Annotated in this window: 108 protein-coding genes (1 of these 108 only partly in view); 70 read left to right on the top strand and 38 right to left on the bottom strand. The window is 67.9% G+C overall.

Annotated features, from left to right (window positions below):
* Nucleotides 1-124: 124 nt before the first annotated feature.
* The 6 genes from puuE to ACLQ3I_RS20635 all read left to right on the top strand — a co-directional run bounded on the left by puuE (nt 125) and on the right by ACLQ3I_RS20635 (nt 7,664).
* Nucleotides 125-1,081 (top strand): allantoinase PuuE, encoded by a 957-nt coding sequence (gene puuE, locus ACLQ3I_RS20660; RefSeq protein WP_425793698.1) that lies wholly within the window; start codon nt 125-127, stop codon nt 1,079-1,081.
* A gap of 44 nt (nt 1,082-1,125) precedes the next feature.
* Nucleotides 1,126-2,301, top strand: coding sequence for a 1-deoxy-D-xylulose-5-phosphate reductoisomerase (gene dxr / locus ACLQ3I_RS20655; RefSeq protein ID WP_425804342.1), 1,176 nt, complete (start codon nt 1,126-1,128; stop codon nt 2,299-2,301).
* Nucleotides 2,298-3,530, top strand: coding sequence for a M50 family metallopeptidase (locus ACLQ3I_RS20650; RefSeq protein ID WP_425804340.1), 1,233 nt, complete (start codon nt 2,298-2,300; stop codon nt 3,528-3,530). Before dxr ends, ACLQ3I_RS20650 begins: the two co-directional genes overlap by 4 nt.
* 83 nt (nt 3,531-3,613) lie before the next feature.
* Nucleotides 3,614-4,804: a flavodoxin-dependent (E)-4-hydroxy-3-methylbut-2-enyl-diphosphate synthase gene (gene ispG / locus ACLQ3I_RS20645; protein ID WP_425793701.1), complete on the top strand. Its 1,191-nt coding sequence runs from the start codon at nt 3,614-3,616 to the stop codon at nt 4,802-4,804.
* 77 nt (nt 4,805-4,881) lie between these two features.
* On the top strand, nt 4,882-5,718 hold the full coding sequence (locus ACLQ3I_RS20640; RefSeq protein ID WP_425804338.1) for a GNAT family N-acetyltransferase: 837 nt from the start codon (nt 4,882-4,884) through the stop codon (nt 5,716-5,718).
* A gap of 119 nt (nt 5,719-5,837) precedes the next feature.
* The gene (locus tag ACLQ3I_RS20635; protein WP_425804336.1) at nt 5,838-7,664 is read left to right on the top strand and encodes a penicillin-binding transpeptidase domain-containing protein; all 1,827 of its coding nucleotides are present in this window, start codon (nt 5,838-5,840) and stop codon (nt 7,662-7,664) included.
* Nucleotides 7,665-7,677: 13 nt separating this feature from the next.
* Here the strand turns inward: ACLQ3I_RS20635 and ACLQ3I_RS20630 are convergent, their stop codons facing one another.
* From ACLQ3I_RS20630 to ACLQ3I_RS20620, 3 genes are read right to left on the bottom strand one after another with little or no spacing between them, the layout of a single operon-like run.
* Nucleotides 7,678-8,460: a heme ABC transporter ATP-binding protein gene (locus tag ACLQ3I_RS20630; protein ID WP_425804334.1), complete on the bottom strand. Its 783-nt coding sequence runs from the start codon at nt 8,458-8,460 to the stop codon at nt 7,678-7,680.
* A 5-nt stretch (nt 8,461-8,465) separates the two neighbouring features.
* Entirely contained in the window at nt 8,466-9,557 is a 1,092-nt protein-coding gene (locus ACLQ3I_RS20625; protein ID WP_425804332.1) for a FecCD family ABC transporter permease, read from the bottom strand.
* The gene (locus ACLQ3I_RS20620; RefSeq protein ID WP_425804457.1) at nt 9,554-10,546 is read right to left on the bottom strand and encodes a heme/hemin ABC transporter substrate-binding protein; all 993 of its coding nucleotides are present in this window, start codon (nt 10,544-10,546) and stop codon (nt 9,554-9,556) included. Before ACLQ3I_RS20620 ends, ACLQ3I_RS20625 begins: the two co-directional genes overlap by 4 nt.
* A 186-nt stretch (nt 10,547-10,732) precedes the next feature.
* On the opposite strand from ACLQ3I_RS20620, the gene map reads away from it, so the two are divergent.
* The 3 genes from map to ACLQ3I_RS20605 all read left to right on the top strand — a co-directional run bounded on the left by map (nt 10,733) and on the right by ACLQ3I_RS20605 (nt 14,141).
* Nucleotides 10,733-11,593: a type I methionyl aminopeptidase gene (gene map, locus ACLQ3I_RS20615; RefSeq protein WP_425804330.1), complete on the top strand. Its 861-nt coding sequence runs from the start codon at nt 10,733-10,735 to the stop codon at nt 11,591-11,593.
* Between the two features lie 115 nt (nt 11,594-11,708).
* Nucleotides 11,709-13,271 (top strand): cobyric acid synthase, encoded by a 1,563-nt coding sequence (locus ACLQ3I_RS20610; protein ID WP_425804327.1) that lies wholly within the window; start codon nt 11,709-11,711, stop codon nt 13,269-13,271.
* Nucleotides 13,272-13,316: 45 nt separating this feature from the next.
* Entirely contained in the window at nt 13,317-14,141 is an 825-nt protein-coding gene (locus ACLQ3I_RS20605; protein ID WP_425804324.1) for an alpha/beta fold hydrolase, read from the top strand.
* 9 nt (nt 14,142-14,150) lie between these two features.
* On the opposite strand, the gene ACLQ3I_RS20600 is transcribed toward ACLQ3I_RS20605, so the two are convergent.
* From ACLQ3I_RS20600 to ACLQ3I_RS20585, 4 genes are read right to left on the bottom strand one after another with little or no spacing between them, the layout of a single operon-like run.
* A complete protein-coding gene (locus tag ACLQ3I_RS20600; RefSeq protein ID WP_425793708.1) occupies nt 14,151-14,864 on the bottom strand; it encodes an FAD-binding oxidoreductase in 714 nt (237 codons plus the stop codon).
* Entirely contained in the window at nt 14,861-15,457 is a 597-nt protein-coding gene (locus tag ACLQ3I_RS20595) for a molybdopterin-dependent oxidoreductase (protein ID WP_425793709.1), read from the bottom strand. The genes ACLQ3I_RS20600 and ACLQ3I_RS20595 overlap by 4 nt, the downstream gene beginning before the upstream one ends.
* Nucleotides 15,458-15,507: 50 nt before the next feature.
* Nucleotides 15,508-16,902 carry a mycothione reductase gene (locus ACLQ3I_RS20590; RefSeq protein ID WP_425793710.1) on the bottom strand — a complete coding sequence of 465 codons (1,395 nt, stop codon included), beginning with the start codon at nt 16,900-16,902 and terminating at the stop codon, nt 15,508-15,510.
* Nucleotides 16,899-17,984, bottom strand: a complete 1,086-nt coding sequence (locus ACLQ3I_RS20585) for an alpha/beta hydrolase (protein WP_425793711.1) — start codon at nt 17,982-17,984, stop codon at nt 16,899-16,901. The genes ACLQ3I_RS20590 and ACLQ3I_RS20585 overlap by 4 nt, the downstream gene beginning before the upstream one ends.
* 185 nt (nt 17,985-18,169) lie before the next feature.
* Between ACLQ3I_RS20585 and mqo the strand changes: the two genes are divergently transcribed.
* From mqo to ACLQ3I_RS20555, 6 genes are all read left to right on the top strand, one after another.
* A complete protein-coding gene (gene mqo, locus ACLQ3I_RS20580; protein WP_425793713.1) occupies nt 18,170-19,699 on the top strand; it encodes a malate dehydrogenase (quinone) in 1,530 nt (509 codons plus the stop codon).
* Nucleotides 19,700-19,783: 84 nt separating this feature from the next.
* On the top strand, nt 19,784-20,290 hold the full coding sequence (locus ACLQ3I_RS20575) for a GNAT family N-acetyltransferase (RefSeq protein ID WP_425804321.1): 507 nt from the start codon (nt 19,784-19,786) through the stop codon (nt 20,288-20,290).
* Complete coding sequence (locus ACLQ3I_RS20570) at nt 20,287-22,323, top strand: VWA domain-containing protein (RefSeq protein WP_425804318.1); 2,037 nt, start codon at nt 20,287-20,289, stop codon at nt 22,321-22,323. The genes ACLQ3I_RS20575 and ACLQ3I_RS20570 overlap by 4 nt, the downstream gene beginning before the upstream one ends.
* A 39-nt stretch (nt 22,324-22,362) precedes the next feature.
* A complete protein-coding gene (gene cobO / locus ACLQ3I_RS20565) occupies nt 22,363-22,980 on the top strand; it encodes a cob(I)yrinic acid a,c-diamide adenosyltransferase (RefSeq protein WP_425793717.1) in 618 nt (205 codons plus the stop codon).
* A 43-nt stretch (nt 22,981-23,023) separates the two neighbouring features.
* Nucleotides 23,024-24,469 (top strand): cobyrinate a,c-diamide synthase, encoded by a 1,446-nt coding sequence (locus ACLQ3I_RS20560; protein ID WP_425804316.1) that lies wholly within the window; start codon nt 23,024-23,026, stop codon nt 24,467-24,469.
* On the top strand, nt 24,466-26,112 hold the full coding sequence (locus ACLQ3I_RS20555; RefSeq protein WP_425804314.1) for a GAF domain-containing protein: 1,647 nt from the start codon (nt 24,466-24,468) through the stop codon (nt 26,110-26,112). Before ACLQ3I_RS20560 ends, ACLQ3I_RS20555 begins: the two co-directional genes overlap by 4 nt.
* 181 nt (nt 26,113-26,293) lie before the next feature.
* On the opposite strand, the gene ACLQ3I_RS20550 is transcribed toward ACLQ3I_RS20555, so the two are convergent.
* The 3 genes from ACLQ3I_RS20550 to ACLQ3I_RS20540 form a co-directional block, all read right to left on the bottom strand.
* Complete coding sequence (locus ACLQ3I_RS20550) at nt 26,294-26,494, bottom strand: hypothetical protein (RefSeq protein ID WP_425793721.1); 201 nt, start codon at nt 26,492-26,494, stop codon at nt 26,294-26,296.
* Between the two features lie 473 nt (nt 26,495-26,967).
* Nucleotides 26,968-27,648: a response regulator gene (locus ACLQ3I_RS20545; protein WP_425793722.1), complete on the bottom strand. Its 681-nt coding sequence runs from the start codon at nt 27,646-27,648 to the stop codon at nt 26,968-26,970.
* A 196-nt stretch (nt 27,649-27,844) separates the two neighbouring features.
* Nucleotides 27,845-29,506: an AMP-binding protein gene (locus ACLQ3I_RS20540; RefSeq protein WP_425804311.1), complete on the bottom strand. Its 1,662-nt coding sequence runs from the start codon at nt 29,504-29,506 to the stop codon at nt 27,845-27,847.
* Between the two features lie 139 nt (nt 29,507-29,645).
* Here ACLQ3I_RS20540 and cobA point away from each other — a divergent pair, with 139 nt between their 5' ends.
* The 3 genes from cobA to ACLQ3I_RS20525 all read left to right on the top strand — a co-directional run bounded on the left by cobA (nt 29,646) and on the right by ACLQ3I_RS20525 (nt 33,086).
* Nucleotides 29,646-30,878: a uroporphyrinogen-III C-methyltransferase gene (cobA, locus tag ACLQ3I_RS20535; protein WP_425793724.1), complete on the top strand. Its 1,233-nt coding sequence runs from the start codon at nt 29,646-29,648 to the stop codon at nt 30,876-30,878.
* A gap of 112 nt (nt 30,879-30,990) precedes the next feature.
* The gene (locus ACLQ3I_RS20530; RefSeq protein ID WP_425793725.1) at nt 30,991-32,508 is read left to right on the top strand and encodes a DHA2 family efflux MFS transporter permease subunit; all 1,518 of its coding nucleotides are present in this window, start codon (nt 30,991-30,993) and stop codon (nt 32,506-32,508) included.
* 47 nt (nt 32,509-32,555) lie between these two features.
* A complete protein-coding gene (locus tag ACLQ3I_RS20525) occupies nt 32,556-33,086 on the top strand; it encodes a pyridoxamine 5'-phosphate oxidase family protein (RefSeq protein ID WP_425793726.1) in 531 nt (176 codons plus the stop codon).
* A 9-nt stretch (nt 33,087-33,095) separates the two neighbouring features.
* Here the strand turns inward: ACLQ3I_RS20525 and yaaA are convergent, their stop codons facing one another.
* A complete protein-coding gene (yaaA, locus tag ACLQ3I_RS20520; RefSeq protein WP_425804309.1) occupies nt 33,096-33,836 on the bottom strand; it encodes a peroxide stress protein YaaA in 741 nt (246 codons plus the stop codon).
* Nucleotides 33,837-33,938: 102 nt separating this feature from the next.
* Between yaaA and ACLQ3I_RS20515 the strand changes: the two genes are divergently transcribed.
* Nucleotides 33,939-35,669 (top strand): proline--tRNA ligase, encoded by a 1,731-nt coding sequence (locus ACLQ3I_RS20515; protein ID WP_425804454.1) that lies wholly within the window; start codon nt 33,939-33,941, stop codon nt 35,667-35,669.
* A 92-nt stretch (nt 35,670-35,761) separates the two neighbouring features.
* Here ACLQ3I_RS20515 and ACLQ3I_RS20510 read toward each other — a convergent pair whose 3' ends face one another.
* Both ACLQ3I_RS20510 and ACLQ3I_RS20505 read right to left on the bottom strand, forming a co-directional pair.
* Nucleotides 35,762-36,196 carry a ferritin-like domain-containing protein gene (locus tag ACLQ3I_RS20510; protein ID WP_425804306.1) on the bottom strand — a complete coding sequence of 145 codons (435 nt, stop codon included), beginning with the start codon at nt 36,194-36,196 and terminating at the stop codon, nt 35,762-35,764.
* Entirely contained in the window at nt 36,193-36,738 is a 546-nt protein-coding gene (locus ACLQ3I_RS20505; RefSeq protein ID WP_425804304.1) for a hypothetical protein, read from the bottom strand. The genes ACLQ3I_RS20510 and ACLQ3I_RS20505 overlap by 4 nt, the downstream gene beginning before the upstream one ends.
* Before the next feature lie 175 nt (nt 36,739-36,913).
* Here ACLQ3I_RS20505 and rimP point away from each other — a divergent pair, with 175 nt between their 5' ends.
* The 11 genes from rimP to truB all read left to right on the top strand — a co-directional run bounded on the left by rimP (nt 36,914) and on the right by truB (nt 48,241).
* Nucleotides 36,914-37,462: a ribosome maturation factor RimP gene (rimP, locus tag ACLQ3I_RS20500; protein WP_425804301.1), complete on the top strand. Its 549-nt coding sequence runs from the start codon at nt 36,914-36,916 to the stop codon at nt 37,460-37,462.
* Nucleotides 37,463-37,564: 102 nt separating this feature from the next.
* Nucleotides 37,565-38,602, top strand: a complete 1,038-nt coding sequence (gene nusA, locus ACLQ3I_RS20495; protein WP_425793730.1) for a transcription termination factor NusA — start codon at nt 37,565-37,567, stop codon at nt 38,600-38,602.
* Between the two features lie 44 nt (nt 38,603-38,646).
* A complete protein-coding gene (locus ACLQ3I_RS20490; protein ID WP_425793731.1) occupies nt 38,647-39,006 on the top strand; it encodes a YlxR family protein in 360 nt (119 codons plus the stop codon).
* Nucleotides 39,007-39,108: 102 nt separating this feature from the next.
* Nucleotides 39,109-41,934 carry a translation initiation factor IF-2 gene (gene infB, locus ACLQ3I_RS20485; protein ID WP_425793733.1) on the top strand — a complete coding sequence of 942 codons (2,826 nt, stop codon included), beginning with the start codon at nt 39,109-39,111 and terminating at the stop codon, nt 41,932-41,934.
* Nucleotides 41,935-42,027: 93 nt separating this feature from the next.
* A complete protein-coding gene (gene rbfA, locus ACLQ3I_RS20480) occupies nt 42,028-42,501 on the top strand; it encodes a 30S ribosome-binding factor RbfA (RefSeq protein ID WP_425793735.1) in 474 nt (157 codons plus the stop codon).
* Nucleotides 42,498-43,454 carry a DHH family phosphoesterase gene (locus ACLQ3I_RS20475; RefSeq protein ID WP_425793736.1) on the top strand — a complete coding sequence of 319 codons (957 nt, stop codon included), beginning with the start codon at nt 42,498-42,500 and terminating at the stop codon, nt 43,452-43,454. The genes rbfA and ACLQ3I_RS20475 overlap by 4 nt, the downstream gene beginning before the upstream one ends.
* Before the next feature lie 5 nt (nt 43,455-43,459).
* On the top strand, nt 43,460-44,809 hold the full coding sequence (locus ACLQ3I_RS20470; RefSeq protein WP_425793737.1) for an MATE family efflux transporter: 1,350 nt from the start codon (nt 43,460-43,462) through the stop codon (nt 44,807-44,809).
* A 67-nt stretch (nt 44,810-44,876) separates the two neighbouring features.
* Complete coding sequence (locus ACLQ3I_RS20465) at nt 44,877-45,632, top strand: esterase/lipase family protein (protein ID WP_425793738.1); 756 nt, start codon at nt 44,877-44,879, stop codon at nt 45,630-45,632.
* Between the two features lie 62 nt (nt 45,633-45,694).
* A complete protein-coding gene (locus ACLQ3I_RS20460) occupies nt 45,695-46,684 on the top strand; it encodes a metallophosphoesterase family protein (RefSeq protein WP_425804298.1) in 990 nt (329 codons plus the stop codon).
* Complete coding sequence (locus ACLQ3I_RS20455; RefSeq protein WP_425793741.1) at nt 46,681-47,337, top strand: 4'-phosphopantetheinyl transferase family protein; 657 nt, start codon at nt 46,681-46,683, stop codon at nt 47,335-47,337. The genes ACLQ3I_RS20460 and ACLQ3I_RS20455 overlap by 4 nt, the downstream gene beginning before the upstream one ends.
* A gap of 1 nt (nt 47,338) precedes the next feature.
* The gene (gene truB / locus ACLQ3I_RS20450) at nt 47,339-48,241 is read left to right on the top strand and encodes a tRNA pseudouridine(55) synthase TruB (protein ID WP_425804296.1); all 903 of its coding nucleotides are present in this window, start codon (nt 47,339-47,341) and stop codon (nt 48,239-48,241) included.
* Nucleotides 48,242-48,258: 17 nt separating this feature from the next.
* Here truB and ACLQ3I_RS20445 read toward each other — a convergent pair whose 3' ends face one another.
* A complete protein-coding gene (locus ACLQ3I_RS20445) occupies nt 48,259-49,014 on the bottom strand; it encodes a metal-dependent transcriptional regulator (protein WP_425804294.1) in 756 nt (251 codons plus the stop codon).
* Nucleotides 49,015-49,174: 160 nt separating this feature from the next.
* On the opposite strand from ACLQ3I_RS20445, the gene ACLQ3I_RS20440 reads away from it, so the two are divergent.
* The 5 genes from ACLQ3I_RS20440 (at nt 49,175) to ACLQ3I_RS20420 (ending at nt 55,626) form a co-directional block, all read left to right on the top strand.
* Nucleotides 49,175-50,143, top strand: a complete 969-nt coding sequence (locus ACLQ3I_RS20440) for a bifunctional riboflavin kinase/FAD synthetase (protein ID WP_425804291.1) — start codon at nt 49,175-49,177, stop codon at nt 50,141-50,143.
* A 163-nt stretch (nt 50,144-50,306) separates the two neighbouring features.
* Entirely contained in the window at nt 50,307-50,576 is a 270-nt protein-coding gene (gene rpsO / locus ACLQ3I_RS20435; RefSeq protein WP_267628575.1) for a 30S ribosomal protein S15, read from the top strand.
* Nucleotides 50,577-50,979: 403 nt separating this feature from the next.
* Entirely contained in the window at nt 50,980-53,250 is a 2,271-nt protein-coding gene (locus ACLQ3I_RS20430; RefSeq protein ID WP_425804451.1) for a polyribonucleotide nucleotidyltransferase, read from the top strand.
* A 109-nt stretch (nt 53,251-53,359) separates the two neighbouring features.
* Complete coding sequence (locus ACLQ3I_RS20425; protein ID WP_425804289.1) at nt 53,360-54,847, top strand: putative nucleotidyltransferase substrate binding domain-containing protein; 1,488 nt, start codon at nt 53,360-53,362, stop codon at nt 54,845-54,847.
* Between the two features lie 11 nt (nt 54,848-54,858).
* On the top strand, nt 54,859-55,626 hold the full coding sequence (locus ACLQ3I_RS20420) for an NRDE family protein (RefSeq protein WP_425804287.1): 768 nt from the start codon (nt 54,859-54,861) through the stop codon (nt 55,624-55,626).
* 140 nt (nt 55,627-55,766) lie between these two features.
* On the opposite strand, the gene ald is transcribed toward ACLQ3I_RS20420, so the two are convergent.
* Nucleotides 55,767-56,873, bottom strand: coding sequence for an alanine dehydrogenase (ald, locus tag ACLQ3I_RS20415; RefSeq protein ID WP_425804284.1), 1,107 nt, complete (start codon nt 56,871-56,873; stop codon nt 55,767-55,769).
* A 138-nt stretch (nt 56,874-57,011) separates the two neighbouring features.
* Here ald and ACLQ3I_RS20410 point away from each other — a divergent pair, with 138 nt between their 5' ends.
* The 4 genes from ACLQ3I_RS20410 to ACLQ3I_RS20395 are packed head-to-tail and all read left to right on the top strand — an operon-like array spanning nt 57,012 to nt 59,246.
* Nucleotides 57,012-57,500 (top strand): Lrp/AsnC family transcriptional regulator, encoded by a 489-nt coding sequence (locus tag ACLQ3I_RS20410; RefSeq protein WP_425793751.1) that lies wholly within the window; start codon nt 57,012-57,014, stop codon nt 57,498-57,500.
* Between the two features lie 56 nt (nt 57,501-57,556).
* Nucleotides 57,557-58,309, top strand: coding sequence for a 4-hydroxy-tetrahydrodipicolinate reductase (gene dapB, locus ACLQ3I_RS20405; RefSeq protein ID WP_425793753.1), 753 nt, complete (start codon nt 57,557-57,559; stop codon nt 58,307-58,309).
* 5 nt (nt 58,310-58,314) lie between these two features.
* On the top strand, nt 58,315-58,794 hold the full coding sequence (locus ACLQ3I_RS20400) for a hypothetical protein (protein ID WP_425793754.1): 480 nt from the start codon (nt 58,315-58,317) through the stop codon (nt 58,792-58,794).
* A complete protein-coding gene (locus ACLQ3I_RS20395; RefSeq protein WP_425793755.1) occupies nt 58,791-59,246 on the top strand; it encodes a flavodoxin family protein in 456 nt (151 codons plus the stop codon). The genes ACLQ3I_RS20400 and ACLQ3I_RS20395 overlap by 4 nt, the downstream gene beginning before the upstream one ends.
* Before the next feature lie 34 nt (nt 59,247-59,280).
* Here ACLQ3I_RS20395 and ACLQ3I_RS20390 read toward each other — a convergent pair whose 3' ends face one another.
* Nucleotides 59,281-59,973, bottom strand: coding sequence for a TetR/AcrR family transcriptional regulator (locus ACLQ3I_RS20390; protein WP_425804281.1), 693 nt, complete (start codon nt 59,971-59,973; stop codon nt 59,281-59,283).
* A 65-nt stretch (nt 59,974-60,038) separates the two neighbouring features.
* Here ACLQ3I_RS20390 and ACLQ3I_RS20385 point away from each other — a divergent pair, with 65 nt between their 5' ends.
* From ACLQ3I_RS20385 to ACLQ3I_RS20370, 4 genes are read left to right on the top strand one after another with little or no spacing between them, the layout of a single operon-like run.
* A complete protein-coding gene (locus ACLQ3I_RS20385) occupies nt 60,039-60,356 on the top strand; it encodes a hypothetical protein (RefSeq protein WP_425804448.1) in 318 nt (105 codons plus the stop codon).
* 43 nt (nt 60,357-60,399) lie between these two features.
* Nucleotides 60,400-61,236 carry a thymidylate synthase gene (locus tag ACLQ3I_RS20380; protein ID WP_425793757.1) on the top strand — a complete coding sequence of 279 codons (837 nt, stop codon included), beginning with the start codon at nt 60,400-60,402 and terminating at the stop codon, nt 61,234-61,236.
* Nucleotides 61,236-61,757, top strand: coding sequence for a dihydrofolate reductase (locus ACLQ3I_RS20375; RefSeq protein ID WP_425793758.1), 522 nt, complete (start codon nt 61,236-61,238; stop codon nt 61,755-61,757). The genes ACLQ3I_RS20380 and ACLQ3I_RS20375 overlap by 1 nt, the downstream gene beginning before the upstream one ends.
* Nucleotides 61,758-61,765: 8 nt before the next feature.
* Nucleotides 61,766-62,989, top strand: a complete 1,224-nt coding sequence (locus ACLQ3I_RS20370; RefSeq protein ID WP_425804278.1) for a winged helix-turn-helix domain-containing protein — start codon at nt 61,766-61,768, stop codon at nt 62,987-62,989.
* A gap of 5 nt (nt 62,990-62,994) precedes the next feature.
* Here ACLQ3I_RS20370 and ACLQ3I_RS20365 read toward each other — a convergent pair whose 3' ends face one another.
* On the bottom strand, nt 62,995-64,014 hold the full coding sequence (locus ACLQ3I_RS20365) for an NADP-dependent oxidoreductase (RefSeq protein ID WP_425793760.1): 1,020 nt from the start codon (nt 64,012-64,014) through the stop codon (nt 62,995-62,997).
* An 86-nt stretch (nt 64,015-64,100) separates the two neighbouring features.
* Here ACLQ3I_RS20365 and ACLQ3I_RS20360 point away from each other — a divergent pair, with 86 nt between their 5' ends.
* Nucleotides 64,101-64,676 (top strand): TetR/AcrR family transcriptional regulator, encoded by a 576-nt coding sequence (locus ACLQ3I_RS20360; RefSeq protein ID WP_425804276.1) that lies wholly within the window; start codon nt 64,101-64,103, stop codon nt 64,674-64,676.
* 94 nt (nt 64,677-64,770) lie between these two features.
* Entirely contained in the window at nt 64,771-65,535 is a 765-nt protein-coding gene (locus tag ACLQ3I_RS20355; protein ID WP_425794006.1) for an HAD-IIB family hydrolase, read from the top strand.
* Between the two features lie 40 nt (nt 65,536-65,575).
* Here the strand turns inward: ACLQ3I_RS20355 and ACLQ3I_RS20350 are convergent, their stop codons facing one another.
* From ACLQ3I_RS20350 to ACLQ3I_RS20340, 3 genes are all read right to left on the bottom strand, one after another.
* Complete coding sequence (locus ACLQ3I_RS20350) at nt 65,576-66,421, bottom strand: tyrosine-protein phosphatase (RefSeq protein WP_425793762.1); 846 nt, start codon at nt 66,419-66,421, stop codon at nt 65,576-65,578.
* A gap of 54 nt (nt 66,422-66,475) precedes the next feature.
* Nucleotides 66,476-68,086 carry an alkaline phosphatase D family protein gene (locus tag ACLQ3I_RS20345; protein ID WP_425804445.1) on the bottom strand — a complete coding sequence of 537 codons (1,611 nt, stop codon included), beginning with the start codon at nt 68,084-68,086 and terminating at the stop codon, nt 66,476-66,478.
* A 173-nt stretch (nt 68,087-68,259) separates the two neighbouring features.
* Nucleotides 68,260-68,454: a hypothetical protein gene (locus tag ACLQ3I_RS20340; RefSeq protein ID WP_425804274.1), complete on the bottom strand. Its 195-nt coding sequence runs from the start codon at nt 68,452-68,454 to the stop codon at nt 68,260-68,262.
* On the opposite strand from ACLQ3I_RS20340, the gene ACLQ3I_RS20335 reads away from it, so the two are divergent.
* The 6 genes from ACLQ3I_RS20335 (at nt 68,441) to ACLQ3I_RS20310 (ending at nt 76,807) form a co-directional block, all read left to right on the top strand.
* A complete protein-coding gene (locus ACLQ3I_RS20335; RefSeq protein WP_425793766.1) occupies nt 68,441-69,226 on the top strand; it encodes a DUF427 domain-containing protein in 786 nt (261 codons plus the stop codon). The genes ACLQ3I_RS20340 and ACLQ3I_RS20335 overlap by 14 nt on opposite strands.
* 92 nt (nt 69,227-69,318) lie before the next feature.
* Nucleotides 69,319-70,071 carry an FAD-dependent thymidylate synthase gene (gene thyX / locus ACLQ3I_RS20330; RefSeq protein WP_425793768.1) on the top strand — a complete coding sequence of 251 codons (753 nt, stop codon included), beginning with the start codon at nt 69,319-69,321 and terminating at the stop codon, nt 70,069-70,071.
* A gap of 62 nt (nt 70,072-70,133) precedes the next feature.
* Nucleotides 70,134-71,039, top strand: coding sequence for a 4-hydroxy-tetrahydrodipicolinate synthase (gene dapA, locus ACLQ3I_RS20325; protein WP_164308314.1), 906 nt, complete (start codon nt 70,134-70,136; stop codon nt 71,037-71,039).
* Nucleotides 71,039-73,096 carry a ribonuclease J gene (locus ACLQ3I_RS20320; protein WP_425804272.1) on the top strand — a complete coding sequence of 686 codons (2,058 nt, stop codon included), beginning with the start codon at nt 71,039-71,041 and terminating at the stop codon, nt 73,094-73,096. The genes dapA and ACLQ3I_RS20320 overlap by 1 nt, the downstream gene beginning before the upstream one ends.
* 44 nt (nt 73,097-73,140) lie before the next feature.
* Nucleotides 73,141-73,773, top strand: a complete 633-nt coding sequence (locus tag ACLQ3I_RS20315; RefSeq protein WP_425804269.1) for a TIGR03085 family metal-binding protein — start codon at nt 73,141-73,143, stop codon at nt 73,771-73,773.
* Nucleotides 73,774-73,870: 97 nt separating this feature from the next.
* Nucleotides 73,871-76,807, top strand: coding sequence for a DNA translocase FtsK 4TM domain-containing protein (locus ACLQ3I_RS20310; protein ID WP_425804267.1), 2,937 nt, complete (start codon nt 73,871-73,873; stop codon nt 76,805-76,807).
* 85 nt (nt 76,808-76,892) lie between these two features.
* Here ACLQ3I_RS20310 and ACLQ3I_RS20305 read toward each other — a convergent pair whose 3' ends face one another.
* Nucleotides 76,893-77,315, bottom strand: a complete 423-nt coding sequence (locus ACLQ3I_RS20305; RefSeq protein WP_425804265.1) for an MmcQ/YjbR family DNA-binding protein — start codon at nt 77,313-77,315, stop codon at nt 76,893-76,895.
* A 243-nt stretch (nt 77,316-77,558) separates the two neighbouring features.
* Between ACLQ3I_RS20305 and ACLQ3I_RS20300 the strand changes: the two genes are divergently transcribed.
* Nucleotides 77,559-78,545 carry a TerC family protein gene (locus tag ACLQ3I_RS20300; RefSeq protein WP_425804263.1) on the top strand — a complete coding sequence of 329 codons (987 nt, stop codon included), beginning with the start codon at nt 77,559-77,561 and terminating at the stop codon, nt 78,543-78,545.
* A gap of 29 nt (nt 78,546-78,574) precedes the next feature.
* On the opposite strand, the gene ACLQ3I_RS20295 is transcribed toward ACLQ3I_RS20300, so the two are convergent.
* Nucleotides 78,575-78,859: a YciI family protein gene (locus ACLQ3I_RS20295; protein WP_425793774.1), complete on the bottom strand. Its 285-nt coding sequence runs from the start codon at nt 78,857-78,859 to the stop codon at nt 78,575-78,577.
* Between the two features lie 17 nt (nt 78,860-78,876).
* Nucleotides 78,877-79,473 (bottom strand): amino-acid N-acetyltransferase, encoded by a 597-nt coding sequence (locus ACLQ3I_RS20290; RefSeq protein ID WP_425793775.1) that lies wholly within the window; start codon nt 79,471-79,473, stop codon nt 78,877-78,879.
* Between the two features lie 156 nt (nt 79,474-79,629).
* Here ACLQ3I_RS20290 and pgsA point away from each other — a divergent pair, with 156 nt between their 5' ends.
* The 7 genes from pgsA (at nt 79,630) to ACLQ3I_RS20255 (ending at nt 85,232) form a co-directional block, all read left to right on the top strand.
* A complete protein-coding gene (gene pgsA, locus ACLQ3I_RS20285; protein ID WP_425793776.1) occupies nt 79,630-80,355 on the top strand; it encodes a CDP-diacylglycerol--glycerol-3-phosphate 3-phosphatidyltransferase in 726 nt (241 codons plus the stop codon).
* A 194-nt stretch (nt 80,356-80,549) separates the two neighbouring features.
* Entirely contained in the window at nt 80,550-80,906 is a 357-nt protein-coding gene (locus ACLQ3I_RS20280) for a helix-turn-helix domain-containing protein (RefSeq protein ID WP_425793778.1), read from the top strand.
* A 132-nt stretch (nt 80,907-81,038) separates the two neighbouring features.
* Nucleotides 81,039-81,860, top strand: coding sequence for a phage shock protein PspA (pspA, locus tag ACLQ3I_RS20275; RefSeq protein ID WP_425793779.1), 822 nt, complete (start codon nt 81,039-81,041; stop codon nt 81,858-81,860).
* Between the two features lie 129 nt (nt 81,861-81,989).
* Nucleotides 81,990-83,159 (top strand): glycosyltransferase, encoded by a 1,170-nt coding sequence (locus tag ACLQ3I_RS20270; protein ID WP_425804261.1) that lies wholly within the window; start codon nt 81,990-81,992, stop codon nt 83,157-83,159.
* A gap of 32 nt (nt 83,160-83,191) precedes the next feature.
* The gene (locus tag ACLQ3I_RS20265) at nt 83,192-83,386 is read left to right on the top strand and encodes a DUF3046 domain-containing protein (RefSeq protein ID WP_425793782.1); all 195 of its coding nucleotides are present in this window, start codon (nt 83,192-83,194) and stop codon (nt 83,384-83,386) included.
* A 270-nt stretch (nt 83,387-83,656) separates the two neighbouring features.
* The gene (recA, locus tag ACLQ3I_RS20260) at nt 83,657-84,700 is read left to right on the top strand and encodes a recombinase RecA (protein WP_425793783.1); all 1,044 of its coding nucleotides are present in this window, start codon (nt 83,657-83,659) and stop codon (nt 84,698-84,700) included.
* 7 nt (nt 84,701-84,707) lie between these two features.
* Nucleotides 84,708-85,232: a regulatory protein RecX gene (locus ACLQ3I_RS20255; protein ID WP_425804258.1), complete on the top strand. Its 525-nt coding sequence runs from the start codon at nt 84,708-84,710 to the stop codon at nt 85,230-85,232.
* A 54-nt stretch (nt 85,233-85,286) separates the two neighbouring features.
* Here ACLQ3I_RS20255 and ACLQ3I_RS20250 read toward each other — a convergent pair whose 3' ends face one another.
* Genes ACLQ3I_RS20250 through ACLQ3I_RS20235 form a run of 4 tightly spaced genes read right to left on the bottom strand, consistent with a single transcriptional unit; the run spans nt 85,287 to nt 88,639 of the window.
* Nucleotides 85,287-86,180, bottom strand: a complete 894-nt coding sequence (locus ACLQ3I_RS20250) for an amino acid ABC transporter permease (protein WP_425793786.1) — start codon at nt 86,178-86,180, stop codon at nt 85,287-85,289.
* On the bottom strand, nt 86,177-86,860 hold the full coding sequence (locus ACLQ3I_RS20245) for an amino acid ABC transporter permease (protein ID WP_425793787.1): 684 nt from the start codon (nt 86,858-86,860) through the stop codon (nt 86,177-86,179). The genes ACLQ3I_RS20250 and ACLQ3I_RS20245 overlap by 4 nt, the downstream gene beginning before the upstream one ends.
* A 20-nt stretch (nt 86,861-86,880) precedes the next feature.
* On the bottom strand, nt 86,881-87,909 hold the full coding sequence (locus ACLQ3I_RS20240; RefSeq protein ID WP_425793788.1) for a glutamate ABC transporter substrate-binding protein: 1,029 nt from the start codon (nt 87,907-87,909) through the stop codon (nt 86,881-86,883).
* A 1-nt stretch (nt 87,910) separates the two neighbouring features.
* Entirely contained in the window at nt 87,911-88,639 is a 729-nt protein-coding gene (locus ACLQ3I_RS20235) for an amino acid ABC transporter ATP-binding protein (protein ID WP_425794008.1), read from the bottom strand.
* Nucleotides 88,640-88,795: 156 nt separating this feature from the next.
* Here ACLQ3I_RS20235 and miaB point away from each other — a divergent pair, with 156 nt between their 5' ends.
* On the top strand, nt 88,796-90,376 hold the full coding sequence (miaB, locus tag ACLQ3I_RS20230) for a tRNA (N6-isopentenyl adenosine(37)-C2)-methylthiotransferase MiaB (RefSeq protein WP_425793789.1): 1,581 nt from the start codon (nt 88,796-88,798) through the stop codon (nt 90,374-90,376).
* Nucleotides 90,376-91,029, top strand: coding sequence for a hypothetical protein (locus ACLQ3I_RS20225; protein ID WP_425793790.1), 654 nt, complete (start codon nt 90,376-90,378; stop codon nt 91,027-91,029). The genes miaB and ACLQ3I_RS20225 overlap by 1 nt, the downstream gene beginning before the upstream one ends.
* An 18-nt stretch (nt 91,030-91,047) precedes the next feature.
* Here ACLQ3I_RS20225 and ACLQ3I_RS20220 read toward each other — a convergent pair whose 3' ends face one another.
* Nucleotides 91,048-92,472 carry a DUF349 domain-containing protein gene (locus ACLQ3I_RS20220; RefSeq protein WP_425793791.1) on the bottom strand — a complete coding sequence of 475 codons (1,425 nt, stop codon included), beginning with the start codon at nt 92,470-92,472 and terminating at the stop codon, nt 91,048-91,050.
* A 195-nt stretch (nt 92,473-92,667) separates the two neighbouring features.
* On the opposite strand from ACLQ3I_RS20220, the gene ACLQ3I_RS20215 reads away from it, so the two are divergent.
* The 4 genes from ACLQ3I_RS20215 to hflX all read left to right on the top strand — a co-directional run bounded on the left by ACLQ3I_RS20215 (nt 92,668) and on the right by hflX (nt 96,887).
* Nucleotides 92,668-93,393, top strand: a complete 726-nt coding sequence (locus ACLQ3I_RS20215) for a hypothetical protein (RefSeq protein WP_425804256.1) — start codon at nt 92,668-92,670, stop codon at nt 93,391-93,393.
* A complete protein-coding gene (gene miaA, locus ACLQ3I_RS20210) occupies nt 93,390-94,301 on the top strand; it encodes a tRNA (adenosine(37)-N6)-dimethylallyltransferase MiaA (protein WP_425804254.1) in 912 nt (303 codons plus the stop codon). The genes ACLQ3I_RS20215 and miaA overlap by 4 nt, the downstream gene beginning before the upstream one ends.
* 45 nt (nt 94,302-94,346) lie before the next feature.
* Entirely contained in the window at nt 94,347-95,300 is a 954-nt protein-coding gene (dapF, locus tag ACLQ3I_RS20205) for a diaminopimelate epimerase (RefSeq protein ID WP_425804252.1), read from the top strand.
* Between the two features lie 75 nt (nt 95,301-95,375).
* Nucleotides 95,376-96,887 (top strand): GTPase HflX, encoded by a 1,512-nt coding sequence (hflX, locus tag ACLQ3I_RS20200; protein ID WP_425793797.1) that lies wholly within the window; start codon nt 95,376-95,378, stop codon nt 96,885-96,887.
* A gap of 213 nt (nt 96,888-97,100) precedes the next feature.
* On the opposite strand, the gene ACLQ3I_RS20195 is transcribed toward hflX, so the two are convergent.
* The 4 genes from ACLQ3I_RS20195 to ACLQ3I_RS20180 form a co-directional block, all read right to left on the bottom strand.
* A complete protein-coding gene (locus tag ACLQ3I_RS20195; protein ID WP_425793798.1) occupies nt 97,101-97,361 on the bottom strand; it encodes an HPr family phosphocarrier protein in 261 nt (86 codons plus the stop codon).
* Nucleotides 97,362-97,463: 102 nt separating this feature from the next.
* Nucleotides 97,464-99,542, bottom strand: coding sequence for a PTS fructose transporter subunit IIABC (locus ACLQ3I_RS20190; RefSeq protein WP_425804250.1), 2,079 nt, complete (start codon nt 99,540-99,542; stop codon nt 97,464-97,466).
* Nucleotides 99,543-99,645: 103 nt separating this feature from the next.
* A complete protein-coding gene (locus ACLQ3I_RS20185; protein WP_425804442.1) occupies nt 99,646-100,611 on the bottom strand; it encodes a 1-phosphofructokinase family hexose kinase in 966 nt (321 codons plus the stop codon).
* Between the two features lie 37 nt (nt 100,612-100,648).
* On the bottom strand, nt 100,649-101,419 hold the full coding sequence (locus ACLQ3I_RS20180; protein WP_425804248.1) for a DeoR/GlpR family DNA-binding transcription regulator: 771 nt from the start codon (nt 101,417-101,419) through the stop codon (nt 100,649-100,651).
* 208 nt (nt 101,420-101,627) lie between these two features.
* Between ACLQ3I_RS20180 and ACLQ3I_RS20175 the strand changes: the two genes are divergently transcribed.
* Nucleotides 101,628-103,301 (top strand): putative PEP-binding protein, encoded by a 1,674-nt coding sequence (locus ACLQ3I_RS20175; RefSeq protein WP_425804245.1) that lies wholly within the window; start codon nt 101,628-101,630, stop codon nt 103,299-103,301.
* Nucleotides 103,302-103,315: 14 nt separating this feature from the next.
* On the opposite strand, the gene lexA is transcribed toward ACLQ3I_RS20175, so the two are convergent.
* Nucleotides 103,316-104,074 carry a transcriptional repressor LexA gene (gene lexA, locus ACLQ3I_RS20170; protein ID WP_425804242.1) on the bottom strand — a complete coding sequence of 253 codons (759 nt, stop codon included), beginning with the start codon at nt 104,072-104,074 and terminating at the stop codon, nt 103,316-103,318.
* Between the two features lie 237 nt (nt 104,075-104,311).
* On the opposite strand from lexA, the gene ACLQ3I_RS20165 reads away from it, so the two are divergent.
* Both ACLQ3I_RS20165 and nrdR read left to right on the top strand, forming a co-directional pair.
* Nucleotides 104,312-104,863 carry a LysM peptidoglycan-binding domain-containing protein gene (locus tag ACLQ3I_RS20165; RefSeq protein WP_425804239.1) on the top strand — a complete coding sequence of 184 codons (552 nt, stop codon included), beginning with the start codon at nt 104,312-104,314 and terminating at the stop codon, nt 104,861-104,863.
* Between the two features lie 103 nt (nt 104,864-104,966).
* Nucleotides 104,967-105,458, top strand: a complete 492-nt coding sequence (gene nrdR / locus ACLQ3I_RS20160; RefSeq protein ID WP_425794012.1) for a transcriptional regulator NrdR — start codon at nt 104,967-104,969, stop codon at nt 105,456-105,458.
* Between the two features lie 79 nt (nt 105,459-105,537).
* Here the strand turns inward: nrdR and hrpA are convergent, their stop codons facing one another.
* Entirely contained in the window at nt 105,538-109,467 is a 3,930-nt protein-coding gene (gene hrpA / locus ACLQ3I_RS20155) for an ATP-dependent RNA helicase HrpA (protein WP_425804237.1), read from the bottom strand.
* A 61-nt stretch (nt 109,468-109,528) separates the two neighbouring features.
* Here hrpA and ACLQ3I_RS20150 point away from each other — a divergent pair, with 61 nt between their 5' ends.
* On the top strand, nt 109,529-110,758 hold the full coding sequence (locus ACLQ3I_RS20150; protein ID WP_425793807.1) for an aspartate aminotransferase family protein: 1,230 nt from the start codon (nt 109,529-109,531) through the stop codon (nt 110,756-110,758).
* A gap of 73 nt (nt 110,759-110,831) precedes the next feature.
* Here ACLQ3I_RS20150 and ACLQ3I_RS20145 read toward each other — a convergent pair whose 3' ends face one another.
* Nucleotides 110,832-111,365, bottom strand: coding sequence for a carboxymuconolactone decarboxylase family protein (locus ACLQ3I_RS20145; protein ID WP_425793808.1), 534 nt, complete (start codon nt 111,363-111,365; stop codon nt 110,832-110,834).
* An 11-nt stretch (nt 111,366-111,376) separates the two neighbouring features.
* Complete coding sequence (locus ACLQ3I_RS20140) at nt 111,377-111,964, bottom strand: peroxiredoxin (protein WP_425793809.1); 588 nt, start codon at nt 111,962-111,964, stop codon at nt 111,377-111,379.
* 111 nt (nt 111,965-112,075) lie between these two features.
* Between ACLQ3I_RS20140 and ACLQ3I_RS20135 the strand changes: the two genes are divergently transcribed.
* A complete protein-coding gene (locus ACLQ3I_RS20135) occupies nt 112,076-113,032 on the top strand; it encodes a hydrogen peroxide-inducible genes activator (RefSeq protein ID WP_425794013.1) in 957 nt (318 codons plus the stop codon).
* Nucleotides 113,033-113,229: 197 nt separating this feature from the next.
* Here ACLQ3I_RS20135 and ACLQ3I_RS20130 read toward each other — a convergent pair whose 3' ends face one another.
* The gene (locus ACLQ3I_RS20130) at nt 113,230-113,667 is read right to left on the bottom strand and encodes a nitroreductase family deazaflavin-dependent oxidoreductase (protein ID WP_425804235.1); all 438 of its coding nucleotides are present in this window, start codon (nt 113,665-113,667) and stop codon (nt 113,230-113,232) included.
* A 29-nt stretch (nt 113,668-113,696) separates the two neighbouring features.
* Nucleotides 113,697-114,029, bottom strand: the end of a protein-coding gene (locus ACLQ3I_RS20125; RefSeq protein ID WP_425804232.1) for a DEAD/DEAH box helicase. Its footprint extends 1,773 nt past the window's final position; 333 of the gene's 2,106 nt are visible here — the last part of the coding sequence; its start codon lies off the right edge, out of view — the gene reads right to left on this strand; it ends in the stop codon at nt 113,697-113,699.

Raw genomic sequence — 114,029 nt, 5'->3', positions numbered from 1 at the left:
TCTGACGGACGTGACCAGAAGTCTGACGGTCGGTAGTAGTTCATCGAACAGCATAGCGGTAGCCCCGCACCCGCGACGTACCTGCCACCACGCATGGCCGCGAGTTCGGTGACAGAATGCCGCCATGTCCGACACCGCGCATCGAACCCTGGCCGATTACCGCTCGGAGAACTATCCGCGCGACATGATCGGTTACGGTGCCACAACCCCGGATCCGCAGTGGCCGGGCGGCGCCAGGATCGCCGTGCAGTTCGTGCTCAACTACGAGGAGGGCTCGGAGAACAACGTCCTCGAGAACGACCGTGGCAGTGAGACCTTCCTGTCCGAGATGATCGGTGCGCAGTCGTTCCCGAACCGGCACATGAGCATGGAATCGCTCTACGAGTACGGGTCGCGTGCCGGCGTCTGGCGGATTCTGCGGACGTTCTCGCGACGGCAACTGCCGCTCACCATCTTCGCGGTCGCACAGGCGATGGCGCGCAATCCGGAGGCGGCCGCGGCCTTCGTCGAACGCGGCGACGAGATCGCGTGTCACGGCTATCGATGGCTCAGCTACCAGCTGGTCAACGCGGCCGTGGAGCGTGAACACATGGAGGTCGGCGTCGACCTGCTGACCGAGATCACCGGTCACCCACCCCTCGGCTGGTACACGGGCCGCGATTCGCCCAACACCCGCCAACTCGTGGTGGAGCACGGCGGATTCGTCTACGACTCGGACAGCTACGCGGACGACCTGCCGTATTGGGTGAAGGTGCCACGAGGTGACTCGGTCGTCGATCACCTCGTGGTGCCGTACACCCTCGACACGAACGACATGCGGTTCGCGTCACCCGGCGGGTTTCCGTCCGGCGATCAGTTCTTCGCCCATCTACGCGACGCCTTCGACGTGCTGTATGCCGAAGGTGTTGCCGGCGCACCCAAGATGCTCTCGATCGGACTGCACTGCCGGATCGCCGGCCGCCCGGCACGACTGGCCGCACTCGAGCGGTTCCTCGACCACGTGCAGGCCCACGACGACGTCTGGGTCACCCGTCGCATCGACATCGCCGAACACTGGCGGAAGGTGCATCCGGCGGGCTGAACCGGAAGTTTGGGCTCACCAGTCCGAGGCAGGACAATGAGTTCGTGACGACGCGCGTACTCATTCTCGGCTCGACCGGGTCGATCGGTGTCCAGGCCCTCGAGGTCATCGCCGAGCATCCCGAACGTTTCCAGGTGGTCGGACTCGGGGCAGGAGGCGCGAACCTCGATCTGCTGCGTGCCCAGGCACAGTCGTTCCGGATTCCGGCCGGCGCCCTGGCGGTTGCCGATCCGACTGCCGCGCGAACGCTCTCCGACGATCTCGGCAGCCGAGTTCTCGGCGGCCCGGACGCGATGTGTGACCTGATCGACGCCGTCGAGGCCGATGTGGTCCTCAACGCTGTCGTCGGGTCCATCGGTCTCCGGCCGAGTCTCGCGGCGTTGCGTTCCGGAGCGCGACTGGCGCTGGCGAACAAGGAGTCCCTGGTCGCAGGCGGCTCCCTGGTTCTCGACGCCGCCGCCCCCGGTCAGATCGTGCCCGTGGATTCAGAGCACTCGGCAATCGCGCAATGCTTGCGGGCCGGCACCGCCGACGAGGTGGACCGGCTCGTCCTCACCGCATCGGGCGGTCCCTTCCGGGGCTGGACCCGCGCGGCGCTCGAGGACGTGACCCCGGAGCAGGCAGGTCACCATCCGACCTGGTCGATGGGTCCGATGATCACGCTGAACTCGGCAACGCTGGTGAACAAGGCGCTCGAGGTCATCGAGGCGCACCTGCTGTTCGGCGTGGACTACGACCGCATCGACGTCACCGTGCACGCGCAGTCGATCGTCCATTCGATGGTGACCTTCGTCGACGGGGCCACCATTGCCAAGGCATCGCCCCCGTCGATGAAACTCCCGATCGCGCTGGCGCTCGGTTGGCCGGCGCGCGTGCCCGGCTCGGCGGCCGCCTGTGACTTCTCGACCGCGTCGTCGTGGACGTTCGAGCCGGTCGACAACGCGGTCTTCCCGGCGATCGATCTCGCCCGTGAGGCGGGTCGTGGGGGTGGCTCGCTCACCGCCGTCTACAACGCCGCCAACGAGGCCGCGGCCGAGGGTTTCTTCGCCGGTGCCATCCGGTTCCCGCGGATCGTCGAGATCATCCGTGAGGTGCTCGCCGAGGCCGATCAGTGGCGGGAACGGCCAGGTACTGTGGATGAGGTCTTGGCCGCTGATCAGTGGGCACGCGAACATGCTGCGCGTCTGGTCAAGGCATCTGCGGATGGAGTGAGTCAGTGAGTTTTGCGCTCGGCGTGGTGCTGTTCGCCGCAGCGCTGGTGCTGTCGGTTGCATGGCACGAATGCGGTCACATGTGGGCAGCGCAGGCGACCGGGATGAAGGTCCGCCGATACTTCGTCGGCTTCGGGCCCACGCTGTGGTCGACCCGTCGCGGGGAGACCGAATACGGCGTCAAGGCGCTGCCGCTCGGCGGCTTCTGTGACATCGCGGGCATGACGCCCTACGACGAGATCGCCGAGGAAGACCGCCCGCGGGCCATGTACCTGCAGAAGCCGTGGAAACGGCTGGTGGTGCTGTTGGCCGGTCCGGCGCAGAACTTCGTGCTCGGGTTCGTCCTGGTCGTCATCGTCGGTGCGATTTTCGGCCTGCCGAACATCAGCCAGGACCCGGTGCCCGCAACGGTGTCGAAGACGAGTTGCGTGTCGGCCACCACCACGTACTCCGAGACGGCGGAGCCGGTGCGGACCCCGTGCGCGGGCAACGGTCCGGCTGCCGACGCGGGCCTGCGCGCCGGCGACACGATCGTCGCCGTCAACGGTCAGCCGGTCTCCGACTACTCAGAGGTGTCCAAACAGATCGGCACGGGCTCCGACCCGGTCGACATGACCGTGCAGCGCGGCGGCGAGAAGGTCGACCTCACGATCACTCCGCAACCCGCGACCATCGTCGTCCAGCGGTCCGACGGGACCAAGGAGACCGAACAGGCCCGCCAGGTCGGCATCACGTTCACGCCGCCGCCGAACATCAACCACTACGACGGACTCGAGGTGATCCCCGCATCGTTCGCGTTCACCGGTGACCTGTTCGTGGCCACCTGGGACGCCTTGCTGTCGATGCCGTCGAAGGTCAGTGCCCTGTGGACGGCAGTCACGGGTGGTGAGCGCTCGGCAGACACCCCGGTCAGCGTCTACGGCGCGTCGGTGCTGGGTGGTCAGGCCGTCGAGCGGGGTGCGTGGAGCACCTTCCTGCTGTTGCTGATCAGCATCAACTTTTTCCTCGGGTTGTTCAATCTCGTGCCGCTATTACCGTTGGATGGTGGGCACATGGCCATCGTCGGGTACGAGAAGGCCCGCAACACGGTGCGCGGATGGTTCGGGCGTGGCGCAGGCGGGCCCGTCGACTACCTGAAGCTCATGCCGATCACCTACGCGGTGGTGATCATCATGGGTGGATTCATGGTCCTGACGGTCACCGCCGACATCGTCAACCCGATCGAACTGTTCAAATGACCCAGCCTTAGCCGTCGCCCAACCTTCCATCACCCAGCTCAGCCGTTGAACCACACAGCCATTCGTCATTCGAGGTGAACGAGATGAACGCCCCAGCAACTCCCGGAGACGCGCTCTCGGTCGGGCTCGGCATGCCCGCCGGCCCGCCGCCCGTGTTGGCGCCCCGCCGCCAGACACGCCAGATCCAGGTCGGTCAGGTCGGTGTGGGCAGCGACCATCCGATCTCGGTGCAGTCGATGACCACCACCAAGACCCACGACATCAACGCGACGCTGCAGCAGATCGCCGAGCTCACCGCATCGGGCTGCGACATCGTGCGGGTGGCCTGCCCGCGTCCCGAAGACGCCGAGGCACTGCCCGTGATCGCCAAGAAAAGCAAGATCCCGGTGATCGCCGACATCCACTTCCAGCCGAAGTACATCTTCGCCGCCATCGACGCCGGCTGCGCGGCGGTTCGGGTCAACCCCGGCAACATCAAGGAGTTCGACGGGCGCGTCAAAGAGGTGGCATATGCCGCCAAGGACGCCGGGATCCCGATCCGGATCGGCGTCAACGCCGGCTCCCTCGATCCCCGGCTGCTGAAGAAGTACGGCAAGGCGACCCCCGAGGCCCTCGTCGAATCGGCACTCTGGGAGGCCGGCCTGTTCGAGGAGCACGGCTTCGGCGACATCAAGATCTCCGTCAAGCACAACGACCCGGTGGTCATGGTCGAGGCCTACCGGCAGCTCGCTGCGCAGTGCGACTATCCGCTGCACCTCGGGGTCACCGAGGCCGGACCTGCATTCCAGGGCACCATCAAGTCGGCGGTCGCCTTCGGTGCACTGCTCTCCGAGGGCATCGGCGACACCATCCGGGTCTCCCTGTCGGCGCCGCCCGCCGAGGAGGTCAAGGTCGGTGATCAGATCCTGCAGTCACTCAACCTCAGGCCACGCAAACTCGAGATCGTGTCGTGCCCGTCATGCGGGCGGGCGCAAGTCGACGTCTACAAGCTGGCGGACGCGGTCACCGCGGGACTCGAGGGTATGGAGGTCCCGCTGCGTGTCGCCGTGATGGGTTGTGTCGTCAACGGTCCCGGTGAGGCACGCGAGGCAGATCTCGGTGTGGCATCGGGTAACGGCAAGGGTCAGATCTTCGTCAAGGGAGAGGTCATCAAGACCGTGCCCGAGGCTGAGATCGTGGAGACCTTGATCGAAGAAGCGCTGCGAATCGCAGGCGAGTCGGGTGACACTGGTGGGGACAGGGAAGTGGGCTCCCCGGTCGTCACGATCAGCTGACGACAGCAGAGGCGACCACTGCCGAAGGCGCCGGAGCCGGAGGTCGTGCCCTGCCCGACTACTGCAGAGGAGCGGTGGTGCTGAAGCTACTGGGTGACCGCCCCCTCGGCGCACGTGATGCGCCGGTGGTCGAGCGCGTCATGGCCGCCGACCCGGTGGCGATGTGCATGGTGGCGGCACGTTTCGAGACCCACGGCATCAACCCGCGGCTGCTCGGTGGGGAACTGTGGACCATCGACGACCCGACGACGTCCCTGTGCTTCTCGGGGGCGAACCTGATCCCGCTCGCCGGTTCCGCCGACGACATGGAGGGTTTCGCCGACCGCGCCGCCTCGGCGCCACGGATCTGCTCCTCGATCGTCGGTCGCGCCGAGTTGGTGCTGCCGTTCTGGGACCGCGTCCAACCGTGTTGGGGACCCGCACGGGAGGTGCGCGACAACCAGCCGCTGATGGCGCTCACCGGCACGCCCGTCGTCACGCCGGACCCGCTGGTGCGACTGGTCACCCTGGACGATCTCGACGCGTATCTGCCGGCCGCCGTCGACATGTTCATCGGTGAGGTCGGCGTGGACCCGTGTGCCGGTGACGGCGGCCGTTCCTACCGCCGGCGGCTGGCGTCGCTGGTCACTGCGCAGCGGGTGTTCGCCAGGTTCGACCGCGGTGAGGTCGTGTTCAAGGCCGAGATCGGTTCGCTCTCAAGGAGAGTCGGACAGATTCAGGGTGTCTGGGTGGCCCCGCACCGACGTGGTGAGGGGTTCGGCGCCGCCGGCACCGCGGCCGTTGCGGCGGCGATCATCTCGCACGGCCGGACGCCGAGTCTCTACGTGAACAGCTTCAACCTCCCGGCGCGAGAGGTCTACCGGCAGGTCGGGTTCAGCGAGGTCGGGACGTTCGCGACAGTTCTGGTCGACTGACTGTCCGGTCGCACGGGACACGGCCGTCACAGTCTGCGATGATGCGTCTTCGCGGCGCGTAGCGCGTGGCGCAACGGATTCCGGTGGCCGACGCCATATGATCGCAACCGATGTGGCAGATGAGACGGCGTGTGATCAGCGGGACCTGTGTGTCGGTGAGTGCTCTCGTCGTGATCGGGGTGGCCGGCTGCTCCACGGCTGACGACGGACCCCGTCAGGCCGTCGAGAGGTTCCTGACCGCATATGGTGCCCACGACACCGTGGCCGCTGCCCAGCTCACCGACAACGCGTCGCAGGCCCAGACCGATCTCGACGCCGCCTGGAAGGGCATATCGGCCCAGAAGCTCACCTTCAGTACCGGGAAGGCGCAGGTCACCGGCGACACCGCCGACATCGACGTCACCTACCAATGGGGCCTGCCGGGTGGACGCGAGTGGAGCTATCCAGCCCGGATCGCGATGATCCGCTCCGACTCCGGGTGGGGCGTGCGGTGGATCTCGACCGACATCCACCCGGACCTCGGTGCCAACCAACGGCTTTCGCTGCGGACGACGGGTGCGCCGCGGGCGACGGTGAACGAATCCGACGGTTCAGAGGTGATGGTCAACGGCACGGTGGTCGGCATCAACTTCGACGCGCAGGCCGCTGCCGCGAGTGGCTCGGTGGCCGATTCGGTGACGCAGCTCGTGTCGGTGCTGAAGCCGTTCGACCCGACGCTGTCGGCGCAGAAGATCGCAGAGGAGTCCACCGCGGGCGGCGGGTCGTATCCCATCACCCGCCTGTCCCAGCGTGATTTCGACCGACTCCGCGACCGGTTGGCCATCCCCGGGGTCGAGCACAACGAACAGGCCGAGCTGGTACCGAAGAATCCGGACTTCGCGCCCGCCCTGCTGACCGAGGTCAAGAAGGTGGTCGACAGCGAAGTCGACGGTCGGGCGGGGTGGCGGGTGGTCACCGTCAACCCCAACGGCCTCGACGCCGATGTCCTCGCCGATCACGCCGCGCAGCCCGCACCTGCGGTCTCGCTGAGCCTGTCACGGCAGGTGCAGACGGCCGCGCAGCGGGCGGTCGACGCCACCAACCGCTTCCAGATCGCGATGGTGGTCATCCAGCCGTCCACCGGCCATATTCTCGCCGTCGCGCAGAACAAGTCGGCCGATCGCGACGGACCGATCGCGACCGCCGGGCTCTATCCGCCCGGCTCGACGTTCAAGATGGTCACCGCGGCCGCGGCCATCAGCCGCAACCTGGCTCATCCCGGGACCATGGTGCCGTGCCCCGGCGAGATCGAGATCGGGCCGCGTCGTATCCCCAACTACGACCGATTCTCGTTGGGGACCGTGCCGATGCTGCAGGCCTTCGCGAATTCCTGCAACACGACGTTCGCCAAACTCGCCAGCGAGATGGGGCCGTCGGACCTCGCACACACCGCTGCGTCGATGGGGATCGGACAGCACTACGACATCCCGGGTCTCGCGGCCGTCTCCGGGTCGGTGCCGATCGCCCCGGAGTTGGTGGCACGCACCGAGGACGGCTTCGGCCAGGGCAAGGTCCTGGTCAGTCCGCTCGGCCTCGCTCTGGTCGCGGCCACCGTCGCGCACAACGGCAAAGCACCGATACCCCAACTGATCCTGGGCAAGCCGACAAAGGTCGAGGGTCCGCAACCTTCCCTGGATCCGTCGGTGGTGGCCGAGCTCCGGCCGATGATGCGAGCCGTCGTCCAGCAGGGCACCGGCACCGTCATCGCCGGACAGGGCGACATCCTCGGGAAGACGGGCGAGGCGGAGTTCGACGGCGGCTCACATGCGTGGTTCGCCGGTTACCGAGGCGATCTCGCATTCGCGACACTGGTGGTGCGTGGCGGCGACTCGAACAACGCGGTCGCCGTGACCAGGGACATGTTCGCCTCACTACCGCCGGGATACGCCGCAGCTGCCCGGTCGTGAGTCGCGGAACCGGTCAGGTTCGGCGCGGTACCACGATCGGCTGTCCCGACGCCGGGTGATCCCAGATCTCGACCGGGTGATCGTAGGTCTCGGAGAGCAATTCGGCCGTCATCACCTCGCGGGTCGGTCCGGTGGCGAGCAGGTGGCCGTCCTTCATCAGTGCGACCCGGTCGGCGTAGGCCGCTGCCAGCGACAGGTCGTGCACCACCAGCAGGATGGCCCCGCCGCCGTCGCGTGCGGCTCGCAGGATGTCGAGCACCGATTCCTGGTGGTGGATGTCGAGGGCGGCCGTCGGTTCGTCGAGCAGCATCACCGGTGTCCGTTGGGCCAGAGCCCGGGCGATCGACACACGGGCCTGCTGGCCGCCAGAGAGCTGGGCGAACGGACGGTCGGTGATGTCGGTGAGATCGCAGGCACGCAACGCGTCGTCGATGATCTCGGGGGACTCGGCCGCGTGCGGTGTCCGCAGCCAGGGGAACCGGCCCATCTCGACCACCTCGACGACGGTGAATGGGGTGTCGGTGCGGTTGTGTTGCGTCACAAACGAACGCAGGCGGGCCAGTTCGGTCGACGAGGCCTTGGACACCAGATGATCGCCGATGCGCACCGTGCCGTGGTCGGGGCGGCGCAGACCCGCGAGCACGGACAACAAGGTGGACTTGCCGCATCCGTTGGGTCCCACGAGGGCCAGCAGAGAACCCGGCTCGACGTGGAGGGACACATCCTCCACCACGTGACGGCCACCGAGAGTCACGGTGATGTGCTCGGCGGTCACGCCGTCGGTCGCCTCGGCCACGATGCTCACCACCCGGCCCCGGCGTGCCTGCTGCGCCGCAGCAGGATGAAGAACACCGGCCCGCCGATCAGCGAGGTGAACATGCCCAGTGGCAGGTCGGCGTCTCCGAGCATGGTGCGTGCCGCGAGGTCGGCGGCGGTGATGACGAGTGCGCCACCCACCACGCTTGTGGGCAGCAGGATCGCATGCCGGGGTCCGACGATGAGGCGCATCACGTGCGGCACCACGAGGCCCACGAACATGATGATCCCGGAGAACGCCACCGCGGCCGCGGTCAGGATGGACACCAGCACGATGACCTGCCGCCGGACCACTTCCACGTTGACGCCGAGGGAAGCCGCCTGGATCTCGCCGAGTGCCAGCAGATCGAGCTTGTGGACCAGGACGAGTGCGGCCGCGATCGCGGCGATGATCAGCGGTGCCGATACCCAGATCTCGTCCCAGGTCGCCCCGGCGAGCGATCCGAGCTGCCAGAACACGATCTGTTCGCGCGCGGCCGTGGAGGCGACGAAGGTGAGGTAGGCGATGATGCCGAGGGCGAAGGCGTTGACCGCGATGCCGGTGAGTACCAGCATGATCGCGGACGTCGAGCCGTCCCGCAGCGACAGCAGATAGACGGCCGCGGCGGTGAACAGGCCGAACACGAAGGCCGCGCCTGCCAATGCCCAGTCGTTGGTCATCCCGCCGCCGAGCACGATCATCAGGCACGCGCCGACCGCAGCCCCCGACGACACCCCGATGATGCCGGGCTCGGCGAGGGGATTGGCGAGCACACCCTGCAGCAGGCACCCGCCGGCGCCGAGTGCCGCCCCGACGAGCAGACCCAGGACGATGCGCGGGAAACGCACATTCCACAGGGCGCCCTCGCCGTTGGGGTGCGAGGGGAGTGGTCCGAGGTCCAGGTGGAAGTGGTGGGCCAGGCTGCCGAGGACCTCGATCGGCGGCACCGACACCTTGCCGACGCCGGCCGAGACGATGATGAGTGCGGCGGTCGCGACCACCATCACCGCCATCACCATGATGTTGCGGGTTCGGTGCCGGCTGCGGTGGTCGGCTGTCGTGGCGGCGGAGGCCTGCGGTGTGGTCGGGGCGCTCATGTGTAGATCGCTCCGGCGAGGGAGCCGAGCACCTCGCCGACGTCGGGGCCGAACGCGAGGATCTTCGTCTCGTCCATCTGGACCACGCGTCTGTTCCGGCCGGCATCGGTCTCCGCGATCCCCGGCAGACTCAGCACCCCGTCGAGGCCGCCGACCGTGTCGGCGCCCTGGGTCATCACCAGGATCACGTTGGGATCGGCCTTGATCATCGCCTCGGCGCTGATGGCGGTGAATGCTCCGGTCAGGTCGGCCTCGGCTCCGGCGTCCTTGCCTCCGAGGCTCGCGATGAGGTCGTCGGCGCCGGAGCCGGGTCCGGCCAGCAGGATCAGATTGCGACCGCGGATGTAGACGAATGCCATCGTCGGGTCGCCGGACGGCGCGGGCACGAGCCGCTTGGCGGCGGCGACCTCCGCGTCGGTGCGAGAGACGAGCTGTTCGCCCTGGCGCGGAACACCGAGTGCACCGGCGACCGACCGGATGAGCGAGTCGTTGGACTGCAGACTTCGGGTACCGGGGAACGCCACGACGGTGACCCCGGAGTCGCGGATCTGATCGACTGCGGCGGCCGGGACGGTGTTCTCGTCGACGAGCAGCACGCTGGGATTCAGCGCGAGCACGGACTCGGCGTCGAGGCTGTGGCCCCGGTTGGTGACCACCGGCAGGCGTGCGGCCGCCGGGAAAGCCGTCGACGTGTCCCGCCCGACGACATGGGAGCCCAGACCCAGCGAGAACACGATGCTGCCGAGCGTCCCGTTGATGTCGACGGCGATGATGCGGCCGGAGTCGGCGACGGTGACCTTGCCGTAGCGGACCGAGTCCACGGTCGCCGGCAGCGACGGCGTCGGGTCGTCGGCGACGGGCCGCACGTCATGCTCCGGCAGCTCGGCGGTCTGCGGGCCGTTGCGGAGGTGTGCGGTGGGGTTGACCGACGACTCGGTTGTCTGCTCGATCGGCTCGACGAAACATGCCGTGGTGGAACCCGCCAGCATCAGCACGACCACGACGAGGACCGGCCGTATCAGTCGGCGCGCCCTCGTCACCTGCTCACCCGCATCACTCGTCCTCCGCACCCGTCTACTGAGTCTCACCTTAGTTCGCGCCGACGGGCGTCCCGACTTCCGGGACTCGTGCGAGCGGCGTTCACCTCGGCCGCGAGGTCTGGATAAGGTGGGTGCATGACTGTTCGCGCTGCCCTGCGGCCCGGCACCGTGTCGCCGACCCGCCCGGTTCCCGACTCGATCGAGCGTCCCGAGTACGCGTGGAAACCGACGGCGAACGAGGGCAATGAACCGTGGGTGCAGACCCCGGAGACCATCGAGAAAATGCGGCTGGCGAGCAAGATCGCCGCCAACGCGCTCGCACAGGCGGGTGCCGCGGTGGCGCCCGGCATCACCACCGATGAGCTGGATCGCATCGCCCACGAGTACATGGTCGACCATGGTGCATACCCGTCGACCTTGGGCTACAAGGGTTTTCCCAAGTCGTGTTGCACATCTCTGAACGAGACCATCTGTCACGGAATCCCGGACTCGACGGTCGTCGAGGACGGCGACATCGTCAACATCGACGTGACCGCCTATATCGATGGCGTGCACGGCGACACCAACGCGACGTTCTCGGCCGGCGATGTCGCATCCGAGGCCGCCGATCTCGTCGAGCGGACGCGGGTCGCGACGGAGCGTGCCATCAAGGCGGTCAAACCGGGCCGGGAACTCAACGTCATCGGCCGGGTCATCGAGGCGTACGCGAACCGGTTCGGGTACAACGTGGTGCGCGATTTCACCGGGCACGGGATCGGTGAGACCTTTCACAACGGACTCGTGGTCCTGCACTACGACCAGCCCAACGTGGACACCGTCATCGAGCCGGGCATGGTGTTCACCATCGAACCGATGATCAACCTCGGGGGCCTCGGCTACGAGATCTGGGATGACGGCTGGACCGTCGCGACGACGGACAAGAAATGGACCGCACAGTTCGAGCACACCCTCGTGGTGACCGAGAACGGCGCGGAGATCCTGACTCTGCCGGACTAGCCCCGGTGTCCTTCATGGCCGTCCCGCGCCCGGCGGGGTTCGTTTGCGTCTTGTGTGTTCGTGCGCCCGAAGGATCTGGCGCACGAAGCGAATCCAGGCGCACGAATGGTGGGCCGTGGCATCGGCGGGGCGCCGTGGTGGCGGAGCGGTGAAGGGCGCACTGCTGGTCGGCGGCACCAGTTCTGACGCAGGCAAGAGCCTGATCGTCGCGGGGCTGTGCCGTCACCTGGCCAGGCAGGGGATTCGCGTCGCGCCCTTCAAGGCGCAGAACATGTCGAACAACTCCGTGGTCACCCTCGACGGCGGGGAGATCGGGCGTGCTCAGGCTCTGCAGGCTTTCGCGTGCGGGTTGGAACCATCGACCCGGTTCAATCCGGTCCTGCTCAAACCGGGCAGTGATCGTCGGTCCCACGTGGTGGTGCGCGGACAACCCGCCGGTGACGTCGGTGCCCGCGACTACCACGCGTGGCGCGCTCGGCTCGTGGGGATCGTCGCCGACGAACTCGCCTCGCTCCGAGACGATTTCGACGTCGTCATCGCCGAGGGCGCCGGCTCGGTCGCGGAGATCAACCTGCGTCCCACCGACATCGCGAACATGGGTCTCGCGCGGTCGGCGGATCTGCCGGTGATCCTGGTGAGCGACATCGACCGCGGCGGTTCACTGGCACATCTGTTCGGTACGACGGCTGTGCTCGACGCCGCGGATCAGCGCCTCATCGCCGGATTCGTGATCAACAAGTTCCGGGGCGACCCGGCAATCCTCGCGCCGGGACTCGATCAGTTGCAGGGGCTGACCGGACGATCCACGTTCGGGGTGATCCCGTTCCGGTCCGATCTCTGGATCGACGCCGAGGATTCGCTCGCCGCTCCGGTGGGCCGCCGGGTCGGTCCTCCCGACGACGGCACCGCCGATCCGTCCGCGGTGGCGCTGTCGGTGGCGGCGATCCGATTGCCCCGGGTGTCCAACACCACGGATGTGGAGGCCCTGGGCTGTGAGCCCGGCGTGGATGTGACCTGGGTCGACGACGCGGCGAGCGTGGCGTCGGCGGACCTGGTGGTCCTGCCGGGCACACGGGCGACGGTGTCCGATCTCGCGTGGCTCCGGAGCCGGGGACTCGCCGATGCGCTGGTCGGCCGCGCGCGGCGGGGGTGGCCGGTGATCGGGATCTGTGGCGGGTTCCAGATGCTCGGTCGCCAGATCGACGACCCGGTGGAGTCAGCCGCCGGTCGCGTCGAGGGGCTCGGGATCCTCGACCTGGAGATCGGCTTCGAATCGGGCAAGGTGCTGCGGCAGGTGACCGGCGACGGCGACGGCCGGCCGATCAGTGGCTACGAGATCCACCACGGCCGCGTGCGATGGTCGGGTGAGCGGCCCTGGATCGTGGATGCACAGAACGGTCCCGAGGGCGCAGTACGCGGGGCCGTGCGTGGCACCCACTGGCATGGGCTCCTCGCCTCCGATGCCTTTCGTCGCGATCTGCTGCGCACGGTCGCCGAGGAACGTGGTGTCACCGGCTTCGTCGCCGCTCCGGACACGGTCGTGAACGAGATCCGCGGCACCCAGGTCGACCTGATGGCCGATCTCGTCGGCGAACACCTCGACCTCTCGGCTCTGGAGGCGGTCATCGAACACGGCCCGGATCCGCGATCGCCGGTGATCACTCATCGCCTCGAATGATCTGCGCCAAAGCCCGAACCGGACGATGTCGCCTATCCTGGGCCCGTGGACACGCAACAGCGCGCGGTGAGGGTCGGGGAACACACATTCGACGTCCGGATCGGCGGACCCGAGGACGGCAAATGGGTGCTGCTCCTGCACGGATTCCCGGTCAACAGTTCGTGCTTCGACGCGGTGGTCCCGCGGCTACACGAGAGCGGACTGCGCACCATCGTCTTCGATCAGCGGGGCTACAGCCCCGGTGCGCGGCCGGAGTGTACGGATGCTTATCACCTCTCCAACCTCGTGGGTGACGCCCTCGGCGTCCTCGACGAACTCGGAGTCGGATACGCAATGGTGGTCGGACACGACTGGGGAGGCATCGTCGCGTGGCATCTGGCGGCGAAGCATCTGGACCGGTTCACCAGTCTCGTCGCGGTGAGTACCGGTCATCCGTCGGCGTTACGCGATGCGCTGGCGTCGAGCGATCAGCGTGAGAAGTCGTCGTACATCAAGGATTTCATCGCCGAAGACGCCGAGGAGAAGCTACTGGCCCGCAACGGCGTGCTGTTGCGTCGGGCGGGTGTGACGGCCGACGAGCTCAAGCCTCTGATGGAGCCGGGTGCGCTGACCGGACCGCTCAACTGGTACCGCGCCAACTTCACCGGGAACATCGCCGACACGCTTGCCTGCCCGGCGGTCGAGATCCCGACGACGATGGTGTGGAGCGACGGCGACACCGCGCTCGGGCGCGAGCAGGCGGAGCTGAGCGGCCGCTACGCGTATTCCGATTACCGGTTCTGCGAACTGCCGGGAGTCGACCATTGGATTCCGCAGAACGCCGCGGCAGCGTTGGCGAGTGAGATCGCCCTGCGATCCGCGATGTTCTGACGCCAACGGTCAGCCGAAGCGCTCGGTTCGGATCCGGCCGGGCTCATGACCGGCCGCGACCATCGCGGCCGCACACTGCTCGACAAAACCGTTGGGCCCGCAGATGAACACCGTCGGTTCGCGGTCGGGAGGGATCGTGATCTCGGCGAGTTCACCGCCGCCGAGCCGCTCCGCCGGTCGCGGATCGTCGGCCGGCGCCTCCCGGGTGTAGGCGAGATGTACCGGCATCCGTCCCCGGTCCATGAGCTGTCGTAGTTCGTCGGCGAACAGGAGGCGGTCCGGCGTCCGCAAGGAGTACACGAGGCCGAACGGCACCATCGGCGCGGAAACCTCCCGACTGCGGATCATCGCCATCAGTGGCGCGAGCCCGGAGCCGCCCGCGATGAGCTGCACGGGGTGTGGGTCCTGCTCGTCCCAGGTGAACCAACCGCCGTGTGCGCGGGTCACCTCGAGCGGCTCACCCACCTCGACCACATCGACGAGATAGGGCGACACCTCACCGTCGTCGGCGCGTTCGACCGTGACCTCGATCGTCCGGGTCTCCCGGACATCGGACAGCGAATAGGTGCGCGCGGTCGAATAGCCGTCCTCCGCGGTCAGGCGGATGTCGATGGACTGGCCGGGCAGACCCTGAAACGGCTCGGCGAGGCCGAGTCGTAGCGAACGCGCACTGGGGCTGTGGCGGATCTGCGAGAGGACCGTCGTCACCTGCCACTCGTTCATGAGTAGCGCTGCTCGGTCCAGGGATCGCCGTGCATGTGGTAGCCGCGGCTCTCCCAGAACCCAGGGGTGTCGCCCGGCATGAATCGCAGTCGGCGCACCCATTTGGCGCTCTTCCAGAAGTAGAGATGCGGCACCAGCAACCGTGCCGGGCCGCCGTGTTCGGCCGGGAGTGGCTCGCCGTCGTAGGTATCGGCGATCCAGCCTCGGCCCGCCACCAGATCGGCGACCGCCAGGTTGGTCGTGTACCCGCCGTGGCAGTGGGCCATCACATGGCTGTCGCCGGGCCAGGGGATGTTGCTCATGATCGTGTCGAAAGAGACACCACGCCATCGTGTCTCGAACTTCGACCAGCGGGTCACGCAGTGGATGTCGGTGACGATCTCCTCGTGGGGGAGGTCCTGGAACTCCGCCCAGTTCCAGGTATGCGCCCGGTGATCCGACGATTGCATCGTCAACGACCAGCTGTCGACCGCGATGGCCGGAGTCGGCTCGGCGGACAGCACCGGGAAGTCGAAGGTCCGGTACTGGCCCGGCGGCAGACGGGCGGCGTCGCGATCACGACGGCCCACGAATCCCCGGTTCACGATCGCCATGCCGAGATCCTACGCGCCGGATCGGATCTCGCAGCGCGAACGAACCCGTCTCAGAGCTCGAGGCCGAGCAGCGCGTTCTCCAGCACCTCGGGCATCGCCGGGTGAATCCAATACTGCCCCCGCGCCATGTCGGATGCGTTGAGGCCGAACGACATCGCCTGGATGACCGGCTGGATCACCGTGGGCGCCTGCGGGCCCATGATGTGGCAGCCCAGCAAGCGGCCGGTGCCGCGCTCCGCGATCAGCTTGCAGAAGCCCGTCGAGTCCTCCATCGCCCAGCCGTACGCGACGTCGCCGTAGGCCTGCACCTTCACGGTGATGTCGAGTCCGAGATCACGCGCTCGGGTCTCGGTGAGGCCGACCGACGCGATCTGCGGGTGCGTGAACACCGCCGCAGGAACGAAACGATGGTCGACGGCGACCAGATCGTCGGCATCCCAGCCCTTCAGCAGGTTGGCCTGGACGACCCGCTCCTCGTGGTTGGCGACGTGCTTGAGCTGATAGGGCGAACTCACATCGCCGAGTGCCCACACGCCGGCCGCGTCGGTGCGCCCGTGTCGATCGCAGCCGACGCGGCCGTGATCGTCGACGGCGACGCCGATCGATTCCAGATTCAGCCGGTCGCCGTTCGGTTTGCGTCCGGTGGCCACCAGCAGGGCGTCACCGTCGACGTGGGTGCCGTCCTCGAAGCTGACCCGCACCCCGCCGTCGGGCAGGTCGATGGCGCCCGCCACATCGGTGTCGAGATGGACGTCCCATTTCTCGGCGGCGATCTCGGTGAACCGTGCGGCGATCTCGGCGTCGAGGTGCCGGAGCAATGTCGGGCCTCGCGCGATGATCGAGACCGCGGTACCGAGCGCGCCGAATACGTGGGCGAATTCGGCTGCCACATAGCCACTTCCGATGATGATCAGTCGCTCCGGAAGTCGCTCGAGGCGCATCACGTCGTCGCTGGTGTGATATCGCACATCGCATTCGGCGATGATCGGCGGCACGGTGGCACGTGAGCCCGCGGCGATGACCACCTCGTCGGCCAGGACAACGGCGTCCGGGGTGACGAGCCGATAGCGGCCGTCGTCGTCGCGGCCGTCGAACTCGACATGCGCGGAATACACGGTGATGTTCGCGCACCGATCCACGCGGTACTCCTTGCCGCCGGTCGAGATCGGGTCGATGCGCCCGAAGATCCGGCCGACGATCGCGGGCCAGTCCACGGACTCGACACGCGCGTGCACGCCGTAGCGGTCGGAGTGGCGGGCCATCTCGGCCACCTCGGCGGCGTACACGAACATCTTGGTGGGGATACAGCCGACGTTGAGGCAGGTGCCGCCGTAGACACCTTCCTCGAAAATGGCGATGGTCCGGTTCTCGAAGCGTTCGTCGGGGATGGAGTTGCCGCTGCCCGAACCGATGATCGCGAGGTCGACGATCTGCGTCGCGGTCATGCGCCGCCCACCAATGATCCGCTGTCGGCGCCATCGGTGGGCACCGAGAGGTTGGTGCGCATCCACGCGTCGACCTCGCGGTAGGCCCGGACGCGGGCGCTCTCGACCGAGAGGAATACATCGTGTCGCGCGTCGGGGACGGGCGTCACGGACACACGGTCGCCCAGGTAGCCGCTCCAGCGGGCCATGTGCCGGACGTCGAGGACGACGTCGGCGTTGTCCACACTGGCGAGACGCCCGCGATCGAACAGTGTCTTGTCCGAACGCAGCACCAACGACGGGACACCGACGTCGATGCCGCGGTGCAGGCGAGCCTGGCCTCTACGGACCGCGGCGAGGAACCCGAAGGTGACGGGGAATCCCCCCATCGGCTTCAGCGCGAGGTCGTAGGCCCACTCGCCGCCGGTGGTCTCGTGGATGCTCCGGCCGTATCCCTCGGACAGTTCCTGGGGGATCACCGCTTTCGGCCGCGCTGTCGCGACACCGCGCAGCAGGAGGGAGACCGGGAGGGATCGCAGGATCGGGCTGCCCTGGAGGTCGAACCATGGACTGTTGAGGAGCAGACCGGTGACGTGGGCGTGGCGGCCGGGGGCCTCGGTGCGGAGGCGGTCGAGCCAGAGCGGCGTGATGAGGCCCCCGGTGGAATGCGCGGCGACGATCACGCGAGCGGGTCCGCCGTCAGCCGCGGTCTCGTCGACGATCACGTCGAGTGCCCGGCCGAGTTCCTCGTCGTACTGCCCGAGATCGGTGGTGAGGTGCGCGGTGTGATGAGGCTTCAGGGAACGCCCGCACTTGCGCAGGTCGAGGGCGTAGAAGGCGTAACCCCGTTCATGAAAGAAGTCGGCGAGGGGCTCGTGGAAGAAGTAGTCGGTGAAGCCGTGCACGTACAGGACGGCTCCGTTGGGGAAACTCGTGTCGGCGTCGCCGGCCTTGCGGACCAGGGTGGCGGTGATCGGGTTCTCGCGGTCGGGATCGGGCCCCAACGGGAGGGTGAGGATCTCGTAGCGGTCGAGGAGGCGATCGGGTTGCCAGTTCGCGGCGGGCGGTCCATCCTGGCGGGCGGCCCCGTGGGTTGCGGTCACGGCATCCACTGTAGAGAAACTCCCGCGTGCGAATACCGGCGCCGAGTGTCGCCCAGCCCACATTTTCGCCCAGGCGATTCCGTCGTTCGGCGGATGATGGGGAACAATGGCCGTTGACAGGGACGACCACAGCGGCGAGACGCCGTCGGCCTCGATCGTCCAACCTGTGCGAAGGAGAGCTCCTCGTGTCTCAATCGGTGATCAAGACGGATGTCGCGCTGGTCGGTGCCGGAATCATGAGCGCCACACTCGGCGCCTTGCTGCGGCGGCTGCAGCCCGACTGGTCGATCAGCCTGTTCGAACGTCTCGACGCCGCGGGTGCCGAGAGCAGTGATCCGTGGAACAACGCGGGCACCGGTCACTCGGCCCTCTGCGAACTGAACTACACGCCGAAGACCGCCGACGGCGACGTGAACATCGACAAGGCGCTCAACATCAACGAGCAGTTCCAGGTCTCGCGGCAGTTCTGGGCGAACTCGGTGGACAACGGCATTCTGGGGGACCCGAGCGAGTTCATCAACCCGATCCCGCACGTCAGCTTCACCCATGGTCCGGCAGGCGTCGAGTATCTGCGCAAGCGCTACGACCGGCTGGCCGGGCAGGTGCTGTTCGAGGGTATGGAGTTCATCGACGACCCGACCGAGTTCAGCGAGCGACTGCCGCTGATGTCGGCCGGACGTGACTTCTCCGACCCCGTCGCGCTGAACTGGTTCACCGACGGCACCGACGTCGACTTCGGCGCCCTCACCCAGCAGCTGCTCAACTTCGTCGGTCGTACCGGCGCAGACATCTACTACGGCCACGACGTCACCAACCTGTCCAAGCAGTCCGACGGCAGCTGGATCATCAAGGTCCGCAACCTGCGGACCAAGGAGAAGCGGACCGTCCACGCCAAGTTCGTCTTCGTCGGGGCCGGTGGGGGCGCGCTCCACCTCCTGCAGAAGTCGGGCATCAAGGAGGCGAAGGGGTTCGGCGGATTCCCGGTCTCGGGCGAGTTCTTCCGCTGCACGAATCCCGAGCTGATCTCCGACCATCAGGCCAAGGTCTACGGGCAGGCCGCCGTCGGTGCGCCGCCCATGTCGGTGCCGCACCTCGACACCCGCGTCATCAACCACCAGCCGGGATTGCTGTTCGGTCCGTATGCGGGCTGGTCGCCGAAATTCCTCAAGAACGGGAAGGTCACCGACCTGCCCAACTCGATCAAGGCGAGCAATCTGCTGCCCATGCTCTCCATCGCACCGCAGGAGTTCGGGCTGCTCAAGTACCTGATCAGCGAACTCGCGGCGAACCGCGCGGATCGCGTCAACACGCTGAGCGAGTTCGTCCCGCGCGCCGACGGCGGTGACTGGGAGATCATCACGGCCGGTCAGCGCGTCCAGGTGATCCGCAAGACCGGCGTCGGTGGCACCCTCGAGTTCGGGACCGCGGTGGTCACCGCGGGCGACGGTACGATCGCCGGTCTGCTCGGCGCCTCGCCGGGTGCTTCGACGGCGGTGCCCGCGATGCTCCAGGTCCTCGAGAAGTGCTTCCCGAACGAGTACGCGGGATGGGGGCCGACGCTCACCGAGATGATCCCGTCGTTCGGACAGAAGCTCTCGGACAATCGCGACCTCTTCCGTCAGGTCTGGGACTGGACCACGGCGAGTCTGCAACTCAAACGCGGCGCCGTGGACACCCGCGTCGAAGCGGATCGCACACCTGCCGCGGCGTTGTGACATCGATGCCGCCGACCTCAGCGCCGTCCGATCGTCACGGATGTGGCTGGTGCGACCGAACGCCGATGTGATAGTCACGACACCATGACTCCGGTAGGGCAACTGCACCAGAGCCCGGCCGCGGACCTCGATGCGGCGACGCTCTATCAGATCCTGCGGTTGCGGGTGGACGTCTTCGTCGTCGAACAGGCATGCCCGTACCCGGAACTCGACGGCCGCGACCTCGAGTCGAGCACTCGCCAGTTCTGGATCGCCGACACCGAAGGATGCGTGATCGCCACCTTGCGCCTGCTGACCGAACCGCCGTCGGCCGACGGCAGGCCTCTCTTCCGTATCGGCCGGGTGTGCACCGAGCGCACGCATCGCGGTGAGGGGCTGACCGCACGTCTGCTGTCGGCCGCGCTCGCCGAGGTCGACTACGACCCGTGCCGCATCGAGGCGCAGGCCTATCTCGTCGACATGTATGCGAAGTTCGGTTTCGTGACCGAGGGCGACGAGTACCTCGAGGACGGCATTCCGCACGTCTCGATGGTCCGGGACCGTGGCGTCGCGACCGATCGCGTCGGTGTCTCTCCGGACACCGTCCGATGAGCGGTCGCCACCGTTCGGCGGGGGAGCCGGAAGTGACCCGGTACCCGTTCAGCGCCGTCGTCGGGCAGGAGCGGCTGAAACTCGCGTTGATCCTGTCCGCCATCTCGCCCGCGATCGGGGGCGTCCTGATCCGTGGTGAGAAGGGGACGGCCAAGTCGACGATCGTCCGGGGGCTCGGCCCGCTGCTCGCCGGTGATCCCACCCGCGCCGCCGACGACGCCCGTGGTCGCGTCGTCGAACTGCCGATCGGCGCCACCGAGGACCGCGTCATCGGTTCTCTCGACCTGACGGCGGTACTCAGCGAAGGCCGTGCGGAATTCACCCCCGGTCTGCTGGCGCGGGCCGATGGCGGCGTGCTCTACATCGACGAGGTCAACCTCCTCGCCGACCACCTCGTCGACGTTCTCCTCGACGCCGCCGCCGGCGGCCGGGTCACCATCGAACGAGATGGTGTGTCGCACACCCAATCCGCCGACTTCGTGTTGGTGGGGACGATGAACCCGGAAGAAGGGGAGCTCCGACCGCAGCTCCTCGACCGGTTCGGACTCGCGGTGGACGTGGCCGCCGGCCGCGACATCGCCGAGCGGGTGGAGATCGTCTCGCGCCGAATGGAATTCGATGCCGATCCGGACGGTTTTGCGGCGCGCCATGAGGACACGGAGCAGGAACTGACGCGACGGATCGGCACCGCCCGCGAACTCATGCCGTCGGTCCACATCCCACCCGCGGAGTTGCGCCGGATCGCCGGGATCTGTGCGCACCTCGACGTCGACGGGTTACGCGGCGACATCGTGGTCGCGCGGACGGCAGCTGCGCACGCCGCATGGCGCGAGGCCCGCGAGGTCACCGAGGACGATGTCCGGGTGGCCGTCGAACTGGCGTTGCCACACCGCCGGCGCCGGAATCCGTTCGATGAATCCGGTTTGACCACAGACCAACTCGACGACGCGATGGATGCCGGCGATCAGGCGGCCGGATCGGGCGAACCCGACGACGACCCGGACCCGACCGACCCCGACCCGACCGACCCCGACCCGACCGATCCAGGACCGGTTGGTCCCGGCGGCCCCGACGACGGCGATCCCCGCGACGATGCCTCGCCCGGACCCGCGGAATCCGGCACGACGGCAACCGATCCGGAGCCCGACCCGGGAGGCGACGCAGACACCGACGCCGACGAGAAAGCACCCGCACCGGGTGCGCGATTCGGGACACCGCCCACACGCGCGACCGCGCCCACCGTGCGGAGGCTGCGGGTGGACGGCGTGGGTGACGGCGATCCCGGTCGCCGGTCGCGCGCGCGGTCCCGACGGGGGCACACCACACATGCCACCACCTTCGAGAACGGGCGCCCGGTGCACCTGTTCGGCACCATCCTGAGTGCGGCGGAGCGCCACCACGGTTCGCCGGGCCGCGCGGCAGCGGAGAGCTCCTCGACGATGCGGGTGGTCGCCGACGATCTGCGCGCCGCTCAGCGCATCGGTCAGGAGGGCAACCTCGTCGTCTTCCTCGTCGACCTGTCGGGGTCGATGACCGCGCGACGTCGGCTCACCACCGTGAGCAGTGTGTGCGTCGATCTGCTGCGCGATTCCTACACCCGGCGCGATCGGGTGGCGGTGGTCGTCGCGCGGGGGACGTCGGCGTCGGTGGCCGTGCCGCCGACAAAATCCGTCGACATCGCCGTGCGCCGGCTGGCCGACATCCGCACCGGGGGCCGTACCCCGTTGGCGGAGGGGATCACCACCGCGGCCGAACTCATCGAGCGGGCCGGGCGCCGGGAGCCCCAGCGACGTCCGTTGCTGGTCGTCCTCACCGACGGGCGTGCGACCGCGGGCCCGGATGCCGCCGGCCGCGCTCGATCGGCCGCGGCCGCGATCGGCCGCCGCGACATCGATGCGGTCGTGGTCGACTGCGAGCAGGGCATGGTCCGGCTCGGTTTGGCGAACGACCTCGCCACCGCCATGGGTGCCCGATGCCTGCCGATGGCCGAGCTGACCGCCGACGTACTCGCCCGTCCAGGACGAGCCGCCTGACATCTGTTCTGCACCAGCGAGAAACGGCAGGAGACCGCAATGCCGCAAGGAGTTCCCGACACCATCCCCGACGACGGGCTCACCACCCGGCAACGCCGGAACCAGCCGGTCCTGGCGGTCCACACCGGGGACGGCAAGGGTAAGTCGACGGCGGCGTTCGGGATGGCGATGCGTGCGTGGAACGCCGGCATGCGGGTGGCCGTGTTCCAATTCGTCAAGAGCGCCAAGTGGCGCGTCGGCGAGGAGACCGGGCTCACGGCGCTGGGCGCCGTGCACGAGCAGACCGGGCAGGGTGGTCCGGTGGAATGGCACAAGATGGGACAGGGCTGGTCGTGGCTGCGGGCAAACGAAGACCATGACGCCGACCACGCGGAGGCCGCTCGCGCGGGATGGGCGGAGATAGCCCGGCGGCTGGCCACCGAACAGCACGATTTCTACGTGCTGGACGAGTTCACCTATCCCCTCGACTGGGGTTGGGTCGACACCGACGAGGTGGTCGCCGCGCTGGGTGGTCGGCCCGGGCGACAGCATGTCGTCATCACCGGGCGTCGCGCCCCGGCGGCCCTGGTAGAGGCTGCCGACCTCGTCACCGAGATGCGTAAGGTCGCGCACCCGATGGATGCAGGTCGCAAGGGGCAGAAGGGCATCGAGTGGTGACGCGATCCGCGACGGCCCCGGCTCTCCTTCGGGAGGGGCCGGGATGAGTTCGGTTCCGGCCGTCGTGATCGCCGCGCCCGCGTCGGGGAGCGGAAAGACGACGGTGTCGACCGGACTGATCGGGGCGTTGCGAGCCGCCGGACACCGGGTCGCGCCGTTCAAGGTGGGGCCCGACTACATCGACCCCGGCTACCACGCGGTTGCCGCCGGGGTGGTCGGCCGCAATCTCGATCCGAACCTGGTGGGGACGGACCTCGTCGCGCCGCTGTTCGCGGCGGGGACCGCGGGCGCCGACATCGCCGTGGTGGAGGGGGTGATGGGGCTTTTCGACGGTCGCATCCTGCCCGACGACGGAGGTGGCGATCCGCGTGGTTTCGGCTCGACAGCCCACGTCGCCCAACTGATCGGCGCACCGGTGGTCCTGGTGGTGGACGCGGCCGGACACAGCCAATCGCTCGCCGCCCTGCTGCACGGCTTCGTCGGGTACGACCCGTCGATCCACGTCGCGGGGGTGATCCTGAACCGAGTGGGTTCGGATCGTCACGAGACCGTCCTGCGTCAGGCATGCGCGCGGGCCGGCCTGCCGGTGTTCGGGGTGCTGCGTCGGGATCCGCATCTACAGGTACCGTCGCGCCATCTCGGGCTGATCCCGGCCGCGGAACGCCGCGACGACGCGGTCCGCGCGGTCGCCGCGATGAGCACCACCGTCGGTGCGGCGCTGGATCTCCCGGCGATCGTGACTGCGGCCCGTACCCGCAGGCAAGGGTCGGTCGACGCCTGGTCCGCGGCGGACGCGGTGGCCGGCGGCGCCGCACCGGCTGGCTCGCGCACTCGGCGGCCGGTCGTGGCGGTCGCGGGTGGTGCCGCATTCACCTTCGGCTATGCCGAACACAGCGAGTTGCTCGCCGCCGCCGGCGCGGACGTGGTCGGGTTCGACCCGCTGCACGATCCGCTGCCGCCCGACACCGACGCAGTCGTGGTCGGGGGTGGTTTCCCGGAGGAGTACGCCGAGGCGCTGTCGGCGAACGAACCATTGCGCACCGGGCTCGCCGCACACGCCCTCGCAGGCCGTCCCGTGCTTGCCGAATGTGCCGGATTGCTCTATCTGGCAACCGAACTCGATGGCCATCCGATGGCCGGGGTGCTCGACGTGGTCGGGCGGTTCGGCCCGGCCCTGACCCTCGGCTACCGCGACGGGGTCGCCGTCGCGGATTCCGTGGCGTTTGTCGCCGGTGAGCGCGTGACCGGACACGAGTTCCACCGGTCCTCCGTCGAGGTCCGTGGCGCGATCACGCCCGCCTGGGCGTGGCGGGATCATCAGGGTGCGCCCGGTTCGTACGGATTCGCGCAGGCATCGGTGCATGCCTCGTATCTTCATGTCCATCCGGCCGGGTATCCGGCCGCCGTGACGAGATTCGTCGCCGCGGCACGGCGCGCCGCCGAGATGGCGGGCTCCGGACGAGACGAGGCGGCGGAGCGGACCGGATGAGTGACCAGGGGGTCGACGAGGCTCTCGACGCCTTGGCCCGACATGGCGTCGACGATCCCGCGGTCCTGCGTGATCTCCTCGAGGCGGTGCTCGTCGTCGGCCAGGGACTCGAACTCGATCAGGCCCTCCAACGGATCGTCGAGGTCGCCTCGGCGGTGGTCGACGCCCGCTATGGGGCTCTCGGTGTGCGCGGACCCGACGGCGGCCTGAGCGCCTTCGTGTACACCGGGATCAGCGAATCTCAGCGTGCGCGGATGGATCACCTCCCGGTCGGCCGCGGGGTGTTGGGTCTGCTCATCGAGCAACCGCAGGTGCTGCGCATTCCGGCGCTGTCGAAACACCCTGCCTCGGTGGGCTTTCCCGACAACCATCCGCCGATGAACACGTTTCTCGGCGCGCCGATCATCGTGCGCGGCTCGGTGTTCGGGAGTATTTATCTGACCGAGAAGCAGTCCGCGCCCGAATTCGGGGAGGTCGACGAGACGCTGGTGGCGGTGCTCGCCGTCGCTGCGGGCATCGCAGTCGACAACGCCCGACTGTTCGAGCGGGCCCGCACCCGGCATCGGTGGATGCAGGTCATCGCCCGCCGTGGCTCGGAGCCGCTGGCCGGCATCGCACTCGATGACACGCTGTCCCGGTTGTGCGACGACGTCGCCGAGCTGACCGACGGTGTCGACGCCTACCTCCTCACCGGCGAGCCCGGCGCTGTCGAGGTGGCCGGACACACTGGGCGGGTCGTGGCCGCGGGGGACATGTCGTTGCCGCCCACGGACATCCACACGGTTCGTTCCGCGACCGATCTGCCGTCCGAACTCGTCCGAGGCGGGGCACAGTGGGCCACCCTGCAGCCGCTGCAGCGAGCGGCCGGAGTTTTCGGCTGGATCGTGATCACCCACCGCGAGCGGCCCCGGTGGGACGGCGAGGACGCGTCGGGACTCGCCGGCGTCGCGGAAGTGGCCTCGCTGGCGGTGGCCTACGCCGAACAGCAGCAGGTCGCCCGCGATCTGGAGGTGCTCGAGGACCGCCATCGCATCGCCCGGGACCTGCACGATCTCGTGATCCAGCGGCTGTTCGCGATCGGGATGTCGGTGCAGACGATGCTGGCCAACGAGACGTCGGCAGACGGGGCGGACACATCGGCGGCGCAGAGTGCCATCACGTCCCGCCTCGAGCAGGTGATCGCCGACCTCGACCGGACCATCGCGCAGATCCGCACCTCCATCTTCGATCTGCAGACGATTCCCGGGCATCACGACACCACCACCTTGCGCCGCCGCGTCCTCGACATCGTGTCCGAACTGGCCGCCCAGGCCCAGATCGCGCCCGGTGTCGCGTTCGCCGGACCGGTGGACACCGTGGTCCCGGAATCGTTGGGCCCGCACATCGACGGGGTCCTGCGCGAGGGACTGTCGAACGCGCTGCGACATGCGCGAGCCCGGCACATCGACGTCTCGGTGCGCGCCGACGACGACGTGCTGTCCGTCGAGATCAGCGATGACGGGGTCGGTATCGGCTCCGACGTGGTCTACCGAGGCCTCGACAATCTGACCCGCCGGGCCGAGGAATGCGGCGGGGTGTTCAGTGTGGTGACGCGACCGGGTGCGGGTACCACGCTGACGTGGTCGGTCCCGCTGACCGGCTAGTCCCCGGGAGTCTGTGCGCGGGTTCTGCGTTCGTGCGCCGTGAGCTCTCGGCACACGAACACAATTGCGGCGCAAGGGAATCACCCGCAGCCCCGCTGATCCTGTGGATGATGGGTCCGGGGGCCGCGTCCTTGCAATGCACGACGTTTGCCATGAGCGCATCGCATCGGTCCGAAGCACACTACGGCGAGGTGTCACGGACGGCCGGTTGTGCCGCGAGGTCGCAGATGGGCGCGTGGAGCGCGTCTGGCACGGCGTGCCCGCCGCTGCCGAATCCGGTGATGGCACCGCGGCACAGGGGTACCTCGCCGAAACCGAACGGTACCGGGAGACCGTGATGGGAGCCGCTCGGCAGGGAACCGAGACGCGGATCCTCAGTCATACCTCGGCGACGGTGATGCATCGTGTGCCGTTGCTCTGGCCCGATCTGTCGAAGGTCCATTTCACGGCGTCGACGACCGGTCGCCGCACCGAACGCGGGATCATCCACCGAGCGCCTCTGCCGGCATCGGAGATCGTCCGGATCGATGGCATGTCTGACATCCCTCGCGCGGACGGTCTGCGGCATCGCCCAGATCAGCGATCACCGGCGGGCCGTCTGTGCACTCGATTCGGGACCGCATGGGTGCGGAGCCGGACGAGATCACCGAGGTGCCTCACGGATGGCACGGCATCGTCCGGCGGGCGGCGCTGCCGCTCGCGGACGGGCGGTCGGAGAGCGTGGGGGAGCCGCTGAGCAGGCCGGCGCTCAGCGGTTGCCCAGAGATTCCCGAGCCCGATCTCCAGGTGCAGGCGGGCATCGAGCTCGATGGCGCAACGACACTGGGGGAGGTGCGGGACAAGCCCGACGCGGCGTCAGATCTTGCCGTCGCGCAGCTTGGTCGCCATCACCGCGACCTGGGTGCGCCGCTGCATGTCGAGCTTCGCGAGGATACGGGACACGTAGTTCTTGATCGTCTTCTCGGCCAGGAACATCCGCTCCGCGATCTGACGATTGGTGAGCCCGTCGCCGATGTGGTTGAACACCTCGCGCTCCTGTGCGGTGAGTTCGGCGAGCGGATCGGCCGCCGAACCCTTGCCGTCCCGCAGCTTGGCGAGGAGCGCGGCCGTGCTGCGGTCGTCGAGCAGGGAACCGCCGTGCCCCACCGTCCGGACGGCCGCGACGAGGTTGTGGCCGAGGATCTGCTTGAGCACGAAGCCGGACGCACCGGCCAGCACCGCCGCGAGCAAGGCGTCGTCGTCGGCGTAACTGGTCAGCATCAGACAGTGCACCGTCGGTTCTTCGGCGCGCACGTCACGGCAGAGCTCCACGCCGTTCCCGTCAGGGAGGCGGACGTCGAGTACCGCGACATCGGGCTTGGTCGCGAGGATGCCGACCTTCGCCTCACCCACCGATGCGGCCTCGCCGACCACTTTCAGATCGTCGGCGGTGCCGAGGAGGTCGCGCAGCCCGCGCCGGACCAGTTCGTGGTCATCGACGAGGTAGACGCGGACCGGCTTGTCCGGCGCGCCGTCCGGTGTGGGATCGGCAGGCATGTTCTCGACGGTACCGCAGGCCCAGACGGCGCGAGGGACATGAGCTTTGACGACTTGAGACCCACTCGATCCGGGACTTTGTGCGACACATGACGACGTCGCCCGCAGGTGCGGAGTCGGTCACCCAAGAATCACGAGAGCGCGCCCTGGCCCGTCAGCGGCCACGGGGCTGGTCGAGGTGGCGGGCTGACCGGTGTCAGCCCGCCGGTACCTGCGGAAGAACGTCTGCTCTCCCGTGTTCGCGGAATTCGTCGGCGAGTCGGGCCGCCCGGGCCTCGTCGAATGGGTGGTAGTCGCCGTCGCGGAACTCGAAGATCGGGTCGTCGGTGAACCAGGCCGCACGTCGCAACGCGGGTTTGTCGAGCTTGCGGGTGGCGGTGAGGGGGAGCGCATCGGTCAGTCGCACCAGCGACGGCGTCCACTTGGTGCCGAGATCGGGCTGTGCGGACAGGAATTCGGCGAAGGCCTGTGGATCGAACTCGGCGGCGGGCAACTCGAGCGCGACCATCACCCGGTCTCCGGTGCGCGGATCGGGGATGCCGTAGGCGGCGACGCCTCGCGGGCCGGGGAACCGGGCCACGATCCGCTCGAGCGGTGCGGTGGCGAAGTTCTCGGAGTCGACACGAATCCAGTCACTGGTGCGACCGGCGAACCAGAAGACGCCGTCGCCGTCCCGGTATGCGAGGTCACCGGACCAGTAGTCGCCGTCGCGGATCTTCTCCGTAGTCGCCTCGGGATTGTTGTAATAGCCCTCGAAGCGGGCGCCCCCGCCGCGCGCCACTATCTCGCCGATCGCCTGCTCGGCGTTCGTGATGATCCCGTCCTCATCGAAACTCGCAGGAGGGCAGGGTGTTCCGTCGTCATGGAGGATCTCCAGGCCCATCTCGGGTCGGGGAATGCCGAGTGCCCCGGGTGGGGTGTCGGTGTCCCGCAGGATCACACAGACTCCCTCGGAGGAGCCATAGGACTCGATGATCCGGCAGTCGAACCGGCGCGTGAACTCCGCACGGTCGACCGCAGACGCCTCGGTCCCGAAGCCGAGTCGGAGATCGGTGCGCGATTCGTCGGGCGATTCGGGCTGGGCCAGGATGTAGGTCAGCGACCGACCGACATAGTTGAAGAACGTGGCGCCGAACCGGCGGACGTCCGGGAGGAACCCCGACGCGCTGAACCGGGGGCGGATGGCGAACGTCCCGCCGTAGGCGAGGATGGGTGCCCAGGCGCTCATCAACGCATTGCCGTGGAAGAGTGGCATGGCGTTGTATGCGACGTCGTCGCGGCCGAGGTCGCGGACATTGAGTTCGCCGATCGCTGCGAGGCGCGCGGAGCTGCAGATCACCGCTTTGGGTGCCCCCGTCGACCCCGAGGTGAACAGCAGCAGCAGATCGTGATTGACACCGCGGAAGGCGGGGAAGTCGTCGATGCGGGCCTGTCGATGGTCGTCGATCACAGTGGCGTAGACTGCGGAGTCGGTCTCGAGGGTCTCGACGTCGCCGCAGTCGGGGATCAGCTCGCGGCGCGAGGCGCCGACGAGGATCAGTCCGCAGTCGGTCCGTCGGATGTCGGCGGCGAGTTCGGCGCCGCGTCGGGTCGGATTGATGCCGACCACGGTGACGCCGGCGAGCGCCGCACCACCGATGAGGAACAGATACTCGGGATCGTTGTCCATCAGGACGCCGATGTGCCACGGGCCGGGCCGGGAACCGCGCAGCTCTCTGAGCGCTGCGGCACGGACCGCCGACTCCGCGACGAACTCATGCCACGTCCATGCGTCCGCACCGGAAAGCAGTGCGATGCCCGGATCGTCGCTGCGGGCGGCGAGTAGGTCGGCGATCGTCTTCGTCGACGGGTCGGTCATCCGGGCACCCCTGTGTGACGTCGGTTACGTGGCGGTGATCGGCAACGTATCACCGTGATCGCGCGGGATCGGTGATCCGGTGCCACCGGCGTCGTGCTGGCGACGGCGAACCACGGTTCGGACGGTAGGCTCGTGGCTCATGTCGGCACCAGCATCCGCAGACGGCTCGTCCGGCGGTCACTACCTCGTCGGCCTCGATCTGACGGGCCGCAAAGTCGTGCTCGTGGGCGGGGGATCGGTGGCGCAGCGGCGACTGCCCAATCTGGTCGCAGCGGGCGCACAGGTGCATGTCGTGGCGATCGACCCGACGCCCGCCGTCGAGTCGACCCCCGGCGTCACCGTGTACCGCCGCGCCTACCAGGAGGACGATCTCGTCGGGGCCTGGTACGTGATGGCGTGCACCGACGATCCCGAGGTCAACGCTCGGGTCGTCGCCGACGCCGAGGCACGTCACACCTTCTGCGTCCGCACCGACGACGCCCGCTTCGGCACGGCCGTCACCCCGGCCTCGGGCCGCCATCGGGACCTCCAGTTCGGGGTGCTCGCCGGCGGTGACCACCGGCAGTCGGCGGCGTTGCGTGCAGCGATCGGACGTGCCCTCGCCGACGGTTCTCTGACCGTCGACGACGACGCGCCCCATCCGCCGGGCGTCGCTCTGGTCGGCGGAGGTCCCGGTGACCCCGACCTGATCACCGTGCGAGGCCAGAAGCTCCTGCAGGCGGCCGATGTGGTGGTCGCCGATCGCCTCGCACCAGCCCAACTGCTCGCCGAGTTGGGACCACAGGTCGAGGTCGTCGACGCCGCGAAGGTGCCCTACGGACGGGCCATGAAACAGGAGGCCATCAACGCCGTCCTGGTGGATCGCGCCAAGGCCGGGAAGTTCGTCGTCCGGCTCAAGGGCGGTGACCCGTATGTCTACGGCCGCGGTTTCGAAGAGGTCCAGGCGTGCGTCGAGGCCGGGATCCCGGTGACTGTCGTCCCCGGGATCAGCAGTCCGATCGCCGTACCCGCGTCGGCGGGGATCCCGGTCACCCATCGCGGTGTCACGCATGAGGTGGTGATCGCGTCGGGGCACGTCCCGCCCGGCCACCCTGATTCGCTGATCGATTGGTCGGCCGTCGCGCGACTGCGGGGGACTCTGGTGCTGATGATGGCGGTGGAGCGGGTCGATGTGTTCGCCGATGCGCTGCTCGCCGGCGGAAAGCCGGCGCACACGCCCGTCGCGATGATCGAGAACGGCTCCTTGCCTACGCAGCGCGTGCTGCGAACCGACCTCGCCAATGCGGCGGCAACCGCCCGGGGACAGGACCTGCGGCCCCCGGCGATCGTGGTGATCGGCGACGTGGCCGGGTTCACCGAAGCCGCATCCTGACGCCCCCTCCGACCTGGACGTCTGATCAGGACGTCCGACCCTGCGACGATGCCCGTCAACGGGCCAATGGCGATTGGCATATTCCACTCCGGGGGCGGTAGCGTCGGGCTTTATGTCCGCACCGGAAACGTCGAGCCCCGGGCACACGGCCGTGCCGGAATACCGCAACGTCTTCGGACCCGCGATCATCGTCCTGAGCGGGATGCAGCTGCTCATGGTGCTCGACGGCACCGTCGCGGCACTGGCGCTGCCGCGGATCCGCGACGGCCTGCAACTCTCCGAATCCGGCGCCAACTGGATCATCAGCAGTTACGTGCTCGCCTTCGGCGGACTGATGCTGCTGGGCGGTCGGCTCGGCGACACCTTCGGCCGCAAGCGCATGTTCATCGTCGGCGTCGTCGCGTTCACCGCGACGTCGTTGTTGTGCGGTCTCGCATGGAACGAGACGAGCCTGATCATCGGTCGCGCGCTGCAGGGCGCGTCGGCCGCCGTCGCCGCACCGACGGCGATGGCACTCGTCGCGACGACGTTCGCCCCGGGCAAGGCCCGTAGCCAGGCGTTTGCGATCTACGCCGCCATGACGGGCGTCGGGTCGGTCGCCGGGCTCATCCTCGGAGGTGTTCTCACCCAGGTGTCGTGGCGCCTGGTGTTCCTGATCAACGTGCCGATCGGGGTGATCGTCGCCGTCGGCGCGATCGCTGTCCTCCGCGAGTCGCAGGGCGAGCGGCTCTCGCTGGATGTGCCGGGCGCGATACTCGCGACCCTCGGGTGCTCGTTGCTGGTGCTGGCGGTCAACGAGGGGCCGAGCGGTTGGGCTCGCCCGGTCGTGGTCGGCTCGTTCATCCTGGGGGCGCTCGCGCTGATCGCCTTCGTCTTCGTCGAGCGGCGGGCGAGCAACCCGATCCTTCCGTTCGTCATCTTCGAGAACCGCAATCGCGTCGCCGCGTTGGCGTCGATCTTCCTGGCCAGCATGATCATGATGTGCATGGCGGTGTTCATCTCGCTGTACCTCCAGGGCATCCTCAAGTACTCGCCGATCCAGAGCGGGCTGGCCGTCGTGCCGTTCGCCTTCGGGCTCGGTGTGGCGGCTGCGATCGCCTCCAAGCTGGCCCTGATGATCCAGCCACGCTGGCTGGTGCTGCTCGGCGGTGCGATCATCCTCGCCGGTTGCCTCTACGCCTCGTCGATCGCCACGGCGACCCCCGGATACTTCCCGAGCATCGCGCTCCCCGTGGTCGTCATCGGCTTCGGCGTCGGCTTCGCCGTCATACCGCTCACGCTGTCGGTGGTCGCCGGGGTCGGGCCGATGGAGATCGGTCCGCTCACCGCGCTCGCGCAGGTCGCGCAGAATCTGGGCGGAGCCATCGGACTGGTCGCCGTCGGTGCGGCGGTCACCTCACGGGCCTTGTCGGAGGGCGGCACCACGCGTCCGGTCGAGGACATGAACCCGACCGAACTGGCCGCCCAGGCGAGTGGCTACGGGTTGGCGTTCGCGTGCTGTGCCGGCATCGCGGTGCTGGCGGCCGTCGTCGTGATGTTCATGCGGTTCACGCCGGAAGAGGTCGCGGAGGGACAGGCCGCGCAAGAAGCGGCCAACGCGTCGCTCGACGTCGACCCCGAACATCCCTGAGCGGATCTGACCGGTGACTTTCCTCGCCGCGGCGGGTCTACGTCTCCATGAGAACCAAGAATCTGGCCGACCTGTACCAGCTCCCCACGCTCGACTGGGACCTGATAGCCGCTCGCCTCGACGACGGGGTGTCACAGGCACCGGGGACCGGCGGACCTGACCGGCACACCTGGTGGCTGGCGACCATCGACGCCGACGGCCGCCCGCACATCGCCGGTGTCGGAGCGCTGTGGCACGACGGCGCGCTGTGGTTCCAGACGGGCGCCGAGACCAGAAAGGGGCGCAACGTCGCCCGTGACCCGCGATGCACGATGTCGCTCGCGATGGACGACTACGACCTCGTCGTCGAGGGAGATGCGCGTCGGGTCACCGACCCCGACGTCGTGGCCGAGCTCGCCGAGCAGTGGGCGGTCGAGTGGCCGTGTCGGGTCGACGACGGCGGCGTCGCGCTCACCGCCGACTTCAGCGCCCCGTCCGCGGGCCCGCCGCCCTGGTACGTCTATCGCGTCACGCCGAGCGCGGCCACCGCGCTGCTGACGGTGGACCCGGGCGGTGCCACCCGCTTCACCTTCGACTGAGCGCGGCGCTCAGTCGGTGACGACGACGATCGTGTCGTCCGAGGCGATCTCGGTGCGCTGACCGGCATCGGCAAGCACGGCGGCCAGCGCGTTGACGTCCCGTACGTTCCGTCGGGTCCGCACCAACTCGCGCGCCATCAGGCCCTTGTAGTGCTTGTTGAAGTGACTGACCACTTTTCGACTGCCGTCGGCGCCCTCGGTGACCACCGTCGCCGTGACCGCGCCCCGGATCGGGCCGAGCTGCTGATAGACGCCCGATCGTAGATCGACGACGAAATCGTCGACCGTCCCGAGGCTGTCGGACAGATCGGGTTTCCACACGGACGCCAGCGTCGGCAACCCGGGGAGCTTCGATCCGCCCGACAACCGATACGCCGGGATCATGTCCGGAGCGCGAACCACACCGAACAACGCCGACCCCACGGCCAGACGTTCGGCGGCCTTGGACCTGCCGGCACGGGTGAGCGAGCCGTGGTCGAGCGCGTCGTAGAGAACTCCCGTATAGCGCTCGATCGCGGGGCGGGTGGGTGCGAGCCAGAGATCGGCGTTGCGATCGATCTCGCCGAGCTGGGTGCGACCGAGGCCGAGCGCCTCTCGGCTGGCGTCGAGATCGCTCGCGAGATCGACGATCGCCTCGGCGATGCGCTTGCGGATCGGGTTCAGCTCGGGGAACGAGAGGGTGTCCAGGTCGAGTGGGGCGCCTCGCCCGCCGTCGGATTTGGTCTCGGAGGGAGGCAGGATGACGAGCACTGCAACACCATAACGGTGGGGAATGACGGGGTCGGGGACCGTCCCATACCGCGGGGCCGTGGACGGAGGCTCCCGACTAAGGTGAACCCCGTGATCACACGGATGTCGACCCTGTTCCTGCGTACTCTCCGCGACGATCCGGCCGACGCCGAGGTGCCCAGCCACAAGCTGTTGGTCCGGGCGGGTTACGTGCGCCGTACCGCCCCCGGCGTCTACAGCTGGCTGCCGCTGGGCCTGCGCGTCCTCAAGGCCGTCGAGAACGTCGTCCGGGAGGAGATGGCCGCGATCGGCGGGCAGGAGATCCTCCTGCCTGCGCTGCTGCCGCGTGACCCCTACGAGTCGACCGGCAGGTGGACCGAGTACGGCGACAGCCTGTTTCGGCTCAAGGACCGCAAAGGTGCGGACATGTTGCTCGGCCCGACGCACGAGGAGTTGTTCACCCAACTCGTGAAGGGCGAGTACTCCTCGTACAAGGATCTGCCGGTGATCCTCTACCAGATCCAGACCAAATACCGCGACGAGGAGCGGCCCCGGGCGGGCATCCTGCGCGGCCGTGAGTTCGTCATGAAGGATGCCTACTCCTTCGACCTCGACGACGACGGGCTCAAGACGTCCTACAACGCGCACCGCGAGGCGTATCAGAAGATCTTCCGGCGCCTGGACGTCAGTTATGTGATCGTCGCCGCGACGTCGGGGGCGATGGGGGGCAGCGCGTCTGAGGAGTTCCTCGCGGAGAGCGAGGTCGGCGAGGACACGTTCGTGCGGTGTCTCGACTCGGGTTATGCGGCGAACGTGGAAGCGGTGATCACACCCGCGCCCGCACCGATCCCGTTCGAGGGGCTCCCCGAGGCCACGGTGCACGACACGCCGGACACCCCGACCATCGAGACCCTGGTGCAGTGGGCGAACACCACCTTCGAGCACACCTACGGCGGTTACGACACGTTGAAGAACGTGATGGTGAAGATCCGTCAGCCGGGTGGCGACTGGGAGATCACCGGTATCGGTGTCCCCGGCGACCGCGAGGTCGACATGAAGCGGCTCGAGGCCGCCGTCGAACCGGCCGAGGTGGAGTTGCTGACCGACGAGGACTTCGCCGCGAACCCGTTCCTGGTCAAGGGGTACATCGGCCCGAAGGGGTTGGCGGCCAACGGGATCAAGTTTCTGGTGGATCCGCGCGTGGTGGACGGTACGTCGTGGATCACCGGTGCCGACGAATCGGGGAGGCACTACGTCGGTCTGGTGGCCGGTCGGGACTTCACCCCCGACGGCACCGTCGAGGCGGCGGAGGTGCGCGACGGCGACCCGTCCCCGGACGGCAAGGGCTCGCTCGTCGCCGCCAAGGGCATCGAGATCGGCCACATCTTCCAGCTGGGCCAGAAGTACACCAACGCCTTCGAGGTGGACGTCCTCGGCGAGAGTGGCAAGCCGGTGCGTCTCACCATGGGCTCCTATGGCGTCGGCGTCTCACGACTGGTCGCGGTGATCGCCGAGCAGTGTCATGACGAGAAGGGGCTGCGGTGGCCGCGTTCGGTCGCGCCGTTCGCGGTGCACCTTGTCATCGCGAACAAGGACGATACCGCGATCACCGGCGCGCACGAATTGGCCGCAGATCTCGACGCGGCCGGATTGTCGGTGTTGCTCGACGATCGCAAGGCCTCGCCCGGCGTGAAGTTCAAGGACGCCGAACTGCTCGGGATGCCCGTCGTCGTGGTGGTGGGTCGCGGATATGCCAACGGCACCATCGAGATCCGCGACCGTTTCACCGGCGAGACCTCCGAGGTCGCCGTCGCGGACGCCGTCGCGCAGGTGACTGAGGCCGCCCGCAGCTGAGGCCGGGTTCCGCTTCCGCTGAGCGGTGCTGTCGACGCGATGACGGTTGCTGTCGGCGGGATTCGCGTTGCTGCCGGTGGGCGGGGCGGGCTTCAGCCGGGTCGGCCCGGAAAGGCGACCGTCGCCGGCGAGATCCGCACTGCGACCCGCCAGGTGCCTGCGCGTACCGATGAGTCGGTGAGCCCATCGAGCCCCAAACGGCGGACTGCGCTGTTCTCGGCGCGCTCCAGGAGGGCCCGGTACGCGATCGTGCAGTCCACCTCGGCGGCGAGGAGTGCCTTCACCGCGGAGACCGAATCGTCGACGGTCAGCGGCAGCGTGTAGCCGGCGGCCGACTCCGGGACCGTGGCCTTGGCCGCGTTGAGCGCGGCCACGAGTTCGTCGCGTCGGGCCCGGTGGGCCGCGGCGTACTCGGCGACGGTGTCGCGCCGGGCCGCGGACACGAAGGCCGTGGACACGCCGTACGTGAAGATCGCCGCATTCTCCGCGTCGACGGCCGCGGCCAGGGCATCGGTGGTCGCCGTCATGCGAGTTGTACCTCCACCATGCTGGTCACCGACGCGCTGACGGCGCCGGCGAGTCCTGCCGAATATCCGCCCAGGTTCACGCTCGCGTCGCCGGCCGTCCGCGCCGACCGCGCGAGTTGTGCGCGAAGGGCGTCGACGGTGCTCGCGGTCGGTGCCGGTGTCGGTGCCGGCGAACTGGTCGGGGGTGCCGATGCCGGCGGCGACGACGGCGCCGCTGCGCCCGGTACCGAGATCCGCCCGGCGGTCTGCTCGTCGAGGCGCGCGACCTCCTCGCGGAGAGCGTTGGCGTGTTCACCGCGCTGCTCGGCGACCACGCCGAGCGCATTCGCGTACTCCGGTGTCCTGGGCGCCAGTGACTGCGCCGAGGCCTGATCGGCGAATGCCGCATCGGCGAGTGGTACGAGCGCGGCCGCGGTGATCTGTTCGGGAGACGGCCCGCTGTCGCAGGCCGCCACCGTTGCCGCAGCGACGGTTCCGACCGTGACGGCGAGGCCACCGCGCAGAACCGCACGGCGCGTCAGGGGTGAGGTCACGCGACACATGATGCCAGTTGATGCGGCAAGGTCCGGGACGGGCGCAGGCGCCATGCCCGACGCGTCCGGGGTCGGCGCCCCGGCCGAACCGCATCTACTAAGATGATTGCGTCTCACCGGTCGAGTGGCCGCCCAGCGGCGCCCCGGGGAGCGCCGTCGGGACAACTGAAGACGAGGAGCGCCCGTGCCGATCACTGCCGAACAGGTGAGCCAACTCGTCGAACCAGTCGTCTCCGGTCGAGGATTCGATCTCGAGGACGTCGTCGTCACCGAGGCCGCCGACCGCACCGAGCTCACGGTCGTGGTCGACCGCGACGGCGGCAGTGATCTCGATGTCCTCGCCGACCTGAGTCGCGAACTCTCCGACCTCCTCGACGACGCACCGTCGACCGCCGACGCCGTCTACACCCTCGAGGTCACCTCGCCGGGCGTGGACCGTCCGCTGACCGCCGCGCGGCACTGGCAGCGGGCCCGCGGTCGGAAGGTCGCGGTTGAGATCTCCACCTCCGAGGACGCATCGCCGCGTCGCGTCACCGGTCGTGCCGGTCCGGTCGATGACGGCCGAGTACTGCTCGTGGTCAACGAGCGCGGGCGAATCCGCAGCGAGACGGTAGAGCTCGACTCGGTGACCACTGCCGTCGTGCAGGTCGATTTCGGGCAGCCGAGCGCCACCGAACTAGAGATGTGCGGGCTCGAGCCCGACGAGATCCGCCGCAGACGGTCCGAAGCCTGATCGGACACGCCGGGAGTCCCGGTTCCACGATCGATCAGGATCTGCGCACAATCGAAACGGACAAATGAATACGAAGCGACAAATGAATAGGAGCTCAACCCCATGAACATCGACATCAACGCGCTCCGCATGATCGAGGCGGACAAGGGTATCTCGATCGACACGGTCATCACCGCGATCGAGACCGCGCTGTTGACCGCGTACCGCCATACCGACGGGTTTGCGCCGCACGCCCGGATCGACGTCAACCGCAAGACCGGTGCGGTACGGGTGATGGCGCAGGAACTCGACGACACCGGCGAGGTCGTGCACGAGTGGGACGACACCCCGGAGGGATTTGGCCGGATCGCGGCCACCACGGCGCGACAGGTCATCCTGCAACGGCTGCGGGACGCGGAGAACGAGAAGAACTTCGGCGACTTCGTCACCCACGAGGGCGAGATCGTCGGCGGCGTCGTCCAGCAGGACGCCCGTGCGAATGCGCGCGGGATGATCGTCGTGGCCATCGGCAGCGACGCCAACACCGCCGAAGGGGTGATCCCGCCCGCCGAGCAGGTGCCCGGCGAGACCTACACCCACGGTGACCGCATCAAGTGCTACGTCGTCGGGGTGTCCCGGGGACCGCGGGGCCCGCAGATCACCCTCTCGCGCACCCACCCGAACCTCGTCCGCAAGTTGTTCTCGCTCGAGGTACCCGAGATCGAGGACGGGTCGGTCGAGATCGTCGCGGTGGCTCGCGAGGCGGGACACCGCTCCAAGATCGCCGTGCACACCGGGGTCAGCGGCCTCAATGCGAAAGGTGCCTGCATCGGTCCGATGGGTCAGCGCGTCCGCAACGTGATGAGCGAGCTCGCCGGCGAGAAGATCGACATCATCGACTACGACACGGAACCCGGGGCGTTCGTCGGGAATGCACTCTCACCCGCGAAGGTTGTCTCGGTCGAGGTGATCGACCTCGCGGCCAAGGCGGCCCGGGTGGTGGTGCCGGATTATCAGCTGTCGCTGGCCATCGGCAAGGAAGGCCAGAACGCGCGGCTGGCCGCACGCCTGACGGGTTGGCGGATCGACATCCGGTCGGATGCCGATCCCGCGCCGCCGGCAGCTGACGGGCCCTCTTCCGACGTCCCGCACACCAACTGAGCAGCCGGTTGCCGGAGATGCGCAGGGGCGCGCTAGACTGATCGATGGTTCAGCGAACTCTCCCGACACCGGTCGAGGACGGGGCCGCGCGAGATGGTTCGGCCATCCGCGGGCCTGTCCGCACATGTGTCGGATGTCGGCAACGTGCCGAGGCAACGGCTCTGGTCCGGATTGTCGCCCGTCGGGGTGACGGTCCGCCGGTGACGGTGGTCGATCTCGCGAAGACCATGCCGGGACGGGGTGCTTGGTTGCACCCGCGACGGGACTGTCTGTCCGCCGCGGTGCGACGCAAGGCATTTCCCTCGGCACTTCGGGCGCCCGGTCTGACCGTGGCACCCGACGACCTCGCCGAAGCAATCGGTGGGATCACCGAAGTAGATGGCCTCAACGGCCGGAACAGGTAGCAGAAGACATGAGCACACCGTGAAGTACCCACGATGAGCGCGTTTCTAACGTAAACCGAGGTCGTAGCGGGCAGCCCGCTCGACCTCCAAGTGAGGAGAGCAGTGGCAGGCAAGGCCCGCGTGCATGAATTGGCCAAAGAACTCGGCGTGACGAGCAAGCAAGTGCTCGAGCGACTGAAGGAACAGGGCGAGTTCGTCAAATCAGCGTCGTCGACCGTCGAGGCCCCGGTGGCTCGTCGACTTCGCGAATCATTCCCCCAGAACTCAGGATCCAAGGACGCCCGGAAGTCGGCGGCCAAACCCGACGGCGCACCGAAGCCCGGTGGCAACGGTGCCGCGGCCAAGCCCGGGCAGGCCCGCCCTGGTCCCAAGCCGGGTGCACCCGCACCCGGCCCGACGGCCGCCGCTCCGGCGCCGGCCCCGGCGGCACCCGCGCCGACCCCGGCACCTGCACCGACCCCGGCGCCTGCGGCCCCGGCTGCGGAGGCCCCGGCCGCGCAGGCTCCCCACGCCGAGGCGCCGGCCGCCCAGGATTCGGGCGCCGCTGCACCGGCTCGCCCGGGACCGCGACCGGGCCCGAAGCCCGGCCCGCGCGCACCGCGCGTCGGCAACAACCCGTACTCGTCGGCACCGGCACCCGCTCCCCGTCCGCAGGCTCCGCGCCCCGGTCCCGGACAAGGCGGTCCTCGTCCGGGCGGCGGTCGTCCGGGCAGCACCGGACGACCCGGCCCCGCAGGTCAGGGCGGTCCCCGTCCGGCTCCGGGCCAGGGCGGTCCCCGTCCGAGCCCGGGCAGCATGCCCCCGCGTCCGAACCCGGGTGCAATGCCCAGTCGTGCGGCCCGTCCCGACGCCGGACGCCCAGGTCGTGGCGGACCGGGCGGCGGCAATCGTGGCGGCGGTGGCGGAGGCTACCGCGGTGGCGGTGGCGGTGCCCCGGGCGGCGCACCAGGTGGTGCTCCCGGTGGTTTCCGCGGTCGTCCCGGTGGCGGTGGCGGACGTGGCCGCGGCGGTGCCGCGGGTGCGTTCGGTCGCCCCGGTGGTGCACCGCGCAGGGGACGCAAGTCGAAGCGTCAGAAGCGTCAGGAATACGACTCGATGCAGGCGCCCGCCGTCGGCGGCGTGCGTTTGCCACGTGGTAACGGCGAGACCATTCGGCTCGCCCGCGGCGCATCGCTGTCGGACTTCGCCGACAAGATCGACGCGAACCCGGCATCGTTGGTGCAGGCGCTGTTCAACCTCGGCGAGATGGTCACCGCAACCGAGTCGGTGAACGACGAGACGTTGGAACTGCTCGGTTCCGAGATGAACTACACCGTCCAGGTCGTCAGCCCGGAGGACGAGGATCGTGAGCTCCTGCAGAGCTTCGACCTCACTTACGGCGAGGACGAGGGCGACGACGAGGATCTCGAACAGCGTCCGCCGGTGGTGACCGTCATGGGTCACGTCGATCACGGTAAGACCCGCCTGCTGGACACCATCCGTAAGGCCAATGTCCGTGAGGGCGAGGCCGGCGGCATCACCCAGCACATCGGTGCGTACCAGGTCAACACTCACCTCAACGGCGACGATCGTCTGGTCACCTTCATCGACACCCCGGGTCACGAGGCCTTCACGGCCATGCGTGCCCGCGGCGCGAAGGCCACCGACATCGCGATCCTGGTGGTCGCGGCCGACGACGGCGTCATGCCGCAGACCGTCGAGGCCGTCAACCACGCGCAGGCCGCTGACGTGCCGATCGTGGTGGCGGTCAACAAGATCGACAAGGAAGGCGCCGATCCGCAGAAGATCCGCGGACAGCTCACCGAATACGGGCTGATCCCCGAGGAGTACGGCGGCGAGAGCATGTTCGTCGACATCTCGGCGAAGCAGGGCGAGAACATCGACGCACTGCTCGAAGCCGTGCTGCTGACCGCGGACGCCTCGCTCGACCTGCGGGCGAACCCGGACATGGACGCCCAGGGTGTCGCGATCGAGGCCCACCTCGACCGCGGCCGCGGCCCGGTGGCAACCGTGCTGGTCCAGCGCGGCACGCTCAAGGTCGGCGACTCGATCGTCGCCGGTGACGCCTACGGACGTGTCCGGCGCATGGTCGACGAGCACGGCAACGACGTCGCCGAGGCGCTGCCGTCGCGACCTGTTCAGGTCATCGGGTTCACCTCGGTGCCCGGCGCGGGCGACAACCTGCTCGTCGTCGAGGAGGACCGAACCGCACGGCAGATCGCCGACCGTCGCAATGCGCGCAAGCGCAATGCCTTGGCCGCGCGCAGCCGTAAGCGGATCAGTCTGGAAGACCTGGATTCGGCTCTCAAGGAGACCAGTCAGCTCAACCTGATCGTCAAGGGCGACAACTCCGGTACGGTCGAGGCTCTCGAAGAGGCACTCCTGGGTATCGACATGGGCGACGAAGTGGCACTCCGGGTCATCGACCGCGGTGTCGGCGGAGTCACCGAGACCAACGTCAACCTGGCGACGGCCTCGGACGCGATCATCATCGGCTTCAACGTTCGCGCGGAGGGCAAGGCCACCGAGCTGGCCAACCGCGAGGGCGTCGACATCCGGTACTACTCGGTGATCTACCAGGCGATCGACGAGATCGAGAGCGCGCTCAAGGGCATGCTCAAGCCGGTCTACGAAGAGGTGGAGCTCGGCCGCGCCGAGATCCGCGCGATCTTCAAGTCGTCGAAGGTCGGCAACATCGCCGGCTGCCTGGTGCAATCGGGCATCGTCCGCCGCAACGCGAAGGCACGGCTGCTGCGCGACAACGTCGTGGTCGCCGAGAACCTCACCGTTGCGTCCCTCAAGCGCGAGAAGGACGATGTCACCGAGGTCCGCGACGGGTATGAGTGTGGTCTCACGCTCACCTACAGCGACATCAAGGTCGACGACGTGATCGAGAGTTACGAACTACAGGAGAAGCCGCGCGACTGAGGTCCGCGCGCCGTCTGCCGATCTCCCCTTCCCGTCCGCGCCATCGAGTGCGGACGGGAAGGGGAGTGGTTTTCCCGATGGAAAGGATCGAAGATGGTTGATTCGGCGAGGGCTGCCCGGATGGCAAAGCGCATCTCGTCGATCGTCGCCTCGGCGATCGGCACCGAGATCAAGGACCCGCGGCTCGCCTACGTGACGATCACCGACGCTCGTGTCACCAACGATCTGCATGATGCAACGCTCTTCTACACCGTGATGGGTGAGTCGATCGACGCCGAACCCGACTACGAGGCCGCGGCGGCCGGACTGGCCAAGGCCACCGGCATCCTGCGCTCCAAGGTCGGCGCAGGCACCGGGGTGCGGTTCACGCCGACGCTCACGTTTGTGCTCGACACGGTTCCGGACTCCGCCCGGCACATGGAAGAGCTCGTCGCCCGGGCCCGTGCCAATGACGAGATGGTGGCGCGACGGGCGCAGGAGGCAACTCCGGCAGGCGATGTCGACCCCTACCGGTCCCATGAGGACGACACCGAGAACGGCACGAGCAAGGACGGCTCCGTCGAGTGACTGCCTCGACGAGTGCGGCGGTGGCCCGTGAGCTGACCGACGTCCCGGCGGTGACCATCCTCTGTCATGTCCGCCCCGACGCGGACACCATCGGCAGCGGTCTGGCGCTCGGATTGGCGCTCGACCGACAGGGCGTCGACGTGGAGGTCGCCTTCCCGGACACGGTCGCACTGCCGACGACGCTGGCCGGGTTGCCCGGCAGCACCCTGCTGGTCGCGGCACACGAGCTGGTCGGACATCCCGTGGTGGTCTCGGTGGACGCGGCCAGTCTGGGCCGCCTGGATTCGTTGGCTGCGGTGTTCACCGCCGCCGAGCGGTCGATGACCATCGATCACCATGCGTCCAACACGGGATTCGGCGACCTCGACCTGATCGATGCGGCCGCGGACTGTACAGCCGTGCTCGTGTTGTCGGTGCTCGACGACCTGGGCGTGGAGATCGACGACGACATCGCGACGTGTCTCTACGCAGGCCTCGTGACCGATACCGGCTCGTTCCGCTGGGCGCGTCCCGAATCGTTCCGGATCGCCGCACGCCTGCTCGACGCCGGAGTCGACGCGCGTACCTGGAGTCGCGACCTGCTCGACAGCCATCCGTTCCGGTGGCTCGAGATGGTGGCCTCGGTGCTCGGCGGTGCCCGACTGGTCCCGGAGGCCTGCCAGGGTGAGGGACTGGTCTACGCGATTGTCGGGCACGACATCCTCTCCGGCATGAGCTGGGAGGAGTCGGAGAGCGTCGTCGACATCGTCCGGACTGCGAACGAGGCCGAGGTGGCTGCGGTGTTCAAGGAGACCGGGCCGGCGACCTGGACGGTGTCGTTGCGCTCCAAGCGCCACGTCGACCTGGTGCCGATCGCAGCGTCACACGGTGGTGGCGGGCATCGTCACGCATCTGGATACAGCGATGCGGGAACCGCCGACGAGGTCGTCGCGAATCTGCTGGAGTCGCTCTGAGCCGAGTGAGCACCGGAGAAACCGCGAGCGGGCGTCGGATAGCCGTTCTGACGGTCTCCGCACTGGCGGTGCTCATCGCGCCACCCATCTACCTGCTGCTCGACCTGGCGGTGGTGGGTCGCCTGGGTGGCCGGGAGCTCGCCGCTCTCGGGGTCGCGACACTCGTGCTCTCGGTGATCAGCACGCAACTCACCTTCCTCTCGTATGGCACCACCGCACGGGCGGCGCGGCGCTTCGGCGCCGGGGACCGCGCGGGAGCGGTGTTCGAAGGCGTGCAGGCGAGCTGGATCGCGGTCTCGGTCGGTGCGGTCCTGGTCGCCGTCATGTATCCGCTGGCCCCGGTCGTGCTCCGGGTGCTCGTCGGTGGCGGTTCTCCGGAGGCGGAGCAGGTCGTCGTCGACGCGACCGGATGGTTGCGGATCGCGATGTTCGGTGTTCCGCTGATCCTGCTGTCGATGGCGGGCAACGGGTGGATGCGCGGTGTCCAGGAAACCCGCCGGCCCGTTCTCTATGTGATCGCGGGCCTCGTCGTCGCCGCGGTCCTCGTCGTCGGACTCACCCACGGGATCGGCCCGTTCCCCCGTCTGGGACTCCCGGGCAGCGCAGTGGCCAACCTGATCGGACAGGGCATCACCGGGCTGCTGTTCGCGGTGCGCGTCATTCGGGAGGCACGCCGATCGGCGGTGACGAGCCTTGCACCGCAGTGGGCGGTGATGCGCGCACAACTCGTGATGGCGCGCGACCTCGTCCTGCGGAGCCTCTCGTTCCAGGTGTGCTTCCTGTCCGCGGCCGCCGTCGCGGCGCGCTTCGGGGTGTCGGCCGTGGCGGCCCATCAGGTGGTGCTGCAGCTGTGGGAGTTCATGTCCCTGTTCCTCGACTCCCTGGCGATCGCCGCGCAGGCGCTGGTCGGTGCCGCGCTCGGTGGGGGCGCCGTGGGAGCGGCCGTCGGCGTCGCCCGACGCGTGACCGTGGTGTCGCTGCTCGCCGCGGGTCTGATGGCCGGTGTGTTCGCACTCGGCGCAGGGCTGATCCCCCGTCTGTTCACCTCCGATCCGGAGATCCTCGACGCAATCGCCGTACCGTGGTGGTTCTTCGTCGCGATGCTGCCGATCGCGGGCATTGTGTTCGCGCTCGACGGCGTTCTCCTCGGCAGTGGTGATGCCGGGTTCCTGCGTACCGCAACACTTGTCGCCGCCCTCGTCGGATTTCTCCCGCTGATCTGGATGTCCCTCGCCTTCGACTGGGGACTCGCGGGGATCTGGACCGGGCTCGTGGTGTTCATGCTCCTGCGGCTCGCGGCGGTCGTCTTCCGGGTCCGGTCGGGTCGCTGGCACCGCACCGGGGTGGACGCCTGAGTCATCCGGTCGGACGGTTCGCGTCGGCCCTGGGTGGACTGCGGCCGAGTTCGGTTACCCTTACCTGATGTCGATCCGATCTGTCGTCGTCCTCGTCACCGGCGTCCTCGCCATGATCCTCTCCATCGTCGCCGCGCCCGCGGCGAACGCCGCGCCCCCGACGACGCGAGTGTTGATCATCCCCGGCCAGTACGTGGGCGCGCTCCCGTTCGTGCCGATGGCCGACAACCTGACCTTCCGCGGGTATCCGACCACGGTGCTCGATCTGCCCGGATTCGACATGAAGACCGATGCGAAGAAGATCGGTGTTGCAGTCGACCGGATCCATCGCGAGCATCCGACAGATCGCATCGCGCTGGTGGGCCACAGTATCGGCGGCGTGAGCGCCCGCTACTACCTCAAGGAGATGGGCGGGCATGCCAAGGTTGCGACCTACGTGGCGGCCGGCTCGCCCCAATACGGCTCACCCGGTGCCTGTGGTCAGAAGGCGGCGCCCGAGGTCTGCCCGGGTACGTCCTTCATGAAGTCGCTGAACAAGGGAGACGACACCCCGGGCAAGACCGGGTATTACGGGGTGCGCAGCGCCCGTGAGTGGGTCGACGGTCACCTCGACGGCGGGCAGTGCCGGGTCACTCCGCTCCCGGCGAACGAGTCGTTGCCGAAGCTCGGTCTCGAGCACACCTTCGAGCCGTTCGACCCGAAGTTCTGGGACGTCACCGTCGCCGCGATCAACGGGCAGTGCCGCGGCCGGTTCGTCACCGAGCCGGACGGCGTCCTGACCTACCAGAAGTCGGCGCAGCCCGGGGCGCCGGGCTACCGCTGACCGGTCGGTCGTGACAGCGGCCGCTCGGAGGTGAGCCACCGCACATCGTTAGGCTGGTGGGCATGGCGACGTTGTGGGCAATCAGTGATCTCCATGTCGCACATCGGGGCAACGAGCACATCGTCGACCAGTTGCGGCCGCAGAGCGGCGACGACTGGCTGATCGTCGCGGGCGACGTGGCCGAGCGCACCGACGACATCATCGACACCCTGCGGCGGCTACGCACCCGGTTCCACACGGTGGTGTGGGTACCGGGCAATCACGAGCTCTACACGACGGCGAAGGACCCGCTGCAGATCTTCGGGGTGGCGCGTTATGACTATCTGGTCCAGGCGTGCCGCGACATCGGGGTGGTCACCCCTGAGGACATCTATCCGCTGTTCGACCCGGGCAACGGGGCGCAGCCGGTGCGGGTGGTGCCGATGTTCTTGCTCTACGACTACACATTCCGGCCGGAGGGCACGACGACGACACTCACCGCACTCGCGCTGGCCCGCGAACGCAACGTGGTCGCCACCGACGAGTTCCTGCTGTCGCCCGAGCCCTATCCGACCCGGGATGCCTGGGGGCGGGCCCGCGTCGAGGCCACCCGTAACCGGCTCGAGGCCATCGACCCGGCCGAGCCGACAGTGCTGATCAACCACTGGCCGTTGCGGCGCGAACCCACCGATGTGCTGATGTACCCGGAGTTCGCGCTGTGGTGCGGCAGCGAGCTGACCGCGGACTGGCACACCCGGTATCACGCGGCATGCTGCGTGTACGGGCACCTGCACATCCCGCGGACCACCTGGTACGACGGTGTCCGGTTCGAAGAGGTGTCGGTCGGATACCCGCGCGAGTGGAAGCGGCGTGGGCTACCGGATCCGTTGCTGCGGGCCATCATCCCGGACCCGGGACTCACCGAGGCCGACCTGCCGGGACATGGCGCACGGTTCGAGCTGCCGCCGGACTACGAGGAGCGCGCGCAGGAGTTCGCCCGGCGAATCCAGGAACGCAGGGACCGACGGGCCGTGCGCTCGGGCGGCCGGACAGATCACGAGGAGCCGCGTTGATCGAACAGCTGGTGCCCAGCGGTGTGGCGTCGGCAGAGGCATTCGAGGACCCGCCCGGTATCGAACCGATGCCGGCCGAGCGCACTCTCATCGAACGAGCCGTCGAGAAGCGTCGCCGCGAGTTCACCACCGCTCGACACTGTGCCCGACAGGCCATGTCCGAGCTGGGGATCGGGCCGACGCCGATCATGCGGGGCGAGCGCGGAATGCCGCTGTGGCCGGAACGCGTGGTCGGTAGTCTCACGCACTGCGACGGCTACCGCGCCGCGGTGGTCGCCTACTCGTTGCAGGTACGGTCGCTCGGCATCGACGCCGAGCCGCACGAACAGCTTCCCGACGGCGTGCTCGACCACACCAGCATCGTCGAGGAGCGCGACGTCCTGGCCACCCGCCCGGCCGGTCTGCACTGGGACCGACTCCTGTTCTGCGCCAAGGAGGCAACCTACAAGGCGTGGTTTCCGATCACGCAGCGTTGGCTCGGATTCGAGGACGCCCACATCACCTTCGAACCGACATCCGCGCAGGCCGGGACCTTCACTTCGCGAATCCTCGTCGACGGCACGGCCGTCGACGGCGGCGCCCCGCTCCGGGAACTGTCCGGCCGCTGGCTCGTCGATCGCGGACTGATCACCACATCGATCGCGCTCGTCTGACATGGCCGACGCATCCATCGAGAACGCCGGGCTCGTCATCGTCGACAAGGACGCGGACATGACGAGCCACGACGTCGTGTCCCAGTGCCGGAAGCTGTTCGACACCAGGCGGGTCGGACATGCGGGCACGCTCGACCCGATGGCGACCGGCGTCCTGGTGGTCGGAGTCGAACGCGCGACCAAACTGCTCGGGCTCCTGTCCTTGACCACCAAGGCGTACACCGCGACGATCCGCCTGGGTGCCGGCACCGACACCGACGACCGTGAGGGCGAGATCATCTCCCGTGCGGATGCCACGCACGTAGGCGATGCCCAGATCGCCGCCGGGGTGGCCGAGCTGACCGGCGACATCGAGCAGATCCCGGCCAAGGTCAGCGCGATCAAGGTCGACGGCAAGCGGGCACACAGCCTCGTCCGGACCGGCGCCGAGTTCGACCTCGCCGCCCGGCCGGTGACCGTGTCACGCTTCGCGGTGCTCGAGACCAGGCGCACCGACGCCGGTTTCGTCGACCTTGATGTCGAGGTCGACTGTTCGTCCGGTACCTACATCCGTTCGCTGGCCCGGGACCTGGGCGGTGCGCTGGGTGTCGGGGGACACCTGACGGCGTTGCGGCGCACCGCAGTCGGGCCGTTCACGCTCGAACACGCGCGCACGCTCGCCACTCTGACCGAGGGGCCACGGTTGTCGCTGACCATCGACGAGGCGGCGAAACTGTCGTTCCCGCACCGCGACATCAGCGGAGACGAAGCGGAGTCGATCAGCCAGGGTCGGTGGCTGGACCCGGTCGGGCGCAAGGAGATCTACGTGGTCATCGACCCGTCCGGTCAGGCCATCGCGCTCGTGCAGGAGAAGGGCCGGCGGGCCAGTTCGGTGATGGTCGTCCGGCCGGCGACCCTGCGCTGAGCCAGAAGGTCAGCGGCTCACGACAGCGGCACCAAGAAGATGGCCTGGGCGGCGACGTCGCCGAGGTCGATGTGGTCGTTGCCGTCCACCGAGATCGAGATGGTGCCCGCGAACGGACGCTTCTCGATCACCGTCACCTCACAGTCCAACGCCACTCCGACCTCGTCGAAGTAGCGGAGCATGTCCGGATCGGTGTCGGAAATCCTTGCCACCGTCCCGGATTCGTCCACATCGAGTTCGGACAGGAGTTTCACGTCCGGGCTGGGTACCGATCCGTCGAGAGCCGGGATCGGATCGCCGTGCGGATCTCGGTTCGGGTGACCGAGTTTCGCATCGAGCCGGGACATCAGACGATCGGACACCGCGTGTTCGAGGACCTCGGCCTCGTCGTGGACCTCGTCCCAGCCGTATCCGAGCTCACGCACCAGGAACGTCTCCAGCAACCGGTGTCGACGCACCATCAGGATCGCCGCGGTCTGTCCCTCGTCGGTGAGCGTCACCGCACCGTAGCGCTCGTGGGAGACGAGACCCTGGTCGGCGAGCTTGCGGATCGCTTCGGAGGCCGTCGATGCCGACACGCCGAGGCGTTCGGCAAGCATCTTGGTGGTCACCTTGACCTCTGCCCACTCCTGGATGGTCCAGATGACCTTCAGATAGTCCTGGGTGACCGTGGACAGCTCCGTGACGGGTCGCTCCGGGACCGGCAGTGCGGCGCCGCCGTCGGTCGCGCCGGACGGCGCTCTGCCGGATCGGGCCGTGGGGGACTGGGGCATTCTTCGAGCTTAGGACCTGCCTTCGTCCAGAGCGAGACAGGTGACGGTGTGTTGGCGCGTTGGCGATCTGTTCAACAGTCGTCGGACCCTGCGAAACTCGCTGTTCAACACCAGCGACCAGAAGTGGTTTGCGGGCCGGGCGGGCCGTAGGCTTGTCCGCGTGTTGCGTTGGCGAGGTCTCGAGGACATCCCCGCGGACTGGGGTCGGTGCGTGGTCACCATCGGTGTGTTCGACGGCGTCCACCGTGGGCACGCCCAGTTGATCCATGCCGCGACGGCCGCCGCCGCCGAACGCGGTGTACCGGCCGTGCTGATGACCTTCGATCCCCATCCGGCCGAGGTGGTCCGGCCGGGATCGCATCCGCCACAACTCACCACGCTGACGCGCCGGGCGGAACTCGCCGAACAACTGGGCATCGACGTGTTCTGTGTGATGCCCTTCACCCCTGAGCTGGCGTCCCGCTCACCCAAGGACTTCGCCCACGACATCCTCGTGGAGACACTCCATGCCGCAGATGTCGTTGTCGGTGACAACTTCACCTTCGGCAAGAAGGCGGCGGGCGATGTCGAGAAGCTGACGGAATTCGGGCAGAAGTTCGGTTTCGAAGTGCAGGGCATCTCGCTGTTCGGCGAACACGCGGTGACCTTCTCGTCGACCTACATCCGTTCCTGCGTGGCGGCCGGCGACGTGGAACTCGCTGCAGAGGCGCTGGGACGGCCGCACCGGGTGGAGGGTGTGGTGGTCCGCGGGGACGGCCGCGGTCGCGAACTCGGTTTCCCGACCGCCAACGTGGCGCCGCCGATGTATGCCGCCATCCCCGCCGACGGCGTGTACGCCGCCTGGTTCACCGTGCTCGGCGTCGGGCCGGTGGTGGGCCAGGTCGAACCGGGGGAGCGCTACCAGGCCGCGGTCTCGGTGGGGACCAACCCGACCTTCTCGGGACGGACGCGCACGGTCGAGGCCTTTGTCCTCGACGCGAGCGCCGACCTTTACGGGCAGCACGTCGCCGTGGACTTCGTCGGCCGCCTGCGGGGCATGGTGAACTACCCGGAGGTCGACGACCTGATCACCGCCATCGCCGGTGATGTCGACGAGACGCGGAGGCTGCTGGCCCAGGCCGAACGGTGACGTCGACGGCAGGTGCCGACGATTTGGGCGGGAACGGTCTGCGCTGGTAGATTGGCTCGCTGGCGTTGCTGCGGTCCGCGGTGGCGCGCCATCCGCCGGAGCATCTGGGTAGATGCGGGCGGCTTCCAGACGAGCGCGGGACTGAGAATTCAGGAGTATCTCCATGGCATTGACTGTCACCCAGAAGAAAGAAATCCTCGCCGAGTACGGGCTGCACGAGACCGACACCGGTTCGCCCGAGGCGCAGGTCGCCATGCTGACCAAGCGCATCACCGACCTGACCGAGCACCTCAAGGAGCACAAGCACGATCACCACAGCCGTCGTGGTCTGCTGCTGCTCGTGGGTCGCCGTCGTCGTCTGCTCAAGTACGTCGCGAAGGTCGACATCAACCGTTACCGCTCGCTGATCGAGCGCCTGGGTCTGCGTCGCTGAGCGACCGACCTCCCGAACACCATCGCCTCGGCCGTCTCCGTCACACGGGGACGGCCGAGGCATTTATGCTGATCAGCCCACAATGATAGGCTGATCACTGATCGTTGCCGTGAAAGTCCTGCTGGACGTGACGAACGAGCAGATCGGTCCTCGGTAGTGGCCGCCGGAACCCGGGTTCATCGCGGTTCCGGCCGCTTCGATCGAAGGCCGTCTGCCACCATGCGGCGCGCATCTCGCGATCGCGCCCCCGCACGACCGGCATTTCTCTCACGGCTCCGTTCCGGGCCGGCAACCTGCACTCGCAGACGTCGCACACAGTGGTGTGCACAGGGACGTGTCGACCCGCATGTACAACGCAGCCGCCGAAGTGCGGCGGCTGACACGAAGGGATTCCTACATCCACATGACCGATGTGAACACCGACGTCGATTACGACGACGCCATCACCGAAGCCACCGCCGTGATCGACAATGGCAGCTTCGGCACCCGCACCATCCGATTCGAGACCGGCCGCCTCGCGCTGCAGGCCGCTGGATCGGTCACCGCCTACCTCGACGACGAGAACATGCTGCTGTCGACGACCACGGCATCCAAACAGCCGAAGGAGCATTTCGACTTCTTCCCGCTGACCGTGGACGTCGAGGAGCGCATGTACGCCGCGGGCCGCATCCCCGGCTCGTTCTTCCGTCGTGAAGGCCGCCCGTCGACCGACGCGATCCTCACCTGTCGTCTGATCGACCGCCCGCTGCGCCCGACCTTCGTCGACGGCCTGCGCAACGAGATCCAGGTCGTCGTGACGGTGATGTCGCTCGATCCGAAGGACCTCTACGACGTCGTCGCCATCAACGCGGCCTCGGCATCCACCCAGCTCGCCGGACTGCCGTTCTCCGGCCCGGTCGGTGGCGTGCGTGTCGCCCTCGTCCCGACGGAGGAGAACAAGGCAGGCCAGTGGGTCGCGTTCCCGACCGTCGAGCAGCTCGAAGGCGCCGTGTTCAACATGGTTGTCGCCGGACGGATCGTCTCCGGTGAGGGCGATTCGGCCGATGTCGCGATCATGATGGTCGAGGCCGAGGCCACCGACAACGTTCTCGAGATCATCGCAGGCGGTGCGCAGGCGCCGACCGAGGCGATCGTGGCCGAGGGCCTCGAGGCCGCGAAGCCGTTCATCGCACGTCTCTGCGAGGCGCAGAAGTCGCTCGCCGACGCCGCCGCGAAGGCGACCGGCGAGTTCCCGCTGTTCCCGCCGTACGAGAGTGATGTCTACGACGCCGTCGCGTCCGCCGCCACCGACCGTCTGAGCGAGATCCTCACGATCGCGGGCAAGCAGGAGCGCGACGACAAGACCGACGAGCTCAAGGCCGACATCCTCGCCCAGCTCGGGGGACAGTTCGAAGGCCGCGAGAAGGAGATCGGCGGTGCCTACCGCTCGCTCACCAAGAAGCTCGTGCGCCAGCGGATCCTGACCGATCACTTCCGTATCGACGGTCGTGGCATCACCGACATCCGGTCGCTCTCGGCCGAGGTCGCGGTCATCCCGCGCGCACACGGCAGCGCGCTGTTCGAGCGTGGCGAGACCCAGATCCTGGGCGTCACCACCCTCGACATGGTCAAGATGGCCCAGATGATCGACTCGCTCGGGCCGGAGACGTCCAAGCGCTATATGCATCACTACAACTTCCCGGCGTACTCGACCGGTGAGACCGGCCGCGTCGGTTCGCCCAAGCGCCGCGAGATCGGCCACGGAGCGCTCGCCGAGCGCGCCCTGATGCCGGTGCTGCCGAGCGTCGAGGAGTTCCCGTACGCCATTCGTCAGGTCTCGGAGGCGTTGAGCTCCAACGGTTCCACCTCGATGGGATCGGTCTGTGCGTCGACCATGTCGTTGCTCAATGCCGGTGTGCCGCTCAAGGCCCCGGTTGCGGGTATCGCCATGGGTCTGGTGTCGGACACCGTCGACGGGGAGACCCGTTATGTGGCGCTCACCGACATCCTCGGCGCCGAGGATGCCTTCGGTGACATGGACTTCAAGGTCGCCGGCACGAAGGACTTCGTCACGGCGCTGCAGCTCGACACCAAGCTCGACGGCATCCCGTCGAAGGTGCTCGCCGGTGCGCTCAGCCAGGCCAAGGACGCTCGGCTGACGATCCTGGACGTGATGGCCGAGGCCATCGACGAGCCGGACGAGATGAGCCCGTACGCGCCGCGGATCACCACCATCAAGATCCCGATGGACAAGATCGGTGAGCTGATCGGCCCCAAGGGCAAGACGATCAACGGCATCACCGAGGACACCGGGGCCAACATCTCCATCGAGGATGACGGCACCGTGTTCATCGGCGCATCCGACGGTGAGAAGGCGCAGGCCGCGATCGATCGAGTCAACGCGATCGCCAACCCGCAGCTGCCGAAGGTAGGCGAGCGCTTCCTCGGCACCGTGGTGAAGACCACCGCCTTCGGCGCGTTCGTGTCGCTCCTCCCGGGACGGGATGGCCTCGTGCACATCTCGAAGCTCGGCAAGGGCAAGCGGATCAACAAGGTCGAGGACGTCGTGAACGTCGGCTCCAAGCTCCGCGTGGAGATCGCCGACATCGATGAGCGCGGCAAGATCAGCCTGGTGCCGGTCGACGACGACGCCGCCGCCGAGAGTGCGCCGGAGGCCGCCGAGGCCAACGCCTGATCGTCCCGAATCGCGCACGGCCCGTCACCCGCTTGTGGGTGACGGGCCGTCTGCGTCCGGCGTGGATAGGCTGACGGCGACGGCCGTGACGATCGGAGGATGAGGACTCGTGTCGGAGACCGAGGGCGGCATTCCCCCCGACAAGCTCACCGTCGCGCGCCGACGAGATGACGGCGTGCCCGACCGTGCCACCGTCGACGACCTCCTGGTGACCGAGCCCGTCATCGGGTCGCCGGCAATGACCGTGCGGGACGCGGCCTCGTTGATGACCGAGCGTCGCCAGGAGTACGTGCTGATCCCGTTGGGGGACCACGAGTACGGGCTGCTCACCGACGCCGACATCCGGTCCCGGGTGGTGGCGACGGGGCGTGGCATCGACACCCCGGTCGGCGACCTGGTCACCGTTCCCGTCCATGGTGTCCGCCGCGACACCGCCGCTGTCGACGCGCTCACCGAACTCCTCGATCGGGAGCTGAGCGTGATCCCGGTCGTCGATCCGGCCGGGGACGTCGTCGGTGTGGTGGCGGCGGCTGACTTCGTCGCGGCACCGTCGGGTCCGGGAATGTCGCTGCGCGGGCAGGTGTCCCGTGCCCCGACGGTCGACGACCTGCAGGCGCGGGCGCAGCGTGTGCCATATCTGATCGCCGATCTGCTGCGCCGTGGGCAGCCGGTCCACGAGATCACCGCGGTGGCGTCATTGATTCACGACGCCGTCGTCCGGCGCGCTCTGGAACTCGTGCTCGCACAACATCCGGACCTGGACCCCGATTCGGTGACCTGGCTCTCGCTGGGCAGCAATGCGCGTCGCGAGCCGGTGTTGACCTCGGACATGGATTCCGCCGTGTCGCTCGACGACGCACTGGGAGACGACGAGATCGTCGCGTACCGGTCCGCGTTCGCCGAGGTCGACGAGATTCTCCGAGGTGCGGGAATGGCGATCGACGAGAACGGTGCGATCGCGTCGAAGCCGCTGTTCGCCCGGACACATGCGCAGTGGCGGGCGGCCGCACGGGACTGGATCGATGCGCCGTTGGAGAACAAGGGGATGATCTTCACGTCCCTGCTGCTCGACGGACGCCCCATCTGGGGTGACCAGGGATTGTCGGCGGTCGGGGAGGTGTTCAGCGACCTGCGTTCCCATCCGGGCACGATGGGTCTTTTGCTGGCGGAGGCCTTGTCCTACAAGGCGCGACTGCGCTCGATGCGTGACATGCTGGCCCGGCGCGGTGACACGTTCGACATCAAGGCCCATGCGCTCACCCCACTGGTGAACATCGCGCGATGGGCCGCGCTGAGCGTCGAGAGCACCGAGCTGAACACGCGATCGCGACTACGGGCGGCCGCAGGCAGTCCGATGCTGCCGGCGGACCACGCGACCACTCTGGTCGAGGTCTTCGATGTGCTGCAACGGGTCCGGCTCACCTATCAGGTGGCGCAGTTCGACCGGGGTGAGCCGGTGAGCGACCTGCTCACCATGAAGCGGCTGTCGCCACTCGATCGCAGCCTCGTCGCGCAGGCGGTACGCGAGGTCGCGGGTGTCCAGCGCCGGATGGTCAACCTGAGCCATTACCTGCCGATCACCGATCAGTCGAAGTGAGTTGAAACACCTTGTGTCTCATTCTGTTTGCCTGGAACACCGATCCGCACCAGCGGCTCGTGGTCGCCGCGAACCGGGACGAGTACCACCGTCGGGAGACGGCGCCGCTGTCGCGCTGGCCAGATCTGCCCATCATCGGGGGACGGGATCGCGTCGCGGGCGGGACGTGGATGGGTGTCGACGCCGTGAATCCGTCGCGCGTCGCGATGGTGACCAATGTGCGGGTGGGCCGGCCGGGCGCACCGGGCCCGCGCTCACGCGGCGCGCTGCCCGTGCAATTCCTCGTGGGTGCCGATGACCCCGGTGCTTTTGCCCAGCGGCTGCGCCGGGAGGGACACGAGTATCTGCCGGTGAACCTGCTCGTCGGCGACGAGCATGAACTGTGGTGGATCACCAACTGGCCGGAGCCGCGCGCCGAACGCGTGGCGCCCGGGGTGCACGGCCTCTCCAACGGTGCGCTCGACAGCGACTGGCCGAAGGTCACCGACGGGCGCGCGACGATGGAGGAGTTGGTGTTGCGGCCGGGCGGGACGGCGACTGTCGAGCCTTATCTGAACGTCCTCGCCGATCGGCGCAGGCCCGCCGTCGAGCGGCTGCCCGACACCGGGGTCCCGGGCGAACTCGAGGCCGACCTGTCGCCGATCTTCATCGACATGCGGGGCTACGGAACGCGTGCCTCGACCGTCCTGCGGATCGGCCGAAATGGGTGCGGCGACATCACCGAGCGCCGCTTCACCTACCGCGGCCGTCGTCGAGGCACCACCTCGATCCGCTTCTGACGCCGATCGGGCGCAGGATCTCGCCGATCGGGCACGGTCGTGCACCCATCGTGCGCGGTCACGAGGTCCTGCGCACGGTCGATGAGATCCTGCGCCCGCTCGGCGCAAAACCGTACCCGGTCGGCGGACTGGGGGCTGGATCAGAACGGCGCGGCGGCGACCGGGATGTCGAGGGCCGCACCGACCTCCGGCGTGAACAGAGCGCCGTCGTGGGTGCTCAGCCCCGCGGCCAGCGACGCGTCGTCGCGGCAGGCCTGCTCCCAGCCCTTGTCGGCGAGACGCAGGACGTAGGGGAGGGTTGCGCCGGTCAACGCCGACGTCGACGTCCGGGCGACGGTGCCGGGCATGTTGGCGACGCAGTAGAAGACCGTGTCGTGCACGGCGAACGTCGGGTCGTCGTGGGTGGTGGGACGAGAGTCCTCGAAGCATCCACCCTGATCGATCGCGATGTCGACCAGGACCGCTCCCGACTTCATCTGTGCCACAAGGCTGTTCGGTACCAGGACCGGGGCCTTTGCGCCGGGGACGAGGACCGCGCCGATCACGAGATCGGCATCCCGGACCGCTTCGGCCAGCGCCAGACCGGTGCTGTAGCGGGTGTGGACACGGCCGGCGAAACGGGCGTCGACGGCGCGGAGTTTGGCGATGTCGACGTCGAACACGGTCACCTGTGCGCCCATGCCGACGGCGATCGTGGCCGCGTTGACGCCGCTGACACCGCCACCGATCACGACGACATTCGCCGGTTCGGTACCGGGCACGCCACCCATCAATACGCCGCGGCCACCCTCGGAACGCATGAGGTGATACGCGCCGACCTGCGGGGCGAGCCGTCCGGCGACCTCACTCATCGGCGCGAGCAGCGGGAGCGAGCCGTCGGCCGCGCGGACGGTTTCGTAGGCGATCGCAGTGGTCTTCGACTCCAGCAATGCCTCGGTGCAGGGTCGGCTGGCGGCGAGGTGGAGGTAGGTGAAGAGGGTCTGTCCCTCCCGTAGCAGCGGGTATTCGGAGGCGATCGGCTCCTTGACCTTCAGCAAGAGATCGGACTGCTCCCAGACCTGCTCCGCGGTGGACAGGATCTGGGCCCCGGCCTCCTTGAAGTCGTTGTCATGGATGGCAGAGCCCTCGCCGGCGCCGGCCTGGATCACCACGTCGTGGCCGCGGTGGTGGAGTTCGGCGACTCCTGCGGGGGTGATCGCGACGCGGTACTCGTTGTTCTTGATCTCGGTGGGGATGCCGACGTGCATGACGGTTCTCCTTGCGGATGGGGGCGGAGCGGGTGTGTTGACTCAAGAGTGAAGGAACCACGGAAATGGCACAATGTCTGTGTAGAACATTCTCCAAATCGGAGTGAGGGTGAAGATCCGACGAAAGTGAGGAGAGGCATGACTGTCCAGCCGAAGGATGTTCGGGGCGCGGATCGCGCCCTCGACGACACCGATCGAACACTGCTGCGTCTCCTGCAGACGGACGCGCGGATGCCGAACAGCGAGCTCGCGGCGCGGGCGGGCATTGCGGCGTCCACCTGCCACGGACGTGTCCGGCGACTGACCGATCTCGGGGTCATCCGTGGATTCTTCGCGGAAGTGGATCCGGCGGCGGTGGGCCGCCCCCTGCGAGCCATGGTCGCGGTCAGTCTCCAGTCGGAGGCCCGTGGGGAGATCCGGCATTTCGTCGGCGAGATCGCACGCCAGGACGCGGTGATCGACGTCTTCTTCCTCGCCGGTGTCGACGACTACATGCTGCACGTCGCCACGGCCGACACCGAAGCACTCCGAGAGTTCGTCGAGATGCTCAACTCGCGGCGCGAGGTGTCCGGGACGACGACGTCGCTCGTCTTCGAGCATCGCCGGGGTGGTGCGCCGATCTTCTGAACGACGACGCGCCATAGAATCGGGTGCGGTATGTCGCGAAACGAAGGGACTTCTCGATGTCAGGTGAGATCCGGGTCGGTGTGCTCGGCAGTGCGGGCAAGGTCGGCCAGGCCATGGTGGCCGCGGCGGAGGCCGCCGACGACTTGACCTTCACCGTGGGCGTGGACAAGGGCGACCCGCTCGAGAAATTCACCGAATCCGACACCACCGTCGTGATCGACTTCACCCATCCCGGCGTGGTGATGGACAACCTGGAGTTCATGATCCGCAACGGAATCCACGCGGTTGTCGGCACCACGGGGTTCACCGATGAGCGACTCGACCAGGTCCGGTCGTGGCTCGCCGACAACCCGGGCGTCGGCGTCCTCATCGCGCCGAACTTCGCCATCGGGGCTGTGTTGTCGATGCGTTTCGCCGCGCAGGCCGCGCGGTTCTACGACTCGGTGGAGGTCATCGAGCTGCATCATCCGCACAAGGCGGACGCGCCGTCGGGAACCGCCTACCGCACCGCGGCGCTCATCGCGCAGGCGCGTGCGGACGCCGGGGTCGGGGAGAGCCCCGACGCGACGACGGACGAGCTCGACGGCGCACGAGGCGCCGAGGTCGACGGTGTCCGCGTGCACTCGGTCCGGCTGGCGGGCCTCGTGGCCCACCAGGAGGTGATCCTCGGCACCGAGGGGGAGACGCTGACGATCCGTCACGATTCGCTCGACCGCGCATCGTTCGCGCCCGGAGTCCTCCTGGGCGTCCGAGAGATCGGCGGACGACCGGGCCTGACGGTGGGCCTGGAAGAGTTGATGGACCTCTGAGCGAGATGGCCGCCGAACCGAAACAGCGCGACGCCCGCCCGATCGTCTGGATGATCGGGTTCCTGGTGGTGGCGATGGTCGTGTACTTCGTCATCCTCGGGGAGCGCGGGATCGACCTCATCTCGTCGGGGACCGTGGCCGGGATCGGTATCGGGATCGGCGTGCTGATCCTGCCGTTCATCGGTGCATGGCTGATCTACGCGACGCTCCGCGCAGGCCTCGAACATCAGCGGCTGGCCCGGATCATGGCAGAGGAGGGGCGTGAGCTCGACGTGTCCTCGCTGCCGCGCAGGGCCTCGGGGCGCATTGAGCGGGACGCGGCGGATGAGTTGTTTGCCCAGGTCAAAGCGGAGTGGGAGGCAGATCCATCGCAGTGGCGCAACACGTACCGGATCGCCCGCGCCTATGACTACGCCGGCGACCGTGGGCGTGCCCGTCAGATGATGAAAAGGGCCGTCGCACAGTTCAAAGGGGAGGAAACGTGAGTACCCTGCTGATCGTCCACCACACGCCGTCGCCGTACTGCCAGGCGATGTTCGAGGCGGTGATCTCCGGCGCATCGGATCCGGAGATCGAGGGTGTGGACGTGGTGCGGCGTGCCGCGCTCGCCGTCACCGCAACCGACATGCTGGAAGCGGACGGATACGTACTGGGCAGCCCGGCCAATCTCGGCTACATCAGTGGCGCGCTCAAACACGCCTTCGACAGCACCTACTACCAGATCCTCGACTCGACCAAGGGGCGGCCGTTCGGGTTGTACCTGCACGGCAACGAGGGGACCGAGGGCGCCGAGAAGGCCGTCGACTCGATCACCACCGGACTCGGGTGGACCAAGGCAGCCGAGTACATCGCCGTCGCGGGCAAGCCGACCAAGGACGACCTCGAGAAGTGCTGGGAACTCGGCGCGACGGTCGCGGCCGGCCTGATGGAGGCCTGAGCGAGTTCGGTCCAGATCGCGAGACGCGAGACACTCAGTCGGCCGATTTGCCGGCGGCCTTCTGGTCGAGGAGCAATCGAGACCATGAATCGAGCAGCCACTCGCAGAAGCGCCGTTCGGACCACCCTCTGTCGATCACCAGCAAGGAGTAGTACTCGGAGCTGTTCATGGTCCAGATGACGTCGGCCATCTCGTCGACGGTGAGATCGGCCCGTGTGTCACCCGTGGACGCCAGATCCGCTGCGAGCGCGCGCATGTTGTCCGATCGCCGACGGGTGATCTCGTCCCAGAGCGCCTTGAGTTCAGCGTCGACGGCCGAGGCTTCGCGCAACACCAGGAACAGGGGGGCCAGGCGCGCCTGGATTGCGGTGACGGCCTCGGCGTAGATGGCCAGCTTCCGATGTGGGTCGGAAGCTGCGCGAACTCGCTCGGCGTAGTCGCGTTGAGCGCCGGGCACCGGCTGGCCGGTCCCCGAGAGCGCGAGCTCGATGAGTGCCCGGAACAGTGCTGCTTTGCGGCCGACCGTCGCATAGACGGTATCCGGGACGACATCTGCCTGCCGAGCGATCGCCGCGACCGTGGTGACGGCGTACCCGTCAGCGATGAACAACCGGCGAGCCGCCTCGAGGATGCGTGTGCGGGTCTCCTCCGCGGCTGCGCGCCGCCGACTGGAGTCGTATCGACGGGGGCGCTGACCTGGAGGTTGACGATTGACGGCGTTTGACATCGGGTCTAGCATATCGCTATACCAATTGATCCGATAAAGAGTCGGATGAAAAGTGGGTGAGCATCATGAGTTTCTTCGCGTGGACTCAAAATGTCCCGATCACACCCGAGATCTACGGTGAGATCGCCGACCGGATGGGTGCCACCCCGATGCCTGGCCTGGTCGTGCACATCGCCATTCAGAACGATGACAAGACCGTGAGTTACCTCGACGTCTGGGAGTCCGAGGAGAGCTGCGACAAGGCGCTCGAAAAGGTGGTGCACCCGGCGGTGCATCCTGTCCTCGCAGCGCATGGAATTCATCCGCCGGGTGAGCCACCGCGAACGCCGACAACAGTGCTCGAAGTACGGTTCGGCGAAGGAATCCAGAGACGTCCCGCGTAGGCGCTACGCTGGATAACGTTCGGCCGCCCGTAAGCTGGTCATCGTGAGCACGGCCACCCATTCAGCGACCTCCCACGCCGCGACGATCCCGACCCCGTACGAGGATCTGCTCCGGCTTGTCCTCGAGACCGGTACTCCCAAGGCCGACCGCACCGGCACCGGCACGCGCAGCCTCTTCGGGCACCAGTTGCGCTACGACCTGGCGGCAGGCTTCCCGCTGGTCACCACCAAGAAGGTGCATCTGAAGTCGATCGTGTACGAGCTGCTGTGGTTCCTGCGCGGCGACTCGAATGTCCGATGGCTGCAGGACCGTGGGGTGAGCATCTGGGACGAGTGGGCCGACGCCGACGGCGACCTCGGGCCGGTCTACGGCGTGCAATGGCGCAGCTGGCCGACTCCCTCGGGTGAACACATCGACCAGATCTCCGCCGCCCTCGACCTGCTCCGGACCAACCCCGACTCCCGTCGCAACATCGTCTCGGCGTGGAACGTCGGTGAGATCCCGCAGATGGCGCTGCCGCCATGCCACGCCTTCTTCCAGTTCTACGTCGCCGACGGCAAGCTCTCGTGTCAGCTCTACCAGCGCAGTGCGGACCTCTTCCTCGGCGTGCCCTTCAACATCGCGTCCTACGCCCTGCTCACGCACATGATGGCGCAGCAGGCCGATCTGGCGGTCGGCGAGTTCGTCTGGACCGGTGGTGATTGCCACATCTACGACAATCACGTCGAACAAGTGCGCAAGCAGCTGTCGCGTGATCCATACCCTTATCCGAAACTCGAACTGCGGAAGCGTGATTCGATCTTCGACTACGAGTTCGACGACATCGCGGTGGTGGGCTACGAGTCGCATCCGGGGATCAAGGCGCCGGTGGCGATCTGATGGCGACCACGGTCACCTTGCTGTGGGCCCAGGATCGAGTGGGCGCGATCGGTCGCGAGAACACCATCCCGTGGCGGGTGCCCGAGGACATGCGACGGTTCCGTGAGCTGACCGGGACCGACGCGGTGGTGATGGGGCGGAAGACCTGGGATTCCCTGCCCGATCGGGTCCGCCCGTTGCCCGGTAGGCGCAACATCGTGATCACGCGGTCGGCCACGTGGTCGGCCGAGGGGGCCGAGATCGTCCATACGGTCGGCGACGCCCTCGGGCTGGTCGACGGGCCGGTGACGGTTATCGGTGGCGGGCAGATCTACGAGGCATCGATGGGTGTGGCAACGCATCTGCGCATCACCGAAATCGACATGCTGGTCGAGGGTGCCGACGCCTTTGCGCCCGAGGTGGACCCGTATACGTGGGAGGCCGACGTCACCGGTGACTGGCAGCCGTCGTCGGCGGGCCTCCACTTCCGATTCGTCGACTATCTCCGGCATGCGAGTGTGCGGTCGGGGCGAGGGGCATAGCCGGGCACATGACCCGTACCAGCCTCTCCGCCGCGCAGGCGCGGCGAATCGCTCTTGCCGCACAGGGATTCACCGATCGTCCACCGTCCGGTGCGCCGACGTCGGCGCACCTGCGGAGGGTCGTCGGCCGGACCAGGCTGCTGCAGATGGATTCGGTGAACATCGCCGCGCGTGCCCACTACATGCCGATGTTCAGCCGACTGGGTCCCTACGACCGCGACATCCTCGACCGCGCGGCCTGGCGCCCCCGGCGCGGATCGCGACTTCTCGTCGAGTACTGGGCCCACGAGGCCGCACTCATCCCCGTCGACGACTGGCCTCTGTTCGGTTGGCGCAGAGACGAATTCCGTGATGGGCGGTACCGGTTCACGCAGGACGTCATGCGCCGCAACCGGGAACTCGCGCGTGATGTGCACGCGGTGATCGCCGAGGGCGGCCCGAGCACGCCGAAGCAGATCGAGGATCACCTCGGCATCGTCCGCCCGACGGGGATCCCGGGTGGCTGGTGGCATCGCGGGGAGGTCAAGCACCTCTGTGAGGCCATGTTCGCCGCCGGCGACCTCTCGGCCGTGCGTAACGAGAACTTCGTGCGGCACTACGACCTGACCGAACGCGTCATCGGGACCGACGTCGTCGGTGAGCACATCGACCGGGTCGACGCGCACCGGGAACTGACCGCGCGGGCGGCGAGCGCCCTGGGGGTCGCGACGCTCGCCGATCTCGCCGACTACTACCGCACCAAGAGTGCCGACGTGCGGCCGGCGATCGGCGATCTGGTCGATGCGGGGGAACTGACGCCGGTCACGGTCGAGGGATGGCGGGACCCGGCCTACCTGCATGCCCGCGCGGTGATCCCGCGCCGGACCGATCGCACCGCGATCCTCTCGCCGTTCGACCCGCTGGTGTTCTTCCGGCCACGGGCCGAGCGTGTCTTCGACTTCCACTACCGCATCGAGATCTATGTGCCGGAACACAAACGGGTGCACGGATACTACGTGCTGCCGTATCTGATGGGCGACGACATCGCCGCCCGCGTCGACCTGAAGGCCGACCGCAAGGCCGGCGCGCTCCTGGTGCTCGGCGCCTTTCTCGAGGACGGCCGGGGCGAGAAGGTCGTTGCCGGCCGGCTGGCCGCCGACCTCGCGGCGATGGCCGGGTGGCTCGGACTGGACCGGGTCGACGTCGGAGAGCGGGGCGATCTCGCCCGCGCACTCTCCGCCGCCGTCGGGTGAGCTGATCAGGACGGGATGCGCACGACCATCTTGCCGGTGTTCTGGCCTCGCATGAGACCGAGGAAGGCGTCGACCGCGTTGTCGATCCCGTCGACCACGGTCTCGTCGTGCACGACCTCGCCGGCCGCGAACCACTGACCCATCGTGCGGGTGAACTCCGGCAGCTGATCGAAGTGGTGGCCGACCGTGAATCCGGTGAGCGTGAGGCCGCGCGTGATGATGTTGGCCATGTTGCCGGGTCCGGGGGTGCGAGTTGTGCTGTTGTACTGGGCGATAGCCCCGCACAGCGCCGCTCGTCCGCCGTCGCTGAACGAGTCGAGTGCCGCCTCGAGGTGATCGCCACCGACATTGTCGAAGTAGACGTCGATGCCGTCCGGTGCGGCCTCGCGGAGCTGCTTACGCACCGACGGTTCGTCCTTGTAGTTGAATGCCGCGTCGTAGCCGTAGCGCTCGGTGAGCAGCGCGACCTTCTCGGCCGAACCCGCGGAGCCGATGACCCTTCCGGCGCCCTTGAGTCGGGCGATCTGTCCGGCAGCGGTCCCGACGGCGCCCGCCGCGCCGGAGATGAACACCGTGTCACCGGGCTGCATCTGCGCAATCGTGAGGAGCCCGACGTACGCGGTGAGCCCGGTCATGCCGAGCATGCCCAGGTAGACCGACGACGAAACGCCCTCGGGCGGTTCGGGAAGCGCGCGGAACCCCTTGGCGTCCTCCTGGACGAGGTCTCGCCAACCGTACTGATGGGAGACCAGGGTGCCGACCGGCAGATCGTCGGTCGTCGTCTCGATCACACGGCCGACGGCACCACCGGTCATCGTCTCGTCGAGGACGAACGGCGGGATGTAGCTACGGGTGTCGATCATCCGGCCCCGCATGTACGGATCCACCGAGACGAACTCGTTGGCGACGCGCACCTGCCCGGGGCCGAGGTCGCCGTACTCGACGGTGACCGTGCGGAAATCGGCGTCCGTCGGCCAGCCGGTCGGCCGGTTCGCGAGCTGGATCTGAGTGCTGGTCTGAGTCATCGATGACTCCCTTCCGGATTGTGTACCGATCGTTCCACAATAGCGTACGCTGGTCGGCACGACAATCGAACGAGTCAGGGGTGGCCATGGGCAGAACGCAGGCGTACGACACCGCCACCGTTGTCGCCTCGGCGCGGAATCTGTTCTGGAAGAGGGGTTTCGACGGAGTCTCGGTGTCCGACGTGGAGAAGGTGACCGGTTTGTCGCGATCGAGCATCTACCACGCGTTCGGGAACATGCGCGGGCTGTTCGACGCGGCCGTACAGGACTATCTCGACACCATCGTGGCGCCCCGCATCCGTCCGCTGCAGGAACCGGATGTCGCGCCCGGGGCACTGGCCGGGTACCTCACCGGCCTGGCCGAGGCAATCGGGCGGCTCGGGGACTCCGACGAACCGACCGGCTGTCTGCTCGTCGGCACCGCGGGGTCCACCCTCGGGGATGACGCGGCCGTGCGGCAGGTGGTCGGTGCCTATCACGCCGAACTTCTCGCGGCCGTCACGAGGGGAGTGGCCGCACGATTCCCCGACGACGACGCGGAGTCCGTCGCGGCGCGTGCCACGTCCATCACCGGGGCGACCATCGCGGCGATGACTCTCGCGCGCGTCAACCGGGACGAGGCGGTTCGGCTTCTCGACGTGACGTCGGCCATGATTCGCTGACCGACCACCCCGACTGGTGCAATTGCGACGCCGGGATGCCATGCTTCTGCTCGACCAATGTGCACACGGACGTGCTCGATCGGGAAGGCTGATGATGGCGGTTTCGCACCAGGGCAAGGACTACCGGCTGGTCATGTTCGACCTCGACGACACCCTGGCGCCGTCGAAGAGCCCGATGGCCGACGAGATGGTCGCACTGATGCGCCGCATGCTCGACCGGAGTCTCGGGTGCATCATCTCCGGCGGCCGGTTCGAGCAGTTCTCCGCGCAGGTCCTGGCGCGTCTCGGGACCTTCGACTCGATCGGAAACCTCCACCTGATGCCGACGTGTGGCACGCAGTACGTGCGCTGGTCGGGTACCGACTGGGAGACCGTCTATGCCGAATACCTCGGTGACGACGAGAAGACGCGCACGCTCGCGGTCCTCGAGGCCGGGGCCAAGGAGCTCGGTCTGTGGGAGTCGGAGACCTGGGGCCCGATCCTCGAGGATCGTGGCAGTCAGATCACGTTCAGTGCTTTGGGACAGTCGGCCCCGGTCGACGCCAAGGCAGCCTGGGACCCCGATGGCGCCAAGAAGGAGTCGCTGCGCGCCTATGCCGCCGAGCGCCTGAGCGACCTCGAGGTACGCAGCGGTGGGTCGACGTCGGTGGACGTCACCAAGAAGGGCATCGACAAGGCGTATGGCGCGCGGAAGTTGATGGACATCCTGGATCTCGGCACCGGCGACATCCTGTTCTTCGGTGACCGTCTGGACAAGGGCGGCAACGACCGGCCCGTCCTGGATCTCGGGATCGAGTCGATCGCCGTCGACGGCTGGCAGGACACCTACGCGAAGCTGTCGGCGATCGTCGACGTGTGAGTCGCCGGCGATCGCCGAGCCGACTTCGCGAACGCCGTGATCACGCGTGCTTGACCAGCAGTGCCTTCTTGAGCCCGGCGATGTCGCCGGACGTCAGACCGAGGCCCTTGGACACGTAGTTGTCGAAGCTGCCGTACGTCTTGTCCGCAGCGGCGAACGCGGCACGCAGCGACGAGATGTTCACGCCGTTCAGCGAGTCGCCGGCGTCGGCATGGCGGAAGGTGTTGCTGGCCAGGTAATCCTGTTCGACCGTGCTGCGGTCGACGCCGAGGATGCTCAGCAGGACGGCAGACGCCCAGCCGGTGCGGTCCTTGCCCGCGGTGCAGTGATACAGCACGGTGTCACCCTTGCCCGCGGTGGTCTTGATGTCCAGCAACGTCTTCCGGAACGCGTCGCGCGCCGACGCGCTGGTCACGAACTCGCGATACGAACTCGTCGGATCGGACAGGTCGGACGAGCCCGAGTCCAGGCTGATCGGGACCGGTGAACCGACGACGTTGTAGTTCAGCGCCGTCGCACCCGGGACCGCGCGGTCGGGCTGCACGGCGCGCTCGACGTCACTGCGGAAGTCGACGATCGAGGTGACCCGGTGTCCGGCCAGCTTCTTCTGATCGGCCGCGGTGAGTTTGTCGAGGCTGTCGCTGCGGATGACCCGGCCGTTGATCGTGTGACCGTCGGCGGTGTGATAGTTCGTGAACATGCGCGTGTTCACCGTGCCGGCGAGGTCGAATGCGGCGGGCGCGGTCGTGGGTGCGGTCTGCGACGGGGCTGCCGTCGCGGTTCCGATCGCGGTCGGTGCGATCGCGGGTGCGCCGACCACGGCGAGTGCAGCGGCCGCGCATACGAGTCGTCGCCGCAGTGCGGAGCGGTGCGAAGGTGTGGTCATCTCGGGCCTTTCGTTTCCTGGTTGGACGTGACGATCACGGTGCCTCCCGTGACGCTAGTCGGCGGGTTCGGCGACGGATCCGACGCGTGGCGTTCCGGAGCGCACCCGGAACGATCTGGCGTGGTAGCGACTGGTCCACGGGTCGGCCTTGTCGACGAGGAAGTACCAGTCCATCTGCGCCGCCGCCGGCGTGATGCTCAACACCCCGTAGCCGTGTGCGTCGAAGTCGTTCCACCGGACGTGTCGGTTGGCCGCCATGATCGCCGTCGGCACGGCGGCGCCGACGGTGTGCTCGGGCACTCCGAGGATGTCGTCGATGTTGGACGAGGTCACCGACGGGACCACCAGCTCGGTCGCGACCGAACCGCCAGCGGGAAAACGAGCCGCGTCGGCCGGGATGTCGCAGGCCCAGGACGAATGGATGTCGCCGGTGATGAAGACGACGTTGTCGACGCGATGATCGCGGATGGCGTCGAGCAGTCGACGGCGATCGGCGGTGTAGCCGTCCCATTGATCGGCGTTGTAGGGCACCCCGCCGGCGGGCAGGCCGAGTAATTCGGTGACGGCCGCGGTGTTGCGGGCATCGAGAGGCGGGATCAGGACCGGTGCGATCATCACCGGATTCCCGATGATCTGCCATCGCGTGGACGACGACGTCAATCCGCTGGTGAGCCAACGCATCTGGGCCGCTCCGGTGATGCTCCGGCGCGGGTCGTCGACGTCGGACGAGGTGGCCGACACCTGTTGGTCCCGATACGTCCGCAGGTCCAGCATCGACAGTTCGAGCAGCCGGCCGAAACGGAGCCTGCGGTAGAGATGCCTGCCGGTTCCGGTCGCTTCGGGACGCACCGGCATCCACTCGAAATAGGCGCGCTCGGACGCGGCCTTTCTTGCTGCCCAAGGCCCTTCGCCTGCGCTGTGGTTCTCCGCGCCGCGTTTCCAGGCGTCGTTGGACGACTCGTGGTCGTCCCACGTGCAGATCCACGGCAGGAGGCGGTGCAGCTCGGCGAGGTCGACGTCGGTCTTGTAGTGGGCGTGCCGAATCCGGTAGTCGCGCAGGGTCACCGTCTCGTTGGCCGGTTCCGTCTGCCGCACCACGCCGGACTTCCCGCCGTAGCCGCCGGTCTCGTACTCGTAGAAGTAGTCGCCGAGGTGCACGATCGCGGTGAGATCGCGGTGTGCGCGGAGATGGCGATATGCCCCGAAGTACCCGGCTTCCCAGTTGGCGCACGAGACCACGCCGAACCGCACCCGATCGACATCGGCGCCGAGGGCCGGTGCGGTACGGGTATGACCGGTCGGCGACGTCGCACCCGCCGTGGGTCCCGACGCGACCCGGAATCGATAGACGTACCGCGTGTCGGGTTCCAGCCCGGCGACATCGACCTTCACCGTGTGGTCCGCCGCGACGGACGCGCGGACGGATCCGGATGCGACCGTGCGCACGAAGGTGGCGTCACGCGCCACCTCCCAGATGACGTCGACGCCGGGGCCGCGACCCGAGCCCGGCGTCGCCGCGGCGGTCGGCGTGACGCGTGTCCACAGGATCACGCCGTGGGGGAGTGGATCGCCCGAGGCCACGCCGTGTGCGAACACAGCAGCCAAACGGGGCGCGGCGGAGGCGGGTGACATGGCGATGCCGGCGGTGGAGACCCCGGCCGCCACCGCGCCCGTGCGCAACACGGCTCGGCGGCTGATCCCGGATCGCTCCGACGGTTCTGCAGAGGGGGCGTCGGGCTGATCGGCGTCACGGGGGCCACGGAGGGCACTGGAATCACGGAGGGCACTGGAATCACGGAGGGCACTGGAGTCACGGGGCGGTGCGGACACGACGCTCATCATGCGGCACCCGATGCCACGGTGGCGACCGGCGCGCACTCCCAGATCAGCAGGCCCGTGGGGATTCTGACGGGTGTCGCCGAACGTTCATTCGGAGTCTGCCCGATCGACATCCGATCGCCGGTCTCCGCCGCGGCGAGGGTCTGGTGCCGCCCTGGCGGAAGGAGCAGGATTTCCATCATGGCGATCGACATGGACCGGTTCACGATGTCCCGACTCGGCGAACTCCGCTGGTGCGCGATGCGACGACGGGTGCGTGCTGCGGTCGCCGGCGAGACCGTCGTCGACTCACGTGATGTGCTCCAGGTGTGGGAGCCCGACCGGGTGGTGGGCTCCTATGCCGTACCGATCGCGGACATCTCGGCGGGGCTCATCGATCCGGTCGTGGTCGCACCGGCCGAGCACCGTCCGCCGATCCTGACCCCGGACGATGCATTTCTGCTGCACACCTGCCCGGGGACCGCCTGGAACATCGCCGTCGGGGATCACCCCCTGGTCGCGGCCGCGTTCACCCCGGACGATCCGGATCTGGGAGGCCACGCCGTCCTCGACTGGTCCGCGTTCGACGAGTGGCGGGAGGAGGAGCAGACCGCGCTCGCCCATCCACACGATCCGTTCAAGCACATCGATTGTCTGGACACGAGCCGGCATGTCGTGGTCCGTATCGACGACGTGGTGGTCGCCGAGAGCAACCGGCCCACGTTGCTGCTCGAGACCCACCTTCCGCAACGTCATTACCTGCCTCAGGAGGACATCCGGATGGATCTGCTCGTCGCCGGCGACACGCACACCACCTGCGCCTACAAGGGGCGCGCGTCGTACTGGTCGGCCATCGTGCACGGGCAGACCGTGGCCGACGTCGCGTGGTGCTATCCCGATCCGCTGATCGACGGTGAGCCGGTTCGTGACCTGATCTGCTTCGACGACGATCGGGTCGACATCACCGTGGACGGTATCGCGGGGTGACGGGGAGGGGTCTGCGCAACTGGTGGACAATCGACGGAACCGACCCCGCAGAAACGGGTGGCAGGTCGAACAGAATGCGGTGAGGAGGCAACGTGTCCGAGTTGGTGCCGTTGACGGTGCAGATGGTCGCCGCGACGCAGTTCACCCCACCGCCGGACGTGGATTGGAGTACCGACGCCGATGGTGGCGAGGCGCTCGTCGAGTTCTCGGGTCGGGCCTGTTACCAGAGTTGGGACAAGCCGAATCCCCGGACGGCGACCAACGCGGGCTACCTGCGGCACATCCTCGAGGTGGGCCACCTGTCGTTGCTCGAGCACGCGTCGGTGACGTTCTACATCACCGGTATCTCCCGTTCGTGTACCCATGAACTGATCCGGCACCGCCACTTCTCGTACTCACAGCTGTCCCAGCGATTCGTCCCGGAGCACGACTCGAACGTCGTGGCACCACCGGCGATCCGCGGCGACACCGAGCTCGAGGCCTTGTTCACCGAGGCGACCGATTCGGCGCGAAAGGCCTACAGCGAGTTGCTCGATGCCCTCGAGGCCAAGTTCGCCGATGTGCCCAATGCGATCCTGCGGCGCAAGCAGGCGCGGCAGGCGGCCCGGTCGGTGCTGCCGAATGCGACCGAGACCAAGATCGTGGTGACCGGCAATTATCGCGCGTGGCGGCACTTCGTCGGGATGCGCGCGACCGAACACGCCGACGTCGAGATCCGGCAACTCGCCGTCGAGTGTCTGCGTCAGCTCATGGAGGTGGCGCCGACGGTGTTCGGTGACTTCGAGATCGGCACGCTGTCCGACGGAACCGAGGTCGCCACCTCGCCGTTCGTCCTCGAGGGCTGAGCGGCGCCGCGCCGGGCGCCCGCACGCGTATCCGCGGCACGGAGAAGGTAGCCTTGAGCACCATGAACGCAGGCGTAGACCAGCCGCAGACGCATCCCTTCGGGACCATCGGCGTCGCCATGGTGACCCCCTTCACCCCCGACGGTGCACTGGATCTGGACAAGGCCGCCGAGCTGGCCGAACACCTGGTGTCCAAGGGATGTGACGGACTCGTGGTGTCGGGCACGACCGGCGAGTCACCGACGACCACCGTCCCGGAAAAGCTGGAGCTCCTGCGCGTGGTGCTCGACGCCGTCGGTGACCGCGCTCGCATCACCCAGGGCGCGGGCAGTTACGACACCGCCGAGAGCGTTCGCTTCGCCATCGAGGCGGAGAAGGTCGGCGCCCACGGACTGCTCGTGGTGACGCCCTATTATTCGAAGCCGCCCCAGGCCGGCCTGTACGCACACTTCCGCTCGATCGCGGACGCCACCGATCTTCCCGTGCTGCTGTACGACATTCCGCCCCGGTCCGTGGTCCCGATCCTCAACGACACGATGCTCGCGCTCGCCGAACACCCGCGCATCAAGGGTGTGAAGGACGCCAAGGGCGACCTGCATTCGGCGGCGGGCATCATCGCGTCGACCGATCTGGAGTACCTCTCCGGTGAGGACGCGCTGAATCTGCCGTGGCTCTCGGTGGGTGCGACCGGATTCGTCAGCGTGATCGGGCACCTGGTCGCGGATCGGTTGCGCGACATGCAGATGGCGTTCGAGAAGGGTGACATCGCGACCGCCCGGGAGCTCAACATCTCGATGCTCCCGCTGGTGAACGCGATGGGCCGATTGGGTGGTGTGACGATGGTGAAGGAATCACTGCGAATCCTCGGATTCGATGTCGGCCGACCGCGTTTGCCGCAAGTCCCGGCAGACGGGCCGCAGATCGAGGCGCTCGTGGCGGATCTCCGCACGGCCGGCGTGCTGAACTGATGACCGGGCCAGCGCGGCGTCGTCGTACCGCAAGCCGAAAGGCGGGACCTCCGGCCCCGCCCACCAAGGCGGCCCCGTCCACCAAGGCGGCCCCGTCCACCAAGGCGGCCCCGTCCACCAAGGCGGCCCCGTCCACCAAGGCGGCACCGCCGGCCGACGCAGCACCGCCTGCCAAGGCGGCCAAGGCGTCGGGCGCTACCGCGAAAAAGGCTCCCAAGAAGGCGGATTCGTCGGCTGCCCGGAGCAGCCAGGAAGCCGACCCGAAACACGCCGCGCGGGCCCAATCGGGGCAGTCACGCTCCGGCGGCGGACGCCACGAGCGCCGGGACCGGCGGGGCGACAACCGCGGATCGCAGGCCGCGACGGTGCCTGCGGTCGATCGACTCGGTACCCCTCGCCGGGCTCCCCGTAACGGTCTTCGCATCGTGGCCCTCGGCGGCATCGGTGAGATCGGGCGGAACATGACCGTCTTCGAATACGGCGGCCGCCTGCTCATCGTCGACTGCGGCGTGCTGTTCCCCGAAGACGCTCAACCCGGCGTGGACCTGATCCTGCCCGACTTCACATACATCGAAGACCGGATGGACGACGTCGACGCGATCGTCCTGACGCATGGTCACGAGGACCACATCGGCGCGGTCCCGTTCCTGCTCCGGTTGCGCAGCGACATCCCGGTGATCGGGTCGAAGTTCACGCTTGCACTGGTCGACGCGAAGTGTCGCGAGCACCGGTTGCGCCCCAAGCTCGTACAGGTGGTCGAGGGTGAGCGAACCACGCACGGCCCGTTCGACTGTGAGTACTTCGCGGTCAATCACTCGATCCCGGACGCCATCGCGGTGGCCATCCGGACCCCGGCCGGCGTGGTCCTGCACACCGGTGACATCAAGCTCGACCAGCTGCCCCTCGACAATCGGCTCACCGATCTCGCCGGTTTCAGCCGGCTCGGCGACGAGGGGGTCGACCTGTTCCTGGTCGACTCGACCAACGCCGAGGTGCCGGGCTTCGTGACGCCCGAACGTGAGATCGGCGGGGTCCTCGACCAGGTCATCGGTCGCGCCCGTCAACGGGTCATCGTCGCGTCGTTCGCCAGCCACGTCCACCGGATCCAGCAGGTCGTCGACGTGGCCCTCGCGCACAATCGGCGGATCGCCTTCGTCGGGCGGTCGATGGTCCGGAACATGCAGATCGCCCAGGATCTCGGATACCTGTCGGTGCCGGATGGCGTCCTCGTGGATCTCGACACAGCCGCGACGCTGCCCGACGACCGGTTGGTGCTGATCTCGACGGGCTCGCAGGGTGAGCCGCTCTCGGCGCTGTCGCGGATGGCGCGCGGCGAACACCGCCAGATAAACATCCGCGCGAACGATCTCGTGGTGCTCGCGTCATCGCTGATCCCGGGCAACGAGAACTCCGTGTTCGCGGTGGTCAACGGTCTGGCGAAGCGGGGTGCCACGGTCATCACGCAGCAGAGCGCCAAGGTGCACGTCTCCGGGCATGCGTCGGCCGGTGAGCTGCTCTACCTGTACAACGCGGTGCGGCCGTCGAACGTCATGCCGGTCCATGGTGAGTGGCGCCACCTGCGGGCCAATGCCGCGCTCGCGGTCGCCACCGGCGTCCCCGAGGACCGGGTGGTACTGGCCGAGGACGGCGTGGTGGTGGATCTCGTCGACGGCCTCGCGGAGATCGCCGGCCGCGTGCCGGTCGGCCACGTCTACGTCGACGGACTGTCGGTGGGCGACGTGAACGAGTCGACGCTGTCGGAACGATTGGTGCTGGGGGAGGGCGGTTTCATCTCCATCACGATCGCCATCGATGCCACCACCGGACGTGCGGTGAGCGTGCCCGAGGTGTCCGGACGCGGCTTCTCCGACGATCCGGACGCGCTGAAGGCGGCGGCGGATGTGGTGCATCAGGCGCTCGACTCGCTGGCGGCCGAAGGTGTCACAGATGCGCATCGCATCGCACAGACCATCCGCCGAGCCGTGGGACGCTGGGTCGCTGACACCTACCGCCGCCGGCCGATGATCGTGCCGACGGTGCTCGCCGTCGGATCCTGATCGCGCGAGCGCCGGCGGCGGTGGCCGCGGCTAGGGTGTGATCCGTGACCCTCGCACAAGATGAACGCGCCGCCCTCGTCGACACCCTCCACTCCGTCGGACCCGATGCGTCGACCCTGTGTGAGGGCTGGACGACCCGGGATCTCGTCGCCCATCTGGTGGTCCGGGAACGTCGGCCGGACACGGGTCCCGGAATCATGATCAAGCAGTTCGCCGGGCACACCGAGCGGGTGCGCGCCGGCGCCGCCACGCAGTCGTGGGACGTCCTGCTCGACCAGCTGGCGTCGGGTCCGCCCGCGTTCTCGCCCTTCAAACTCGTGGATCGCTGGGCCAATCTCGCCGAGATGTTCGTCCATCACGAGGACGTCCTGCGTGGCGGAACGCCCAGGGACGCGCCATGGACGCCGCGGCCGCTGTCGGCCGACATGCAGGAAGCGCTGGTCACCCCGGCGAAGTCGATGGCCAAGCTCACTCTCAAGGGCTCGCCCGCGTCGGTCACCCTGACCACCGACGATGGCCGTGAGCTGGTCACCTCCGGGTCCGGGAAGCCCGTGGTGGTGACCGGCACCGCCGGCGAGCTCGTGCTGTTCGCGTTCGGGCGGGCGCCGCTGGATGTCACATACGAAGGGGATGGCGACAGCGTGTCGGCGGTGATGAGCGCCAAGCGGGGCTTCTGAGACCGTCGATTCGGGCCGGTTACGAATTCGACACACAAATGCGTTGCCAGTGTTGCCTATGTGACTGAGGTGACGGTAGGCGACTAGTCTGTCTCCCATGGCTTCGAAAGCAACCGCTGGTGCCCAGAAACGGGGTGCGTCGCAGAGGAGTGCGCCGAGATCGGCATCGCGTGCGACCGCGGGAACGACGAAGTCGGGTGCACGGGGGTCGCGCGGTACGAGCACGCGGACGTCGACGTCGCGCTCGACGACGGCCGGTACCCGCTCCACCACAGCGCGCAAGAGCGGGACCTCCACGCGAGCTCGGGGCGGGAGCGGGAGCGCGGTGGCATCCGAGGACATCCACCGCCGGTCGGTCGCAGCGACCGGGGCATCCGCGGTCGGTCGCGGACTCGGCGCCGGATGGTCCCTGATGGCGCGCGGCGTGGGCGGTCTGGCACGCGCCGGGGGAGTGCGTTCGACGGGGGACGACCGTCTCGACGACCTCGACGTCGAGGAGACCGTCGACGACGGGTTCGACGGGTTCGACGGGCCGATCGTCGACGACCCACTCGACGAGGAGCGGCCCGTCGATCGGCGCGGGCGTTCGGCGCCGCGGCGCGACCTGAGCGGTCACTCACACCGCCGCGACGGCGTCGCGCTGGCGATCCTCGCCTTTGCTCTCCTGGTGGGAGCGAGCGTGTGGTTCGGGGCGGCCGGACCGGTCGGGGCGTTCATCGAGGCACTCATCCGAGCGATTGTCGGTGCCGCATCGGTGGTGGTACCGCTCGCTCTGGTCGCGCTGGCCGTGATGCTCATGCGGCGACCGCCGAACCCGCATCGACGAGCACGGTATCTCGGTGCCGGCCTGCTCGTGGTGCTGCCGGTACTCGGTCTCGTGCACCTCGTCGCCGGTGCACCGGAAGACCTGCCCGGCCGGTCGTCGGCCGGCGGTTTCCTCGGATTCGCCGTCGGCACCCCGCTCACCGACGGCGTGACGGCCTGGATCTCGGTGCCCGTCCTGCTGCTGTGCGTCGCCTTCGGCGCATTGATCCTGAGCGGCAGGACAGTTCGTGAGGTGATCGACGGAGCGGCCGGCTACCTGGGACTCGGCCACGCGTCATACGCCGACGACGTCGCGCCCTGGGACGAGTTCGACGGCGACGAATTCGACCGCGACGAGTTCGACGACGAGGTCGAGGACGAGCGGGCCGCACGCCGCGTCACTCGTGGTCGTGCTCGAGGCGCCGACGATCAGGCGACCGAGGTGCTGGACACGCCCACCGGTTACTCTCCCGACCCGTACGACAACTACCCGCCCGACGTCGAGCCGGTGCGCCGCCGCCGCTCACGCCGGCCCGTCGACCCCGATGTGGACGCCGCGGACTTCGCGGCCGCGACGACGATCTCGCTCGACGACGAGGTCACCGAGCAGATCGGTGCCGAACCCGAGGAACCGGCACCGCCGCGCAAGACACCGGCGAAACACAAGACCCCACGCGCTCAGACGCCCGCCGCCGAGCCCGAGACCTCAGGGGCCGCGCTCGTCGATCGCCCCGTCGAGGGCGCTTACCAGTTGCCGCCGTCGGACCTGCTGATCGACGGGGACGCGCCGAAGCAGGGCGGTCGCGCCAACGACGACATGATCGACCGGATCACCGGCGTCATGGAGCAGTTCAAGATCGACGCCGCGGTCACCGGCTACACCCGCGGCCCGACGGTGACCCGTTACGAGGTCGAACTCGGTCCGGGCGTCAAGGTCGAGAAGATCACGGCGTTGCAGCGCAACATCGCGTACGCGGTGGCCACCGACAACGTCCGCCTCCTCGCGCCCATCCCGGGCAAGTCCGCGGTGGGCATCGAGGTGCCCAACTCCGATCGGGAGATGGTGCGTCTCGCCGACGTGCTGAAGTCGCCGAAGACGCGCAAGGACGGTCACCCGCTGGTGATCGGGCTCGGCAAGGACATCGAGGGCGACTTCGTCAGTGCGAATCTGGCCAAGATGCCGCACCTGCTGGTGGCCGGCTCGACCGGTTCCGGCAAGTCGAGCTTCGTCAACTCGATGCTGGTCTCGTTGCTCAGCCGGGCGACTCCCGACGATGTCCGGATGATCCTCATCGATCCCAAGATGGTGGAACTCACCCCGTACGAGGGCATTCCGCACCTCATCACGCCCATCATCACCCAGCCGAAGAAGGCCGCGGCGGCATTGGCGTGGCTCGTCGAGGAGATGGAACAGCGCTATCAGGACATGAAGGCGTCCCGGGTGCGTCACATCGACGACTTCAACACCAAGGTGCGGTCCGGGGAGATCACCACGCCGCTGGGCAGCGAGCGTGTCTACACCCCGTATCCGTACATCCTGGCGATCGTCGACGAGCTCGCGGACCTGATGATGACTGCACCGCGTGACGTGGAGGACGCGATCGTGCGCATCACGCAGAAGGCGCGTGCGGCGGGCATCCACCTCGTGCTCGCCACCCAGCGTCCGTCCGTCGACGTGGTGACCGGTCTGATCAAGACGAATGTGCCGTCGCGCCTGGCGTTCGCGACGTCGTCGCTGACCGACTCGCGGGTCATCCTCGATCAGCCCGGCGCCGAGAAACTGATCGGTATGGGTGACGGTCTCTTCCTGCCCATGGGCGCCAACAAGCCGATCCGTATGCAGGGTGCCTTCATCACCGACGAGGAGATCCAGGCCGTCGTCGACTTCACCCGCGAGCAGAGCGAGCCCGAGTACACCGAGGGCGTCACCACCGCCAAGGCGGGCGAGAAGAAGGACATCGACGGCGACATCGGCAACGACCTCGACGACCTGCTGCAGGCCATCGAACTCGTGGTCTCCAGTCAGTTCGGTTCGACATCGATGCTGCAGCGCAAGCTCCGGGTCGGGTTCGCCAAGGCGGGTCGGCTGATGGACCTGATGGAGACGCGTGGGGTCGTCGGGCCGAGCGAAGGGTCCAAAGCCCGTGAGGTGCTGGTGAAACCGGAGGACCTCGCCGGTGTGATCACCTCGATCACCGGCGGCGGTGGCGACGACGCCGCAACCGAGTAGCGCGCGGTCGAGCACTGACCGGTCGAGCACTGACCGGTCGAGCACTGACCGGTCGACTGTCGATCGGGCGGGCGATCGGGCGCGCTCAGGTGAGCCCGTGCTCGGACAGCCAGGTCCGCGCACGCCGGGCCGATGCCCGGCTCAACCAGGCATCCTGGATCACCTCGGTCAGTTCGGTGCAGGTCAACTCGGCGATCCCGCACGTGCGCACGAGCACCGAGAGATGCCCGTCGAAATGGCTCGTGGTGAAGAACGGTGTGCCCTCGTCCTGGACCAGGGCGAGCTTGTCGTCCTCGGACGGGACCCAGATGACCACGACGTCGTCGAATCGCTCGCCGGTGTCGGGATCGCGGGCGTCCGGCCGGGGCGTGCGGAAGAACACGAATGACTTCCCGCCGACCTGATAGACCGGCCGATCCGCGGACGAACCGGCATCCGTGACGTGGGGCATTGCCTGTGCGACGGTGTGGATGTCGTCGACGGTCGCCGGGCGCTGTCGTGGCGCCATGGTGTAACCGTACCCGCGTGTACTAGGCTGGTCGACGATCGAAGAGGGGAGTATCCCCACTCTTTGCGGCGTCTCCGTCAATACGGTCGCCCCGGGCCACTATGCCGATCATCGTGGCGCGGACGACCCGGATTCGTCGGTCGGCCCGGTGCACACGTCATCTGATGTCTTGTCACCGAATCGCCGGCGGGAGAGACCTCTGGCATCGCAAGCTTGTGCTGCGCGCTGGAGGAGATCACTTTCATGGATATCACGACAACGGTCTGGATCGTCACCTGCGTGGTGATCGCGGCCCTGTTTGTCTTCGACTTTTTCGCCCACGTCCGAGTGCCACATGCCCCGTCCCTCAAGGAGTCGGGCAGTTGGTCGGTGGTCTACATCTCGATCGCGGTCGTCTTCGGCCTGTTCGTGTGGTGGAAATGGGGTAGTACCTACGGCGGCGAGTACTTCGCCGGCTACGTCACCGAGAAGGCACTCTCGGTGGACAACCTGTTCGTCTTCGTCATCATCCTGTCGAAGTTCGCCGTGCCCAAGGAGTATCAGCAGAAGGTCCTCCTGCTCGGCATCGTGATGGCGCTCATCATGCGTGGCCTCTTCATCGCTGTCGGTGCCGCGGCCATCAACACCTACAGCTGGATCTTCTACCTGTTCGGCGCCTTCCTGCTCTACACCGCGGTCAAGCTCGTCAGCGACAGCGACGACCCGGTGGATCACGAGGAGCAGCGCGAGACCAGGCTCGAGCGGTTCGTCAAGCGCTACCTGCGTACCTCCGACGAGTATGACGGCGACAAGCTCTTCACCAAGGCGAACGGCAAGCGACTGGCCACCCCGATGCTGATGGTCCTCATCGTCATCGGCTTCACCGACGTGCTGTTCGCCCTCGACTCGATCCCCGCCATCTACGGGCTCACCCAGGAGCCCTACCTGGTGTTCACCGCGAATGCGTTCGCACTGATGGGACTTCGCCAGCTGTACTTCCTGCTCGGCGGTTTGCTCGACCGGCTGGTCTACCTGTCCTACGGACTCTCGTTCATCCTGGCGTTCATCGGTGTGAAGCTCGTACTGCATGCCCTGCACGAGAACACCCTGCCGTTCATCAACGGTGGCGAACACGTCTCGGTGCCCGAGGTGTCCACGGCGGTGTCGCTGTCGGTGATCATTCTGACGCTGGTGATCACCACCGTCGCGAGCTTGATCAGGTCGCGCAATTCCGAGTCGACGCCGAGCTGACGACCGCCGATCGGCGGTGTCCGGGTCGATCAGGCGTCGAGCGGCCCGAAGACCTGGGTCCATTCGACCACCCGGACACCGTCGACGGCCTCGTGCGCGATGAACGGGTCGTTGGCCAGGAACGCCTCGCCGGCGTCGAGGCTCTCGGCGCGGATGACGATCAGGGCGCCGGAGCCGTCCGGGTAGGGGCCGGCCAGCAGCACGTTGCCCGCGGCATTCTCCTCGCCCAACCACTCACGGTGCAGTGGCCGGTACTGGTCACGCAGGGCCGCCTTGGGGGGTTCGTAGGTGTAGTGGACGGCAAAGGTCGCCATCGGGGCTCCTGTCGTGATCAGTTGAGGGTGGCCAGCATTCGGGTGTTGCCGAGCGTGTTGGGCTTCACGTAGCTCAGGTCGAGGAACTCGGCGACGCCGGTGTCGTAGGAACGGCACATCTCCTCGAACACCTCGCGGGTCACGGGTGTGCCGTCGATCTCGCTGAAACCGTGCCGCGCGAAGAACGAGGTCTCGAAGGTGAGCACGAATACCCGGGACAGCTGCAGCTCCCGGGCCATGTCCATCAGGCGCGCGACGATCCGGTGACCGACGCCGCGGCTTGCATACCCGGTGTCGACCGCGACGGTACGCACTTCGCCGAGGTCGGCCCAGAGCACGTGCAACGCGCCGCAGCCGACCACCACACCGTCGAGGTCGGCCACCCAGAACTCCTGGACCGCCTCGTAGAGGGTGACGAGGTTCTTCTCCAACAGGATGCGACCCGCGTACTGGTCGATGAGTTCTTTGATCCGGGGTACGTCGGAGGTTCGTGCCCGGCGGATCGCGGCGTCGCGTACCTCCGTCGCCGAGACGTTCTCGTCGTCGGTAGCGGTCGGTCCCGGGGTAGCAGTCGGTGGCGTCCGGGGTGCCGGGTCGGGGACGGCAGGGGGCATGGGACCTCACAGTAGTCGTGCCCGGGAGGGGCGCGCACGTGCCTTTGCGCCCGAGTCTGCCCTCGCGGACTGCCCGCGACCGGGGTGCCGATAGGCTGTGGGCGTGCGGGAGCAGTATCGCCTGGTCGGCTGGCGACCACGAGAGATCGGTGCGTCATGACCGATCGGATGCGCCGTGCCGTGCACGAGAACGGGATCGCAGGTGCCGGCCGTGGGCCCGACCACATCACCGACCCCGTCGACCCGGTACCCCTGGTCAACATTGCGAACGCGCTCACCGTCTTCCGGATCGTCCTGGTTCCCGTGTTCGTCGCGGCCTTGTTCATCGGCGGCGGCCACGACACGGCGTGGCGGATCACGGCAGCCGCGATCTTCGCGATCGCGGCCATCACGGACCGATACGACGGGCGTCTCGCGCGGGAACGAGGCCTCGTCACCGACTTCGGGAAGATGGCCGATCCGATCGCCGACAAGGCGCTCATCGGTGCGGCGCTCGTCGGCTTGTCCGTCCTCGGCGACCTCTCGTGGTGGGTGACCGCCGTGATCCTCGCCCGGGAACTCGGTGTCACCGCTCTTCGGTTCTGGGTCTTGCGTCACGGTGTGATCCCGGCCAGCCGGGGAGGCAAGCTGAAGACCCTGCTCCAGGCGGTGGCCATCGGCCTCTACCTGCTGCCGCTGGGCGGACCATGGCATGTGGCCGCCGCCGTCGTGATGGGCCTTGCGCTGGTCGTCACGGTGTTCACGGGCTTCGATTACATCTGGCAGGCCCTGGTTCTGCGGAATCGGTCCGTCGCGGCCGCCCGAACGGGGACCGGAGCCGGCGACGGGTCGTCCGACGCCTCCGGAGCGCCCGATGTTCGCCCTCGGCGCAACACCGGATGACGTGCGCGATACGGCGCGGCAGCGGCCGTGATATTCGACTACTGTCGTCGTCACGGCGGCGACACCCGCCGAACCGGCGAACCCGGGTCGTCGGGAACCGGTGCGGTGTCGCAGACGTTGTGGTGATGGTCTGGTCCGGCGACCGACGAGGTGGTCGTGGCCGGAAGACAACCGAGCAGTGAGGAGGACGCCCGATGGCAGTGCTACTGCGAGAGGCGCTGGGCGAGAGCCTGCGCCGGGTACGCACGACGCAGGGCCGGACGCTGCGTGAGGTGTCCACCGACGCCCGGGTCAGCCTCGGCTACCTGTCGGAGGTCGAACGTGGGCAGAAGGAGGCGTCCAGCGAGCTCCTCGCTGCGATCTGTGACGCACTCGACGTGGAGATCGCCGAGCTCCTGCTCGACATCGGCCTCGCCATGCTCCCCGCCGACAGCGACCGTCTGATCGGCGCCGAGACGATCGCGACCACGGACATGGGCGTGCTCGACGCCAAGGTCGTCATCCCGGGGCCCGCCGGACGTTCCGAGGAGGCGGCGCTCGCCGCCGCATGATGCTCCGCGGTTCGCGCCGCACCCGACCGCGCCGCGGGCGCGACCGGGATCATGGTGTGTCACCGTGTGACGGTCCCAGACGCTAGATTGGTTACACACTCACCGACCACCCGGAATGGAGTTGACGCAAGAATGGCGAACCCGTTCGTGAAGGCGTGGCGCTACCTGATGGCACTTGGTAACGCCAAGATCGACGAGAACGCAGACCCGAAGATCCAGATCCAGCAGGCGATCGAGGACGCGCAGCGTCAGCACCAGGCCCTGTCCCAGCAGGCGGCGTCGGTCATCGGCAATCAGCGTCAGCTGGAGATGAAACTCAACCGTCAGCTCGAGGAGATCGAGAAGCTCCAGGCCAACACCCGCCAGGCACTGACACTCGCCGACCAGGCGACCGCGGCGGGCGATTCGGCGAAGGCGCAGGAGTACACCAACGCCGCCGAGGCCTTTGCCGCCCAGCTGGTCACCGCGGAGCAGAGCGTCGAGGATCTCAAGGTGCTGCACGACCAGTCGTTGCAGGCGGCCGAGCAGGCCAAGAAGGCCGTCGAGCGCAACGCGATGACGCTGCAGCAGAAGCTGGCCGAGCGGTCCAAGCTGCTGAGCCAGCTCGAGCAGGCCAAGATGCAGGAGCAGGTGAGCGCGTCGCTCAATCAGATGAGCGAGCTCGCGGTGCCGGGCAACACACCGAATCTCGACCAGGTGCGCGACAAGATCGAGCGTCGCTACGCCAATGCGTTGGGGCAGGCCGAACTCGCGCAGAACACCGTCCAAGGTCGCATGCAGGAGGTCGAGCAGGCCGGGGTCCAGATGGCCGGCCACGCACGACTCGAGCAGATCCGCGCCAGCATGCAGGGTGGTGCCCTCCCGTCCGCCGGCACGGGTGCTGCGCAGCCGGCCGCCCAGCCCGCGCAACCGTCCACACCGGCGACCGAACAACCGCCCCAGACCGGCAACTGAGCCGACCGGACACGATCGACCACGACGAACGGCCTCCCGCCGAGTGGGGGGGGGCCGTTCGTCGTCCGATGCGCATGCCGACCGGTGCGTCCTGCGCGGTCCCGGGTGCGTGTGGCAGCGAGGAGATCCATGGCACGCGTGGCCATCGTGGCGGGACCTGATGCGGGACATGCCTTTCCGGCTTTCGCACTCGCCGAACGTCTGGGGACAGACGGCATCGGCACGACCGTCTACACGGGGCTTCGATGGCGCGCGGCCGCTGCCGAACGAGGCATCGAGGTGGTCGAGCTCCCGGGGCTGGCCGTCGAGGACGGGGACGACGACACCGACGCCGGTGCGAAACTGAGCGGACGGGCCGGTCGGATCGCGGTGTCGCTGGCGCCCGTGCTCGCCGAGCGTCGGGTGGATCTGGTGATCTCGGACGTGATCACCGTCGGGGGCGGATGGGCGGCCGAACTGGTGGGTGTCCCGTGGGTGGAACTGTCGCCGCACCCGCTGTACCGACCGTCTCGCGGCCTGCCGCCGATCGGCGCAGGTCTCGAACCCGGTACGGGCTGGTCGGGTCGGCTGCGCGACGCGGCGATGCGCGCGGCGACCGCGCGATCGTTGCGACGCGGTGAGCGGCAGCGTGCGCGGGCGCGGTCCGAGATCGGCCTCGGCACATCGATACCCCGCCCCGCGGCGCGGCTCGTCGCGACGTTGCCCGCGCTGGAGGTGTACCGGCCGGATTGGCCCGCGGACGCGCATCTCGTGGGCCCGTTGCTGTGGGAGCCGACCGGATCGGTGTTCGAGCGGCCGCCGGGGACGGCACCGCTGATCTTGGTCGCGCCCTCGACCGCGGTCACCGGCGCCGCGGACATGGCCGGCGCCGCGATCTCCGCACTGTCCGCCGACGAGCTCGGATTTCCTGTGCGGGTGGTTCTCTCGGCCCTCGACCCGCCGTCGTCGGGACAGCTCCCGGATCATCTGGTGGTCGGCACGGCGCGCCAGGACGAGATCCTGCCCGACGTCGACCTGGTGATCTGCGGTGGCGGGCACGGGATGCTGGCCAAGGCGCTCGCGGCCGGTGTTCCGGTTGTGACGGTTCCCGGGGGCGGTGACCAGTGGGAACTGGCGAATCGGGTGCAGCGCCAGGGGAGTGGCTGTCTCGTCCGGCCGGTGGAAGTGCGCTCTCTCGCGTCGGCGGCGCGCGAGGTGCTCACCGATCCGGCGTACGCCGATGCGGCACGGTGTGCCTCGGCATCGGCAGCCGGGGTCGTCGACCCGGTACAGGTGGTTCGGCGCCTGTTGTCGCAGTGAGAAGGGACGTCCGGCGTGGGTAGGCTGGCCGCGTGCGTCTGACCGAATTCACCGAGCTGATCACCGCCGAGTTCGGGGGGCGGGCGGCCGATTCGATCCTGGTCGACCACGTTCTCCTCGAATTCGGTGGACGTACCGGGGCGCAGGCGATCGAAGGCGGCGCCGATCCCCGGGACGTCTGGATGGCCATCTGTCGCGACTTCGACGTCCCCCGCGAACGCTGGTGACGGCGACGCGGGACTGTCGGCCCGCCTGCCGGTGATCCGCGCGCGGCGATCTGTCCACGCGGCGTGTCGGTGCTTGCCATCGAACACATGTTCGTTCATTGTGGGTGTTGTCGGAACCACGGACTCCGGGCGTGCGTCAGACATTGAGACGACAAAGCAACGACGCGCGCAGACGGAAGTTGTCGGATCCCGTGGCTAACGTGCAACCCACATCAGCCACACATGAGACCACCTGGCCGGTCACCGGCCCCGAGTTCGGAGGAGAACCCCATGGCAGCAGCACCGCAGGACAGGGAGAAGGCGCTCGATCTGGCCCTCGCGCAGATCGACAAGAACTTCGGCAAGGGATCGGTCATGCGGCTCGGCGAGGAGACCCGTCAGCCGATCGCGGTCATCCCGACCGGCTCCATCGCCTTGGATGTGGCTCTCGGCATCGGCGGCCTCCCACGTGGCCGGGTCGTGGAGATCTACGGCCCGGAATCCTCGGGTAAGACCACCGTCGCCCTGCATGCGGTGGCCAACGCCCAGGCCGCCGGCGGCATCGCCGCCTTCATCGATGCCGAGCACGCTCTCGATCCTGATTACGCGGCCAAGCTCGGCGTCGACACCGATGCGCTGCTGGTGTCGCAGCCCGACACCGGGGAGCAGGCGCTGGAGATCGCGGACATGCTGATCCGTTCGGGCGCGCTCGACATCCTGGTCATCGACTCGGTCGCCGCGCTCGTACCGCGTGCCGAGATCGAGGGTGAGATGGGCGACAGCCATGTGGGACTGCAGGCGCGCCTGATGAGCCAGGCACTGCGGAAGATGACGTCCGGGCTGAGCAACTCGAAGACCACTGCCATCTTCATCAACCAGCTGCGCGAGAAGATCGGCGTCATGTTCGGGTCCCCGGAGACCACCACCGGCGGCAAGGCCCTGAAGTTCTATTCCTCTGTCCGGCTTGATGTCCGGCGTATCGAAACCCTCAAGGACGGCACCGATGCAGTCGGTAACCGCACCCGGGTGAAAGTGGTCAAGAACAAGGTGGCACCACCGTTCAAGCAGGCCGAGTTCGACATCCTCTACGGCCAGGGCATCAGCAAGGAAGGCTCGCTCATCGACATGGGCGTTGCCGAAGGTTTCATCCGCAAGTCGGGTTCATGGTTCACCTATGAGGGCGATCAGCTGGGCCAGGGCAAGGAGAACGCCCGGAAGTTCTTGCTGGAGAACGACGACGTCCGGGATGAGATCGAGAAGAAGATCAAGGAGAAGCTGGGCATCGGGGCCGTCGTCGACGCCGACGAGGTCGCACCCGCTCCGGTGGAATTCTGATCGAGCCGTGAGCAGTACCACACCGGACCCCGAAGAACGGGCCGGTCCCAGCGCATGGGACGCGGCACTCCGACTCCTCGGGGTCCGTGCTCGTTCCCGACAGGAAATGGCCGAACGGCTGGCCCGCAAGGGCTTTGATGCCGACACCGTGGACGACGTGATGATCCGACTGGAGAAACATCAACTCGTCGACGACTCCGAGTTCGCGAACGAATGGGTGCGGTCTCGGCACACCCATTCGGGCCGGGGGCGTGTGGCGCTCCGTCAGGAACTCCGCAGGAAGGGGATCGACGCCGGCATCATCGAGGCCGCGCTCGACGACGTGGATCCTGACGACGAGCGTGCCGTCGCCGGCGAACTCGTCGCCAAGAAGCTCACGCCAATTCAGATCGACCGTCTGCGCGCCGATCCCGCCGTGCGCGACACCATGTTCCGACGGCTGGCGGGCATGCTGATGCGTCGGGGCTATCCGCAGTCGATGGCCATCGATGTCGTCACCGAAGCGCTCGACGGCGTGAACACCGAGGTCTGAGCAGGTGGACTGACACCGAGGTCTGAAGTCACGGCTGCTCGTCTCGAATCCGCCCTACTTCGGACCTAACGTCGGCAGGTTTTCCATCGCCGCCAGGTCGGCGGCCTCGGCGTCGGGGACCACTCGCTTTGTCCGGCCCTGACGCAACCGCTGTTCGAGATAGGTGGCCAGCGACGACAACCCGAAGTTGATGACGATCATCACGATGGCGACCACGACCAACGCGGGGAGATAGTTCCCGTAGTAGGACGCGGACTGGATGCCGGAACGGACCACCTCGATGTAACCGATCGCGTATCCGAGCGCGCTGTCCTTCAGCGCGATGACCATCTGGGAGATCAACGCCGGCAACATCGCGGTGATCGCCTGCGGGAGCAGGATGATGCGCATCATCTGCGATTTGCGGAGACCCACGGCCATGGATGCCTCGGTCTGGCCCTTGGGGAGAGAGTTGATCCCGGAACGGAGGATCTCGGCGATCACCGAACCGTTGTAGAGGGTCAGGCCGGTGACCACGGCCGCAAACGCCAGTTGTGACGACGGGAAGATCGCATAGTCGGCGAACAGGTAGTAGGCGAAGATCATCAGGATCAACACCGGGATCGCACGGAAGACCTCGACGAACAATCCGGACAGCGCCCGCAGCCACCGGTGATCGGACAACCGGCCGATGCCGAGGATCGAGCCGAGCAGCAACGCCAGGACGATCGAGAGTGCCGCCGCCTTGAGCGTGCCCCACAGGCCGGGCAGGACGTAGGTGGTCCAGGTGGTGGACTTGACGAAGGGGTTCCACTTTTCCGACGTCAGCTGGTCGTTGCCGCCCAGGATGTAGAGCACGTAGGCGGCGATCGCGATCAGGATGGCGATGAAGACGATCGCAATGATGCGATTACGCATCCGCGCCTTGGGTCCGGGTGCGTCGTAGAGGACGGTCGCGTTGGAGCTCATCGTTTCACCGCCAGTCGTTTGGCCAGGTACCCGAAGACGAAACCTTCGGTCAGCGTGATGATCATGAAGCCGATCGCGATGATCGCGAACACCGCGATGATTTGATCGGAGAACGTCTCGAGTTCCTCTTTCATCAGCAGCGAGGCCTCGGCCACACCGATGACGGACGCGATCGTGGTGTTCTTGGTCAGCGCGATCAGCACACTGCCCAGCGGCCCGATCACCGAGCGGAGCGCTTGCGGCAGGATGATGATGCCGAGGACCTGCGGGAACGTGAGTCCCAGCGATCGTGCGGCCTCGGCCTGGCCGATCGGCACGGTGTTGAAACCCGAACGCAATGTCTCGCACACGAATGTCGCCGTATAGAGCACGAAGGCCAGGACCGCGAGCCAGAAGTTGTTGTTGTCGATGAAGTTCTCGTTGTCCGGTGCCAGGGTGAGACCGAGATTCTGGTACAGACCGATGGAACAGAACAGGATGATCAGTGTCAGTGGGGTGTTGCGGACCACGTTGATGTAGACCTCGGAGAACCCGCGCATCACCGGAACCGGGGACACCCGCATCGCGGCCAGCAGGGTGCCCCAGATCAGCGCCCCGATCGACGAGAAAAAGGTCAGTTTCAGCGTCACCCAGAAGGCGGGCCACAGTTGCGGCCCCATATCCGCCCAGAGTTCGCTCATCGGCGATCAGCCCTTCCTCGTCAGCTCAGGCCCGGCGGGCACGGGGTGGAAGTGGAATCGAGGAACTCGAGATTCCCCGGATCGGGGGCGAACTTGTATTTCGAGTCGGGGCTGTCGGCCCGGGCGATCATCGAGTCCACCGTCTCGTTGCCGATGGCGTCGCGGAGCGCCCGATCCCAAGGGGACTGGCCATCCGGGCCGGGGACGAGCATCGCGTCTATCGCCTCGTTGACCTTGGCCACGGCATCGGGATGCTCCTTGGCCATACCGACCCCGTAGTACTCGGTAGAAAACGGCGTGCCGGCCTTCTTCAGCGCGTCCTTCACACATGCGTCCTCCGGATAGGACATGCCCACCAGTTTGAACTCGTCGGGGAAGAAGTTGGCATAACCTGCCAGGATCACCTCGTCGGTGGTCAGCGCGTCGACCTTGCCGCGGCGCAGCGCCTCCACACATGACGAGTAGGAGTCGTACTCCTGTAACTGCACGTTGGGCAGCTGCGCCTTGACGTTCTGGGCGGGAGTCGAGCCGGTGACCGAACAAAGCTTCTTCCCGGCGTTCAGGTCGGTCAGGGAGGAGATCGAGTTGTCGTCGTCGCGGACGAGTAGACCCTGGTAATTGATCAGGTAGGGCCCGGCGAAGGCGACCTCCTTCGCCCGGGCGGGGGTGATCGAGTAGGTGGCCGCGATCATGTCCACCTCGCCGTTGTCGATCAAGGTCTCGCGCTGCGCCGACGGTGTTTCGCGCCACCGGATCTCGGGATGTTTGACACCCAACGAATCGGCGATGTGATTCACGACAAAGGTCGAGACCGACGGATCGAATCCGGTGACGGACTTGTCCGGGTTCCGGATACCGAGGCCGGGCTGGTCGTATTTGGTGCCCAGGACAACCGAGCCACTGCGGATCGAGTCGAGCAGGTTGCGCGGATCGGTGTTGCCGCACCCGGCCAGTGCTCCGGCGACGAGCGCAAGAGTGAGGGTGAGGATTCCGATACCGGTGGCCCGGTGCGCACGACGAACCGACGTCGATGGTGATGTGGACCCCATGTCAGTGGCCCAGGATCTTCCCGAGGAAATCGCGGGCGCGTTCGGATCGGGGATTGGAGAAGAAGCTCTCCGGGTCGGAATCCTCCACGATCGCACCGTCGGCCATGAAGATCACCCGATCGGCCGCCTTGCGCGCGAAGCCCATCTCGTGGGTCACAACGATCATCGTCATCCCCTCCTTGGCGAGGGAGACCATCACGTCGAGAACCTCATTGACCATCTCAGGGTCGAGCGCCGACGTGGGCTCGTCGAAGAGCATGATCTTCGGGGCCATGGCGAGCGACCGCGCGATGGCGACACGCTGCTGCTGGCCGCCGGACAGCTGGGCGGGGTATTTGTCCTTCTGACTCTCGATGCCGACGCGTTCGAGAAGTTCGAGTGCACGTTTGTTGGCATCGGCCTTGCTCTTCTTGCGCACCTTGGTCGGGGCGAGCGTCACATTCTGCAGGATTGTCTTGTGCGCGAACAGATTGAAGGACTGGAACACCATCCCGACGTCGGCGCGCAGACGAGCGAGATCCTTGCCCTCGTCGGGCAGCAGCTTGCCCTCGACGTAGATCTCACCGCTGTCGACGGGCTCGAGGCGGTTGATGGTGCGGCACAGGGTCGACTTGCCCGAGCCCGATGGGCCGAGCACCACGACAACCTGCCCGGCCGGAACCTCGAGGTTGATGTCGCGCAGCACGTGCAGTGATCCGAAATGCTTCTGAACGTCTTTCATGACGATCATCGGCTGTGACCCGGCCGTCGGCTCGGTCGTCGCGGGTTCCTCGATCGGCGAATCGGTCATAAGGGATCAGCCTAGTGTGAGCGGGGCGGCGCGTCCTGTTCATCGGCCGTCCGAGTGTCGAAAAGCGGATTTGCGCAGGCCCGTACCCTGGGAGGCGTGAGTATCGAGTTGTCCGAGCGGCGTGGCGCCCGTGACGCCGGAGCCGGCGTCGGGTCAGACGTTGCCGCACCCGCCCGCAGCTATCAGGTGCGGACGTACGGCTGTCAGATGAACGTGCACGATTCGGAACGTATCGCAGGCCTCCTGGAGGCCGCCGGATACACCAAGGCGCCCGACGACGCCGATGCCGATCTGGTCGTGTTCAACACCTGTGCCATCCGGGAGAACGCGGACAACAAGCTGTACGGAAACCTGTCACATCTCGCGCCCGCGAAGTCGGAGCGCCCCGGCATGCAGATCGCGGTCGGCGGGTGTCTCGCGCAGAAGGACAAGGACACGGTGCTGCGCAAGGCGCCGTGGGTCGACGTCGTGTTCGGCACGCACAACATCGGCTCGTTGCCCGCATTGCTCGAGCGCGCGCGGCACAACGAGTCGGCGCAGGTCGAGATCCTCGAATCACTCGAACGGTTCCCGTCGACCCTGCCGGCCAAGCGTGACTCCGCCTACTCCGGTTGGGTGTCGGTCTCCGTCGGCTGCAACAACACCTGCACGTTCTGTATCGTGCCGTCGCTGCGCGGCAAGGAGGTCGACCGCAGACCGGGCGAAGTCCTGGCCGAGGTGCAGGCGCTCGTCGACCAGGGCGTCAGCGAGGTGACCCTGCTCGGTCAGAACGTGAACGCATACGGGATGTCGTTCGCAGATCCCGACCAGCCCCGCAACCGTGGCGCCTTCGCGGAGCTGCTGCGTGCCTGCGGGAGCATCGAAGGGCTCGAGCGCGTCCGGTTCACGTCACCGCATCCGGCCGAATTCACCGACGACGTCATCGAGGCGATGGCGCAGACGCCCAATGTCTGCCCGCAGTTGCACATGCCGCTGCAATCGGGCTCCGACCGCATCCTGAAGTCGATGCGGCGCAGCTACCGGCAGCGCAAATTCCTCGGCATCCTCGACAAGGTGCGGACGGCCATGCCACACGCCGCGATCACCACCGACATCATCGTCGGCTTCCCGGGTGAGACCGAGGAGGACTTCCAGCAGACGCTCGACGTGGTTGCCGCGGCCCGGTTCTCCAGCGCGTTCACCTTCCAGTACTCGCCGCGTCCCGGAACGCCGGCCGCCTCGATGCCGGACCAGGTCCCGCCGGAGGTGGTCGGGGAGCGCTACCGACGGTTGATCGCCCTGCAGGAGGAGATCTGTCTCACCGAGAACCGGGCCATCGTCGGTACCGAGGTCGAACTGCTCGTCGTCGCCGACGACGGTCGGAAATCGGCGCACACCCGGCGGATGACAGGCCGGGCGCGCGACGGACGTCTCGTCCATTTCGCCGCGGGGGAGCGGGACGGGAGCGACGTGATCCGTCCTGGTGACGTGGTGACGACCCACGTGACCGGTGCTGCCCCACACCATCTCATCGCCGATGCGGGGGTGGTGACGCACCGCCGGACCCGGGCCGGAGATGCCCACGAGACGAGCCGCACGCCGACGACACCGCCGGTCGGAGTCGGACTCGGTTTACCGACGATCGGTGCGGCGCCTGTCGAACCGAGCGCCACCGGATGTGCAGGAGGTTGTGGCTGATGGCCGACGCGAGTGACCGTCCGGAGGACGGAACGGACGGGGCCGAGGTTCCCCCCGACCGCGACAACGCGACCGATGCGGGCCGCTTCGCGGAGTACGAAGGAGATCTGCGCAAGGCCGAACGCAAGGTCGCCGGTGAGATCGATCCCGGCATGCGAGCCCTGGTGGTCGCCGTGGCGGTCCTCGTGGCGATGCTCTCGCTCGTGCTGCCGCACACCGGCTCCGCGAGCGGCATCGACGTGCTCACGTTCTCCCCGGACGCGGTGGCCGAGCGGGTCACGATCACCTCGAAGGTGTTCGTCTATTTCGTTGCCATCTTCGGGATCGGCGCCTCGGTTCTGGCGTTGCTGACACGTCGCTGGATCATCGCGTGGATTGCGCTGTGTGGCAACGCGATCGCGTGTGTGGCCGGAATGCTCGCCTGGTGGTCGCGGAACACGCCGGGCGTCGGTGGCATCCAACCGCCGTCGGGCGTGGGTATCGGGCTGATCATCGGCTGGCTGGCCGTCTTGGTGCTCACCTTCCACTGGGCCCGCGTCGTGTGGGCCCGCAGCACCTATCACCTGGCACTCGAGGAAGAGCGGCGCAAGGAAGCAGCGACCCGCGACGCCCTGGCGCGCTCGTTGCAGCGCAAACCCGGTCAGGACAACTGAGAGTTCGAGCGCTACCGGTCAGCGGTCGGCGATCGCGCTGGCCGCGGCGTCGGCCCATTCTTTCCACTGCGCCGCCTGGTCGCGGAGCTTGGCGGCGTCCTTGGCCTTGCCGCGCTCCTCGGCCTTGCGGGCCTGATCCTCGAACTGGGCCGCACGATCCGCGAACTGGGCGGCCCGCGCCTGGGCCTCGGGGTCGGTGCGCTGCCACTGGGCGTCTTCGGCGTCGCGAATCCGCTTCTCCAGCGCACGGGCACGGCCCTCGAGGCCGCTCATCTGTTCACGCGGTACCTTGCCGATCTCATCCCACTTTTCGCGGAACGCCCGGAACTCGCGGCGCGCGGCGTCGAGATCCGACGACGGGTTGATGGTCTTCTCGGCGGCGTCGAGGAGGGCGACCTTTGCCGTGGCGTTGGCCGCGAACTCGCTGTCCCGCTCGGACGTGGCGGCGTTGCGTGCCGAGAAGAACACGTCCTGGGCGGCCTTGAACCGCTGCCACAAGGCATCGTCGGCGTCGCGCGGGGCACGCCCGGCCGCCTTCCATTCGCCGAGGAGCTCGCGGAACTTCCCCGAAGTCGGACCCCAGTCGGTGGAGTCGGAGAGTTCCTCGGCGCGCGCGATCAGCTCTTCCTTGCGGGCCTTGGCACCGGCCCGCTCACGGTCGAGTTCGGCGAAATGGGCGCCGCGACGACGGTTGAAGGCGTCCCGCGCCTTGGCGTAGCGCTTCCACAGGGCATCGTCGGTCTTGCGATCGACTCCCTTGATGGTCTTCCACTCGTCGAGAATCGCGCGGAGCCGGTCGCCGGCCGCTTTCCACTGTGTCGAGTCGGAGCCGATCTCCTCGGCTTCGGCGGCCAGCACCTCCTTGCGCGCGATCGCCTCGGTGCGCAGCCGGTCCCGCTCGGACTTGATCGAGTCGGCCACCTCGTCGGCACTCCCGACGATCAGGTTCAACCGCTCCTCGAGTGCCGCCACGTCGCCGATGACCGCCGCCGTCGGCAGCGCGTCGAGCAGGTGTTGGGCGGCCGCCTGGGCCTTCCGCGGATCGCCGGACCGCGCAGCGAGGCGTTCCTCGAGGATCTCCACCTCGGTGGCGAGGTCGTCGAACTTGCGCGCGAAATGGGCGAGGCCGTCCTCGACCGAACCCGCTTGCCAGGACCCGATCTCCCGTTCACCGCCGGCCGCCTTGAGCCAGACCACACCGTCCGCGTCGATTCGTCCGAACTGGTGCGGGTCCCCGTGCGGGACGGGGGTCGGCACCGGGGGCAACTCGCTCGGTCGTGGGTGTGGGCCGGGCCGGGGACCGGGTTTCGGCCCCGGTCTCGGCCGCGGTGGTGGCGTCGCTTGCTCTGCGGACGGCGACGGACTACCTGTCGCCGCGGTGTCGGCAGGGGTCGTCGACTCCGTCACCTCGGAGGCATTCGTCGGATCGGTCGGATCAGTCATGTGCAGGTGCCCTCTCCCGCAGGTTGGTTGCCGCGCGTCACGGCTGCCGTCGCATCGATACCTCTGTGGCGCCCGGCGTCGACACGGAGGTCTCACCATTCAAACAGGTCAGAGCTCTTCGTGGGGCCGCTGCCACGACATTGCACCGCGATGCCGGTGCTGAGCGCGCCTCATCGCTCGACTAGCGTCGTGGTCGTGCTGGCGTCCGTGGTGTTCGTGCCGAGTGCTCCTCTGCTGGTGCCGGCTCTGGCCGGCCCGCTCGCCGTCGACACCGACGAGGTGCGCGCCGCGACCCGGGCCGCGGGCCGAGATCTGGCCGTGACGGCGTCGACGTGGATCGCGATCGGCGCCACCGATACCGGCGTCGACCAGGTCGGGACGGCCGGGACCTTTCTGCCCTATGGGGTCGACGTTCCGGTATTCCTCGGCGCGGGTGATGTCGGTGGTCGACCGGGCGACACCCGCGGCCTGCCGTTGTCGTTGCTCATCGCGGGCTGGCTCCGTGCCGAGGCCGGGGCCGAGGTCGTCACGCCCGTCCCGGTGGCAGCCGGCGCGACGCCCGAACAGTGTGCGCAGTTGGGTGCAGAGGTCGCCGGGCGTGTCGACGGCCAGTCGGAGCGGATCGGGGTCCTCGTGGTCGGCGACGGTGCGATCTCGTTGTCGCCGCGGGCGCCCGGCGGCGGACTGCGGGAATCGGCCGTCCGTCTCCAGCAGCTCATCGACGACGCGCTCGGCTCCGCCGACGCCGCAGCGCTCGCCGGGCTCGATCCCGAGGTGTGCGCCGCCGAGGGCGTGGGCGGGCGACCGGCCTGGCAGGTCGCCGCAGCGCTCTGCGCCGGTCGTACGATGCGCGGCGAACTCCGATACGCGCGCGCGCCATTCGGGGTCGGTTACGTGGTCGCGGTCTGGACACCACAATGACCGCTCCGATTCCGGTCGCGGTCGTCGGTCCCACTGCGAGCGGCAAGTCGGATCTCGCGCTCGACCTCGCGGAGCGACTCGACGGCGAGATCGTCAATCTCGACGCGATGCAGCAGTACCGCGGGATGGACATCGGCACGGCGAAACTGACGGCGCGCGAGCGTCGCGGCATCCCGCACCATCAGATCGATGTCCTGGACGTGACCGAGACGGCGACCGTCGCGCGGTATCAGCAGTCCGCCGCCGCCGACGTGGAGACGCTGCTCACGGCGGGCCGGACCCCGATCCTGGTCGGCGGGTCGATGATGTACATCCAAGGGCTGCTGGACGATTGGCACTTCCCGGCAACCGACGCCGACGTGCGGGCGAAGTACGAGGCGATGCTCGCCGATGTCGGGGTGGCCCGTCTCCATCAGCGTCTCGCCGAGGTCGACCCGCAGGCCGCCGCGTCCATCCTCGCCACCGACGGACGACGGATCGTGCGCGCCCTCGAGGTCGTCGAGATCACCGGTGAACCGTTCGCGGCGTCGGCACCCACCATCGGGGACCCGCGATGGGGTACGCGGATTCTCGCACTCGACCGGGAGACCGGCGCCCTGGACGAGCGGATCCGGTTGCGCACCCGGCAGATGTTCGCGGGTGGGTTGGAAACGGAGGTGCGAGATCTCTGTGAGGTCGGTCTGCGCGAGGGGCGGACGGCCTCCCGGGCCATCGGATATGCACAGGTCCTCGCGGCTCTCGACGGCGAACACGACATGGCGACGGCCGAGGAACTCACCTTCATCGGGACGCGGCGTTACGTCCGCCGGCAGCGTTCGTGGTTCCGCCGCGACCATCGCATCGGATGGCTCGACGCTGCAGAACGCGACCTGATCGGTGCCGCACTCCGCGCGATCGGCCACGGCTGATCGGTGCGTGGCCGGGTCCGACAGCAGGCCCGTACCCTGGATCGGGTGACGGCGACACAGTCCACTTCCACTGCACAGTCCACCGCCCGGCCCGAACCGGCCTCCGACCGTCGGCGTTTCGTCAAGGGGCACGGTACCCAGAACGACTTCGTCATCCTCACCGACCCGGCGGCCGACCTCGAATTGACCGAGCCCGTGGTGGCGGCGCTGTGCGACCGTCGGCGCGGCATCGGCGCGGACGGACTTCTGCGGGTGGTGCGCTCGGCCGCCCTGGTGGAGCGGGGAGTGCTGACCGCGCTGCCCGACGGTGTCGCGCCCGACGACTGGTTCATGGACTACCGCAACGCCGACGGATCGGTCGCCGAGATGTGCGGGAACGGTGTGCGGGTGTTCGCCCACCACCTGCGGGCCTCGGGTCTGGTCTCCGACGACGAGTTCACCGTCGGGTCGCGTGCCGGTGCCCGACCGGTGATCGTGCACAGCCACGACGACGTCCGCGCCGACGTGACCGTCGAGATGGGGAAGGTGCGTCTGGACGGTGAATCGATGGTGCGGATCGGCGACGACGCGTATCGCGGTGCGATGGTCGATGTGGGCAATCCGCACCTGGCCTGCGTGGTGCCGGACATGACCGCCGCCGACCTCGCGACTGTCGACTTCACCGCGGGGGTCGAGATCGACGGCCAGGCCTTTCCACACGGGGCCAATGTGGAGCTGGTGACGCCCGCCGGGCCTGTGGACAAGCGTGGACGTCTACCCGCGGCGATGCGGGTTTTCGAGCGCGGTGTGGGCGAGACGCGCAGTTGCGGGACCGGCCTGGTGGCGGCCGGAGTCGCGGTTCTGGCCGCCGGTGGCCAGTCCACCGGCACCCTGTGCATCTCCGTGCCCGGTGGTCGCGTCGAGGTGGGCATCCGGGCGGACGGTTCCCACCTGCGCGGACCGTCGATGCTGGTCGCGGACGGGGAACTGCGGGCCGGTTGGGACCGGCTCCAGGACTGATCTCGGCGGCCACCCGGCGGTCACCGGAAATCCAGGTGCTGAGTGGTCCCATGACGTGAGATCATGGTCTTGCCTATGACCGAATCAGCATCCACACCATTTTCCCTGTCCACCCCGGACGACGACGATCTCACCGACCTCCCCGAGACCGCCACCGAGCCGGGTGCCGGCCGCGACATCCTCCGCGGTCTGGCCCAACCCACGACGGGTGAGCTCCAGCTCTCCGAGCGCGCCTCGCTGCAGCGTGTCGCCGGACTGTCGACCGAACTCACAGACGTCACCGAGGTCGAGTACCGGCAGCTGCGACTCGAACGCGTCGTGCTGGTCGGTGTCTGGACCGAGGGTAGTGCCGCCCAGGCGCGCGCCAGCATGGTCGAACTCGCCGCGCTCGCCGAGACGGCCGGCTCGGAGGTTCTCGACGCGCTGATCCAGCGGCGATCACGGCCCGACTCGGCCACCTATATCGGGTCCGGAAAGGCCGAGGAACTCCGCGAGGCCGTGCTCACCTCCGGGGCCGACACGGTGATCTGCGACGGCGAACTCACCCCGGCCCAGCTCACCGCGCTGGAGAAGATCGTCAAGGTCAAGGTCATCGACCGCACGGCCCTGATCCTCGACATCTTCGCCCAGCACGCGACGTCGCGCGAGGGCAAAGCCCAGGTGTCCCTCGCCCAGATGGAGTACATGCTGCCCCGACTGCGCGGGTGGGGCGAGTCGATGTCGCGCCAGGCGGGTGGACGCGCGGGAAGCAACGGTGGGGTGGGCCTGCGTGGTCCGGGCGAGACGAAGATCGAGACGGATCGTCGGCGCATCCGTGAGCGGATGGCGAAGCTGCGTCGCGAGATCCGCGGGATGAAAAAGTCGCGCACCGTGATGCGCGCGGCGCGGGAACGCAACGCCATCCCGCGGCTGACGGTCGCCGGATACACGAACGCCGGCAAGTCGAGTCTCGTCAACGCGATGACCGGGTCAGGAGCGCTGGTGCAGGACGCACTGTTCGCCACCCTCGACCCCACCACCCGTCGCGCCACCCTCGACGACGGGCGCGCAGTGGTGTTCACCGACACCGTCGGATTCGTGCGGCACCTGCCGACGCAGCTCGTCGAGGCGTTTCGCTCGACGCTGGAGGAGGTGGTCGACGCCGACCTGGTGCTCCACGTCGTCGACGGTGCGGATGCCTTTCCCGCCGAACAGATCTCGGCCGTCCGCCAGGTGATCAACGAAGTGGTCGCCGAGGAGGGCGCCGCGCCGCCGCCGGAGCTGTTGGTCATCAACAAGATCGACGCCGTCGACGCCACCAGGATGGCCGAACTGCGCGGGGCGTTCGGCGATGCGGTGTTCGTGTCGGCGCGCACCGGTGAGGGACTGCCGGAGCTGTTCGACCGGCTCCGCGAGTTCATCGGGCGCTCCGACGTGGAGCTGACGATCGACGTGCCGTACACCCGTGGTGACGTGGTGTCGCGGATTCACGAGGAGGGCGAGGTGGTGTCGAGCGAACACACCGCGAACGGCACCCGGATGAGGGTGCGCGTCCCCGCCGCCTTCGCGGGCGCGCTCGACGATCTCACGGTCACGACCGCACGGTGATGTAGCCAATCCGCCGACCGGGCCCAGAATTCCATCGAGCGGGCACAGAAATCCGCCGAGCGTGCGTAGGCACTGATGCCCACGCACGCTCGACGGAATGGTGCGCACGATCGACAGGATTCTCCGCACGCTCGACGTGAATCCGTCAGCGGACGGCGGGATTCCGAGCCCCTCGGCGACGGGAGGCGGGAACCGCTCGGGAGGGCGCCGACCTCAGTCGGCGTCGAGATCCTTCGCGACCAGGGTGGCGATCGCATCGAGGGTGTTCTGATCCTCGGCGGTGACCACGACGTTGGTGCCCTTCTCGGCGCCGAGCGTCATGATCATCAGAGCCGAACCGGCATCCACCGGGTCTCCGCCCTCGAGGCCGATGGTGACCGCGGTGCCGGCGTCCGCGACCGCCTCGGCGATGATCGTCGCGGGGCGGGCGTGCAGTCCGACGGCGGAGCCGACGGCGACGGTGGTGCTGGGCATGTGGGTGTCTCCTCACTCATTTGGTGGTGATGTCTGAATAGTGTCGCTGACGACGATTGTGCACGCGTTTCGCGACGACGTGGTACGGCTTGGCCGATCAGCTCAGGCTGCGACGGTCTCCAGTTCGGGTACGGTCGTCGCCTCTTTCCGGGCCGTATTCCATTGCTTGGCCGCGACGACGAGGAACGCGGACAACGCCGTTCCGGCGGCCAGCGCCACCAGGAAGAGGACCCAGTGGTTCATCGTGAAGAACACGAAGATGCCGCCGTGCGGAGCGCGCTGGGTGACTCCGAACGCCATGATCAGCGCACCGGACAGTGCGCCGCCGGCCATCATCGACGGGATCACGCGGAACGGGTCGGTCGCCGCGAACGGGATCGCGCCCTCGGAGATGAACGATGCACCGAGCAGCCATGCGGCCTTGCCGTTCTCACGCTCCGGCTCGGTGAACAGCTTCGGGCGCAGCACGGTGGCCAGGGCCAGCGCCAGCGGCGGGACCATGCCTGCGCACATCACCGCGGCCATGATCTCCAGCTGTGCATTGCCGCCGATCGCGAGGCCCGCGGTGGCGAACAGATACGCCGCCTTGTTGACCGGGCCGCCGAGGTCGAAGCACATCATCAGGCCGAGCACGATGCCCAGGATGATCGCCGAGCCGCCGGACATGCTGTTGAGGCCGTCGGTCATCTGATCGGTGACCCACGCGAGCGGCTTGCCGAGCAGCATGTACAGGAGGACGCCGATGATCAAGCTGCCCAGCAGCGGGATGATCACCACCGGCATCAGCCCTCGCGCCCACTGCGGCAACGGGAGTCGGGCGATCCAGAAACAGGCGACACCGGCGATGAGACCGCCGACCAGACCACCGATGAAACTGGCACCGACGGCGACCGACACCAGTCCCGCGACGAAACCGGGTGCGATACCGGGTCGATCGGCGATGGCGAACGAGATGTAGCCGGCCAGGACCGGGACCAGCATGCTCATGGCGAGACCACCGACGGCGAACAACACCGCGCCGATGTATTGGCCGAGGCCGCCTGCCGGCAGATCCCACAGACTGTTGTTCAGCGCGATGAACTGTCCGTCATTGAGCGCACCGGACGTGTCGAGTGTCGAGTTCGCGATCTCGTAGCCGCCGAGGAACGGGAGGAAGGCGAGAGCCATGAGTAGACCGCCGGCGGCGACGAACGGGATCATGTAGCTGACGCCGGTCATCAGTGCCTGCTGGACCTGTTTGCCGAATCCGACGCCGCCGGCTTCCGCTGTGCTGTCCGGGACGCCGTCGCCGGAGCCCGCCACCACTGCGGCGTTCGGATTATCCGAGGCTGCAACCGCTTCGGCGATCATTTCGTCGGGCTCGTTGATCGCCCGCTTGACTCCGGAGGAGATGACAGGCTTGCCGTGGAAACGTTCTTTGCCCTTCACCCCGACGTCGGTGGCGAAGATGACTGCGTCCGCGTTCGCGATCACCTGCGGATCGAATGCGATTGTCGCCGAGGACCCCTGAGTCTCCACGTGGAAGTCGATGTCGGCGCGTTCGGCCGCGTACTTGAGGGCATCTGCCGCCATGTAGGTGTGCGCGATCCCGGTCGGACACGCAGTGATCGCGACGATCGACTTGCGCTCGGGGCCGGCAGGCTCGGGTGTCGGGGGCGAGGCGCCGGCCGCTGGTGCGGTGGCCGCGCCGGTGGCCGCGGCAGTGGATGCCACCGGTTGTGCGGGTGCGGGATTGATCGCCTGATCGACGAGTTGCACCACACGGTCATCGCTCTCGGCTTCGCGAAGTGACGCGACGAAATCGGGGCGGACCAGTGAACGTGCCAGGGAGCTCAGCAGCTTCATGTGTTCGGACGCGCCGCCGGATGGCGCGGCGATGAGGAACACGAGGTCTGCCGGGCCGTCGGGTGCCCCGAAGTCGACCTTGGCGGACAGCCGCGCCATCGCGAGACTGGCCTCGGTGACCGACTCGGCGCGGGCGTGCGGGATCGCGATACCACCGGGCAGTCCGGTCGCGGACTTCGCCTCACGGGCGAGCGCTCCACGGGTGAGATCGGCGGCATCGGTGGTGCGGCCTGCGGCCTGGAGTGCTTCGGCGAGATAGCCGATCACGGCAGCCGGGTCGGCGCCCGCGTCGACGTCGAGACTCACCGTCTGCGTCGTGATGATCTGTTCGGACATCGGATTTCCTTCTACATCGGGATGTGCGGTCGTCGTGTTCGTGGAGGCTGGATGGTGGCAGGCCGTTCGGCGGGAACGAGCCCGTGCATGCGATCGTCGAGTGTCATCCGACCCGGGCGGCTCCGGAGAGGTCGGTGACCGTCACCCCGGCGAGATCGAGCTGACCCGGTGCAGGCGGCTGAGTGCCGGCGAGAGCGGTGGCGGCCGAGCCATAGGCGACCGCCGAGCGGAGCCGATCCGGTTCCGCTGCGCCGCGGGTCTCGGCGAGCAGATAGCCGGCGAGTGCCGAGTCACCGGCGCCGACGGTGCTGCGGGGCACGATCGGTGGTGGTGTGGCAAACCAGTTTCCGGTGTCGGTGACCAGGATCGCCCCGGTGGCGCCGAGGGTGGCGAGGACGGCGGCCCCGGTCCGGTCCACGAGGGTGCGCGCCGCGGCGAGCAGTGGCTCGTAGTCACCTCGTGACGTCGCGGCGACGAGACGTGCGGGATCCGCGCCGGTGGCCTCGGCCAGTTCCTCGTCGTTGGGCTTCAACAGGTCCACCCGACCCCGGACGGTCGCCGACAGCGGGCCGCCGGAGGTGTCCACCGCGACGCGGCACTGCTGTCCGTCGAGCTCGTCGATGACGGTTCGGTACCAGTTGTCGGACGGCCCCGGCGGCAGTGACCCGCACAGTGCCACCCAGCTCGCGCCGCGCGCATTCTCGACGACGAGATCGACGAGGGCATGTGCCTCGGCGGGGTCGAGGCGGAAGCCGGGTGCATTGATCTTGGTGGTCGTGCCGTCGGGGTCGGCGACCGTGACGTTGGACCGGACGTCGCCGTCGATCGGCAGCGCGAGATAGGGGAGGCCGACCGTGTCGAGCGCTGTGAGCAGCGGGTCGCTGGTCCGCGCGGGCAGGAGGGCAAGGGTCGACAGACCTGCCTCGGACACCACCCGCGCGACGTTGACGCCCTTGCCGCCGGGTTCGGCACGCACCGATGTCGCGCGCTGCACCTCTCCGCGACTGAGCGGTGCGGCTAGCTCGAGGGTCCGGTCGAGGCTCGGGTTGGCGGTGACAGTAACGATCACCGGATCCGCTGATGGTCGTGTCATGGGGTCCTCTCGGTCACGCGATCACGACATCGATTCCGCGGACCGACAGGGCCGCGGAGGTGGCCGGGTCGATCCCGGCGTCGGTGACCAGCACGTCGATATCTGCGAGATCGGCGAACGAGGACAGGTCCTCGCGATCGATCTTTGATGAATCGGAAAGCACCACTACGCGATTGGCAACCCTGACGATCGCTGCCTTGATGGCGGCCTCGTCCGGATCGGGTGTGGAGAGTCCGTGTGACTCGCTGATCCCGTTCGCACCGACGAAGGCCGTCGAGATGCGTAGTCGCTCCAGGGCCGCCACCGTCTCGGAGCCCACGGTCGCCTGTGTGAGTCCGCGGACACGGCCGCCCAGGACATGGAGGTCCGACGAGTGGTGGCCGGCCAGCGCCGCGGCGATGGGGATGCTGTGGGTGATCAGGGTCAGACGGCGGTCACGTGGCAGGGCGAGGGCGGCCTGGAAGGTGGTGGTGCCGGCGTCGAAGAAGACAGAACCACCGTCCGGTGGGAGGAACCGGATCGCCGCTCGGCCGATGGCGACCTTTTCATGCGTGTGGGTCATCTGTCGTTCGTCGATGCCCAGCTCACCGAACACCGGTGTGGAGCCCGGCCGAACCGCACCGCCGTGTACCCGCTGGAGATGTCCTGCGCGTTCGAGGGTCGCGAGGTCCCGACGGACCGTCTCACTGGTCACGTCGAACAGCGTGGCCAACGCGGCGACGGATGCGCGGCCGTTGGCCCGCACCTGATCGGCGATCGCCTGCTGACGTTCTTCGGCGTACACGGAAGTCCTCGTCTGTTGGAATCTGTGGATTTGTCTGTTGATATATCTGTGTTTACGCCTGTTTATGTTGACAAGTCAAGGTTTTCTTGTAACTTGAATCACATAACCTTCAGTGCGGGCTCATTACCCACAGGACCCGCTGTTCGAGACAGGCCGGTAAGTCCTGGGCCGGAACGGCTCGCGGACCGACGGACGGATAGGGACTTCGGTGACACAGACACAGGTTCTGCAGGGGACGCCGGTGGTGGCGGGTAAGGCCTTCGGACCGGCGATCTGGCCGGGCGCTCGTCCGGAATACGACCCGAGCGCGGCGGAGGCTGCCGTCGCCGAGGACGAGCGTGATGTCGAGACCAAGCGCTTCAGCGACGCCGCCGCGGCGGTGGCGGGACGGCTCCGGGAGCGGGCCTCGCATGCCTCGGGCGCGGCGTCGGAGGTGCTCGTGGCGACCGCGGGTCTGGCCGAGGACCGTGGTTGGGTCGGTGCGGCGTCGGCATTGATCGCCACCGGCACCCCCGCGCCGGCCGCGGCGGTGGCCGCGACCGAACAGTTCGCCGCGATGTTCACCAAGCTCGGCGGACTGATGGCCGAACGGGTCACCGATCTCAACGACGTCCGGGATCGGGTTGTCGCCGAGTTGCTCGGGGTACCCGAGCCCGGCGTACCGGAACCGCCCGTGCCGTCGGTGCTGCTCGCCGACGACCTCGCCCCGGCGGATACTGCCGGACTCGATCCGACACTGATCATCGCGTTGGTCACCCGTCTCGGAGGTCCGACGAGTCACACGGCGATCATCGCCCGTCAGTTGGGGATTCCGTGCGTTGTCGCAGTCGGCCGGCTCGCGACCGTGGCCGTCGGCACCAGAGTGCTCGTCGACGGTACGGCGGGCACTCTGGAGATCGAACCCGACGAGGCGAAGGCGCTCGCCGGTGTCGACGAGAGCCGCCGCAAAGCTGCTGCGGTGGCGTCGTGGACGGGCCCTGGGGCGACCGCGGACGGACATCGGGTCTCGGTGCTCGCGAACGTCGCCGACGGGGCGTCGGCACGGACCGCATCCGGCTATCCGGTCGAGGGGGTCGGGCTGTTCCGCACGGAGCTGGCGTTCCTCGATCGCGCCGAGGCGCCGACGATCGCCGAGCAGACGACGCTGTACCGCGAGGTGATCGACGCGTTCGCCGATCAGAAAGTGGTGATCCGGACGCTCGACGCCGGGTCGGACAAGCCGCTGAAATTCGTGACCCAACTGAATGAGGCCAATCCGGCGCTGGGCGTCCGGGGCAATCGCATCGCCATCGACCATCCCGATATCCGCGCGGTGCAGCTCGATGCGATCGCGGCCGCCGCGCAGGAGGGCGGAGCCACGCCGTGGGTGATGGCCCCGATGATCGCATCGCCTTCCGAGGCAGCGGAATTCGCGGGCGAGGTGCGTCGCCGTGGGTTGGTCGCGGGGGTGATGGTCGAGGTGCCGGCTGCCGCGATCCTGGCTGCGGCGATCCTGGCGGAGGTCGACTTCGTCTCGATCGGCACCAACGATCTGACGCAGTACACGATGGCCGCCGATCGGATGTCGGCCGAACTCGCCACGCTGACGGATCCGTGGCAGCCGGCCGCGCTCGCGCTGATCGACATGGTCGCCCGCGCCGGTCAGGCGGCGGACAAGCCGGTCGGGGTGTGCGGTGAGGCGGCCGCCGATCCGTTGCTGGCGTGTGTGCTCGTCGGCATGGGTGTCAGTTCGTTGTCCGCGGCGCCCGCCGCGGCTGCCCCGGTCGGCGCACGCCTCGCGGAGGTGACTCTCGACCAATGCCGGTCTGCCGCACAAGCGGTGCTGACGACCGCCGGTCCCGCCGAGGCCCGTGCGGTCGCGTCGGCGGCGCTCGACGGCTGACCCTCAGGCGACCCTCACACGCGCCGCATCACCGTGACGACCTTGCCGAGGATCGCGGCCTCGTCGCCGGGGATGGGATCGAAGAGCTCGTTGTGCGGCATCAGCCAGACGTGACCGTCCTTGCGCTTGAACGTCTTCACGGTCGCCTCGCCGTCGATCATTGCTGCGACGATGTCGCCGTTGTCTGCGACGTTCTGTTGCCGGACCACCACCCAGTCGCCGTCGCAGATGGCGGCGTCGATCATCGACTCGCCGACGACGCGCAGCAGGAACAGCGATCCCTCACCGACCAGTTCTCGCGGGAGCGGGAACACGTCCTCGACGGCCTGCTCCGCCAGGATCGGTCCGCCGGCGGCGATCCGACCGAGGACGGGCACGAAGGTCGGCGTGGGCAGCTCCTGACCGTCGGCGAGTCCGGCAGCGGCACCGCCCGGCGGGGTGTGGTCGCCGTCCTGGATGTTCACCGCACGCGGCCGGTTGTGATCGCGCTTGAGCAATCCCTTGCGTTCCAGGGTGCGGAGCTGATGCGCCACCGATGACGTCGAGGTCAGTCCGACCGCGTCGCCGATCTCGCGGATACTGGGCGGATAGCCACGCTCCCGCACGGACTGGCGGATGAACTCCAGGACCCCGCGCTGGCGTGCGGTGAGGGCTGTCTCCGCGAACTCGGGGTCGGCGACGACGGGTGCCGGATCGGACGACTCGTCGGGGGCGTCTACGCTCTCGTGGATCGCGCGGGAGGCTCCGCGCCGCCCGCCGGCCTTGTCGCTCATCGCTGAGTCCTTCCTGTCGGCTGTTGCATCGTCGGCTGTCGCCGAATCGGGTTCGTCTCGCAAAATTGCTGGTCGATCGCGTGTCTCACGGCCGAGGTTAACCGAACCCGCCGACAGGTTCAAACATTTGTTCGACGCGTGTCGAGACTTTGTCGGGGCATCGTGCTACAAATCGAACATGCGTTCCATCGAACATGTGATCGAGGGGACGGCCGATTCGGATCCCAGGAGGACACGATGAGCACAGCCACCTTGACCCGTGAGGCGTCGACCCGCGAGACGCTCGTGCGCGATCTGCCGAGCAGCGGGACCCGGTCCCGCGAGACACCGACGGGCGCGCCGCGACGGCCGGTCACGTCGGGCGTCGGCACGCGTCCCCGGCGCGCCGCCAGGGTCGAGCCGACCCGTCCGGCCGACCGACGTCCGGCCGGGCGTTATAACCCGGGCACGACGATCGTCGGCACCCGGTGTGCGGCACCGGCGGACGATCGGCGGGTCTATGCCCGCCGTCGTGCGGCCGCACTGGCGGTGCTGGTCGGGGGTGCACTGGCCGCGCTCGTCTGGGTCGTCGCCATCGTGGGGACGAACTACGCCGCGTCCGTCGCCCCGCAACCGGTGGGCACCGAGGTGGTGCATGTGCGGCAGGGCGACTCCCTGAGCTCGATCGCCGATCGGGTGGCGCCGGATCTGCCGCGCCAGTCGGTCATCGATCAGATCGTCGAGCGCAACGCCCTGCCCGCCTCGGGCCTCCATGTCGGGCAGGCGCTGATCGCGCCCGCATACCGCTGAGCAACGGACGGTATCCTCCATGGCACAGGTTCCAGCCGGGAACCGGCACGGCGTAGCGAGCATCCGGTGCGCCGGAGTGTCCCGAGATGTGCGTGAGGACAACATGCGCTGCCCGTTTTGTAAGAACGAAGACACCAAGGTCATCGACTCGCGTGTCGCCGATGAAGGGCAGGCGATCCGACGGCGCCGTTCGTGTGCGGAGTGTGGTCGCCGGTTCTCGACGGTGGAGAGCGCCGTGCTGTCGGTGGCGAAACGCAACGGGGTCACCGAGCCGTTCAGTCGTGAGAAGGTGATGCGCGGAGTTCGTCGGGCGTGCCAGGGCCGCGCGGTGGCCGAAGACGCGCTCGCCCAGCTCGCGCAACAGGTCGAGGATGCCGTGCGCGCATCCGGATCGGCCGAGATCCCCAGCAACGAAGTGGGATTGGCGATCCTCAAGCCGCTGCGTGAGCTCGACGAGGTGGCCTACCTCCGATTTGCGTCGGTGTACCGCTCGTTCGACTCGCTCGAGGACTTCCAGCGTGAGATCGATGACCTGCAGGGCGACTTGACGCACGGGAAGACAGTGGACGCCACGGGGTCGATCGTCTCGGAATGACGGCGCCCGGGCGATGTGCGCTCGGACATGCGCTCAGCGGAACCCGTCCAGAGAGCTCAGCGGAACCCGTCCAGAGAGCTCAGCGGAACGCGTCCAGAAAGCGGAGCGCTCGCTTCTCGGAGATCGGATAGGCGGTACCGAGGCGCTGCGAGAACAGACCGACCCGCAGTTCCTCGACCATCCAATGTGCGTACTCGTTGAAGGCATCGCGCCGACCGACGGGGAGCTGGGCGACTCGCTGATTCCAGTGCGCGATCACGCGGTCGACCGCGGCCAGGGCATCGCGATCGCGGCTCGATGATGCCAAGAGGTCGGCCAATCGGTTCTCCGCCGCCTGAAGGTATCGGGGGATCTCGGTGAGATATGTGCGTGGGGTGGCCGCCACGAATCCGTCGAAGACGAGATTTTCCAGTTGCTCGGACACGTCGTCGGCCGCGACGGACCCGCTGTCCTGGTCGATCTCCGATCGGAGCGGGGCCAGATGTCGGAGAACGTCGGTGGCGAGCGCGAAGTACTCGGGGGCCGCGTCCGTCACGGTCGATCGGATCTGGTCGCGGAGCCGCGTGAACTGGTCCGGCGTCCGGATGATGGTGAGATCTCGGGTGGCCACGGCATCGCGGACCGCGCGCCGGGTGCAGTCGGCCAGCAGATCGTCACCTCGCCGATACGGGCTCTGACTCAGCGCCAACCGTCCGGCGGGGTCGAGGGTGCCGATGATCTTCTTGGACAGCGTCGGGATCGTCGTCTCCAGCAACACCACCACCGCGTTCGTGAGCTTGTGGTCGCGTTCGGTCGCGGTGACGGACTCGGTCCGTGTCACGCCGGTTGCTCGGCCTGCATCGTCCCGCACGACATCGAGGCCCGGATAGCGGGTGATCGTCTGGCCCGCGACAGTCGTAGTGGTGGTTTCGGGCAGGTCGCCGATGCCGTCGGCACTCCACGAGGTGTGGACGGCGCGGGGATGAGAGGTGTCGTCGTGCCCGGCGAACCCCTTTTTCAGGTCCGCCAGTGATTTGCCGCTCGCGACCACCGTCCCGGTGCGATCGGTGACGGCGAAGTTCATCGTCAGATGCGCGGGGACACGCTCGAGCGAGAAGTCACCCGGCGACACCGTCATGCCGGTGATCGAGGTGAGCTCGCGAGCCAGACCGGTCAGCAACGGCTCCGACCGGGGTGTCAATCGCGACACCGCGAGGTCGGCGAAGCGCTGAGCGGGCGCCATGGACTTGCGGACGACCTTCGGCAGGGATCTGACCAGCTCGGTGGCGAGCTCGGAACGCAGGCCGGGGACTGACCAGTCGAAGCCGGCGGGTCGTACGTGATCGAGCAGCGGCCGGGGGATCACGACGGTCACCCCGTCGTCGGGAGCGCCGGGCTCGAATCGGTAGCGCAGTTCCAGGCGGGTCTCACCCTGCTGCCAGGCTCCGGGAAAGTCGGTGTCCGCCACGGTGACATCGGCGGCCACGTCCTCCGGTTTCAGGTCGAGCAGCTCCGGATGCTCGCGCCGCGTCTTCTTCCACCACGTGTCGAAATGCCGCGCCGACACCACGTCACCGCCGACGCGTGCATCGTAGAACTCGAAAAGCTGTTCCTCACTGATCACCAGGTCGCGACGACGGGCGCGGTGCTCGACGTCGGCGGCCGCCTCGAGGAGGTCCCGATTCCGGTGGAAGAACACATGATCGGTGCGCCAATCGCCCTCGACCAGGGCGTGGCGGATGAACATCTCCCGTGAGGTCGGCGGATCGATCGCGCCGTAGGGAACGCGTCGCTGAGCGACGAGGGTGACGCCGTAGAGCGTCACCCGCTCGTAGGCCATCGCCGACGCGCGCTTGGCGGACCAGTGCGGCTCGCTGTACGACCGGCGGACGAGGTCGCCCGCGAGTTTCTCGGCCCAGAGGGGGTCGATGCCGGCGACGGTGTGCGCGAACAGTCGTGAGGTCTCGAGGATCTCGGCGGCCATGATGAAGGGTGGTGGTTTACGGGCGAGCGACGAGCCTGGGAAGATCGCCAGCGATGTGTTTCGGGCACCGATGTAGTCGCGTGAGTCTCCCTGGCGGACTGCGATGTTGCCCAACAGTCCGGACAGGATCGAACGATGGATGGCGTCGGCGTCGCGTGGCGACGCGGTGGCGGTCCAATCGAGGTCGGAGACGATCCGCGACAACTGGCGGTGGAGCTCCTGCCATTCCCGGATTCGCAGGAAATGCAGGAACTCGCTCTCGCACATCCGGCGGAACCGATTGCCGGACAACTCCTTTCGTCGGTCATTCAGGTATTCCCAGAGTTCGAGATACGAGAGGAACTCGGAACCCGGCACCGCGAAACGGCGATGCGAGGTGTTGGCCGCCTCGCGATGTTCCGCCGGCCGTTCGCGGACGTCGGGCACCGACAACGCCGCCGCGATCACCAGGACGTGGTCGAGACATCCGAGTTCGTGCGCGGAGATCAGCATCCGTGCCAGACGCGGATCGACCGGTATCCGGGCCATGTCCCGACCGATTCGGGTGAGGACCGGCTCATGATCGTCGCGAGCGGTCTCACGGATCGCGCCGAGTTCGGTGAGCGCGGCCATGCCGTCACGGATGGCGCGAGCATCGGGCGGCTGCACGAAGGGGAATGCCGACACGTCGCCGATGTGCAGGGCGGCCATCTGGAGGATCACCGCGGCGAGATTGGTCCGCAGGATCTCCGGATCGGTGAACGCCGGGCGGTTGTCGAAATCCTCTTCGGAGTACAGGCGAATGCAGATGCCCGGCGCGACCCGACCGCACCGACCGGCGCGTTGCCGGGCGGAAGCCTGGGAGATCGGCTCGATGGGAAGACGATTCACCTTCGATCGGGTGGAGTAGCGCGAGATGCGGGCGGTGCCGGTATCGATGACGTAGCGGATACCCGGGACAGTCAGCGAGGTCTCGGCGACGTTGGTGGCGAGGACGATGCGCCGCCCGCTCGACGGCGCGAAGACGCGTTGCTGGTCGGCGACCGACAGCCGCGCGAAGAGCGGGACGATCTCGGCACCCGCCGAGACACGATGGCGCAGGGCATCCGCGGTCTCGCGGATGTCCCGCTCGGTCGGCAGGAACACCAGGATGTCGCCGGTGCGGTGCGACGACCACAGCTCGCCGACGGCCTGGTCGACGGCTTGGACCTGATCGAGGTCGCGATGGTCGGAATCGGGGTCCCGGTCATCCCCGAACGGGCGGTATCGGACCTCGACGGGATATGCGCGCCCGGACACTTCCAGGATGGGTACGTCTCCAGTGGGCCGGTCGCCGTCCGCAGGTCCGTCGGATGCGAAGTGCCGTGCGAACCGATCGGGCTCGATGGTCGCCGAGGTGATGATGACCTTGAGGTCGGGGCGGCGCGGCAGCAGTCGCTTCAGGTACCCGAGGATGAAGTCGATGTTGAGGCTGCGTTCGTGGGCCTCGTCGATGATGAGGGTGTCGTAGTGGCGCAGCAGAGGGTCGGTACCGATCTCACGGAGCAGGATGCCGTCGGTCATCACCTTGACCAGGGTGTTGGCGCCGGCCCGGTCGGTGAACCGCACGGAGTATCCGATCGCCTGACCGATCTCGCTGTCGGTTTCGTCCGCGATGCGGCGCGCGACCGAACTCGCAGCGATCCGCCGTGGCTGCGTGTGGCCGATGGCGCCTCGAATGCCTCGGCCGAGCTCGAGACAGATCTTGGGTAGCTGGGTGGTCTTGCCCGAACCGGTCTCACCGGCGATCACCACCACCTGGTGATCGGCGATGGCGGCGGCGATCTCGTCGCGAGCCGCCGACACCGGCAGGTCCGGCGGGAAGGTGATCGTCGGTACCGTCGCACGGCGACGATCGACGCGGTGCGTCGCGGCATCGACATCGGCGGCCAGCTTGTCCCAGGCCGCCCGTTTCGGTGAGCGACCGAGTTTGTCGAGACGTCGGCGCAGACGGTGCGCGTCGAGGATGGTCACGTCGGCGAGGCGATCGGTGAGCGCTCGTCGGTCCTCTGCGGTCGGAACGGGCATGATCTGTCCAGGATATGGGGTCGACGGAGGTGACCCGGCGCACGCCCGGCATGATTGGGGGATGGCTGGTTCACTGTGGCACGGTTTCGCTGATATGGGTTCGGTCTCCACCAAGGGGCCGTTCGTGGTCACTCGCGGACAAGGAACGCGGATCTGGGACGCCTCCGGACGCGAGTATCTCGACGCGACGGCGGGTCTCTGGTTCACCAACATCGGCCATGGCCGAACCGAGGTGGCCCAGGCCGTCGCGGATCAGCTGGGTCGCCTGGCGCACTACTCAGGGTTCGGCGACATCACCGCCGACGTCACCGCGGAACTCGCCGAACGGCTCGCCGCAATCGCCCCGGTTCCTGACAGCAAGATCTTCTTCACGTCGGGTGGCAGTGACTCTGTCGACACAGCGGCGAAGCTGGCCCGGCGCTACTGGCACGAGCAGGGCAGGCCGGAGAAGAACATCATCGTCGGCCGCACCAAGGCGTACCACGGCATGCATGTGGCGGGCACGGCGCTCGCGGGCATCCCGGGCAACCGCGAGGGCTACGGCGAACTCATGCCCGACGCCGAGTCGGTGGAGTGGGACAACGCGAAGAGTCTCCTCGGCCTCATCGAGCGTCTGGGCGCCGACCGCGTCGCGGCGTTCTTCTGCGAGCCGATCATCGGTGCCGGCGGGATATATCTGCCTCCCGAGGGGTACCTCGCCGAGGTCCGTCAGATCTGCCGCGACCACGACGTGCTGTTCGTCGCCGACGAGGTGGTCACCGGATTCGGCCGCATCGGTGGTGATTCCTGGTTCGCGTCGTCCCGTTTCGACCTCGCGCCCGACATGATGACGACCGCCAAGGGCCTCACGTCCGGATACGTGCCGATGGGTGCGGTGTTCATCGCTCCCCACATCGCCGAGCCGTTTTTCGCGGGCGGGGTGTGGTGGCGCCACGGCTACACCTACGGCGGGCATGCAGGTGCTGCCGCGGCCGCGATGGCGAACCTCGACATCATCGAGCGTGAGGGTCTGCTGGCCGAGGCGACCCGCCTGGAAAACGATCTGGCGCAGGCGCTCTCGCCGCTGGCAGACCTCGACTCGGTGTCGGAGGTCCGCACCGGCCTGGGCGCGGTCACCGCGGTCCAGTTGTCCGACCCCGCGCAGGCGGTACCGATGGTCGGCAGGCTGCGCGAGCACGGAGTCAGCGGCCGTGCAGCGGGCCAGGGTGCGCTGCAGATCTCGCCCGCCTTCGTGATGACCACCGACGAGGTCGGCGAGCTCGCCGACCGGATGCGGGCCGCGCTGGGCTGAGCCCGGGAGAATCGAATCTGCCCCAGGCCCTCCGTTGTCGGAGAGTCGGGGGCAGATCTGTATACGGGGTCGGTCAGACCGACGCAAGCACCTCGGTGGTCGCGATCGCCTGGGCGACACCGGCGACGATCGAGGCGACTTTGAGAGCCTCGAAGATCGCCTCACGATCCACGCCCGCCTCGCGCAGCGTGTTCTCGTGCGCACCGACACAGTGCTCACAACCGTTGATCGACGACACCGCGAAAGACCACAGCTCGAACAGCGCCTTGTCCACTCCGGGATTGCCGATGATGTTCATGCGCAGACCGGGGCGCAGGTCGTCGTACTTGCCGCCGAGGAAGCCGCGGCCACGGTAGAAGACGTTGTTCATCCCCATGATCGACGTCGCGGCGAGTGCGGCGTTGTAGGCCTCGGCCGACAGTGTGTCGGCGGCCTCGTCGGCGATCTCGGCCAGCACCTTGGCATTACGCGTCGCGGCCGCGGTGGACAGCAGGGTGCCCCACAGCTGCTCTTCGCTCAGCGCCGTGGTCCGGCTGATCGAGCCAAGGTTCAGCTTGAGGTCCTTGGCATACTCGGGCAGCGCTTCCTTGAGATTGTCGATGCTCATGTGGTCCCCTCTCAGACGCTCGCGGTCAGGAGTTCACCGGCGTCGATGGTCGGATCACCCTTCTTCCAGTTGCAGGCGCACAGCTCGTCGGACTGCAGGGCGTCGAGGACACGGAGAACCTCGTCGACGTTGCGGCCGACTGAACCGGCGGTCACCGAGACGAACTGGATCTCGTTGTTCGGATCGATGATGAAGGTGGCCCGGTCGGCCACCCCGTCCGCATTGAGAACGCCCGCCGCGGAGGCGAGTTCGCGCTTGAGGTCGCTCAGCATGGGGAAGGGGAGGGTCTTGAGGTCCTCGTGCTGTGCCCGCCACTGGAAGTGCACGAACTCGTTGTCGACCGAGGCGCCGAGTACCTGGGCGTCACGGTCGGCGAACTCGTCGTTGAGCTTGCCGAAAGCGGCGATCTCCGTGGGGCACACGAAGGTGAAGTCCTTCGGCCAGAAGAAGACGATGCGCCACTTGTCGGGGTGATCGTCACTGGTGACCGTGGTGAAGTAGTCGTCCGGCTTCTGGGCGTCAACCTTGGACAGGTCGCCCCCGATGACCGCGGTGAGGTGGTAGGAGGGGAATTGGTCGCCGATGGTCAGCAAAGCCATGCTCTGTTTCGCTCCTTGGTGGTTCGATCAGCGTCGGTGCGTCATAAGAGGACGCGGATTCGTCGTCAGACATGCACCATCGTGCCGGAATATCGGCAAGAGCGAAACGTGATGATACGCACTATATTGATAGGCATGGCCAATAAAAGTCATCAACCGTCGACGACCGCTCTGCGCGCATTCGTGGCCGTCGCCCATCGCCGTCATTTCGGTTCTGCAGCAGATGATCTCGGGGTGAGTCAACCGACCCTGTCGCAAGCGCTCGCCGGTCTCGAGGCCGGTCTCGGAGTGCAACTCGTCGAGCGGACGACGAGACGTGTCTTCCTGACGCCGGAGGGGGAGAGGTTGCTGCCCAGGGCAATCGCCGCCGTGGATGCGATCGATGAGCTGCTTGCCGAGGCGTCGGGAAGCGGTGACCCGCTCGCCGGGCCGATGCGGGTAGGCCTGATACCGACGGTCGCCCCGTACATCCTTCCGGCAGTGCTTCGTGGTGTGGCAGAACGCATTCCGGGGCTGCAGATCCAAGTGGTGGAGGATCAGACCGCGCGGCTGCTGCGGCAGTTGAGAGACGGATCACTCGACGTGGCCATCGTGGCGTTGCCCACGAACGAACGTGGGATGGCCGAGGTTCCGCTGTACACAGAGGATTTCGTCCTCGCGTTGCCTGCCGCCCATCCGCTCGCGGGCCGACGCAGGGTGGACCCGGCGTCGCTCGCCGACCTGCCGTTGCTCCTTCTCGACGAAGGTCACTGCCTCCGGGATCAGGCGTTGGAGGTGTGCCGGCTCGCGGGCGTCCGGCCGGACGTCGGGCAGACACGGGCGGCGTCTCTGGCGACTGCGGTGCAATGCGTGGAGGGTGGTCTGGGGGTCACTCTGATCCCGCAGACCGCCGTGGCGGTCGAGACCGACGGTGGTCATCTGGCCACCGCAACCTTTGCGCGGCCCCGTCCGGGCCGGCGGGTGGGGTTGGTGTATCGCGAGTCGGCGCGACGGGCCGAGGCGTTTCACACTCTTGCGGGCGTCATCGCCGATCTGGTGGTCGCGACCGGCACTGTGCGGCGGGGCTGATCAACCCGCCGACAGCAACCCGATTCGCGCCGACAGCAACCCGATTCGCGCCGGCAGAAACTGAAATCACCCCGAGAGCACCACATGTCCTGGCAGCGCTCCGGTCGACAGGGTGCTGTCGGCGAAATGTCGGTTGCTGTCGGCGCGATCCCGGTTGCTGTCGGCAGGAATCGGGTTGCTGTCGGCGAGGGGTCGGTTCAGCGGCGGGGTTCGAGGACGAACACCGGGATGACGCGGTCGGTCTTGGTCTGGTATTCGGCGTAGTCGGGCCAGGCCTCGACGGCACGGGCCCACCAGGTCTCGCGTTCTTCGCCGGCGACCTCGCGCGCGGTGTAGTCGCCGACCTGCTCCCCGTCGCGGAGTTCGACATGCGGTTCGGCGACGAGGTTCCAGTACCAGACCGGATGCTTGGGGGCGCCGCCGAGCGAGGCCACGACCGCGTAGTCGCCGTTGTGTTCGACACGCATGAGTGGCGTCTTGCGCAGCTTGCCCGATTTGCGGCCGACCGAGGTGAGGACCACGACGGGTTTCCCCTTCATGGTGGTCGCGGCGGTGCCGTTCGACTCCTCGTATTCGCGGACCTGATCCGTGGCCCAATCCGCCGGGCTGGGTTCGTACTCTCCGGTGAGTGGCATATCTCCTCCAACGTGGTCGGTGGACCCGACTATTCCACACCCGCCCGGCTGAGTTGCTCCCATTCGTCGACCAGGCTGGAGTCGACCTCGCGGACCATCGCCCCGACCCGGTCGGTGATCTCGACGACCTCCGGGGTGCTGACCGCAGTCGGAAGGCCTTGTCGCAGAACTCGATAGCAATCGGAAAGATACCGCAAGACGACGCCCTCGCTGCGGGCGAGTCCGTACTGGGAAATGAGTTCGGTGAACGTCATCGACCGTTCGAGCATCTCGCGGAGCACCGACTTCGGCGACGGCGGATACGACGACACCCAAGGGTGTCCGCGACGGTAGACGCCGAATGCGAACTCGATCTCGTCGGC

Origin of the sequence: Gordonia sp. DT101, from assembly GCF_049844895.1 — a bacterium.
Lineage (GTDB): Bacteria > Actinomycetota > Actinomycetes > Mycobacteriales > Mycobacteriaceae > Gordonia.
Note: the sequence above shows the minus strand (reverse complement) of the source record. Positions and strands in the feature narration are given on the sequence as shown.

Bases quoted from the DNA above. Each gene is read 5' to 3' on its own strand.
- ACLQ3I_RS20510 (WP_425804306.1), bottom strand. From the start codon at position 36,196: ATGACGGCGACCACCGATGCCCTGGCCGCGGCCGTCGACGCGGAGAAT.
- ACLQ3I_RS20140 (WP_425793809.1), bottom strand. From the start codon at position 111,964: ATGGCTTTGCTGACCATCGGCGACCAATTCCCCTCCTACCACCTCACC.
- ACLQ3I_RS20270 (WP_425804261.1), top strand. From the start codon at position 81,990: ATGGCACGCGTGGCCATCGTGGCGGGACCTGATGCGGGACATGCCTTT.
- ACLQ3I_RS20300 (WP_425804263.1), top strand. From the start codon at position 77,559: ATGGATATCACGACAACGGTCTGGATCGTCACCTGCGTGGTGATCGCG.
- ACLQ3I_RS20310 (WP_425804267.1), top strand. From the start codon at position 73,871: ATGGCTTCGAAAGCAACCGCTGGTGCCCAGAAACGGGGTGCGTCGCAG.
- ACLQ3I_RS20410 (WP_425793751.1), top strand. From the start codon at position 57,012: ATGACTGTCCAGCCGAAGGATGTTCGGGGCGCGGATCGCGCCCTCGAC.
- ACLQ3I_RS20560 (WP_425804316.1), top strand. From the start codon at position 23,024: ATGAGTTCGGTTCCGGCCGTCGTGATCGCCGCGCCCGCGTCGGGGAGC.
- ACLQ3I_RS20370 (WP_425804278.1), top strand. From the start codon at position 61,766: ATGACCCGTACCAGCCTCTCCGCCGCGCAGGCGCGGCGAATCGCTCTT.
- ACLQ3I_RS20225 (WP_425793790.1), top strand. From the start codon at position 90,376: ATGGCCGACGCGAGTGACCGTCCGGAGGACGGAACGGACGGGGCCGAG.
- ACLQ3I_RS20385 (WP_425804448.1), top strand. From the start codon at position 60,039: ATGAGTTTCTTCGCGTGGACTCAAAATGTCCCGATCACACCCGAGATC.
- ACLQ3I_RS20525 (WP_425793726.1), top strand. From the start codon at position 32,556: ATGAGAACCAAGAATCTGGCCGACCTGTACCAGCTCCCCACGCTCGAC.
- ald (WP_425804284.1), bottom strand. From the start codon at position 56,873: ATGCACGTCGGCATCCCCACCGAGATCAAGAACAACGAGTACCGCGTC.
- ACLQ3I_RS20430 (WP_425804451.1), top strand. From the start codon at position 50,980: ATGACCGATGTGAACACCGACGTCGATTACGACGACGCCATCACCGAA.
- ACLQ3I_RS20280 (WP_425793778.1), top strand. From the start codon at position 80,550: ATGGCAGTGCTACTGCGAGAGGCGCTGGGCGAGAGCCTGCGCCGGGTA.
- pspA (WP_425793779.1), top strand. From the start codon at position 81,039: ATGGCGAACCCGTTCGTGAAGGCGTGGCGCTACCTGATGGCACTTGGT.
- ACLQ3I_RS20165 (WP_425804239.1), top strand. From the start codon at position 104,312: ATGAGCACAGCCACCTTGACCCGTGAGGCGTCGACCCGCGAGACGCTC.
- cobA (WP_425793724.1), top strand. From the start codon at position 29,646: ATGTCGGCACCAGCATCCGCAGACGGCTCGTCCGGCGGTCACTACCTC.
- ACLQ3I_RS20295 (WP_425793774.1), bottom strand. From the start codon at position 78,859: ATGGCGACCTTTGCCGTCCACTACACCTACGAACCCCCCAAGGCGGCC.
- ACLQ3I_RS20220 (WP_425793791.1), bottom strand. From the start codon at position 92,472: ATGACTGATCCGACCGATCCGACGAATGCCTCCGAGGTGACGGAGTCG.
- ACLQ3I_RS20375 (WP_425793758.1), top strand. From the start codon at position 61,236: ATGGCGACCACGGTCACCTTGCTGTGGGCCCAGGATCGAGTGGGCGCG.
- ACLQ3I_RS20350 (WP_425793762.1), bottom strand. From the start codon at position 66,421: ATGACCACACCTTCGCACCGCTCCGCACTGCGGCGACGACTCGTATGC.
- ACLQ3I_RS20400 (WP_425793754.1), top strand. From the start codon at position 58,315: ATGGCCGCCGAACCGAAACAGCGCGACGCCCGCCCGATCGTCTGGATG.
- ACLQ3I_RS20540 (WP_425804311.1), bottom strand. From the start codon at position 29,506: ATGACCGACCCGTCGACGAAGACGATCGCCGACCTACTCGCCGCCCGC.
- ACLQ3I_RS20390 (WP_425804281.1), bottom strand. From the start codon at position 59,973: ATGTCAAACGCCGTCAATCGTCAACCTCCAGGTCAGCGCCCCCGTCGA.
- ACLQ3I_RS20625 (WP_425804332.1), bottom strand. From the start codon at position 9,557: ATGAGCGCCCCGACCACACCGCAGGCCTCCGCCGCCACGACAGCCGAC.
- ACLQ3I_RS20240 (WP_425793788.1), bottom strand. From the start codon at position 87,909: ATGGGGTCCACATCACCATCGACGTCGGTTCGTCGTGCGCACCGGGCC.
- ACLQ3I_RS20130 (WP_425804235.1), bottom strand. From the start codon at position 113,667: ATGCCACTCACCGGAGAGTACGAACCCAGCCCGGCGGATTGGGCCACG.
- ispG (WP_425793701.1), top strand. From the start codon at position 3,614: ATGAACGCCCCAGCAACTCCCGGAGACGCGCTCTCGGTCGGGCTCGGC.
- lexA (WP_425804242.1), bottom strand. From the start codon at position 104,074: ATGAGCGACAAGGCCGGCGGGCGGCGCGGAGCCTCCCGCGCGATCCAC.
- ACLQ3I_RS20195 (WP_425793798.1), bottom strand. From the start codon at position 97,361: ATGCCCAGCACCACCGTCGCCGTCGGCTCCGCCGTCGGACTGCACGCC.
- ACLQ3I_RS20135 (WP_425794013.1), top strand. From the start codon at position 112,076: ATGATACGCACTATATTGATAGGCATGGCCAATAAAAGTCATCAACCG.
- ACLQ3I_RS20290 (WP_425793775.1), bottom strand. From the start codon at position 79,473: ATGCCCCCTGCCGTCCCCGACCCGGCACCCCGGACGCCACCGACTGCT.
- ACLQ3I_RS20635 (WP_425804336.1), top strand. From the start codon at position 5,838: ATGAGACGGCGTGTGATCAGCGGGACCTGTGTGTCGGTGAGTGCTCTC.
- ACLQ3I_RS20340 (WP_425804274.1), bottom strand. From the start codon at position 68,454: ATGTCGATCGCCATGATGGAAATCCTGCTCCTTCCGCCAGGGCGGCAC.
- ACLQ3I_RS20530 (WP_425793725.1), top strand. From the start codon at position 30,991: ATGTCCGCACCGGAAACGTCGAGCCCCGGGCACACGGCCGTGCCGGAA.
- rbfA (WP_425793735.1), top strand. From the start codon at position 42,028: ATGGTTGATTCGGCGAGGGCTGCCCGGATGGCAAAGCGCATCTCGTCG.
- ACLQ3I_RS20465 (WP_425793738.1), top strand. From the start codon at position 44,877: ATGTCGATCCGATCTGTCGTCGTCCTCGTCACCGGCGTCCTCGCCATG.
- ACLQ3I_RS20360 (WP_425804276.1), top strand. From the start codon at position 64,101: ATGGGCAGAACGCAGGCGTACGACACCGCCACCGTTGTCGCCTCGGCG.
- ACLQ3I_RS20595 (WP_425793709.1), bottom strand. From the start codon at position 15,457: ATGGCGATCGTGAACCGGGGATTCGTGGGCCGTCGTGATCGCGACGCC.
- ACLQ3I_RS20620 (WP_425804457.1), bottom strand. From the start codon at position 10,546: ATGCTGGCGGGTTCCACCACGGCATGTTTCGTCGAGCCGATCGAGCAG.
- ACLQ3I_RS20190 (WP_425804250.1), bottom strand. From the start codon at position 99,542: ATGTCCGAACAGATCATCACGACGCAGACGGTGAGTCTCGACGTCGAC.
- ACLQ3I_RS20250 (WP_425793786.1), bottom strand. From the start codon at position 86,180: ATGAGCTCCAACGCGACCGTCCTCTACGACGCACCCGGACCCAAGGCG.
- dapA (WP_164308314.1), top strand. From the start codon at position 70,134: ATGAACGCAGGCGTAGACCAGCCGCAGACGCATCCCTTCGGGACCATC.
- pgsA (WP_425793776.1), top strand. From the start codon at position 79,630: ATGACCGATCGGATGCGCCGTGCCGTGCACGAGAACGGGATCGCAGGT.
- ACLQ3I_RS20590 (WP_425793710.1), bottom strand. From the start codon at position 16,902: ATGACCGCGACGCAGATCGTCGACCTCGCGATCATCGGTTCGGGCAGC.
- nrdR (WP_425794012.1), top strand. From the start codon at position 104,967: ATGCGCTGCCCGTTTTGTAAGAACGAAGACACCAAGGTCATCGACTCG.
- ACLQ3I_RS20555 (WP_425804314.1), top strand. From the start codon at position 24,466: ATGAGTGACCAGGGGGTCGACGAGGCTCTCGACGCCTTGGCCCGACAT.
- puuE (WP_425793698.1), top strand. From the start codon at position 125: ATGTCCGACACCGCGCATCGAACCCTGGCCGATTACCGCTCGGAGAAC.
- ACLQ3I_RS20245 (WP_425793787.1), bottom strand. From the start codon at position 86,860: ATGAGCGAACTCTGGGCGGATATGGGGCCGCAACTGTGGCCCGCCTTC.
- map (WP_425804330.1), top strand. From the start codon at position 10,733: ATGACTGTTCGCGCTGCCCTGCGGCCCGGCACCGTGTCGCCGACCCGC.
- ACLQ3I_RS20320 (WP_425804272.1), top strand. From the start codon at position 71,039: ATGACCGGGCCAGCGCGGCGTCGTCGTACCGCAAGCCGAAAGGCGGGA.
- ACLQ3I_RS20145 (WP_425793808.1), bottom strand. From the start codon at position 111,365: ATGAGCATCGACAATCTCAAGGAAGCGCTGCCCGAGTATGCCAAGGAC.
- ACLQ3I_RS20570 (WP_425804318.1), top strand. From the start codon at position 20,287: ATGAGCGGTCGCCACCGTTCGGCGGGGGAGCCGGAAGTGACCCGGTAC.
- ACLQ3I_RS20460 (WP_425804298.1), top strand. From the start codon at position 45,695: ATGGCGACGTTGTGGGCAATCAGTGATCTCCATGTCGCACATCGGGGC.
- ACLQ3I_RS20490 (WP_425793731.1), top strand. From the start codon at position 38,647: ATGGTTCAGCGAACTCTCCCGACACCGGTCGAGGACGGGGCCGCGCGA.
- ACLQ3I_RS20335 (WP_425793766.1), top strand. From the start codon at position 68,441: ATGGCGATCGACATGGACCGGTTCACGATGTCCCGACTCGGCGAACTC.
- ACLQ3I_RS20445 (WP_425804294.1), bottom strand. From the start codon at position 49,014: ATGCCCCAGTCCCCCACGGCCCGATCCGGCAGAGCGCCGTCCGGCGCG.
- ACLQ3I_RS20305 (WP_425804265.1), bottom strand. From the start codon at position 77,315: ATGGCGCCACGACAGCGCCCGGCGACCGTCGACGACATCCACACCGTC.
- hflX (WP_425793797.1), top strand. From the start codon at position 95,376: ATGACCGAATCAGCATCCACACCATTTTCCCTGTCCACCCCGGACGAC.
- ACLQ3I_RS20355 (WP_425794006.1), top strand. From the start codon at position 64,771: ATGGCGGTTTCGCACCAGGGCAAGGACTACCGGCTGGTCATGTTCGAC.
- rpsO (WP_267628575.1), top strand. From the start codon at position 50,307: ATGGCATTGACTGTCACCCAGAAGAAAGAAATCCTCGCCGAGTACGGG.
- ACLQ3I_RS20515 (WP_425804454.1), top strand. From the start codon at position 33,939: ATGTCGACCCTGTTCCTGCGTACTCTCCGCGACGATCCGGCCGACGCC.
- hrpA (WP_425804237.1), bottom strand. From the start codon at position 109,467: ATGCCCGTTCCGACCGCAGAGGACCGACGAGCGCTCACCGATCGCCTC.
- ACLQ3I_RS20550 (WP_425793721.1), bottom strand. From the start codon at position 26,494: ATGACTGAGGATCCGCGTCTCGGTTCCCTGCCGAGCGGCTCCCATCAC.
- ACLQ3I_RS20365 (WP_425793760.1), bottom strand. From the start codon at position 64,014: ATGACTCAGACCAGCACTCAGATCCAGCTCGCGAACCGGCCGACCGGC.
- nusA (WP_425793730.1), top strand. From the start codon at position 37,565: ATGAACATCGACATCAACGCGCTCCGCATGATCGAGGCGGACAAGGGT.
- recA (WP_425793783.1), top strand. From the start codon at position 83,657: ATGGCAGCAGCACCGCAGGACAGGGAGAAGGCGCTCGATCTGGCCCTC.
- ACLQ3I_RS20505 (WP_425804304.1), bottom strand. From the start codon at position 36,738: ATGTGTCGCGTGACCTCACCCCTGACGCGCCGTGCGGTTCTGCGCGGT.
- ACLQ3I_RS20235 (WP_425794008.1), bottom strand. From the start codon at position 88,639: ATGATCGTCATGAAAGACGTTCAGAAGCATTTCGGATCACTGCACGTG.
- ACLQ3I_RS20600 (WP_425793708.1), bottom strand. From the start codon at position 14,864: ATGAACGAGTGGCAGGTGACGACGGTCCTCTCGCAGATCCGCCACAGC.
- ACLQ3I_RS20575 (WP_425804321.1), top strand. From the start codon at position 19,784: ATGACTCCGGTAGGGCAACTGCACCAGAGCCCGGCCGCGGACCTCGAT.
- miaA (WP_425804254.1), top strand. From the start codon at position 93,390: ATGACCGCTCCGATTCCGGTCGCGGTCGTCGGTCCCACTGCGAGCGGC.
- ACLQ3I_RS20150 (WP_425793807.1), top strand. From the start codon at position 109,529: ATGGCTGGTTCACTGTGGCACGGTTTCGCTGATATGGGTTCGGTCTCC.
- truB (WP_425804296.1), top strand. From the start codon at position 47,339: ATGGCCGACGCATCCATCGAGAACGCCGGGCTCGTCATCGTCGACAAG.
- ACLQ3I_RS20545 (WP_425793722.1), bottom strand. From the start codon at position 27,648: ATGCCTGCCGATCCCACACCGGACGGCGCGCCGGACAAGCCGGTCCGC.
- cobO (WP_425793717.1), top strand. From the start codon at position 22,363: ATGCCGCAAGGAGTTCCCGACACCATCCCCGACGACGGGCTCACCACC.
- dapB (WP_425793753.1), top strand. From the start codon at position 57,557: ATGTCAGGTGAGATCCGGGTCGGTGTGCTCGGCAGTGCGGGCAAGGTC.